Origin of the sequence: Exiguobacterium sp. s21, from assembly GCF_018617975.1 — a bacterium.
Taxonomy (GTDB): Bacteria; Bacillota; Bacilli; order Exiguobacteriales; family Exiguobacteriaceae; genus Exiguobacterium; species Exiguobacterium mexicanum_A.
Window position 1 is genome coordinate 1 of sequence record NZ_JACSLF010000002.1, and the last position, 115343, is coordinate 115343.

Annotated in this window: 112 protein-coding genes, 2 pseudogenes and 3 other annotated features; of the genes and pseudogenes, 95 read left to right on the top strand and 19 right to left on the bottom strand. The window is 53.0% G+C overall.

Annotated features, from left to right (window positions below; translation table 11 throughout):
- The first annotated feature begins 163 nt into the window (after window positions 1-163).
- Together KNP06_RS02495 and KNP06_RS02500 are read left to right on the top strand one after the other, a co-directional pair.
- Window positions 164-364, top strand: a complete 201-nt coding sequence (locus tag KNP06_RS02495) for a hypothetical protein (protein ID WP_214787822.1) — start codon at window positions 164-166, stop codon at window positions 362-364.
- 76 nt (window positions 365-440) lie between these two features.
- Window positions 441-644 carry a hypothetical protein gene (locus tag KNP06_RS02500; protein WP_034776722.1) on the top strand — a complete coding sequence of 68 codons (204 nt, stop codon included), beginning with the start codon at window positions 441-443 and terminating at the stop codon, window positions 642-644.
- A gap of 95 nt (window positions 645-739) precedes the next feature.
- On the opposite strand, the gene KNP06_RS02505 is transcribed toward KNP06_RS02500, so the two are convergent.
- Window positions 740-2542, bottom strand: a complete 1803-nt coding sequence (locus KNP06_RS02505; protein ID WP_214787825.1) for an AIPR family protein — start codon at window positions 2540-2542, stop codon at window positions 740-742.
- 130 nt (window positions 2543-2672) lie between these two features.
- On the opposite strand from KNP06_RS02505, the gene KNP06_RS02510 reads away from it, so the two are divergent.
- From KNP06_RS02510 to KNP06_RS02530, 5 genes are all read left to right on the top strand, one after another.
- Window positions 2673-2999: a nucleoside triphosphate pyrophosphohydrolase gene (locus tag KNP06_RS02510; RefSeq protein ID WP_214787828.1), complete on the top strand. Its 327-nt coding sequence runs from the start codon at window positions 2673-2675 to the stop codon at window positions 2997-2999.
- On the top strand, window positions 2992-5349 hold the full coding sequence (locus tag KNP06_RS02515; RefSeq protein WP_214787830.1) for a DEAD/DEAH box helicase family protein: 2358 nt from the start codon (window positions 2992-2994) through the stop codon (window positions 5347-5349). Before KNP06_RS02510 ends, KNP06_RS02515 begins: the two co-directional genes overlap by 8 nt.
- A gap of 13 nt (window positions 5350-5362) precedes the next feature.
- Window positions 5363-5806, top strand: coding sequence for a hypothetical protein (locus KNP06_RS02520; RefSeq protein WP_214787832.1), 444 nt, complete (start codon window positions 5363-5365; stop codon window positions 5804-5806).
- 8 nt (window positions 5807-5814) lie between these two features.
- Entirely contained in the window at window positions 5815-6072 is a 258-nt protein-coding gene (locus KNP06_RS02525) for a hypothetical protein (RefSeq protein ID WP_214708034.1), read from the top strand.
- Window positions 6073-6199: 127 nt separating this feature from the next.
- Window positions 6200-7738, top strand: coding sequence for a hypothetical protein (locus tag KNP06_RS02530; RefSeq protein ID WP_214787834.1), 1539 nt, complete (start codon window positions 6200-6202; stop codon window positions 7736-7738).
- A 111-nt stretch (window positions 7739-7849) separates the two neighbouring features.
- Here KNP06_RS02530 and KNP06_RS02535 read toward each other — a convergent pair whose 3' ends face one another.
- The 4 genes from KNP06_RS02535 to KNP06_RS02550 all read right to left on the bottom strand — a co-directional run bounded on the left by KNP06_RS02535 (window position 7850) and on the right by KNP06_RS02550 (window position 10079).
- Complete coding sequence (locus KNP06_RS02535) at window positions 7850-8134, bottom strand: putative quinol monooxygenase (protein ID WP_214787836.1); 285 nt, start codon at window positions 8132-8134, stop codon at window positions 7850-7852.
- 15 nt (window positions 8135-8149) lie between these two features.
- Window positions 8150-8788, bottom strand: coding sequence for a nitroreductase family protein (locus KNP06_RS02540; protein WP_214752583.1), 639 nt, complete (start codon window positions 8786-8788; stop codon window positions 8150-8152).
- Between the two features lie 23 nt (window positions 8789-8811).
- Window positions 8812-9222, bottom strand: a complete 411-nt coding sequence (locus KNP06_RS02545; protein WP_214787838.1) for a MarR family winged helix-turn-helix transcriptional regulator — start codon at window positions 9220-9222, stop codon at window positions 8812-8814.
- A gap of 122 nt (window positions 9223-9344) precedes the next feature.
- On the bottom strand, window positions 9345-10079 hold the full coding sequence (locus KNP06_RS02550) for a hypothetical protein (RefSeq protein ID WP_214787841.1): 735 nt from the start codon (window positions 10077-10079) through the stop codon (window positions 9345-9347).
- Between the two features lie 179 nt (window positions 10080-10258).
- Between KNP06_RS02550 and KNP06_RS02555 the strand changes: the two genes are divergently transcribed.
- The 16 genes from KNP06_RS02555 (at window position 10259) to mnhG (ending at window position 23992) form a co-directional block, all read left to right on the top strand.
- Entirely contained in the window at window positions 10259-10660 is a 402-nt protein-coding gene (locus KNP06_RS02555) for a GntR family transcriptional regulator (RefSeq protein WP_214787843.1), read from the top strand.
- Window positions 10635-11516: an ABC transporter ATP-binding protein gene (locus KNP06_RS02560; RefSeq protein ID WP_214710466.1), complete on the top strand. Its 882-nt coding sequence runs from the start codon at window positions 10635-10637 to the stop codon at window positions 11514-11516. Before KNP06_RS02555 ends, KNP06_RS02560 begins: the two co-directional genes overlap by 26 nt.
- A complete protein-coding gene (locus KNP06_RS02565; protein WP_214710467.1) occupies window positions 11506-12633 on the top strand; it encodes an ABC transporter permease subunit in 1128 nt (375 codons plus the stop codon). The genes KNP06_RS02560 and KNP06_RS02565 overlap by 11 nt, the downstream gene beginning before the upstream one ends.
- A gap of 13 nt (window positions 12634-12646) precedes the next feature.
- A complete protein-coding gene (locus KNP06_RS02570) occupies window positions 12647-13114 on the top strand; it encodes a DUF4825 domain-containing protein (protein WP_214710468.1) in 468 nt (155 codons plus the stop codon).
- Between the two features lie 137 nt (window positions 13115-13251).
- The gene (locus KNP06_RS02575; RefSeq protein ID WP_214787845.1) at window positions 13252-14925 is read left to right on the top strand and encodes an AMP-binding protein; all 1674 of its coding nucleotides are present in this window, start codon (window positions 13252-13254) and stop codon (window positions 14923-14925) included.
- A gap of 80 nt (window positions 14926-15005) precedes the next feature.
- Complete coding sequence (locus tag KNP06_RS02580; protein WP_114165738.1) at window positions 15006-15584, top strand: fatty acid metabolism transcriptional regulator FadR; 579 nt, start codon at window positions 15006-15008, stop codon at window positions 15582-15584.
- An 80-nt stretch (window positions 15585-15664) separates the two neighbouring features.
- Entirely contained in the window at window positions 15665-16438 is a 774-nt protein-coding gene (locus KNP06_RS02585) for an electron transfer flavoprotein subunit beta/FixA family protein (protein WP_114165739.1), read from the top strand.
- A 13-nt stretch (window positions 16439-16451) separates the two neighbouring features.
- Window positions 16452-17417: an electron transfer flavoprotein subunit alpha/FixB family protein gene (locus KNP06_RS02590; RefSeq protein ID WP_114165740.1), complete on the top strand. Its 966-nt coding sequence runs from the start codon at window positions 16452-16454 to the stop codon at window positions 17415-17417.
- 106 nt (window positions 17418-17523) lie between these two features.
- Window positions 17524-17838 carry a thioredoxin gene (gene trxA, locus KNP06_RS02595; protein ID WP_034776769.1) on the top strand — a complete coding sequence of 105 codons (315 nt, stop codon included), beginning with the start codon at window positions 17524-17526 and terminating at the stop codon, window positions 17836-17838.
- Window positions 17839-18209: 371 nt separating this feature from the next.
- On the top strand, window positions 18210-20639 hold the full coding sequence (locus KNP06_RS02600) for a Na+/H+ antiporter subunit A (RefSeq protein WP_214710470.1): 2430 nt from the start codon (window positions 18210-18212) through the stop codon (window positions 20637-20639).
- The gene (locus KNP06_RS02605) at window positions 20623-21060 is read left to right on the top strand and encodes a Na(+)/H(+) antiporter subunit B (protein WP_214708061.1); all 438 of its coding nucleotides are present in this window, start codon (window positions 20623-20625) and stop codon (window positions 21058-21060) included. Before KNP06_RS02600 ends, KNP06_RS02605 begins: the two co-directional genes overlap by 17 nt.
- Window positions 21060-21401: a Na(+)/H(+) antiporter subunit C gene (locus KNP06_RS02610; RefSeq protein WP_021066825.1), complete on the top strand. Its 342-nt coding sequence runs from the start codon at window positions 21060-21062 to the stop codon at window positions 21399-21401. The genes KNP06_RS02605 and KNP06_RS02610 overlap by 1 nt, the downstream gene beginning before the upstream one ends.
- Complete coding sequence (locus tag KNP06_RS02615; protein WP_138859773.1) at window positions 21394-22878, top strand: Na+/H+ antiporter subunit D; 1485 nt, start codon at window positions 21394-21396, stop codon at window positions 22876-22878. Before KNP06_RS02610 ends, KNP06_RS02615 begins: the two co-directional genes overlap by 8 nt.
- A gap of 7 nt (window positions 22879-22885) precedes the next feature.
- Window positions 22886-23365 carry a Na+/H+ antiporter subunit E gene (locus KNP06_RS02620; protein ID WP_034776777.1) on the top strand — a complete coding sequence of 160 codons (480 nt, stop codon included), beginning with the start codon at window positions 22886-22888 and terminating at the stop codon, window positions 23363-23365.
- Window positions 23365-23655 carry a Na(+)/H(+) antiporter subunit F1 gene (locus tag KNP06_RS02625; protein ID WP_034776778.1) on the top strand — a complete coding sequence of 97 codons (291 nt, stop codon included), beginning with the start codon at window positions 23365-23367 and terminating at the stop codon, window positions 23653-23655. Before KNP06_RS02620 ends, KNP06_RS02625 begins: the two co-directional genes overlap by 1 nt.
- Entirely contained in the window at window positions 23633-23992 is a 360-nt protein-coding gene (gene mnhG, locus KNP06_RS02630) for a monovalent cation/H(+) antiporter subunit G (protein WP_138859771.1), read from the top strand. The genes KNP06_RS02625 and mnhG overlap by 23 nt, the downstream gene beginning before the upstream one ends.
- Window positions 23993-24033: 41 nt before the next feature.
- On the opposite strand, the gene KNP06_RS02635 is transcribed toward mnhG, so the two are convergent.
- The gene (locus KNP06_RS02635) at window positions 24034-25347 is read right to left on the bottom strand and encodes a dihydrolipoyl dehydrogenase family protein (RefSeq protein ID WP_214710471.1); all 1314 of its coding nucleotides are present in this window, start codon (window positions 25345-25347) and stop codon (window positions 24034-24036) included.
- 72 nt (window positions 25348-25419) lie between these two features.
- Here KNP06_RS02635 and uvrC point away from each other — a divergent pair, with 72 nt between their 5' ends.
- The gene (gene uvrC / locus KNP06_RS02640; protein ID WP_138859769.1) at window positions 25420-27204 is read left to right on the top strand and encodes an excinuclease ABC subunit UvrC; all 1785 of its coding nucleotides are present in this window, start codon (window positions 25420-25422) and stop codon (window positions 27202-27204) included.
- A gap of 44 nt (window positions 27205-27248) precedes the next feature.
- Here uvrC and KNP06_RS02645 read toward each other — a convergent pair whose 3' ends face one another.
- Window positions 27249-27641 carry a YslB family protein gene (locus KNP06_RS02645; RefSeq protein ID WP_232939140.1) on the bottom strand — a complete coding sequence of 131 codons (393 nt, stop codon included), beginning with the start codon at window positions 27639-27641 and terminating at the stop codon, window positions 27249-27251.
- A gap of 223 nt (window positions 27642-27864) precedes the next feature.
- On the opposite strand from KNP06_RS02645, the gene KNP06_RS02650 reads away from it, so the two are divergent.
- The 24 genes from KNP06_RS02650 (at window position 27865) to KNP06_RS02765 (ending at window position 54621) form a co-directional block, all read left to right on the top strand.
- Complete coding sequence (locus KNP06_RS02650) at window positions 27865-28482, top strand: succinate dehydrogenase cytochrome b558 subunit (RefSeq protein WP_214710472.1); 618 nt, start codon at window positions 27865-27867, stop codon at window positions 28480-28482.
- Between the two features lie 16 nt (window positions 28483-28498).
- Window positions 28499-30256, top strand: a complete 1758-nt coding sequence (gene sdhA / locus KNP06_RS02655; RefSeq protein WP_034776790.1) for a succinate dehydrogenase flavoprotein subunit — start codon at window positions 28499-28501, stop codon at window positions 30254-30256.
- An 8-nt stretch (window positions 30257-30264) separates the two neighbouring features.
- Window positions 30265-31053 carry a succinate dehydrogenase iron-sulfur subunit gene (sdhB, locus tag KNP06_RS02660; RefSeq protein WP_214710632.1) on the top strand — a complete coding sequence of 263 codons (789 nt, stop codon included), beginning with the start codon at window positions 30265-30267 and terminating at the stop codon, window positions 31051-31053.
- An 8-nt stretch (window positions 31054-31061) separates the two neighbouring features.
- Entirely contained in the window at window positions 31062-31502 is a 441-nt protein-coding gene (locus tag KNP06_RS02665) for an acyl-CoA thioesterase (protein ID WP_214710474.1), read from the top strand.
- A 70-nt stretch (window positions 31503-31572) separates the two neighbouring features.
- Window positions 31573-31836, top strand: a complete 264-nt coding sequence (locus KNP06_RS02670) for a phosphocarrier protein HPr (RefSeq protein WP_021066838.1) — start codon at window positions 31573-31575, stop codon at window positions 31834-31836.
- A gap of 116 nt (window positions 31837-31952) precedes the next feature.
- On the top strand, window positions 31953-32759 hold the full coding sequence (gene racE / locus KNP06_RS02675; protein WP_285800852.1) for a glutamate racemase: 807 nt from the start codon (window positions 31953-31955) through the stop codon (window positions 32757-32759).
- Complete coding sequence (gene rph / locus KNP06_RS02680; RefSeq protein ID WP_034776797.1) at window positions 32752-33501, top strand: ribonuclease PH; 750 nt, start codon at window positions 32752-32754, stop codon at window positions 33499-33501. Before racE ends, rph begins: the two co-directional genes overlap by 8 nt.
- Window positions 33498-34088 carry an XTP/dITP diphosphatase gene (locus KNP06_RS02685; protein ID WP_214710475.1) on the top strand — a complete coding sequence of 197 codons (591 nt, stop codon included), beginning with the start codon at window positions 33498-33500 and terminating at the stop codon, window positions 34086-34088. The genes rph and KNP06_RS02685 overlap by 4 nt, the downstream gene beginning before the upstream one ends.
- Window positions 34089-34093: 5 nt before the next feature.
- Window positions 34094-34606: a metallophosphoesterase family protein gene (locus KNP06_RS02690; RefSeq protein ID WP_034776800.1), complete on the top strand. Its 513-nt coding sequence runs from the start codon at window positions 34094-34096 to the stop codon at window positions 34604-34606.
- Window positions 34607-35147: 541 nt separating this feature from the next.
- A complete protein-coding gene (locus KNP06_RS02695) occupies window positions 35148-36053 on the top strand; it encodes a hypothetical protein (protein ID WP_214710476.1) in 906 nt (301 codons plus the stop codon).
- A gap of 88 nt (window positions 36054-36141) precedes the next feature.
- The gene (gene tig, locus KNP06_RS02700; protein WP_034776805.1) at window positions 36142-37434 is read left to right on the top strand and encodes a trigger factor; all 1293 of its coding nucleotides are present in this window, start codon (window positions 36142-36144) and stop codon (window positions 37432-37434) included.
- Between the two features lie 210 nt (window positions 37435-37644).
- The gene (clpX, locus tag KNP06_RS02705; RefSeq protein WP_034776808.1) at window positions 37645-38913 is read left to right on the top strand and encodes an ATP-dependent protease ATP-binding subunit ClpX; all 1269 of its coding nucleotides are present in this window, start codon (window positions 37645-37647) and stop codon (window positions 38911-38913) included.
- Between the two features lie 70 nt (window positions 38914-38983).
- On the top strand, window positions 38984-41284 hold the full coding sequence (gene lon, locus KNP06_RS02710; RefSeq protein ID WP_034776810.1) for an endopeptidase La: 2301 nt from the start codon (window positions 38984-38986) through the stop codon (window positions 41282-41284).
- A 3-nt stretch (window positions 41285-41287) separates the two neighbouring features.
- Window positions 41288-41884: a ribosome biogenesis GTP-binding protein YihA/YsxC gene (gene yihA, locus KNP06_RS02715; protein ID WP_214708077.1), complete on the top strand. Its 597-nt coding sequence runs from the start codon at window positions 41288-41290 to the stop codon at window positions 41882-41884.
- A 773-nt stretch (window positions 41885-42657) separates the two neighbouring features.
- Entirely contained in the window at window positions 42658-43614 is a 957-nt protein-coding gene (locus KNP06_RS02720) for a reverse transcriptase family protein (RefSeq protein WP_214710477.1), read from the top strand.
- Window positions 43615-43769: 155 nt separating this feature from the next.
- Window positions 43770-44948, top strand: a complete 1179-nt coding sequence (locus tag KNP06_RS02725) for an AI-2E family transporter (protein WP_214710478.1) — start codon at window positions 43770-43772, stop codon at window positions 44946-44948.
- 185 nt (window positions 44949-45133) lie between these two features.
- The gene (gene hemA, locus KNP06_RS02730) at window positions 45134-46477 is read left to right on the top strand and encodes a glutamyl-tRNA reductase (RefSeq protein WP_138859763.1); all 1344 of its coding nucleotides are present in this window, start codon (window positions 45134-45136) and stop codon (window positions 46475-46477) included.
- A gap of 59 nt (window positions 46478-46536) precedes the next feature.
- Window positions 46537-47454 (top strand): hydroxymethylbilane synthase, encoded by a 918-nt coding sequence (gene hemC, locus KNP06_RS02735; RefSeq protein ID WP_214710479.1) that lies wholly within the window; start codon window positions 46537-46539, stop codon window positions 47452-47454.
- On the top strand, window positions 47447-48112 hold the full coding sequence (locus KNP06_RS02740; protein ID WP_214710480.1) for a uroporphyrinogen-III synthase: 666 nt from the start codon (window positions 47447-47449) through the stop codon (window positions 48110-48112). Before hemC ends, KNP06_RS02740 begins: the two co-directional genes overlap by 8 nt.
- Window positions 48109-49089 (top strand): porphobilinogen synthase, encoded by a 981-nt coding sequence (gene hemB, locus KNP06_RS02745; RefSeq protein ID WP_034776821.1) that lies wholly within the window; start codon window positions 48109-48111, stop codon window positions 49087-49089. Before KNP06_RS02740 ends, hemB begins: the two co-directional genes overlap by 4 nt.
- Window positions 49086-50390: a glutamate-1-semialdehyde 2,1-aminomutase gene (gene hemL, locus KNP06_RS02750; RefSeq protein WP_214710481.1), complete on the top strand. Its 1305-nt coding sequence runs from the start codon at window positions 49086-49088 to the stop codon at window positions 50388-50390. The genes hemB and hemL overlap by 4 nt, the downstream gene beginning before the upstream one ends.
- 47 nt (window positions 50391-50437) lie before the next feature.
- Window positions 50438-50658: a binding site (T-box leader), on the top strand.
- A 55-nt stretch (window positions 50659-50713) separates the two neighbouring features.
- Window positions 50714-53365, top strand: coding sequence for a valine--tRNA ligase (locus KNP06_RS02755; protein ID WP_214710482.1), 2652 nt, complete (start codon window positions 50714-50716; stop codon window positions 53363-53365).
- 94 nt (window positions 53366-53459) lie between these two features.
- Window positions 53460-54233, top strand: a complete 774-nt coding sequence (locus KNP06_RS02760; RefSeq protein WP_214710483.1) for a hypothetical protein — start codon at window positions 53460-53462, stop codon at window positions 54231-54233.
- Between the two features lie 40 nt (window positions 54234-54273).
- Complete coding sequence (locus tag KNP06_RS02765) at window positions 54274-54621, top strand: hypothetical protein (RefSeq protein WP_029595848.1); 348 nt, start codon at window positions 54274-54276, stop codon at window positions 54619-54621.
- Window positions 54622-54821: 200 nt separating this feature from the next.
- On the opposite strand, the gene KNP06_RS02770 is transcribed toward KNP06_RS02765, so the two are convergent.
- Both KNP06_RS02770 and KNP06_RS02775 read right to left on the bottom strand, forming a co-directional pair.
- Window positions 54822-55022, bottom strand: coding sequence for a hypothetical protein (locus KNP06_RS02770; protein ID WP_214710484.1), 201 nt, complete (start codon window positions 55020-55022; stop codon window positions 54822-54824).
- Window positions 55023-55130: 108 nt separating this feature from the next.
- Window positions 55131-56567 carry a protein adenylyltransferase SelO gene (locus tag KNP06_RS02775; protein WP_214710485.1) on the bottom strand — a complete coding sequence of 479 codons (1437 nt, stop codon included), beginning with the start codon at window positions 56565-56567 and terminating at the stop codon, window positions 55131-55133.
- 108 nt (window positions 56568-56675) lie between these two features.
- On the opposite strand from KNP06_RS02775, the gene KNP06_RS02780 reads away from it, so the two are divergent.
- Together KNP06_RS02780 and KNP06_RS02785 are read left to right on the top strand one after the other, a co-directional pair.
- The gene (locus KNP06_RS02780; protein ID WP_214710486.1) at window positions 56676-57920 is read left to right on the top strand and encodes a bifunctional folylpolyglutamate synthase/dihydrofolate synthase; all 1245 of its coding nucleotides are present in this window, start codon (window positions 56676-56678) and stop codon (window positions 57918-57920) included.
- Window positions 57921-57964: 44 nt separating this feature from the next.
- Window positions 57965-59533 carry a hypothetical protein gene (locus tag KNP06_RS02785; protein WP_214710487.1) on the top strand — a complete coding sequence of 523 codons (1569 nt, stop codon included), beginning with the start codon at window positions 57965-57967 and terminating at the stop codon, window positions 59531-59533.
- A 44-nt stretch (window positions 59534-59577) separates the two neighbouring features.
- On the opposite strand, the gene KNP06_RS02790 is transcribed toward KNP06_RS02785, so the two are convergent.
- The 3 genes from KNP06_RS02790 to KNP06_RS02800 are packed head-to-tail and all read right to left on the bottom strand — an operon-like array spanning window position 59578 to window position 62214.
- On the bottom strand, window positions 59578-61239 hold the full coding sequence (locus KNP06_RS02790) for a hypothetical protein (RefSeq protein ID WP_214710488.1): 1662 nt from the start codon (window positions 61237-61239) through the stop codon (window positions 59578-59580).
- A gap of 14 nt (window positions 61240-61253) precedes the next feature.
- The gene (locus KNP06_RS02795; protein WP_214710489.1) at window positions 61254-61817 is read right to left on the bottom strand and encodes a PilW family protein; all 564 of its coding nucleotides are present in this window, start codon (window positions 61815-61817) and stop codon (window positions 61254-61256) included.
- Window positions 61765-62214, bottom strand: a complete 450-nt coding sequence (locus KNP06_RS02800; RefSeq protein WP_034809733.1) for a prepilin-type N-terminal cleavage/methylation domain-containing protein — start codon at window positions 62212-62214, stop codon at window positions 61765-61767. Before KNP06_RS02800 ends, KNP06_RS02795 begins: the two co-directional genes overlap by 53 nt.
- Window positions 62215-62377: 163 nt before the next feature.
- Between KNP06_RS02800 and KNP06_RS02805 the strand changes: the two genes are divergently transcribed.
- From KNP06_RS02805 to KNP06_RS02930, 26 genes are all read left to right on the top strand, one after another.
- A complete protein-coding gene (locus tag KNP06_RS02805) occupies window positions 62378-63604 on the top strand; it encodes a G5 domain-containing protein (RefSeq protein WP_214787847.1) in 1227 nt (408 codons plus the stop codon).
- Window positions 63601-63882, top strand: a complete 282-nt coding sequence (locus KNP06_RS02810; RefSeq protein ID WP_034809727.1) for a hypothetical protein — start codon at window positions 63601-63603, stop codon at window positions 63880-63882. Before KNP06_RS02805 ends, KNP06_RS02810 begins: the two co-directional genes overlap by 4 nt.
- Window positions 63883-63892: 10 nt before the next feature.
- Complete coding sequence (locus KNP06_RS02815; RefSeq protein ID WP_251131547.1) at window positions 63893-65542, top strand: GspE/PulE family protein; 1650 nt, start codon at window positions 63893-63895, stop codon at window positions 65540-65542.
- 4 nt (window positions 65543-65546) lie between these two features.
- Complete coding sequence (locus KNP06_RS02820) at window positions 65547-66581, top strand: type IV pilus twitching motility protein PilT (RefSeq protein ID WP_214763798.1); 1035 nt, start codon at window positions 65547-65549, stop codon at window positions 66579-66581.
- A gap of 4 nt (window positions 66582-66585) precedes the next feature.
- Window positions 66586-67803, top strand: a complete 1218-nt coding sequence (locus KNP06_RS02825; protein ID WP_214787851.1) for a type II secretion system F family protein — start codon at window positions 66586-66588, stop codon at window positions 67801-67803.
- 141 nt (window positions 67804-67944) lie between these two features.
- Window positions 67945-68448, top strand: coding sequence for a prepilin-type N-terminal cleavage/methylation domain-containing protein (locus KNP06_RS02830; protein WP_214787854.1), 504 nt, complete (start codon window positions 67945-67947; stop codon window positions 68446-68448).
- 90 nt (window positions 68449-68538) lie between these two features.
- Complete coding sequence (locus KNP06_RS02835) at window positions 68539-69291, top strand: prepilin peptidase (protein ID WP_214787857.1); 753 nt, start codon at window positions 68539-68541, stop codon at window positions 69289-69291.
- A 12-nt stretch (window positions 69292-69303) separates the two neighbouring features.
- A complete protein-coding gene (gene pilM, locus KNP06_RS02840) occupies window positions 69304-70941 on the top strand; it encodes a pilus assembly protein PilM (protein ID WP_214787860.1) in 1638 nt (545 codons plus the stop codon).
- Window positions 70938-71645: a hypothetical protein gene (locus KNP06_RS02845; RefSeq protein ID WP_214787863.1), complete on the top strand. Its 708-nt coding sequence runs from the start codon at window positions 70938-70940 to the stop codon at window positions 71643-71645. The genes pilM and KNP06_RS02845 overlap by 4 nt, the downstream gene beginning before the upstream one ends.
- 139 nt (window positions 71646-71784) lie before the next feature.
- Window positions 71785-72372 (top strand): Maf family protein, encoded by a 588-nt coding sequence (locus KNP06_RS02850; protein ID WP_242678875.1) that lies wholly within the window; start codon window positions 71785-71787, stop codon window positions 72370-72372.
- A 29-nt stretch (window positions 72373-72401) separates the two neighbouring features.
- Window positions 72402-73025: a RadC family protein gene (gene radC, locus KNP06_RS02855; RefSeq protein WP_235420135.1), complete on the top strand. Its 624-nt coding sequence runs from the start codon at window positions 72402-72404 to the stop codon at window positions 73023-73025.
- Between the two features lie 444 nt (window positions 73026-73469).
- Window positions 73470-73706, top strand: a complete 237-nt coding sequence (locus KNP06_RS02860; protein WP_251131541.1) for a hypothetical protein — start codon at window positions 73470-73472, stop codon at window positions 73704-73706.
- A 215-nt stretch (window positions 73707-73921) separates the two neighbouring features.
- Window positions 73922-74365 carry a hypothetical protein gene (locus KNP06_RS02865; RefSeq protein WP_251128436.1) on the top strand — a complete coding sequence of 148 codons (444 nt, stop codon included), beginning with the start codon at window positions 73922-73924 and terminating at the stop codon, window positions 74363-74365.
- Window positions 74366-74501: 136 nt separating this feature from the next.
- Window positions 74502-75338 (top strand): DUF2785 domain-containing protein, encoded by an 837-nt coding sequence (locus tag KNP06_RS02870; protein WP_214787865.1) that lies wholly within the window; start codon window positions 74502-74504, stop codon window positions 75336-75338.
- A 204-nt stretch (window positions 75339-75542) separates the two neighbouring features.
- A complete protein-coding gene (locus KNP06_RS02875) occupies window positions 75543-76580 on the top strand; it encodes a rod shape-determining protein (protein ID WP_034776859.1) in 1038 nt (345 codons plus the stop codon).
- Window positions 76581-76593: 13 nt separating this feature from the next.
- Window positions 76594-77484, top strand: coding sequence for a rod shape-determining protein MreC (gene mreC / locus KNP06_RS02880; RefSeq protein ID WP_034776861.1), 891 nt, complete (start codon window positions 76594-76596; stop codon window positions 77482-77484).
- A gap of 1 nt (window position 77485) precedes the next feature.
- Window positions 77486-77980 (top strand): rod shape-determining protein MreD, encoded by a 495-nt coding sequence (gene mreD / locus KNP06_RS02885; protein WP_052090206.1) that lies wholly within the window; start codon window positions 77486-77488, stop codon window positions 77978-77980.
- A gap of 5 nt (window positions 77981-77985) precedes the next feature.
- Complete coding sequence (locus tag KNP06_RS02890) at window positions 77986-78651, top strand: septum site-determining protein MinC (RefSeq protein WP_251131542.1); 666 nt, start codon at window positions 77986-77988, stop codon at window positions 78649-78651.
- A 5-nt stretch (window positions 78652-78656) separates the two neighbouring features.
- Complete coding sequence (gene minD, locus KNP06_RS02895; RefSeq protein ID WP_051627738.1) at window positions 78657-79514, top strand: septum site-determining protein MinD; 858 nt, start codon at window positions 78657-78659, stop codon at window positions 79512-79514.
- A gap of 42 nt (window positions 79515-79556) precedes the next feature.
- Window positions 79557-80882 (top strand): ribonuclease E/G, encoded by a 1326-nt coding sequence (locus tag KNP06_RS02900; protein WP_214787870.1) that lies wholly within the window; start codon window positions 79557-79559, stop codon window positions 80880-80882.
- A gap of 55 nt (window positions 80883-80937) precedes the next feature.
- Window positions 80938-81009 (top strand) — a sequence feature (ribosomal protein L21 leader region).
- 15 nt (window positions 81010-81024) lie between these two features.
- Entirely contained in the window at window positions 81025-81333 is a 309-nt protein-coding gene (gene rplU / locus KNP06_RS02905) for a 50S ribosomal protein L21 (RefSeq protein ID WP_015881153.1), read from the top strand.
- 3 nt (window positions 81334-81336) lie between these two features.
- On the top strand, window positions 81337-81672 hold the full coding sequence (locus tag KNP06_RS02910) for a ribosomal-processing cysteine protease Prp (RefSeq protein ID WP_034776866.1): 336 nt from the start codon (window positions 81337-81339) through the stop codon (window positions 81670-81672).
- A gap of 12 nt (window positions 81673-81684) precedes the next feature.
- Window positions 81685-81966, top strand: a complete 282-nt coding sequence (rpmA, locus tag KNP06_RS02915; RefSeq protein WP_016508537.1) for a 50S ribosomal protein L27 — start codon at window positions 81685-81687, stop codon at window positions 81964-81966.
- A gap of 76 nt (window positions 81967-82042) precedes the next feature.
- Window positions 82043-82483 carry a Spo0B domain-containing protein gene (locus KNP06_RS02920; RefSeq protein ID WP_034776867.1) on the top strand — a complete coding sequence of 147 codons (441 nt, stop codon included), beginning with the start codon at window positions 82043-82045 and terminating at the stop codon, window positions 82481-82483.
- On the top strand, window positions 82484-83773 hold the full coding sequence (gene obgE / locus KNP06_RS02925) for a GTPase ObgE (protein ID WP_214787873.1): 1290 nt from the start codon (window positions 82484-82486) through the stop codon (window positions 83771-83773).
- 16 nt (window positions 83774-83789) lie between these two features.
- Window positions 83790-85076, top strand: a complete 1287-nt coding sequence (locus KNP06_RS02930) for a hemolysin family protein (protein ID WP_285801367.1) — start codon at window positions 83790-83792, stop codon at window positions 85074-85076.
- Between the two features lie 44 nt (window positions 85077-85120).
- Here KNP06_RS02930 and KNP06_RS02935 read toward each other — a convergent pair whose 3' ends face one another.
- The 4 genes from KNP06_RS02935 to KNP06_RS02950 all read right to left on the bottom strand — a co-directional run bounded on the left by KNP06_RS02935 (window position 85121) and on the right by KNP06_RS02950 (window position 88357).
- Entirely contained in the window at window positions 85121-85897 is a 777-nt protein-coding gene (locus KNP06_RS02935) for an NUDIX domain-containing protein (RefSeq protein WP_214787879.1), read from the bottom strand.
- A 126-nt stretch (window positions 85898-86023) separates the two neighbouring features.
- Window positions 86024-86605, bottom strand: coding sequence for a DedA family protein (locus tag KNP06_RS02940; RefSeq protein ID WP_214787882.1), 582 nt, complete (start codon window positions 86603-86605; stop codon window positions 86024-86026).
- A gap of 104 nt (window positions 86606-86709) precedes the next feature.
- The gene (locus tag KNP06_RS02945) at window positions 86710-87249 is read right to left on the bottom strand and encodes a transcription repressor NadR (protein ID WP_114165795.1); all 540 of its coding nucleotides are present in this window, start codon (window positions 87247-87249) and stop codon (window positions 86710-86712) included.
- Complete coding sequence (locus KNP06_RS02950) at window positions 87227-88357, bottom strand: cysteine desulfurase family protein (RefSeq protein WP_251131544.1); 1131 nt, start codon at window positions 88355-88357, stop codon at window positions 87227-87229. The genes KNP06_RS02945 and KNP06_RS02950 overlap by 23 nt, the downstream gene beginning before the upstream one ends.
- Window positions 88358-88452: 95 nt before the next feature.
- Between KNP06_RS02950 and KNP06_RS02955 the strand changes: the two genes are divergently transcribed.
- The 9 genes from KNP06_RS02955 (at window position 88453) to KNP06_RS02995 (ending at window position 97943) form a co-directional block, all read left to right on the top strand.
- Complete coding sequence (locus tag KNP06_RS02955) at window positions 88453-89886, top strand: L-aspartate oxidase (protein ID WP_214710502.1); 1434 nt, start codon at window positions 88453-88455, stop codon at window positions 89884-89886.
- The gene (gene nadC, locus KNP06_RS02960; RefSeq protein WP_214710503.1) at window positions 89840-90709 is read left to right on the top strand and encodes a carboxylating nicotinate-nucleotide diphosphorylase; all 870 of its coding nucleotides are present in this window, start codon (window positions 89840-89842) and stop codon (window positions 90707-90709) included. The genes KNP06_RS02955 and nadC overlap by 47 nt, the downstream gene beginning before the upstream one ends.
- Window positions 90672-91751 (top strand): quinolinate synthase NadA, encoded by a 1080-nt coding sequence (gene nadA / locus KNP06_RS02965; RefSeq protein WP_214710504.1) that lies wholly within the window; start codon window positions 90672-90674, stop codon window positions 91749-91751. The genes nadC and nadA overlap by 38 nt, the downstream gene beginning before the upstream one ends.
- Window positions 91752-91834: 83 nt before the next feature.
- A complete protein-coding gene (gene ruvA / locus KNP06_RS02970) occupies window positions 91835-92422 on the top strand; it encodes a Holliday junction branch migration protein RuvA (RefSeq protein ID WP_214710505.1) in 588 nt (195 codons plus the stop codon).
- Between the two features lie 10 nt (window positions 92423-92432).
- Window positions 92433-93428, top strand: a complete 996-nt coding sequence (gene ruvB / locus KNP06_RS02975) for a Holliday junction branch migration DNA helicase RuvB (protein ID WP_034776878.1) — start codon at window positions 92433-92435, stop codon at window positions 93426-93428.
- Window positions 93429-93447: 19 nt separating this feature from the next.
- Window positions 93448-94491 carry a tRNA preQ1(34) S-adenosylmethionine ribosyltransferase-isomerase QueA gene (gene queA, locus KNP06_RS02980; RefSeq protein WP_128122996.1) on the top strand — a complete coding sequence of 348 codons (1044 nt, stop codon included), beginning with the start codon at window positions 93448-93450 and terminating at the stop codon, window positions 94489-94491.
- Entirely contained in the window at window positions 94488-95633 is a 1146-nt protein-coding gene (gene tgt, locus KNP06_RS02985; RefSeq protein ID WP_021066897.1) for a tRNA guanosine(34) transglycosylase Tgt, read from the top strand. The genes queA and tgt overlap by 4 nt, the downstream gene beginning before the upstream one ends.
- A gap of 84 nt (window positions 95634-95717) precedes the next feature.
- Window positions 95718-95996, top strand: coding sequence for a preprotein translocase subunit YajC (gene yajC / locus KNP06_RS02990; protein ID WP_021066898.1), 279 nt, complete (start codon window positions 95718-95720; stop codon window positions 95994-95996).
- 186 nt (window positions 95997-96182) lie between these two features.
- Complete coding sequence (locus KNP06_RS02995; RefSeq protein ID WP_214710506.1) at window positions 96183-97943, top strand: methyl-accepting chemotaxis protein; 1761 nt, start codon at window positions 96183-96185, stop codon at window positions 97941-97943.
- A 40-nt stretch (window positions 97944-97983) separates the two neighbouring features.
- Here KNP06_RS02995 and zupT read toward each other — a convergent pair whose 3' ends face one another.
- Window positions 97984-98838, bottom strand: coding sequence for a zinc transporter ZupT (zupT, locus tag KNP06_RS03000; protein ID WP_214710507.1), 855 nt, complete (start codon window positions 98836-98838; stop codon window positions 97984-97986).
- A gap of 218 nt (window positions 98839-99056) precedes the next feature.
- Here zupT and secD point away from each other — a divergent pair.
- The 8 genes and pseudogenes from secD (at window position 99057) to KNP06_RS03045 (ending at window position 111634) form a co-directional block, all read left to right on the top strand.
- Window positions 99057-101271: pseudogene (gene secD / locus KNP06_RS15255) on the top strand (protein translocase subunit SecD).
- A gap of 101 nt (window positions 101272-101372) precedes the next feature.
- On the top strand, window positions 101373-103664 hold the full coding sequence (gene recJ / locus KNP06_RS03015) for a single-stranded-DNA-specific exonuclease RecJ (protein WP_214787888.1): 2292 nt from the start codon (window positions 101373-101375) through the stop codon (window positions 103662-103664).
- A gap of 1 nt (window position 103665) precedes the next feature.
- Complete coding sequence (locus KNP06_RS03020; RefSeq protein WP_034776883.1) at window positions 103666-104184, top strand: adenine phosphoribosyltransferase; 519 nt, start codon at window positions 103666-103668, stop codon at window positions 104182-104184.
- A 244-nt stretch (window positions 104185-104428) separates the two neighbouring features.
- A complete protein-coding gene (locus KNP06_RS03025) occupies window positions 104429-106561 on the top strand; it encodes a RelA/SpoT family protein (protein WP_371743396.1) in 2133 nt (710 codons plus the stop codon).
- Window positions 106562-106577: 16 nt separating this feature from the next.
- Window positions 106578-107021: a D-aminoacyl-tRNA deacylase gene (gene dtd, locus KNP06_RS03030; RefSeq protein ID WP_138859728.1), complete on the top strand. Its 444-nt coding sequence runs from the start codon at window positions 106578-106580 to the stop codon at window positions 107019-107021.
- A gap of 38 nt (window positions 107022-107059) precedes the next feature.
- Window positions 107060-107295, top strand: a binding site (T-box leader).
- 39 nt (window positions 107296-107334) lie between these two features.
- Window positions 107335-108615 carry a histidine--tRNA ligase gene (hisS, locus tag KNP06_RS03035; RefSeq protein WP_138859727.1) on the top strand — a complete coding sequence of 427 codons (1281 nt, stop codon included), beginning with the start codon at window positions 107335-107337 and terminating at the stop codon, window positions 108613-108615.
- Complete coding sequence (gene aspS, locus KNP06_RS03040; protein ID WP_214763817.1) at window positions 108612-110384, top strand: aspartate--tRNA ligase; 1773 nt, start codon at window positions 108612-108614, stop codon at window positions 110382-110384. Before hisS ends, aspS begins: the two co-directional genes overlap by 4 nt.
- A gap of 116 nt (window positions 110385-110500) precedes the next feature.
- The gene (locus KNP06_RS03045; protein ID WP_214787891.1) at window positions 110501-111634 is read left to right on the top strand and encodes a hypothetical protein; all 1134 of its coding nucleotides are present in this window, start codon (window positions 110501-110503) and stop codon (window positions 111632-111634) included.
- A 335-nt stretch (window positions 111635-111969) separates the two neighbouring features.
- Here KNP06_RS03045 and KNP06_RS03050 read toward each other — a convergent pair whose 3' ends face one another.
- Window positions 111970-112176, bottom strand: a complete 207-nt coding sequence (locus KNP06_RS03050; protein WP_161787530.1) for a hypothetical protein — start codon at window positions 112174-112176, stop codon at window positions 111970-111972.
- Window positions 112149-112499: an iron-sulfur cluster biosynthesis family protein gene (locus KNP06_RS03055; protein WP_034776892.1), complete on the bottom strand. Its 351-nt coding sequence runs from the start codon at window positions 112497-112499 to the stop codon at window positions 112149-112151. Before KNP06_RS03055 ends, KNP06_RS03050 begins: the two co-directional genes overlap by 28 nt.
- Window positions 112500-112618: 119 nt before the next feature.
- On the opposite strand from KNP06_RS03055, the gene KNP06_RS03060 reads away from it, so the two are divergent.
- Both KNP06_RS03060 and KNP06_RS03065 read left to right on the top strand, forming a co-directional pair.
- A complete protein-coding gene (locus tag KNP06_RS03060) occupies window positions 112619-114331 on the top strand; it encodes an ABC transporter ATP-binding protein (protein ID WP_214752572.1) in 1713 nt (570 codons plus the stop codon).
- Window positions 114332-114422: 91 nt separating this feature from the next.
- Window positions 114423-115327 (top strand): annotated as a pseudogene (locus KNP06_RS03065) (zinc-binding dehydrogenase).
- Window positions 115328-115343: the final 16 nt, after the last annotated feature.

Genomic DNA, 115343 nt, shown 5'->3' on the forward strand with positions numbered 1-115343 from the left:
ACTCCAACTCGTTCATGAGAATCAATCCTTTTTGATTTTATTCCCATAATGTCGGTATCACTACCTCACCAACATTGCGTAAGAACCACTCCTATTTTGCATTACACAAAGCTACATCGGATTGAAGATGACGAGAAAATCTTTCGCGCAAGGGATTTCGAAAGTGATTCCTATCGCTGGAGGTGTGATTTCAGGATGGATCACGTATTCATCCATGCATCAAATGGGAAATAGACTACTGACAGCACTTGAAGAAAGCATGGATCTCTCTGATGAGGAACTTGTAGCGAGTATCAAAGAGATGGAACAAGAAATTCCGAATATGACTGAGAAAGATTTCGGGATTTTGCAAGCGAGTGTATAAACAAGGAGACGGAAATATGTCTGTCAGACGGTGACGAGCGGTAGAAGGACATCATGAGTGTAACGGAGGAGACGACATGAAATCGTATGAAATTGAGTTCCATATGATCAACGATGAGGTGTTGACGCAAGTGGTGGAAGCGGAGAGTCGCTATGCGGCGCTCGAATCGATTTATCAGTCGTTCCGTCATGCGACGGACGGATTCGTCCAGTTCGAGGATGAATGGATCATTTTTCTCGACCATGTCGTGTATGTGAAGGCGTTTGAGATTGTGGAGTAGTTGAGCATATTTAAATTTTAATGAATGAGATATTTCTAAGATATCAAAAAGATCATAATGTCTTTTCGGACTTCATGATCTTAGTAATTAAGGTATTATGTTCTCTTGAAAATTTCTCCGTACTCAATCAGCTCATTATAATTACCAGTTCTACTTAACTTATTAACAGTGACTTTAATAATATCCATAATATATTTTTTGTCAGTTTTAAAGAAGTTACTTACACTCGTCACTTTATTTTTGTCATATTGACTAGAGTATTCTTCTTCCAGAATGTCTACAAAGAACTTAATTAGGTCTTTTAGTTTTTGTTCAATATCATCTCCTTTGTAGTTAGAAATAAAGGAGCCGTAAACAAAATCATCATCTTCTATGAGCGATGTATCCATCTTAAGGGTATTTATATCTACATCGCCGTTTATAATTCTGTAAGTTAAACCAAAAAGTGCGAAAAGGACGAACTTTCCATTATTAAAAACATTTGCTTGTTCTATTGTGAACTCATTAATTTGTTCTACTTTGAATTTTTTTTGGAGCACGCTGTATCTGTCATTGAGCTCAATTAAATCTAACAGAAAGTTGGTTTTCTCGATCTCACTAGCGTATCTTTTAAAGAAGATTTGTTTATAAAACTTGTTATCATTAAATAATGAGTTTTTATTAGATCTAGAAGTTCCAGGTTTTTGATTTACGAATGAAAAAATCAATTGGGCTAGCTCATCATTTTTGATTTTGGTATTAGTGTCTTTTGCTGGCTTTTCTCCTCTTTTAATTTCTAGAAATACTTTATGTTTTAATAACAGTGTTTGTAGTGAACGCATTTCTGGAGAATTAGATTTCAAGTCCTTGGGTTGAATAGGTTTTTGTGAATTGGTTGCCTCTGCAATAGTATTAAAAAAATTCATGGTGTCTTGAGTTGATACCTCATCTACACTTGAAACAATTTTGCAGGGTATGAAAAATTCTTCTCTGTTCTTACCTTTGTATTCTCCAATTAAATTTGTAGTCTGACCGCCGTTTACTATTGAAAAATTGTATAGTTTTATTTTGTTTCCATCTTCTACGAAGTCAGTACAAGCTATAGTTAAGCCATTATTTAAGAACCAAAATTCATCACGATTATTATCAAGAGTATTTTTAATTCCATCGTCAACATTTTTATTTCTGATATATCTTCTAATATTTAGATTAAATAATCCCTTTTGGTTATATCTATTATATAAACGGCTTATTGATTCTGAGCTGACATTTACAAAAATACCTTTATGTTGATCACTACAATACTTCAAAATATTTTTTGTATTATCAATTTTTAGACTATCTTCAGCTACTACTTCATGTTGCAGCTGAAGCTTTTCAATCATTTCTTCTACATTACCTTTATTCATTAATGTAATGTAGGCAACTTTATCTTCAATGCCTGTTAATTTTGATTTGGCTTTATGTATATCAATATTAGCTAATGAAGAGAATAAAATTTCAACGTTGCCTTCATTTTCGTCTGTCAATCTATCCAATGATTCTTGTAAAAGTTTTTTTGTCTTTTTATTATAGCTACCTGTGTGGGCAGCTTTAAAATCATTCATTGTAGTAATAATCTTATTAATTTCGTTAACAATATCCTGAACTTTAATTACATCTGAATACTTGTTTTGCAGAATTATTATTTTTGAATCTTCTTCATCGAAATAGATAGCATCAATTCCGCCATCATCCTTACCGTCTGTAATCATTGATAGAATTTCATACCAAACTTTTGAAATATCCGATTCTTTAAAACAGTAATATTGAAGTAATAGAACATTAAATGCTTGATCTTCTGACAAGGAAATTTTTGGGTTTGAAGATGTTCCATATGCTATAATTTCTTTGATTTCTCTATTTATAATGTTTGACACACATGTACCTCCATTTATGAATTTAGTGATGTTGATATTTTTTATAAGTTACTTTTTATTATTTCAAAGATCAAAATAAAGATCTAGTAATATATATGATGGAGTTGTTTTTCTAAAAGGAGGAGTAAGTATGGTGTATAACAAGTTAATCCGCGACCGCATCCCTGAAATTATCCACGAAGCAGGACAAATTCCTGTCGTCAAACATCTCAATCAAGCCGAGCATTTTGAACAGGCACGCTTGAAACTCTATGAAGAAATTAAAGAGTACGAAGAGACGAACATCGATGAAGAGTCACTCGAAGAACTTGCTGACATTTTGGAACTCGTCTATACACTCGGAAAGATGCATGGTGCGAGCTTTGAAGAATTGAATCGCATCCGTGAGGAGAAACGTGAGAAGCGGGGCGGTTTTGAAAAAGGCCTCTTCTTGGAAGAGGTCCTTGATCATGAGTGAGTTACGTTTGCATACCAGTCATTTACGAATTCCATTACAACATCAAATCAACGCGGCGACTGAAATCTATATGGTCGTCGCGTTTGCGCAAGTATCGGGTGTTCAAGAACTCGTCGCTTCACTTAAGCAAGCAGTCCATCGCGGTGCCCAAGTCCGTATTCTGATTGGAGATTATCTCTATTTGACGAACCCGGACGCGCTTGAAATGTTAATGAACATTCAAGGCGTGGAACTACGGCTCTATCGATCGAAAGGCCAGTCATTTCACCCGAAGGCATATTTGTTCCGAACACAAGATGGAGGGACGTTCTTTGTCGGCTCGTCCAATCTGTCGCATAGCGCCTTGAATCGAGGTGTCGAATGGAACGTCGAGATACCGGCGAGCATCTCGGAGGACGTGTTTGAACAGTCAGTCGATTCATTTCATGAGCTCTTCTATAGTGACTACGCTCAAATCATGAATACCGTCTCGTTGCAGCCTTATCGTGAAGAGTATTTGGCTCGACAAGATCGGATGAAGGAAGCCGAACAAATCGCAGCGCCGGGCCCGGTTTATATCGAGGACGATACAATCACTCCCAACACTGTGCAAGACGCTGCTTTGAAGGCGTTACGCGAGACGATGGACGAAGGCAGACGCAAAGCGATGCTCGTGCTCGCTACCGGACTAGGAAAGACGTACTTGAGCGCCTTCTTCGCCCGTCAATTTAAACGAGTGCTTTTCATTGCCCATCAAAAAGAGATTTTGCTTCAAGCTGAGGTATCGTATAAGAAAGTCGCAAGCGAATGGAAGACGGGATTATTGCTTGGCGGTGACTCGAGAGATGAGGAATCGGCAGATGTCTTATTCGCTTCGATACAAACGTTGGCATCGAAACATCGGATGCAACAGTTCACACCAGATCAGTTCGATTTGATTGTCGTCGACGAGTTCCATCATTCGGCGGCACCTTCCTATCGGCGTGTCCTTGACTACTTCGAGCCGAAGTTCTTGCTCGGATTGACGGCGACGCCCGATCGGTTGGACGGGGGAGACGTCTATGCTTTATGTGATGACAATGTTGCGTATCAGATGCACTTTACCGAAGCGATTGAAGAGTCGTATTTGACACCATTCCATTACGTTGGGATTTATGATGAGATTGACTATTCGCAGATTCGGTTGATCAACGGTCGTCGCTATGATCAGGACGAACTGTTGGCGGAGCAGTTGAAGGAAAGTGTCGCTCAAAAAATCTTTGATGCCTGGAGGAAGCATCACCAGACCAGAGCTCTTGGCTTCTGTTCGTCGGTCGCTCAGGCTGAGTACTTGGCCGACTATTTCCGCCTGCAAGGTGTTCAAGCCGTAGCTTTACATAGTCAGGCAGAATATGATCGTGCTGATGTGATGTGTCAATTGAAGCAAGGACATCTCGATATCATCTTCGCGGTCAACTTGTTCAATGAAGGTGTTGATATCCCGGAAATTGATACGCTATTGTTCTGCCGCCCGACCGAATCGTTGACTGTCTTCACGCAACAGATTGGTCGTGGATTACGTCTATTGAGTGGGAAGACGCACTGCACCATCATCGATTTGATTGGGAACTATAAGAACATCGATAAAAAGTTGGCGCTGTTGACGACGAAGCGGCAGCCGATTGTCAAAGCACTTCCTACAGATGTGGATTTACCAGGCGAATGTACCATCGAATTTGATTTACATGCCATCGATTTATTGAAGCGAATGGTCACCCGTTCTTCGACACGGCGACAACAGTTGGAGCGGAACTACTTCATGGTGAAAGAAGAACTCGGAAGACGGCCGAGTTATCTAGAGTTGATTCAACGAGGCGAATACTCGATGGATGCGTATCGCTCTGAATGGAAGAAAGATGGAGGGTTTTACGGGTTCCTCAATCGGATGGGGGAGCTGGATGAGGAAGAGAGTCACCTGTTTGAAGAGGCGAAGTCGCTGTTGCTTGAAGTAGAATACACAGACATGACGAAGAGCTATAAGATGATTGTGTTATCCATCATGTTAAGTCGTGGGGTCGCGGGATGGCTTCAACCACTCTCAGCTAGCGAGGCGGCTCGTCCATTCTATGAGTTCATCAATGAATTCCCATATCGTCAGCAGATTGACGGACAGACGAAAGACTTCCAATCCCCGTTCCATCAACAAAAGATTGAAAAGTTACTGTTGCGGATGCCATTTGATAAAATAGCTAAAGGACCGTTCTTCGTATCAGAGGAGTCATTACACGTCGAGCATAATGAAGCATTTGCTCATCCTTTAGTTTACGAATGGATCAGTCAAATCGTTGAAGTGCGGCTACATCACTACTTCAGTCGTAAGGCTTCAGAATGAGGGTGGCGTAATTATGGAAGATCGGCTTGAGCGGTTAATTCAGTACATAGATGAGTTCGATAGACAGGGACCTTACAAGATGAACGTACTGAAAATAATGTTAGAGCGAGGTTCTCAAGATTGGTATGCGCCAATTTCGATAACTGAACTCGCAAAACCTTATTATGATTTAGTGAACGAGCAACTCCGTTCTTATACCCTTAAAAATATAAGTGCGGACTTTACAACGAGCTTTTCACAAGCAAAAATGGAACGGCATTTAAGAACACTGCCATTAAAATATCTATCAACAACTTCTACTAGAGTAAGCAATATTTCTCCACCCTTTGAATTAATTGATGATATGTTTTATGTGAGGGAAGAGTACTGTATTGAAGGTCAAGCGACTCATGATAGAATCATTGAAGCAGTGGAACAAAAGTTTGAAGAGTACTTAGAAGTATTTAGTGAAAGGTGAGGGATAATTTGAAACGCGCACTACTTCGCAAAATCCAATTCGCCCTCCAGCATCATGGCGGGACGGCTTCATTGAAAGAAATCAACGCATATATCGAGCGGTCATACTATCAACTCGAGCTCGATCGGTATAAAGATTGGAAGGCTCACGTCAATAAACAGATTCGGGCCCATTCAAGTGATTCGGCCAGCTTCGCGGGGAAAGAAGACTTGTTTTATTCCACAGGAAATAAGGGCATCTGGGGCCTTCGCCAACCGAATAACTAACCGAAAGCGGAACCATTTCAGTTGGTTCCGCTTTCAATGTTTACAAAACATCACACCCCCTTGTCACAGAATGTTCAATCCTGTAAACTTCGAAACAGTGTGAAAAAAATGTATAAGGGGTTTATCCATGGAAATCGTTCAGCAATTATCGCAAGTACAATTACTCAACCAATTCTGGTTGCTCATGGCCTTCGTCATCCCGATGGTCATTTTATCGCGGATGGTCGTGGCCGGGTCACGGTTCTCGCCAATCCTCGTCATCGTCATCTTCGGTCTCGGACTTGGCTTCGCCATGGTCGAGATGGGCATCGCGACACCGGGTCTCCCTGAGTTCCCGCTCGTCGACTTCATGTCACGGACGACGATCATCGCGCTCGTCGTATCGTTCTTCGTCGGTGGACAAGAACTTCGCAAGATTTTAAGCAAGCAAGAGCTCGACATGAAAGACATCGTCGTGCCATCGAAAGAAGAGATGTTCCTCGGGACAGGACGGACACAGTTCATCTTTATCCTCCGTTCATTCTTCTTGCTCGTCGGTCTCGAAGGGTTCTTCCGCATGATGATTCAACCGGGCGCGGCAGAGGGCATCATGCTCTACTACCCAATCCTCGCGTTGATCGGTCTCGCGGCATCGTTCCTGTTGATCGACCACAAGGCGCAAATCGACGACAAGAAGGTATACATGCGTAAAGGCGTCATCGAGACAGTCTTAATGCTCGTCATCTTGTTCGTGTCGTACGGCATCGCCGTGGCGGTTCAACCGATTATCGCGCTTCCGCAGATTTTCTTCGCCATGTTAATCTCGTCAGCACTTGGTGCCATCTTCCACAACTGGACGTATGGACCGACCGTCCGTGCGCTTCTGTTCGCCGGAATCCCGGTCGTCTTGGCCGCCAACTTCATGGTCGGTGGCTCGCGAATCGGTGATGCGTTCGCCATCGAAGGCATGAACTCGATTCTCGTGTACGGTTTCTTCGGTCAATTGTTCTGGATGTTCGGTGGGATTGCGCTCCTCATGTGGTTCGCCCGCACAGGACATATCCGCAACCTCGCACCAGGTATGGCCGGCTCGCTCTCGCACAGTGGTCTCACAGGTGCATGTACGGCTGGTGACTTCGGTCAAGTGGCAGCCAAACGTGCTCCGATCATGATCAACATCCCGTTCTTCGGTCACATCTTCGTGTTCTCGATTTTGGCAGTCAGTGCCGATAACGGGGCGCTCTGGATTTGGCCGACGGCGATCATCGTCTTGGTCGGTCTCGCGTTGACGGCGCTCGCGCTCAAAAACTTGCGCGGTGCCAACGGCGAAGACTTCAAAGAAGTAAAGGCGCTCATGCAGTTCTCGTTCGGTTGGCAGATGATGGCGGTCTTCGGTGGACTCGTCATCCTCAGCTTCAGCTCGATCGCGTTCGACTATACGACGATGGCCCAATCGTCAGCCATCTCGCACTTTGGTCTCTTCGCAGCCGTCCAGGGCGGCATGTTCGGGACAGAAGCATCGCTTCTCATCCCGCTCATCTTCTCGATGCCGTTCCTCGTCCACCCGATTGTGTTCTACATGTTCGGGAAGGCGCTCGATAACAACGGTGAAATGCCGCGTGTACCAGTTTACGCGATGGCGCTCATCGGTGTCGTCGGAGTCTCGTTCGCGATTCTCGGTGTATAAACAAAACAGCCGCTTCTACCAATGTGTAGAAGCGGTTTTTGTATGCGAAACATCGGACCGATGAATCGATGGGACAAAAAAACGGCCGACACGAGGTCGACCGTCTTCTGCTTAGTTGACTTCCGTCACATGGATAACCGGCTTCGCCGTCACGTAGTTGCCTACGCTTTGAGCGAACGCGATGAGATCCGGGTTTTGGTTGTGTTGCTCGACGGCCGCTTGGTCGGCCCAGTTCTCGATCATGACGAAGCGGTTCTCCGAAGTCGTCGATTGGAACAGTTCATAGCTCAAGCAACCGGCTTCTTGTTTCGACGAATCGATGAGCTTGTTGATGTCTGCCAAGAAGTTTTCAAATTCTGTTTCTTTCACATCGAAAATGGCGTTGATTAAGATCATGTGGGAGTCCTCCGATTATTTGAATGATGTGATTGTTTCAGCGTCGAGGCGTACCGATTGGTAGCCTTCTTCTGCCGCTTTACCGACCGAGAGGATCATGACCGGCACGTAACGGTCTTTATCTAATCCGAACGCTTCCGCGAGTTGGTCTTTCTCGAAACCGCCGATTGGGTTCGTGTCATATCCGTGGGCACGGGCGACGAGCATGAACTGCATCGCTGCGAGACTCGAGTCGATTTTGACGATGTCGTTCATCTCTTGTTTCGACAAGTTTTTGTAGTACGGGAGGATGGCAGCGAGCTGTTGGTCGCGCACTTCTTGTGGCATCTTGCCTTCCGCGACAGCTTGGTCATAGATGTCTTCACCGAGCTCGTAGCATTCCATGTCGCCGAAGATGAGGACCATCGCAGCCGACGTGTCGTTTTGACGGACGTTGAAGCGGATGAGCGGCTTGAGCGTCTCTTTCGCCTCTGGGCTCTCGACGACGACGAAGCGCCACGGTTGCATGTTGACTGAAGAAGGGGCCGTTGTCGCTTCCTCGATCATTTGAAGCATTTCAAGTTGTGAGATTTTGACGTTCTCGTCGTAGACGCGGATCGATTTACGACCGAGCATCACGTCAGTGAATGTGTTGTTTTCGAATGTAGTTGCCATGGATATTACCTCTTTCTCTCTTGTTATAGTTGGTTTAGCTTTTGCAGCAGACTCGACAGCTGATTGATCTCTGACTCGGACAGCACTTTCGTGATCAAATGCTTGCCGCGGTCGTGGTCTTGTTCACAGCTCATCAAGTCATGCTTCGCTTCGTCGGTCAAATGGACGAACACTTCACGATGGTTCGCGGTGTTCCGTTCCCGGCGGACGTAGCCTTTTTCTTCAAGGATCTTCAAATGGCGGGTGATGGCCGCATTGTCGATTTTCATCGCCTGCTGAATCTCGCTTTGCGAACAGACGCCCTTGTCATGCACGATCATGAGCATCTCGTAGCGGGTCAGGCTGAAGCCCGTCTCCTTCTCAAACGAGGTCGCGACGCGTTGGTCCGCCAGTTTAATTTGGTATAGCAGTCGGCTGATATCTCGTAATTCCATCTGTGGTGTCTCACCCCTCTCATTTGATAAGTCAATTATTGACTTATCAAATGTAAAACATTCATGCCGTGCTGTAAAGGAGAATGCTCACACAAAAAACCATCCGCTCGTGCGAATGGCGATCAGTCTTCATATTTTGTACCGTCAAATCGGTACTCGGTGATGAACGTCGTCTCGTCAAACCCATATAGGCGATCGTGGCGGTTCAAGTCGTCAATCGTCTGGAGCGAATCGAATGACGGATCGCCGGATTGGGACGTGCGTGACACGTTCAAGTAGCGCTCGGTGAAGTCGTCGTCCTCATTCGGTGTCCCGTCGAACGAGAAATGAATCGACGTGACGTCGTCCTCGAGTAGGCGGATGATGCCGAGGACGCGCTGCTTCTGAGCAATGGTATCGTTCCATGCTTCATGCAACATGACGGAGACGCCCAAAAACGTCTCTGGATTCAGCTCGAAGACGGACGTCGGTTGTCGTCTGTTTACGTCTCGCATGCGGACCGCGTCCACAGGCACGTTCGCCCGTACCGTCTCTGTACGTGATAAGACGTTCGCCGTGACGAGACGGTCGTGTAGCGTCGTCTCTGCCTCTTTTACCCAGTACGTCGGCATCACGTCGTCATGGATGGTGCCGTCACCATACGTCCGCGCGGAATACGTCCCGCGAAGTGGTTGCCTTTCGAGCTTGAACGTCGCCTTGTACCCAGTCAGTTTCCAGTCTTGTGACACGTCGACATCGACACGTTCCCCGTACGTGGCATCGATGTAGTCCGTATAGCGTTCGGTCGCTTCGCTTCTTCCGTACATCGATCCGGCGACGAGCAAGCCGATGGCCCCAAGCAACAATCTTTTTTTCATTTTTGGTTCACCTCTCGTCCAATGTACCTGAAAAACACGACGCGCGTCTCAGTCCAAAGTCGTATTCAATTTATTCCCAATTCCCTGTAAACTGAAAGTGCCCTTTAAGAACTATTGTATTTACGTGTACTAATACGTATAATACACTTATACCACGTACACAAGAGAGGGTGTGACCCATGTTATATAAAATTGATATGAAAAGCGCAGAACCGTTGTATGAACAAATCGTAAATCAGACGAAGGAGCTCGTCGTCCGCGGGATATTACGGCCGGGCGACAAGGTCATGTCGGTGCGCGAACTCGCGACCGATCTCGTCATCAATCCGAATACGGTCAGTAAGGCGTATCAGGAACTCGAGCGACTCGGCTTGCTCGAGATGCATCGCGGGCGGGGGACGTTCGTCTCCGAGGACTGGGTCGACCAGGACTCGCCGCGCGCACCGATTTTAGAAGCAATCAAGAAGCTCGCCATCGATTGCCATTACGCGAACATCGCGCTCACCGAAGCGCTGACGCTATTTGAGACCGAATATAAGAAAGTAGGGGAGAACCATGCTGACAGTCCAGCAACTGAGTAAGACGATTGATCGACAGCGCGTCTTAGACGATATCGACTTCACCGTCGGCGCCGGGGAAATCATCGCCCTCGTCGGACGGAACGGGGCCGGGAAGACGACGCTCTTACGCACGATGGTCGGGATCATCCGACCGGACACGGGCGACGTCCGTTATGGCCCAGCGAGCATTTTTGAGAAGTCAGAATTAAAACGTGACGTCATCTTCGTCCCAGACTCGGCCGATGCGCTCAAACACTATACGGTCAACGAGGCGGCCGCACTCTACGAATCGATTTACCCGACGTTCAACCGGTCAACCTTCAGAGAGACGCTTACTCGTTACAACATCGACAACAAGAAGATCCGTCAGCTCTCGAAAGGACAGAAGGCGATGGTGACACTGTCGCTCGCGTTCGCCGTCCAGGCAAAGTACTATCTGCTCGACGAGCCGACGGACGGGCTCGACGTCGTCGCCAAGGCTGACGTCTTGAAACTGATGATCGCCCAAGTCGAGGCGCGCAACTGTTCGATCATCGTGTCGAGCCACCAATTACATGAGCTCGAACGCATCGCCGACCGCATCATCATGATCGAGAAGGGACGCGTCAAAGCGATCATGTCGCTCGAGGAGGCACGTGAGACGAGCGTCAAGCTGCAAGTCGTCTTCAACGATCAAGTGCCGGTCGAACTGCTCGAACGAAAAGATATCGAAATCATCAACGTCACAGGCCGGGTCGCCTTGTTCATGGCGAAAGAACGGACGAAGGAACTCGATACGTTCGTCGATGCGCACGACCCGATGCTCGTCGAAGAGATTCCGATGTCGCTCGAAGACGTGTTCCGAGTTCAACTAGGAGGTGAGGCAAGTGTCTTTTAAAGTGCTGTTAAAGAAAGACTGGAAACAAGTGTCGTTGTTATGGATGTTGCTCGTTTTCCTTGGAATTGTCGCCTATACGCTTCCAGTATGGACGCAGATGCAGACGTTCGATGAACAAGTTCGAGAGATTCAAGCGAACCCCGAGGAGTATGCCGAATGGTATGGCGACAATGTGACGAATCCGTCGGTTGAAGAATTGTTCAGCCCGGAGTACAGCTACTTTATCGGCGATTTACAGACACTGATCCCGTATGGTGGTGTCATCTTCCTCTACATCATCTTTGGCTTCTTGATGGCGTCCGTCTTGATTGGCAGTGAACGCAATAGCCAAATGTCTGACTTTACGATGTCGCTCCCGTTCAACCGCAACCAGCTCTACATATCGAAATGGTTGATCGGGACGAGTGGCATCATCGTCTCGTCTCTCCTTGGCGGACCGCTCATGCTTTGGATCATCCATTCATCACGCTATTCGTTTTTGATGGACGGACACACGTTGCAAGTCGCAGGACTCGTCGGATTTATGATGTTGACCGGCATTGCCGTCTTCTCACTAGGATTATGGATGGGTTCATTCGGCGGGGAGGCCGTCTCGCAAGTGCTCTGGTCGGTCGTCGCCTTATTGTTCCCTGTCGGCATCATCTTGTTGATTCAAGGGTCGATTTATTCGCTCACAGAAAACACAGCGGGCGTTTACGATCTATTCGAACGTGCGATCGAGAGTGTGTTCATGCGGGTGATTTCACCGCTCGCGAACGTATTTAACGTCGATACGTTCAACATGTTCACGGACAACACGGTGTGGGAGAACTTTATGACGGTGGCGATGATGAGCGCCCTCAGCTTTATCATCCTCTCGTTCGGTCTCGGTTTATGGATGTTCAACCGGGCCCCGCAAGAGAACAATGGCCGCTTCTTCATGTTCACGAACTGGCTTTGGCTCGTCCACGTGATCATGGTCGTCTGTTTCGCCATGCTCGGCGGGATTATTTTGGCCAACCTCTCGTACCCGACGAACAGCATTCTTTACTTGATCGGCTTTGTCATCGGTGGATTCCTGGCGCACTTGCTTGCGAAACGTCTGCTCTATCGCTTGAACTTGAAACTAAAATCTTGATAGGAGGATTCTCATGAAACGGCTCAGTCTGCTCGTCGTCTTGCTCATCGTGCTCGCTGGATGCGGGGACACCGAACGATCGAACGCTTTCCAATACAAAGGGTCTTACGTCGGGGATAACAGCGCCATCGCCGGGATCGCCCAGACGTTGCCGATGCATGACTGCTACAAGTCGATCGAGCTGCAGACGAAAAAACGTCCTTACGGCTTGACCGTTCGATACAGTGATCCTGAGATTGAACGGATCGAACAGGAGCGGCTCGCGATTCGGAATGCGGCGACGTACTTCACACTCGTGCAAAACACGGAGATTGTCCGCTTCGCTTTCCCGAACCGAACATATTCGTTCTCGCGCCCAGAAATGGAAGCGTGGCTCGATGTCGACTTCTCGACCATCAAGTGGGAAAAAGAGTTGAAGGACCACTTGGACGAGAAAATCGGCAACCAAGAGCAGACCGAAGCCTATTTCAAGAGAATCTAAGCGTGTGCGGAAACTTTCATCCGCACACGTTTTTTCGATATTTTCTGAAAATTATCGGGTAAAGGGTAGATGAAAGCGTTTTCTTGGCATTATAATAGAGTTAACTGAATGAGTATTCATTCCAAGGAGGAGAATCGATGAACAAACCGTGGTTGCAAGATTATCCAGCTGACATGCCAGAAACGATTGATTACGAGGTGAAGCCGCTCTATGAGGCGCTATCCCGGGCCGCTACCGATTATCCGGACCGGACCGCCGTCTCTTTCATCGGCAAAGAGTTGACGTTCGCCGAGGTCGATGACGCGGCGAAGCGACTCGCGACGATGCTCCAATCGAAAGGCCTGCAAAAAGGGGACCGCGTCAGCCTGATGCTCCCGAACTGTCCGCAATACGTCATTTCATTCTACGCCGTCTTGTACGCTGGTGGAACGGTCGTCCAGACGAACCCGCTCTACACCGAGCATGAGCTCGAGAATTTGATCACCGACTCCGGTGCGAACATCCTCATCACGCTCGACCTCCTCTATCCGAAATCGCTTCGTGTGAAACAGAAGACGGACATCAAGACGATCGTCACGACGAGCATCGCCGACTATCTTCCGTTCCCGAAGAACAAGCTGTACCCGATCAAAGTGAAACGTGAGAACAACATCGTCATCGACACGACAGGTTCGGTCGCATTCAAAGAGTATAAAAACTGCGGGCCGATCACCCCGACCGAGATTGATCCGAAAGAGGACGTCGCCGTCTTGCAGTATACAGGTGGGACGACAGGGCTGCCGAAAGGCGTCATGCTGACCCACTTCAACTTGACGGCGAACGTCGACCAAATCTCGAACTTCTTCTATAAATACAACCGAGGCGACATAAAGCGTGTCTTGAGCGTCGTCCCGTTCTTCCACGTCTACGGGATGACATGCTGTCTGAACTTCGGGATGGCGAACGGATATGAGCTCGTCCTCGTCCCGCGCTTTGACGTCACCGACGTCTTGAAGACGATCCACAAGAAGAAGCCACACTTCTTCCCAGGTGCACCGACGATGTATGTCGGCATCCTCAACGACCCGAAATCGAAGAAATATGACCTGTCGTCAATCGAGGCGTGTATCTCCGGGTCGGCGCCGCTCCCGGTCGAAGTGCAGGAGCAGTTCGAGAGCATCACGGGCGGTCGCATCGTCGAAGGATATGGCCTGTCGGAAACGTCACCGGTCACACACGCAAACTTCCTATGGGATAAACGAATCGTCGGCTCGATCGGCGTGCCGCTGTCGGACACTTCTGCTAAAATTGTAAAGGCAGACGGAGAGACCCCGGCTGACATCGGTGAAATCGGAGAAATCATGCTGCACGGCCCGCAAGTCATGAAAGGGTACTGGCAGAAGCCGGAAGAGACGGCCGCCGTCTTGAAGGACGGATGGCTCGCGACCGGTGACCTCGGCTATATGGGCGAGGACGGGTTCTTCTATATCGTCGATCGGAAGAAGGACATGATTATCGCCGGGGGCTTCAACGTCTATCCGCGTGAGATCGAAGAAGTGCTCTATGAGCATCCGGCTGTCAAAGAAGCTGTCTGTATCGGCGTTCCGGACCCGTATCGCGGCGAGACGGTCAAGGCGTTCATCGTGACGCGGGACGGGTCCAGCGTGACGGAAGAAGAGCTTGACAAGCACTGCCGCGAGAAGCTTGCCGCGTATAAAGTACCGAAGCTGTACGAGTTCCGGGAAGAATTGCCTAAGACGTTCGTCGGTAAGATTTTACGTCGTGTCCTTGTCGACGAAGAGAAGGCGAAACAAGTGAAACAAAGCAGTTGACACAATCGTGTCACATGATAGAATAATAAATGAATGAACCATCATTCATTTTTCTGCAGCAGTAAGGAGCTTGGGTGTTTATGACAAAGAATGGATCAAAAAGTGACCGCATTATCGATGCGGCAGTGAAAGTAATTGCAAATCATGGCTATCACGGTGCAAAGGTGACGGCCATCGCCAAAGAGGCGGGTGTCGCCGACGGGACGATTTATCTGTACTTCAAAAACAAGGAACATTTGTTGATTGAATTGTTCCAGACGAAGATGGGCCTGTTTATCGACTACTCGAAGCAACAGATCGAGCAGGAGACGACGGCCGGCGACAAACTGTATCAATTGATCGAGTCGCATCTTAAACAACTGTCGGCCGATTACGACCTCGCCGTCGTGACACAAATCGAGCTCCGGCAGTCGAACTTGGCACTCCGTCAAAAAATCAGCGAAGTGCTCAAACCGTACTTGAACTTGATTGACGCGGTCGTACGACACGGAATCGACACCGGCGAATTTGATAACGAACTCGATTATCGACTCGCCCGGCAGATGATTTTCGGCACGATCGATGAAGTGGTCACGAGCTGGATGGCGAGCGGCTTTAAGTATGACTTGATGTCGACGCTGCCAAAAGTACACCATATGTTAAAAAAAGGGCTTGCTTAACCGTAAGCCCTCTCGCTAGCTCAAAAAATGAATGCTGATTCATGAATGATGGTGCGAACAACTTATAAGGGGGAACTACGATGAATATTTTTGTATTGCTGAAGCGTACGTTTGATACAGAAGAAGCGATTCAGCTCGAGAATGGGGAAATTCAAGAAGACGGCGCGGAGTTCATCATCAACCCGTATGACGAATATGCAGTCGAGGAGGCCATCCGCAAACGTGACGACCTCGGGGGAGAAGTCACGGTCGTGACGGTCGGACCGGAAGACGCGGACAAAGAACTTCGCACGGCGCTCGCGATGGGTGCGGACAAAGCGGTCCGGATTTCAATCGAGGATGACGTCGAGGACGCGGACCACGTGACGATCTCGAAAGTGCTCGCCACGTACTTGAAAGAGCAAGCGCCTGACCTCGTCTTCGCCGGGAACGTCGCGATCGATGGCGGCAGCGGTCAAGTCGCGCCGCGCGTCGCGGAACTGCTCGATATGAACTACGTGACGACGATCACGAAGCTCGACATCGATGGGACGACGGCGACGGTCACACGCGACGTCGAAGGGGACACGGAAGTAATCGAAGTGCCGCTCCCGCTCCTCGTGACGGCGCAGCAAGGATTGAACGAACCGCGCTACCCGAGCCTTCCAGGCATCATGAAGGCGAAGAAGAAGCCGCTCGAAGAACTCGAACTGTCGGACATCGACCTCGATGAGGACGAGATTGAAGCGAAGATCGAGACGATCGAACGCTTCTTGCCGGAAGAAAAGAAAGCAGGACGCATCCTTGAAGGGGACACGTCGTCACAAGTGAGCGAGCTCGTTCAATTACTTCGCACGGAAGCAAAAGTCATTTAAGGGGGACACATAGATGAAAGCTTTAGTACTCGCAGAAGCGCGTGAAGGCGCCTTACGGAACGTATCATTTGAAGCGATCGCCGCGGCGAAGCAACTGACGGACGACGTGACGGCGGTCGTCATCGGGGATGATGTCAAAGCACTCGCCAATGAACTGGGGGAATACGGTGCGGGCCGCGTCCTCGTCATCGAGGACGAGCGTCTCAAGCACTACACGCCAGACGGCTACGGGCAAGTGCTCCGCCAAGTCATCGAGCAAGAATCACCAGACATGATCGTGCTCGGCCATACGGCGCTCGGGAAAGACATCGCCCCGAAACTCGCGGCTCGTCTGGACGCCGGTCTCATCAGTGACGTCGTCTCAATCGAAGGGTCTGGCAAAGATGCCGAGTTCGTCCGCCCGATTTACTCAGGGAAGGCGTTCGAGAAAGTGAAGTTCAAAGACTCGGTCATGTTCTTCACGATCCGTCCGAACAACATCGACGCCCTTCCACGTACGGCTGGAGCGAGCGCATCGGTCGAGACACCGAGCGTGGAGCTCAAGGACCTTGCCATGATCGTCAAAGAAGTCGTCCGCAAGGCGACGGGGAAAGTCGATTTGACGGAAGCGAAAGTCATCGTCGCCGGTGGCCGCGGCGTCAAGAGCGAAGATGGCTTCAAACCGCTCGAAGAACTCGCCGAGCTTCTTGGTGGGGCCGTCGGTGCCTCACGTGGAGCGTGTGACGCCGACTATTGCGATTATGCCCTTCAAATCGGTCAGACCGGGAAAGTCGTCACACCGGACTTGTATATCGCCTGCGGCATCTCGGGCGCAATCCAGCACTTGGCCGGGATGAGCAACGCCAAAGTCATCGTCGCCATCAATAAAGACCCGGAAGCGAACATCTTCAGCGTGGCCGACTACGGCATCGTCGGCGACTTGTTCGACGTCGTCCCACTGTTAACAGAAGAGTTCCGCAAACACCTCGTCAACAGCTGATATGCAGAACGTTTGGGGAAACGTACCCTCCGTGGTATACTCTGAACATGAAATGCATGAGAGTCCTTAATCGGCTCTTACATCTTACTGGGGAGGTATTTATCAAATGGCTATTAAACACGCAACGACTCAAACATTCGAACAAGAAGTAAAAGAGGGCGTCGTCCTCGTCGATTTCTGGGCAGCTTGGTGTGGACCGTGCCGCATGATCGCACCGGTACTCGAAGAGCTTGACCAAGAGATGGGCGACCAAGTCCAAATCGTGAAACTCGACGTTGATGAGAACCCAGAAGTAGCGGGTGCTTTCCAAATCCAAAGTATCCCGACACTCATGATGTTCAAAGACGGACAACCTGTCTCAAAAACAATGGGCTTCCAACCAAAAGAAGCACTCAAAGAGTTTATCGCGACAGCAAAATAATGCGTACAGCCGACCGGGGAACTGGTCGGCTGTTTTTTGTTGGGCTCGTTAGGGAAGAAGGAGTTTAGTCGTTTCGCATGGAATAACAACGGTTAAGGTTCGGTTTGATGTGAGCGGGAAATTCGGGGAAAGCATCATCTGAAAGCGGATACATATCAGGCTTAATTAGAATTTTTTTTCGTCGTTTTTAGTCGTCTCCCTTCATATTTAACAGTCCAAGTTTTTTTGACGAGGCACTGAAAAACGGGAAGGTTTTATCATGGAAACGGACTGAAAATGTACGCTATACTCATGAGGAAGACATGATGGCGTCAAATGAACTTAATAATTGGCCCATCGCTTGTAAGACTCTGCTCGAAGGAGGAATTTTCTTGTCGGTGTTACATTTAGCTATCTTATTGCCGCTTCTCGCGGCTCCGTTCATCCCGTTCTTGTTCCGGGCGCTGAAGCGAATCCATACGGGTTGGTTCGTGTTAATCATTCCGGTCGTCCTGTTCGTCTACTTCTTCCGCTTCATCGGAATCACGAGCGCGGGAGACGTCGTGACGGAGACGGTCGAATGGATGCCATCGCTCGGCATCAACTTCACGGCCTACGTGGACGGGCTCGGACTATTGTTTGCCCTCCTCATCACAGGGATCGGGGCGCTCGTCGTCCTCTATTCGATTTACTATTTGAATAAAGACAAAGAGTCGCTCGGTCACTTCTACGTGTACTTGCTCCTCTTTATGGGTGCGATGCTCGGTGTCGTCCTCTCAGACAACATGGTCGTCATGTACATGTTCTGGGAACTCACGTCGATTTCGTCGTTCCTGTTGATCGGGTATTGGTACGAGAAAGAGCGCTCACGCTACGGGGCGCGTAAATCGATGCTCATCACCGTGTTCGGTGGTCTGTCGATGCTCGGGGGGATTGTGATTCTCGAGTCGATCGTCGGTTCGTTCAGCATCCGCGACATGGTCGCCAATCAGGCACTCATCGCCGACAGCCCGTTCTTTATCGCGGCGATGATTCTCATCTTGCTCGGCGCCTTCACGAAGTCGGCGCAATTCCCGTTCCACATCTGGTTGCCGGATGCGATGGAGGCACCGACCCCGGTCAGTGCGTACCTCCACTCGGCGACGATGGTCAAGGCCGGTCTCTATCTCGTCGCACGGATGAGCCCGGTGTTCCAAGAGTCACCGATCTGGCTATGGACGATCGCCGCTGTCGGGACGTTCACCTTGTTCTGGGGTTCGTTCAACGCGGTCAAACAGACCGATTTGAAAGGGATTCTCGCCTTCTCGACGGTCAGTCAGCTCGGTCTCATCATGTCGCTCCTCGGCCTCGGGGCCGCGGCGCTACATTATGACGGCATGGATGACAACATCTATATGGTCGCGACGATCGCGGCAATCTTCCACTTGATTAACCATGCGACGTTCAAAGGGTCGTTGTTCATGATGGTCGGGATCGTCGACCACGAGACGGGGACACGTGACATCCGCAAACTCGGCGGTCTGATGACCGTCATGCCGATCACGTTCACGATCGCCGTCATCGGCTCGTTGTCGATGGCAGGGTTACCGCCGTTCAACGGCTTCCTCAGTAAAGAGATGTTCTTGAAGGCAACCACGAAAGTGTTCTCGATGGACTTCTTCGCGCTCGATACGATTGGCATCTTGATCCCGGTCGTCGCGTTCATCGCGAGCGTGTTCACATTCATCTACAGCTTGATTATCTTCACCCGGACGTTCATGGGCAAAGCCCAGTTCGACCGGTTACCGAAACAGCCGCACGAGGCACCGATCGGGATGCTCATCTCGCCAGCGATTCTCGCTATCCTCGTCGTCGTTCTCGGTTTCGTACCGAACGTGTTGTCGAACTCGCTCATCAAGCCGGCCGTCGAGTCGATCTATCCGACGCTCGTCGCGAGCGGGCAGGATGTGAAAGTCGACATCTACTTCTGGCACGGCATCACACCTGAGTTGCTTATGACGATCGGTATCGTCCTGCTCGGGACGCTCATGTTCTTCACGATCAACAAGTGGATGGGGATTTACAACCACATCCCGCATCGCTTGACCTTGAACGGGATGTACGACGGAACGCTCGTCTGGTCGAACAAGGCGGCGTACCGCTTTAAAGACAACTACATGACGGGCTTCATCCGCTCGTACTTGGTGTACATCTTCTTGTTCTTGTCAGGCATGATGTTGTTCTCGATGTATCGCTTCGACTTGTTCGACTTCTCGTTCGGAGAGATGGAAGCCGTCGCACCGTATGAATACGTCCTCGGGGCCGTCATCATCTTGGCGTCGCTCGCGATTCTGTTCATGCGTTCGCGTCTCCCGTCGATCATCTTGCTCGGTGTCGTCGGATACTCGGTCGCGTTGTTCTTCGTCTTCTTCAATGCCCCGGACCTCGCCTTGACGCAGCTCGTCATCGAGACGGTATCGGTCGCCTTGTTCTTGCTCGTCTTCTACCACATGCCGGAGATCAGCAAGAAAGAAGTGCGTGTTAAGTTTAAAATCGAGAATGCGATTGTCTCGATTTTCGTCGGGGTGACGGTGACGCTCCTCAGCTTCATGGCGCTGTCGAACCGTTCATTGTCGTCAATCTCCGAGTATTATAAAGAAAACGTCTATGACTTGGCAGCCGGGAAGAACATGGTCAACGTCGTCCTTGTCGACTTCCGTGGCTTTGATACGTTGTTCGAGATTGTCGTCCTTGCCATCGCGGCCATTGGGATTTACACGATGATCAAATTTAGAACGACAGTACGTACGAAAGGAGCGCGCGAACATGAACCGAAAAAATGATCAAGTCAATGATGTCATCTTACAGACGGCCGCGGTGATCATCTTCTTCATCATCATCGTGTTCTCGATCAATTTATTCTTCGCCGGGCACTACTCGCCGGGCGGAGGTTTCATCGGTGGTTTGATGACAGCGGCGGCGCTCGTCCTCTTGCTCCTCGCCTTTGATTCGAAGACGCTTGCTGACGTGCTCCCGTTTGATTATCGGAAGATGACGGCGCTCGGTCTCGTCATCGCGATGCTGACGTCACTCCATAGCGTCTTTTGGGACCGTCCGTTCCTAACTCACGCCTATGACAAATTCGATTTGCCGCTCTTGGGCGAACAGACGCTTCACACGGCGATCGCCTTTGACCTTGGCGTTTACCTTGTGGTCATCGGTGTGACGATGACGATCATTCAAACGATTGGAGAGAGTGAATAATGGAAATCTTCGTTAGCATCATCATCGGTGTCCTGACGATGAGCGCGGTCTATATGATTCTCTCAAAGAGTTTGTTGCGCATCATCATCGGCACCGGGTTACTCAGCCACGCTGCCCACTTGCTCGTCTTGACGATGGGTGGACTGAAAACCGGAGCGGCACCCGTCCTCGTCGATGGGGTCACGGAATATACTGACCCGCTCCCGCAAGCGCTCGTCTTGACGGCGATCGTTATCAGCTTCGGGGTGACCGCGTTCTTCCTCGTGCTCGCGTATCGGGCTTACCAGGAACTGAACACGGATAATATTGAGGAAATGAAAGGAACGGAATCGAATGATTAACTTACCGATCTTTCCGATTGTCATCCCGGCGCTTGCGGCCATCTTTCTTCTCTTCGCACCGAAGCAAGTTCGTCTGCAACGCGGAGTGGCACTCGGGGCTTTACTTGTAACGTTTGCAGTGACGGTGCTGCTCATCTTCACCGTGTCTCAAGACGGCATCATGACCGTCAACTTAGGGAACTGGCCGGCACCGTTCGGAATCACGCTCGTCTCGGACATGCTGTCGGCACTACTCGTCGCCACGTCGACGTTGCTCGTCTTTTTCATCGTCTGGTTTGCGACCCATTACTTCTCAGACGCCTATGAATCGAACTACGTCTACGTCGCGATGCTGTTCCTCCTCGTCGGGGTGAACGGTGCCTTCACGACAGGCGATATTTTCAACTTGTTCGTCTTCTTTGAAGTCTTCCTCATCTCGTCGTACGTGTTGATCGTGCTCGGCGGGAAGGGTGTCCAATTACGCGAGTCGATCAAGTATTTGCTCGTGAACGTCATCGCCTCGGCGCTGTTCGTCATGGCCGTCGCGCTTCTTTACGGGACGGTCGGTACGCTCAGTTTGGCGGACCTCGCGCAAAAGATCCCTCTCGTGGAGAATCAAAGCGTCATCACCGTCATCGGTGTGTTCTTCGTCATCGTCTTCGGCTTGAAAGGGGCACTCGTGCCGCTCCATTACTGGCTCCCGGGCTCGTATGTCGTGGCGCCGACACCGATTCTCGCCATGTTCGGGGCGCTGTTGACGAAAGTCGGCGTCTACTCGATCTTGCGGACGTATACGCTCCTGTTTGATGGCGGAAGTGCGTTCATGCAGAACTTCTTGATTATCCTTGCCGTGTTGACGATCGTCATCGGGATGATCGGGGCGATCGCCTATAACGACGTCAAGTTGATCATCATCTACAACATCATGATCGCCGTAGGCGTCATCTTGTACGGAATCGCACTCAACACGCAGACGTCGCTCGAAGGGGCGCTCTACTATTTGATTCATGACATGTTGATCAAGGCCGCCTTGTTCATGCTCGTCGGGATGATGATCGGCATCACCAAGTCCGGTCAACTGCGCGACATGGGCGGTTTGATCACCCGCTTCCCATTGTTCGGTTGGACGTTCTTCATCGCAGCGTTGTCGCTCGCCGGGATTCCGCCGCTCAGCGGATTCTTCGGGAAACTGTTGATCGTTCAAGGCGGGGTCGGGGAAGGCAGCCTGTTCGGGCCGCTCCTCATCTTGCTGTCGAGTCTGTTCGTCCTCTTCTCGGTCATCAAAATCTTCTTGTACGGATTTTGGGGAGAAGAGAAACGAGTCTATGACGGTCCGCTCGTGCCGTATATGAACCGCCTCATCGTGCCGACGTTCTTGCTTGTCGCGGTCGCCGTCGCCTACGGGTTTGGTGCCGAAGCGATGCATCCGTTCATTACCCAGGCAATCGAACCGCTCGTGCAACCCGAAATCTATATCGATGCCGTGATTAAGGAGTGATTTAGAGATGGCTTACCAACTACTCATCAACTTTTTCCTGGCGTTCATTTGGATGTTCTTCACGGGTACGTTCACGACGAGCGGATTCATCATCGGTTACTTGCTCGGGTTACTCGTCATCTTCATGATGCGCCGCTTCTTCAAAAACACGGACTTTTATTTCACCCGTGTCTTGAAACTGTTTAAACTGTTCTTGATTTTCTGTCGCGAACTCGTCGTAGCCAACATCGAAGTGCTCCGGCTCGTCTTGAGCCCGAAACTAAAAATCCAACCAGGTATCTTCCGGTATCACACCGAACTCGATGCCGGTTGGAAAGTGAGTTGGCTATCGATGCTCATCACGCTGACACCAGGTACGCTTGTCGTCCAAGTGTCAGACGACAATAAGACGCTCTACATCCATGCGCTCCATATGCCGGATAAAGAGTCGCTCAAACAAGACATTTACGATAACTTTGAGTCGAACATCAAGGAGGCGACCAGCTAATGTTAAATATTATTATTTACGTCGCCCTCGCCATCCTCGTGATCGCCATGCTCGGTATGCTGTACCGGGTCGTCAAAGGGCCGACGACAGCGGACCGTGTCATCGCCCTCGACTCGATCGGCATCGGGTTGATCTCGGTCGTATCGTTGTTATCAATTTTGCTCGATACGACGATGTTCTTCGAGGTCATCCTCTTGCTCGGGATTTTAGCCTTTATCGGAACGGTGGCGTTCTCGAAATTCCTCGAGAAGGGAGAGATCATCCAACATGACCGCAACAATGATTTATGACATCTTGACCGGTGTCTTCACGATCATCGGTGTGTTCTTCACCGTCGTCGCGGCCATCGGTCTGATCCGGCTCCCGGACATCTATTCCCGCGCCCACGCCGCCTCGAAGAGTGCGACGCTCGGCGTCATGTTCGTCCTGTTCGCGGCGGTCTTGCACGTCTGGGTCGACCAGCGCATCTTTGACGCACGGCTTCTGCTCGGACTGTTCTTCGTCTTATTGACGGCACCGGTCGGAAGTCACTTGGTGGCCCGTGCGGCCCATTCTCAAGGTGTCCCGCTTTGGAAGAAATCGCTCCAAGATGCACTTCGAGAAGATAAGGACAAAGGAATCGAATGACGAAAGGCTCTTCCAAATCAAATTGGAAGAGCCTTTTTGCGTCACATCAGATACGTCACGTCAGAGGCTGACGTCGGATAGGCGAACTCCAAGTGTTTGATGTGTTGATGGGTGATGTTGTTTTGTATAATAAACGAGAACAAGTTGATCAATTCCGGTGCATGTTGCCCGATCAAGTGGGCCCCGAGCACGTGGCCGTCTTTGCTGAGCAGAATGCGGGAAAACGCCGTCGTGTCGTTGATCCGTTCATACGTCAAGAAATGGGACAAGTCGTTGTCCTTACACTCGTAGTCGATGCCGCGCGCTTTCACCTCCTCGACCGTCAGTCCGACCTTGGCGATCGGCGGTGTCGTGAAGACGACCGTCGGGGCAGGGCGCTCCGGTAAAGGACGCGTGTTGTCCCGTAACAGATTGAGAGCGGCGATGCGTCCTTCCTGCCCCGCAAACGGGGTGAGGGCCGGGTTGCGGCTCTTGGCGACGTCCCCGGCTGCATATACGTTCGTATTCGTCGTCTGCAGGAACTCATTGACGAGGATGCCGCCGTGGTCGGACTCGATACCGGCCGCGTCCAAACGGAGCCGTTCGATGCTCGGAATTCGCCCGGTGGCGTTAAGGACGACGCCTTCGAGGGTAGAGTCATCTGATAACGTCAGCACGTCCCCATCCATCCGGACGGGCTCGATGCCGTACCGGACATCGATGCCGATCCGAATCGTCTCATCGACGAGACGTTTGACGACTTTGCGGTCGAATTGTTTAAGTGCCCACGATCGGATGAGAAGGGTCACCTCGCTCCCGAAACGGCGGAGGATATGAGCGAACTCGAACGCGATATAGCCGGCCCCGATGATGGTGACGTGTTTCGGCAAGTCGTCGAGGTCGAAAACGTCGTCGCTCGTGATGGCCAAGTCGCCACCCGGGATGTCGAGCGGTCGCGGAATGAGGCCTGAAGCGATTAAAAACTGATGCGCCGAGATTTCATGCCCATCAATGACAATTGAGTCTTCATCGATGAAATGGGGTTCGCCTTCGAACAAGTCGATGTCGTGCTCTTTCCAATGATGCATCTTCGTCGTCGGGACGGCGAAACGATACTCGTCAATACGCCGTTTAAAGGCGTGCCAATCGAGCGTGAGCTCGCCGTGGACACCGAGCGATTTCATCCGTTCCGCACGTGCAATGAGCTCTGCTCCTTCCGCGAGCATCTTTTTCGGGTCACATCCGCGTTGCGGACACGTCCCGCCGAACGTCCAATTCTCGACGATGGCAATTTGTTTACCGGCGTCGCATAATACGTTAGCGGCTTGGCTCGCTGCCGAGCCGCTGCCGATGATGATGACATCGTACCGTTTCATAACTAAATCCTCCCTCTAAGACTTCATCAAATTTTTCCCGTCTGGAAGGAACTTAAACTGAGGTGATTGAATTTGAGTCATTCTGACCACATTAAACATAAATTGGCGCTCTTACCTGACGAGCCCGGCTGTTACTTGCATAAGAACGAGTACGGCGAGATCATTTACGTCGGGAAAGCGAAAAATTTGAAGAACCGGGTCCGGTCTTATTTTACCGGGGCGCATGACATCAAGACGATGCGCCTCGTCGCTGAGATTCGCGACTTTGAGTATATCGTCACGGCGAGCGAACTCGAGGCGCTTCTGCTCGAGATGACGCTCATCAAAAAGCATGACCCGAAATACAACATCCGTCTCAAAGACGACAAGTCGTACCCGTACATCAAGATCACGAACGAGCCGTACCCGAGGTTACTCACGACGCGGAAGCTGAAGCGGGACGGCGGCTTCTATTTCGGCCCGTACCCGAACGCCTATGCCGCCAACGAGACGAAGCGGTTGCTCGATAAACTGTATCCGCTCCGGAAATGCCAACCGATGCCGCGCAAGCTCTGTCTGTATTACCATATCGGGCAGTGCCTCGGACCTTGCGAGCTCGCCGTCGACACGGACGAGCAAAAAGAAATCGTCCATGAAATTCGCCGCTTCCTGAACGGGGAGACGAGCGAGACGCTCGCCAAGCTCCAAGTCGACATGGGACGAGCGGCCGAAGACATGCAATTCGAACGAGCTGCTGAGCTCCGTGACCAAATCCGGGCCGTCGAGTCGATTATGAACAAACAGAACATGATCACGGCCGACCCGACAGCTCGCGATGTCTTCGGCTATACGCTCGACCGCGGCTGGATGTGCGTCCAAGTGTTCTATATGCGGGGCGGCAAGATGATCGAGCGCGACGTATCACTGTTCCCGCTCCACGGCGAACCGTCCGAGGAGCTTGAGAGTTTCATCGTCCAGTTTTACGAGCAGAACGTTTTGCCGAAGGAAGTGCTCGTCCCCGAAATCGTCCGCATCGATTTATTGAACGAGGCGATCGGGACGAAAGTGATGCAACCGAAGCGCGGCGCGAAGCGACAGCTGCTCGACTTGGCGACGAAAAATGCGGGCATCGCCTTGAACGAGAAGTTCGAGTTGCTCGCCCGCGACGAAGAGCGGACACTCCTCGCCATGCGTGAACTCGGTGAGGCGATCGGCATCCCGAACTTGTCACGCGTCGACATCATCGACAACGCGAACATCCAAGGGGCTGATGCCGTCTCGGCACTCGTCGTCTTCGAAGACGGGAAGCCGCTCAAGAAGGAATACCGGAAATACAAGATTCGTACCGTCCAAGGACCGGACGACTACGAGACGATGCGAGAAGTCGTCCGTCGTCGGTTCCGTCGCCTGTTGACGGAAGAGAAGCGTCTACCGGACTTGCTGTTGATTGACGGGGGCATCGGGCAATTGAACGCCGCCCTCGACGTCCTGCAGAACGAGTTCGGGCTCGACTTGCCGGTCGGGTCGCTCAAAAAAGATGACCGTCATCGGACGAGCCAGCTCTTGTTCGGGGAAGGCGGCGGGGTCGTCGAACTGAATTCGCGCTCGAGCGCGTTCTATTTGCTCCAACGTATGCAAGACGAGGTCCACCGCTTCGCCATCACGTTCCACCGCAGTTTGCGGACGAAGAAGATGACGAAGTCGGTGCTCGACGATATCCCGGGCGTCGGGCCGAAGCGACGTCAGCAGTTGATCCGCCATTTCGGTTCGATGAAACAGATCCGCCTCGCCTCGCTCGAACAGTTGAAGGAAGCAGGCCTGCCCGAGAAGTTGGCCGAGACCGTTTTGCAATACGTTCATGAGGAGACGGACGAATGAAGATAAAACAAGAGCCGATGCGGTCAGTTCGCATCGGCTCTTCGTCATTCATACGTGTCTTTTCGGTCTAGTTGGACGGTGATTTGGACGGCCTGGCGCGCCACATCGGCGTAGCCCTCGGCGACGCATTGGAAACGACCGGCAATTTGTTCGGCTAAAAAGCCAGCCTCAAGCTGGAAGTAGCCGGTTGCCTTTTCTTGGGTCGCAGGCGGGGGAAGTAGTTCGAACAAGAACTTATTTCCTTTTTCTTTCAAGAGCGTCAATTGCCCCCAGCCAGCCTCCATAAAGAAGGCGCTCAGTTCGTCGTTCGTCATGACCGGGAACTTGCGTGCGACCCGTTTGCCCGACCAATAGATGACTTGGGCGTAGTCGTCCCCGAGCAAATCCGTCAACACATAATCGCGAAGCAGTTCGATCGCGAAAGTGGGTTGGCTCATCGTTTCCATCTTCTTCCATCACTCCATTCTCTCTATACCATTATAACGACGATTCACCTTTTGGTCACCGGGTATTTTGCAAAAGAATGTGGCACAAATCGGTCGGGTTGTCTTGTCATACAAATTTCACAAGAGTAGAATAGGAGACAGAAAGCTATATTTACATTTGAAAACGCTTTTATTTACAAAACGAGCCAAGGGCTCGTGAAAAGGGGGAACTAGAATGGCAGCGCGTCGTGACTATTTCAGTCGTAAAGTCCATTCGCTACTTGGGGTCATCCCAATCGGCTTGTTTTTGATCGTTCACTTGTCGGTCAACTACTATATCGTCGATGGGGTGGAGTCGTTCAACAAGGCAGCAAAATTTATGGGGAGCTTACCGTACTTGTATTTCCTTGAAGTCACCATCATCGCTTTGCCGATGATCTTCCACGGAGTGTATGGCGTGTATTACGCGTTCCTCGGTTCGATTAACACGAACCGTTACTCATACGCCCGTAACTGGATGTACATGCTCCAACGCTTCACGGGCGTCTTCCTCGTCATCTTCATCGCATGGCACGTTTGGGAAACGCGCTTGGCGAAGTTGCGTGGCGTCGAAGTGAACGCGGAGATGATGCAAAACATCGTCGACAATCCGCTCATGCTCATCTTCTACATAGTCGGGATCCTCTCGGCTACGTTCCACTTCGCGAACGGTCTCTGGTCGTTTGCCATCACGTGGGGGATCACACAGTCGCCTCGTTCACAGCGCTTCATGAGCTATGTCTCAGGCGTCGTCTTCTTGGCACTATCTTTTGTCGGCATCCGTTCTATCTTGACGTTCGCGGGCATCTTGTAATTAGGGGGAAAAGTTCATGGCAAATCAAAGTTTGATCGTCATCGGTGGCGGTCTGGCTGGACTCATGGCGACAATCAAGTCGGCTGAGATGGGTGTTCCGGTAAAACTATTCTCGCTTGTACCGGTCAAGCGTTCACATTCAGTTTGTGCACAAGGCGGCATCAACGGTGCCGTCAACACGAAAGGGGAAGGGGATTCTCCTTGGCAACACTTTGATGACACGGTCTATGGGGGCGACTTCCTCGCCAACCAACCGCCGGTCCAAAAGATGGCGGAAGCGGCACCGAAGATCATCCACATGTTCGACCGCATGGGCGTCATGTTCAACCGGACGCCAGAAGGTCTTCTCGACTTCCGTCGTTTCGGCGGTACGCTCCATCACCGTACGGCTTACGCCGGTGCGACGACGGGGCAACAGCTCCTGTACGCACTAGACGAGCAGGTTCGTCGCTACGAGGCGCAAGGTCTCGTCGAGAAGTATGAAGGCTGGGAGTTCCTCCGGGCCATCATCGATGAAGCAGGTGTGTGCCGTGGTGCGGTCTGTCAGGATTTGCGCTCGATGGAAATTAAAGCGTTCCCATCGGACGCGGTCATCCTCGCGACAGGCGGCCCGGGTGTCATCTTCGGCAAATCGACGAACTCGGTCATCAACACCGGCCAAGCGGCTGGAGCGGTCTATCGTCAAGGGGCGGTCTACGCGAACGGTGAGTTCATCCAAATCCACCCGACGGCGATCCCGGGGGACGACAAACTTCGTCTCATGAGTGAATCGGCGCGCGGTGAAGGCGGACGTGTCTGGACGTATAAAGACGGCAAGCCATGGTACTTCCTTGAAGAGAAGTATCCGGCCTACGGAAACCTCGTGCCGCGTGATATCGCGACGCGTGAAATCTTCGACGTCTGTGTCAACCAAAAGCTCGGCGTCAACGGCGAGAACATGGTGTACCTTGACTTGTCGCATAAAGACTCGAAAGAGCTCGACATCAAACTCGGCGGCATCCTCGAGATTTACGAGAAGTTCGTCGGCGACGATCCACGCAAAGTCCCGATGAAGATTTTCCCGGCCGTTCACTATTCGATGGGCGGACTATGGGTCGACTACGATCAGATGACAAACATCCCAGGCTTGTTCGCAGCCGGTGAGTGCGATTACTCGATGCACGGTGCGAACCGTCTCGGGGCCAACTCGCTCTTGTCTGCCGTATACGGCGGGATGGAAGCCGGTCCGGCGGCCGTTCACTACATGCGCGGTCTCGATCAGGCGACAGAGAGCGTGCCAGAAGCGCTCTTCAACTTCAACGAACGTGAAGAAATCGAGCGGTTTAACGACATCCTCGCGATGGACGGTACGGAAAATGCGTATCAAATCCACCGTGAGCTCGGCGAACTCATGACCGACAACGTCACGGTCGTTCGTTACAACGACAAGCTCGAGGCGACGGACCTCAAACTCCGTGAGCTTCGTGAACGCTATAACAACATCTCCGCGACCGACACGGCTCGCTGGAGCAACCAAGGGGCATCGTTCATCCGACAACTCGACCACATGCTCGACCTCGCGCGCGTCATCACGCTTGGCGCTTTGAAACGCGACGAGAGCCGTGGTGCTCATTACAAACCGGACTTCCCGGAACGTGATGACGACAAGTTCATGAAGACGACGATGGCACGTTACAACGCAGGGGAAGTCGATATCTCGTATGAAGAGATCGACGTTTCGTTAATCCCGCCACGCAAACGGGATTACTCGAAGAAAGGGGCGAAGACGAAATGACGACGCCGATGCAATCTGAACAAAAAGATATTAGTTTTATCATTGAACGCCAGGACGGACCGGACCAAGCCGCTTATACGGAAGAGTTCACCGTCCCGTACCGCCCGAACATGAACGTCATCTCGGCGTTGATGGAAATCCGCCGCAACCCGGTCAATGCGAACGGGGACAAGACGACACCGATCAACTGGGATATGAACTGTCTCGAGGAAGTGTGTGGTGCCTGCTCGATGATCATCAACGGCAAGCCGCGCCAATCGTGTACGGCGCTCGTCGACAAGCTCGAACAGCCGATCCGCCTTGCCCCGATGAAGACGTTCCCGGTCATCCGTGACCTTCAAGTCGACCGTCAGCGCATGTTCGACGCGTTGAAAAAAGTGAAGGCATGGGTCCCAATCGATGGAACGTACGACCTCGGACCAGGACCGCGGATGCCAGAGAACAAACGTCAATGGGCGTATGAACTATCGAAATGTATGACGTGCGGTGTCTGCCTCGAGGCGTGCCCGAACGTCAATGACAAATCGAGCTTCATCGGACCGGCCGCGATCTCGCAAGTCCGTCTCTTCAACTCGCATCCGACTGGCGCCTTCCACGCGGAAGACCGTTTGGAAGCGCTCATGGAAGACGGCGGCCTCGCACAGTGCGGAAACGCACAAAACTGTGTCGAAGTTTGTCCGAAAGGTATTCCACTCACGACATCAATCGCCGCGATGAACCGTCAGACGACGCTTCACTCGTTCAAATCGTTCTTCGGTAGCGACAAAGGCCGCACCGGTTCTGCGGTCGAGGCGTAAGGCTACGGATGACGAAGTACTTCCGAGAAGCCGATTGGGAAACACGTGTCAGAGCAGGGGTTGCGCTAGACGTCAAAGTCCGATTCTCGGAGTGCGACCCGTACGGTCACATGAATAACACAATTCCGTTCATCTATTTCGAGGACGCGCGGATCGAGTTGCTTGAAGCGACAGGTTTTTCGTTGAAAGATGGATTTGTCGTCGTGGCAGATGCCCAGTGCGACTACGTTCGCCAAGTGATGCCGCGGCAATCGATCATGGTGTATGCCAATGTCTTGACGGTCGGAAACACTTCATGTGATATTCATTACGGGGCATATGATGGAGACCAGCTCATGTTCGCGGGGCGTACGAGCCTCGTGCACTTGTCGAAATCCGGTCGTCCGACCGAATGGACTTCAGAATATAAAAATCGCTTGCAGAATTTTTGCGAATCCGCTATCATTTGATAATGAGTTCACAAACAATTATTCTGCGGGTTCGCCTGTAGAATTGAAATTTGAAGGGAGACCTCACGTCATGGAAAAAACGTTCACAGTCGTTGCAGATTCAGGAATTCACGCTCGTCCAGCTACACAGTTGGTAAACACAGCTTCTAAATTCCAATCAGATATCAACCTTGAGTACAACGGTAAGACAGTAAACCTCAAGTCGATCATGGGTGTACTTTCACTCGGAATCGCAAAAGATTCTACAATCAAAATCACTGCAGCTGGTGACGATGCAGAAGAAGCGGTTAACACGCTTTCTGACATGCTCACAAGCGAAGGTCTTGCTCAGTAATTGAGCGACGGACGAGGCGGCCAATCGGCTACCTCGTCTTTTTTGTTTGTCACGAGACCGTTTCTTTTTCAGAATCGGCTTTTTTGGTAAGATAGATGGGAATGGAAGTGATGATCATGAAACGAGCGATTGGAGTACTCGATTCAGGAGTTGGCGGCTTGACTGTGGTCAAAGAACTGATGCGCCAACTACCGAAAGAAGAAATAATTTATATCGGCGACACGGAACGGTGCCCGTATGGCCCGCGCCCGCACGATGAGATTGAAGCCTATACGTGGGAACTGATCGAGTTCCTGTTAAGTAAGAACGTGAAGATGATCGTCATCGCCTGCAACACGGCGACAGCGGTCGTCTTGAAAGAAGCGCGCAAACGCCTCAATATCCCGGTCATCGGTGTCATCGACCCGGGGGCACGGGCGGCCGTCAAAGGAACGCGCAATAAACATATCGGCGTCATCGGAACGAAGATGACGATTGAAAGCAACTCATACGAGACGGCACTCCGACACGTGGCCGGCGAGATCGATGTATATTCGCTCGCCTGTCCGCCGTTCGTCCCGCTCGTCGAAGCCGGCGAACTCGATGGAGAGCGCGTCCGCGACATCGTCGCTGAGACGATTCGTCCGCTTCAGTCTTCCGAGATGGACACGCTCATCCTCGGCTGTACGCACTATCCGCTGCTCGCACCGGTCATTCAAGACGTCGTCGGACCTGACGTCCATTTGATCTCGTCCGGTGACGAGACGGCGCTCGAAGTAGCGGCCATCCTTGACTTTAAAGAGCTCGAGAACGATTTGGATTCGGTCCCGGTGCACCAGTTTTATGCGACCGGGGATGTCGTCATCTTTGACCGTTTGGCGACAGAATGGCTCGGTCAACCCGTGAGAGCGGAGAAAGTAGAGGTGTCCGGTGTCGATGCGTAACGAAAGACAACATGACGAGCTCCGGCCCGTCGAGATCGTTCCCCATGTGAATAAACATGCGGAAGGGTCGGTCCTCATCTCGATCGGGGACACGAAAGTCATCTGCACGGCGACCGTCGAAGAACGCGTCCCGAACTTCTTGCGCGGCAAGAAGCAAGGCTGGATCAACGCTGAGTATGCCATGCTTCCGCGTGCGACCGGCAACCGAACGGTCCGCGAATCGGTCCGCGGCAAACAGTCGGGCCGGACGATGGAGATTCAACGGTTGATTTCGCGGTCGCTCCGTTCGGTCGTCGATTTAGAACGGCTCGGTGAACGGACGATTTGGATCGACTGTGACGTCATCCAAGCCGACGGGGGCACCCGCACGGCCTCGATCACAGGCGGCTTCTGCGCGCTCGTCCTCGCGGTCGACGCGCTCATCCGGCAAGGCAAGCTCGACGACACGCCGATCAAAGAAGGCGTCGCTGCCATCTCGGTCGGACGGACCGACGAATTGCTCCTCGACTTGAACTACGAAGAAGATGCCGCGGCCGAGGTCGACATGAACGTCGTCATGACGGCGAGCGGACGTTTCGTCGAAGTGCAAGGGACAGGGGAAGAAGCGACGTTCACGTTGCTCGAGATGAACGAGATGCTCCACATGGCCCAAAGCGGAATCGAGACGCTGTTCAAAGCGGCCGAAGACGCGCTCGGTGCCTCGTGGTGGTATGTCGGGGAACAATTGGAGGAAACAACATGAAACTGATCGTCGCAACACGCAATAAAGGAAAAGTCGCAGAAATCGAAGGGATGCTCACGCCGCTCGGATTCGAAGTCGAATCACTTCTAGATTATCCGGACGCACCAGAGACGGACGAGACCGGGACGACGTTTGAAGCGAACGCCGAGTTGAAGGCGACGGAGGCGGCCCGCTATTTCGGCCACGCCGTCCTCGCAGATGACTCTGGACTCGAAGTCGATGCGCTCGACGGGGCACCCGGTGTCCATTCGGCCCGTTTCGCCGGACCGGAGAAGTCGGATGAAGCGAACAACGCGCTTCTTCTCGAGAAGTTGAACGGAGCGACCGACCGAACGGCTCGCTTCATCTGTGCCCTCTGTCTCGCCAAACCAACAGGGGAGACACTGACGGTACGCGGCACGATCGAAGGGACGATCGGCTACGCGCCTCACGGGGAGAACGGTTTCGGTTACGACCCGCTCTTCATCGTTCCGTCACTTCACAAGACGGCAGCAGAACTTGAACGCGACGAAAAGGCGGCGGTCATTCACCGCGGTCAAGCACTACGAAAGTTAGAGGCAGAAATTATTCCGTTTATGGAGGGGTGACCTGTATGCGTTTTCTCGTAGTCAGTGACAGTCACGGATTGACAGAAGAACTATCGATCATCTTCAACCGGCACGAACAAGAAATCGATGACGCGTTCCATTGTGGGGATTCCCAGCTCGCGCTCGTCGATGAACATCTGCTCCCGTATCGTACGGTGCGCGGTAATTGCGACTTCGGCGGCGACCTTCCGCTCGAGCGAATCGAGGAGACGGCTGAAGGGACGATTCTCATCGTCCACGGCCATCACCACGACGTGAAGTACGACTTGAACCGGTTACGTTACCGGGCTGAAGAGGTCGGGGCGAACGTCGTCTTGTTCGGCCACTCGCACGTCGCCGGAGCTGTGATTGAGGACGGGGTGCTTTACGTGAACCCGGGTTCGATTCGCATGCCGCGCGGACGGAGTGACAAGACGTATGTACTGATGGATCTCGAGAACGGACAGGCAACGGTCCGCTTTTATCGGTCAGAGGACGGTTCGGCCGTCGAAGATCTCGATGTGAGCGGAAAGCTGTGACGGAATGAAAAGAAGGAATTGACAGCAAACCATTTTTCTATTATAGTTTTCTTGTCAATGTCCCAATAGCTCAGCTGGATAGAGCAACGCCCTTCAAGACAAATAGGAGCCTTTATAGGGAAACAGAAACCTATAGAGTGGACGACACTATATCGGTGAAGCCTTAACAGATGATGCTGATGGTAATACCGAGGAAACTTATTTCCTTTCGGGGACAAGGTGGTTCGAAGGACTAAAGGTCATCCTTTAGAGGTAGAGCCATTGAAGGAGCAGTTTGCTCGTGAGGTTCCGTAGAGACTACACGTGTCGCACCTGAAATGGTGAAGATATAGTCCAGACTACAAACAACACATGTTGGTGGCGAAAGCCATGGTGGTAAGCTAAGGCGTCGGTCGGGGGTTCGAATCCCTCTTGGGACACTTCCATTTAAAATAGAGATAGCCTCCACGGAGGTTGTCTCTTTTTTCGTTTTTCGGGGTATTGATTGACAACGAATCGATTCCTAAAGGAAGATGGAGATGAATGGAAAGGGTGTGGGGAGATGGCAAAAGAGCAAGCGTACCCGTTTCCAGGGAACTGGGCGCGGCTTCAGAAGATGATTCAAGAGGCAGACGCGGCCGGGGAACGGCAACGGGTCGAACCGATTCTGTGGGATTGGTACGAGGCAGTGCCCGGCGATCCATTTATTTTCATGGAAATATTCCAATGTCTGATGGAACGACCGGAAGAACCGGAGACGCTCGAGAAACTCGAAGAGCTCGTCACGACACAGATGACGGTGGCAGAAGAACCTGCAGCCGGCGGGCTTCAAATCGCCCAGTATTACATCATGCGTGACCAACCGTTCGAGGCGGCCCATTGGATCAACCTGTATCTTGAGTGGCAAGAAAAGACCGATCACGTCAACACGCAAGCACACCAAGTGCTCCAAGTGCTGAAGTTGACCGAGTTCCCGGCCGCGATCGCCAAAGTGAAGCGAATCCTTAACCGGGGCGGGATCGGCGAACAAATCGAGACGCTCGAACACGTCCATTTCAATATCGATGACGTCCTCGACAACGTCTTGAAAGAGCTTCTCGTCGCGGAACGGCCGAAGTTGATGAAGTTGATCGTGCTCCAAAAGGCGTTCGACGAGCTGCCGGTCATCGAATGGACCGACCTCGGGACGCGGCACCGATTGACGCATGACGAAGCGAAAATCCACACGGAAGCGTGGGAGACGATGGTCAACGGGTTGCAGCGAGCGGTATATGGTGACGAGATCGCGACGCAGCTGCTCATGAACTACATGTATACGCACTACCCGTTCACGCCTGAGGAAGCGTCTGCCGTGGAGACGGCGATTGTTCAAGCGAAAACGGCCATCCTGCAACATGAGGAAACGGACGGCCTCGCCGCCGAAATTCTTGAGGCGGACATGCGTTTCACCGAGGCGTTTCTAGACTAAATCCTTGTGTGCAGTCGTCGGATTTATGCTATAATACGGATTGTTGTACATTTTTGTACGTATAAACGAATTGTTGGAGGGACTTAGCATGACAGCAAAATGGGAAAAAACATCAGGGAGCCAAGGCGTACTCACGTACGAAGCACCTGCAGAAGCTTTTGATAAAGCAGTTGACGCCGCATTCAAAGATGTCGTCAAAACTTTGAACGTGCCTGGCTTCCGTAAAGGGAAATTGCCACGCCCAATGTTCAACAAAATGTACGGAGAAGAAGCACTCTATCAAGATGCGCTCGATATCCTCTACCGTGACACAGTTCAAGGTGCGGTCGAAGAAGCTGGTTTCGAACCAATCGCTCTCGAAAACATCGATGTAGACGGCACGCTCGAAAAAGGTCAACCTGTAACGTTCAAAGTAACGTTCGTTGTTGAGCCAGAAGCTGAGCTTGGCGAATACAAAGGTCTCGAGTACGAAGCTGTTGAAACAACAGTCACTGACGAAGAAGTTACAGCTGAACTTGACGCGCTTCAACAGCAAGGCGCAGAGCTTGCTGTCAAAGAAGGCGCAATCGAAAACGGCGATACAGCTGTCTTTGATTTCGCAGGTTTCGCTGACGGAGAGCAATTCGAAGGCGGCACGGCTGAAAACTACACACTCGAAATCGGTTCAGGCCAATTCATCCCTGGATTCGAAGAGCAAATGGTCGGCATGACGGCTGGTGAAGAAAAAGACGTTGAAGTAACATTCCCTGAAGAGTACCACGCTGACAACTTGGCGGGTAAACCAGCGACATTCAAAGTCAAACTTCACGAAGTCAAAGCGAAGCAAGTTCCTGAGCTCGACGACGAGTTCGCAAAAGACATCGACGAGTCAGTTTCATCACTCGACGAGTTGAAAGCGAAAATCCGTGAGCGCTTAGAAACTGCGAAGAAACAAGAAGCGGAAGGCACAATGCGCGACCAACTCGTCGAGCAAGCAACAGCTAACGCAACAATCGACGTACCTGCAGTACTCGTTGACCAAGAAGTAGACCGCATGGTTCAAGAGTTCGGCACACGTGTTTCTTCACAAGGAATCGACCTCAACATGTACTTCGAACTCACTGGTACTTCTGAAGAAGCGATGCGCGAAGAGATGAAAGAGCAAGCTGAAGAGCGCGTTAAAGCTCGTCTCGTCTTGAAAGCAATCGCTGAGAAAGAAGCGATCGAAGTGTCTGACGAAGATGCTGAGAAAGAACTCGAAGAAATGTCTAAACTTTACAACATTGCACCGGATCAACTCCGTACAATGCTCGCGCCACAAGGCGGAATCGAGACACTTAAAGGTGACCTCAAATTCCGTAAAGCGATCGACGTTCTCGTTGAAAACGGGAAAGCGAAGTAATCGGATGACAGAAGGACGGCTGCTCAGCAGTCGTCCTTTTTTTCGTCACGACACTTTGCATGTGTTTATCTTTGATGAAGTGATTTGTTCATGCTACAATTATTGCAACGCAGAGATGTAAATGTTTTTTCGAGAGTGCTTTGCACCTGAAAATACAAATAGGCGATTTATCGCACTTACATCCATTTTCATTCAGAAGGGGTGTACCGAATGTTCAAATTTAACGAGGAAAAGGGACAACTTAAATGCTCGTTTTGCGGGAAATCGCAAGAACAAGTCCGTAAACTAGTCGCCGGTCCTGGCGTATACATTTGTGACGAATGTATCGAGCTTTGCAATGAAATCGTTGAGGAAGAGCTCGGTGTCGAAGAAGAAGTAGAATTCAAAGACATTCCAAAACCACAAGAGATTCGTAACATCTTAGACGAGTATGTCATCGGTCAAGACCGAGCGAAACGTGCGCTTTCGGTAGCCGTCTACAACCACTATAAACGCATCAACGCCGGTGGCCGTTCTGATGATGTCGAACTTTCGAAATCGAACATCGTCATGATTGGACCAACTGGTAGCGGTAAGACGCTTCTCGCTCAAACGATGGCTCGCGTCCTGAACGTCCCATTCGCAATTGCGGATGCGACGAGCTTGACGGAAGCCGGTTACGTCGGGGAAGACGTCGAGAACATCTTGCTCAAGCTGATCCAATCGGCGGACTACGATGTCGAGAAGGCTGAAAAAGGGATCATCTATATCGATGAGATCGATAAGATTGCCCGTAAGTCGGAAAACCCATCGATCACGCGTGACGTATCTGGTGAAGGTGTCCAACAAGCACTTCTCAAAATCTTGGAAGGTACGGTCGCAAGCGTACCGCCGCAAGGTGGACGGAAGCATCCGCATCAAGAGTTCATCCAAATCGATACAACGAACATCTTGTTCATCGTCGGCGGCGCGTTCGCTGGCATCGAAGCGGTCGTCAAACGCCGTATCGGGAAAAAAGTTATCGGATTTGGGAACGACCAAGAAAACCGCGAGATGACGCAAGAAGACTTGCTCGCCCGCGCACTTCCGGAAGACCTTCAGAAATTCGGATTGATTCCGGAGTTCATTGGTCGTCTACCGGTCATGGCGACGCTCACGACGCTTGACGAGGAAGCACTCGTCGAGATCTTGACGAAGCCGAAGAACGCCCTCGTTCGTCAGTACGAGAAAATGCTCGAACTCGACGATGTCGAACTCACGTTCACAGACGAGGCATTGGTTGAAATCGCCAAGCTTGCGATCAAACGTAAGACAGGCGCACGCGGTCTCCGCTCGATTATCGAAGAAATGATGCTCGATGTGATGTTCACTGTCCCATCGCGCGACGATATCGAGAAAGTCATCATCACGGATGAAACGATTACGGGTCTTGCCGGTCCGAAATACGTGCTTCGCGATGGTACTGTCGAACAGACAGGCGACAATAAAGAGACAGCATAATTTTTAACGAAAAAGGCTCAAACACTCGGCACATCCGAGTTTTGGGCCTTTTTGCACAGGAGGCGTTGTAATGGAACAGTTACCTATCCTTCCTTTGCGTGGAGTCGTCGTGTATCCGCTCATCGGCGTGACGATCGACGTAGGGCGTCCGCTCTCCCTGCGGGCACTCCTTGCCGCAAAGGAACACGAGACAGATTTGATTGTCGTGACACAAAAAGAAACAGGCAAAGAATCACCTGAACCGGAAGACTTATATGCGATTGGGACACGCGTCCATATCGCCAAGATGAGCGAGCTGTCGAACGAGACGGTCCGTGTTCGTCTTGTCGGGAAAGAGCGCGTCAAGATCAACTCGATTGAAGAGACGAAGGAAGGCTGGTTCGCCGACGTCGAGACGCTTGACCTCGTCGAAGGGGAAGAAGTCGAACGGACTGCACTCGTACGCCTATTGAAAGAACAGTTCGGCAAACTCGTCGGGACGATCAAAGGGTTGTCTCCGGACGAACGGCGCCGCTTTGAGATGTATGAGCGACTCGAGTCGTTGACCGATTATATCTCTTCGAAACTTGATGTCGACGTCGACATTCGCCAAGCGATGCTCGAAGAAGCCGATGCGGTCAAACGCGGGCTCGAACTGCTCGAGATCATGACGCATGAAGTCGAGATCATCGAGCTGGAGCAAGAGTTGCGCGAACGGACGAAAAAGACGATTGAGCAGGCGCAGAAAGAGTATTATTTGCGCGAACAGATGAAAACGATTCAGCAAGAGCTCGGCGACCAGTCGCAAGAGTCTGAACCGAATCGTCTCCGTGAGAAGCTCGAGGCGCTCGACTTGCCTGAGACGACACGGAAAAACGTCATGCGCGAAGCCGAGCGGTTGAACGTCGTCCCGGCGACGTCACCGGAGTACGCGGTCATCCGCAACTATCTCGACTGGATCGCTTCGCTCCCATGGGGCATCGAGACGGAAGATAAACTCGACGTCAAGCATGCGGCCGACGTCCTAGACGACGACCACTACGGCCTCGAGTCGGTGAAAGATCGAATCCTCGAGTACTTGGCCGTCCGCCAATTGACGAACTCGCTCCGTGGACCGATCCTTTGTCTCGCCGGACCTCCAGGGGTCGGGAAGACGTCGCTCGCCCGGTCGATCGCGTCGGCGCTTGAACGTCACTTCGTCCGCGTCTCGCTCGGCGGGGTGCGCGATGAAGCTGAGATTCGAGGACACCGTCGCACGTACATCGGGGCGATGCCAGGCCGTATCATCCGCGGCTTGAAGCAGGCTGAAAGCAAAAACCCGGTCTTCTTGCTCGACGAGATCGACAAGATGGCGTCAGACTTCCGGGGCGACCCGGCGTCGGCCATGCTCGAAGTGCTCGACCCGGAACAGAACGTCTCGTTCTCGGACCACTATATCGAGGAACCGTTCGACTTATCGAACGTGCTCTTCATCGCGACCGCGAACGACGTCTCGCAAATTCCGGCGCCGCTGCTCGACCGGATGGAACTCATCCAAATCGGCGGCTACACGGAACTCGAGAAAGTCGAGATCGCCAAACGTCACTTGGTGCCGAAACAATATAAAGAGCACGGCTTGAAAAAGAGCCAGCTCACGATCAAAGAAGACGCGCTTTACGAGGTCGTCCGCCGTTACACGCGTGAGGCCGGCGTCCGTAACTTAGAACGCGTCATCGGTTCGCTTTGCCGGAAAGCGGCGAAGCAAATCGCGATTGGCGAGAAGAAACGCGTCACCGTCTCGTTGAAGAGTCTCGGTGACTACCTCGGGAAACCGAAGTACCGCTACGGCAAAGGCGAGACGGAAGACTCGATCGGAGCCGTCACTGGACTCGCCTACACGGCGTTCGGAGGCGACACGCTCACGATCGAAGTGGCGCTCGCACCTGGCAAGGGCAAGCTCCAGTTGACCGGTAAACTCGGTGACGTCATGCAAGAGTCGGCGCAGACGGCGTATAGCTATGTCCGTTCGAACGCGGAACGGTTCGGGATTGACCCGACGTTCTACGAGCGCCAAGACGTGCATATCCACGTCCCGGAAGGTGCCGTTCCGAAAGACGGTCCATCGGCCGGCATCACCATCGCGACGGCGCTCATCTCGGCATTGACCGGTAAGAAAGTCCGCCGTGATATCGGGATGACCGGAGAGATCACGCTCCGAGGCCGCGTCCTGCCAATCGGTGGATTGAAAGAGAAAGCGCTCGCCGCACACCGCGCCGGTTTGACGACCATCGTCATCCCGAAAGACAACGAGCGGGACATCGATGACATCCAAGACACCGTCCGTGAGAAATTGACGTTCGTCCCGGTCACGACGCTCGATCAAGTATTAGAAGTAGCATTTGGAGGAAATTAAATAATGAAAATCACTAAAGCAGAATTTGTCACGAGTGCCGTCGCACCGGACCATTATCCGATTCACGAGTTGCCGGAAGTCGCACTCGCTGGACGTTCGAACGTCGGGAAATCGTCGTTCATCAACAAGATTTGTCAGCGCAAAGCACTCGCACGGACGTCTTCGAAGCCAGGGAAGACGCAGACGCTGAACTTCTTCAACATCAACGATGAAATCATGTTCGTCGACGTGCCGGGCTATGGCTACGCGAAAGTCTCAAAGACGGAGCGCGAGAAGTGGGGCGTCATGATGGAGCAATATTTGACGTCACAGAGTGCGCTTCGCGGCGTCGTCCTGTTGGTCGATATCCGTCATGAGCCATCAAGTGACGACGTGACGATGTACAACTTCTTGAAGCATTACGAGATTCCGGTCATCGTCGTGGCGACGAAACTCGATAAAATCAAGAAGGCGCAACGTCAAAAACATGAGGCGGCCGTCAAACGCAAGCTTCAGTTTGAATCGACTGACCGGTTCGTCGCATTCTCGGCGGAGACGGCAGAAGGAAAAGACGAGGCATGGAAAGCGATTTACGATTTGTTGACGCAAGACGAAGATTGATTTTCAGTAAATAAATATTTGCAGCGTTTGTCTTTTAGAGCCTTCGCTTTCCTCGGGGCAAGCAAGAAGCCGCATCGCGACTTTGTCGCTGCTGGGTCTTCTTTTGCTTGCTATTCCCGTAGGAGTCTTCGGCTCTACAGACAAACGAGCCGTGCGATCACCATTTGGTGGTCGCTTTTCTTTTTCATGTTTATAGTTTGTTTGTTATTGGTCTTTACTTGTGATGTTGGTGTCGAGAGGTTAAAATTAAGGTGCGAGTCGAAAAGAGGAATATCTCTGCACAATATAGTTGCCTTATTTTGGCGTGATGTGATTGTAAAGCGAGTTACCTTAATGATTATTATGTTGAATACCTCGAGAATCTTCGAGGGGTGTTCGTTGTGTTGCAATCGCCTAACCTTGGTTTTGTGTTCCTGACCGAGCAGAGGTTTAAAATTGTAGGAGCTAATTCGATCCATTTCCTCGTTTTCTAAAGATGTGAGCAGAGGGGAAGTTTTTAACTTCCTACATTTTTAGAAGGGAGCAATCCTGTATGAATCAAAAAACTCGTATGGATCGTGTTGAGAGGAAAAGGAAGAACTCAAAAGTGAAGTTGCTGTATAGCAGCTTGACATGGGTGACGCTTGTCGCCACTGGGCTAAAAGTGCTTGCACATTTAATTGCGGTGCTTTCATACGGACTTTCCTTGTTTTTTATGAATGTACACGAATTCAGTGTATACATTATTAAACTCATTAGCTCCTACACATTTTATGATATGAGGGCTCTAAAAGATGAATTATAAAAATTCCAATCTGTATAGTGTGCAAAGTAAAGCAAAACTAGCAAGGCTATTAAATATAGATGCCAATAAATTGAGAGCTGTAAGAGAGAATTTTTCAGTTGATGCTTTTGTTGTTGAAATCAATGGCAAGAAAAGATTACTGCATAACCCTTCTTATTGTTATAAACAAATACTAAAAAGAATGTTATTGCTCCTCTATCCAATTGGAGCAGGTGATTATGTTTTTGGTGGCATTAAAAATCGTGACTACATAATGAATGCCAAAGTTCATAAAAATAATACCTATTTTTGCTTAATAGACATAAAAGATTTTTTTCCCTCTACGAATTCGGATTTTGTCTATAGGTTTTTTAGATATAAAATGAATATGTCTATTGATGTAGCGAAAATATGTACATTACTCACTACTGTAAGTAATTCAGAAACAAGTAGACCTGACAATCTTCCTCAAGGATTTCCAACCAGCCCTTACCTCAGTTATTTAAGTTATCTTGAGTTGTTTGAACAGTTAAATAACATTTCGATTTCAAAGAACATGAACTTCTCTTGTTACTATGATGATCTTACTTTTTCCTCTCCGCGATTCATTAGCAAAGGAACAAAAAGAGACATTATCAAGTTGATAAATAGTTATCAGCTTCAAGTTAACAGTAGTAAAACCAGACTTTTAAAGAATTCTAACGGAGTGAAAGTTACTGGCGCGGTTATTCGTGATAATCAACTTTTGACACCGAACTCATTGTTCTTAAAGCTATATAAAGAATATGATAATTTATTAAGTGAGTTCTATTTAAATTCATTTGATCAAAAGAAAATTCTTAATATGTGTGAAGTAGTTGATGGTATTCTGGCCTCGGTTACAAGAATAGAATTAACTGAAAATGCTGAGTACATAAAAAATAAAGTGCAGATAATTCGTGAAACCAGCAATGCAACAATTTCATAGACAATTAAAAGGGCATAAAGAAAAGCTAATGGTTCTGGCTCTTTAAGACGAGGGAACCTCCTCGTCTTTTTTGTTTTCAGGGTTACGAGAGCGGGTAATTATCGTATAATTGTCCTAATTACATAAGACAAGAGAATAGAGAACGAGGTGGAAAGATGCAAATCATGTTTCAGAACAAATGGTACCGCTTTTTATTTTGGACGCTGACGATTTTCTTGGTCATCTGGGTCGGGACGGAAATTTCATTCGTGTTCCAACCAGTCCAAGTCATTTTGGCGCTCGTCACGGTACCGCTCATCATTGCCGGACTTTTTTATTATTTCTTAGTGGGGATTGTCGATTTCTTAGAAAAACGGATGGACGGCAAACGGCCGCTCGCCGTCGGGATTACGCTAGGTGGACTCGTGCTGATCTTTACGCTCGTCTTCAGCATCCTTGGCCCAGTACTCGCGGAGCAGGTGACGTCACTCGTTAACGCGATGCCGAGCATTGCCAAGGAATTGCAGGTACAGGCGTTCGCCGTTCGTGACTCGCTCATGCAAAATGAGTTCTTGTCACGCTTCATCGCCGAGAATGACGATATGTTCACCGACTTCACGAACAACGTGACGTCGTATCTCGGAGACGTCTTCGGGAATGTCGCGTCATCGTTCGGTCGTCTTGTCGGCTTCATCACGTCGGCCGTCATCACAATCGTCGTCATTCCATTCATGCTTTTGTATATGTTACTTGACGGGAAACGTCTTCCGGACGCAATCGTGAAGTTGTTGCCGTCGAGCTATGAGCGTGAGACACGCAACATCTTACATGACATGCATACGACGGTTAAAAACTACGTCCATGCCCAGTTGATCGTGGCGTTCTTCGTCGGAATCACGTCGCTCATCGGATTATGGATTATCGGACTCGACTATGCCATCCTACTCGCGCTCTTCATGATGGTGACGAACATCATCCCGTACGTCGGACCGTTCCTCGGTGCGGCACCGGCCGTTGTCGTCGCTTTCATCCAAGATCCGATTAAAGTGCTTTGGGTCATCGTCGTCATCATCATCGTCCAACAGATCGAATCGAACGTCATCTCGCCGCTCATCCAAGGCAAGTCACTCAAGGTGCACCCGCTGACGATCATCATCGTCTTGCTCGTCGCCGGGAACTTGGCCGGGATTATCGGGATGCTCATCGCGGTTCCGTTCTACGCGGTGGCGAAAGTCGTCGTTCAAAATATCGTCCGCATTTACAAGCTGAGGGAACGGAAACATTACCTCGAAGCGGAGGAAGAAGAAAAGACCCAAGAGAGTACAATCATCACCGATCCATCCTCTTTAAAATGAGGAATCAAGTAGAAATGGTCTCCATGTCCGTTTCTACTTTTTTCTGTCACAAAAAGTTCTTAAATTATTTCACAAAAATCGAACAGAAGATTATAGTTCCTAAATAAAAATTGTTATAATGTACGGTAGAGATGTGAAAAAGAAGAGACAACCGTCGGTGGATTTTGGATGAGGGGAAGAGGTACATGCATATTGTCGTCGTTGGACTAAATAACAAGACAGCCCCTGTCGCGATTCGGGAGCAGTTCTCGTTTGGGGAGCAAGAAATCGTGGACGCGATGATTGCACTTCGCGAAGAGAAGAGCATATTTGAATCGGTTATTTTGTCGACTTGTAACCGGACGGAGCTATACGTCGTCACAGACCAGCTCCACACCGGACGTTATTATACAAAACGCTTTTTAGCGAACTGGTTTGATTTAGAGATGGACCAATTCACCCCTTATTTATCGATTCGTGAAGGAGAAGAGGCAATTCGCCACTTGTTCCGTGTCACGTCTGGACTCGATTCGATGATCATTGGGGAAACACAAATTTTAGGACAAGTGAAATCAAGCTTCTTCCGCGCCCAAGAGAACGGGACGACGGGAACGGTGTTCAATAAACTGTTCAAAGAGGCCGTGACGCTCGCCAAACGCGCCCATACCGACACACAAATTGGGGAAATGTCGGTATCGGTCAGCTCGGCAGCGGTCACGCTCGCTCAAGGGATGTATAACCGTCTCGATGACAAACAAGTCGTCGTCGTCGGTGCCGGTGAGACGGGCGAGTTGACGACGCTCAACTTGTTCGAGGCCGGTGCGAAACAGATTGCCGTCTTTAACCGGACCGAGAGCAAAGCGAAAGCGGTCGCCGACAAGTTCCAAGGCCGGGCCCACTCGATCCGTGAGATCGCCTGTGGATTGCTTGACGCCGATATTTTGATAAGTTCGACCGGCGCCAAAGAAGCGGTCATCGGCTATGACGATGTCGCCGCCGCACAACTGCTTCGCCGTGAACGTCCACTTTTGTTAATCGACATTGCCGTGCCGCGAGATATCGATCCAGCGGTCCGGGCGCTTCCGGGCGTCCATTTGTTCGATGTGGATGACTTGAACGGGATCGTCAACAAAAACTTGGCGGCCCGTCTCGTCGAAGCGGAGAAGATTGAAATCAAAATCGACGAAGCGATTCAAGAGTTCCAAACGTGGCTCGTCACACTCGGTGTCGTCCCGATCATGAACGAGTTGCGCGCCCGCGCCCTCACTGTTCAAGAAGAGACGATGGAAAGCCTCGAGCGTAAGCTTGACCATCTATCGGACCGGGATAAAAAAGTCATCGGCAAACATATGAAGTCGATCATCAACCAGATGCTTCGTGAACCGATCGACTACATCAAAGACGCCGCGGCGCAACCGGATGCGAACACACGTATCAACCAGTTCGTCGAGACGTTCGGCCTTGATGTCGACGTCCCTGACGTCGAGCCGGAAATGGAAGAGACAGAAGCGATGTCAGCGAAAGCACCACTCCGCGCTTTGATGCGCTAATACAAAATCAAAAAAGGCGGCGGATCTCGTCGCCTTTTTCTATGAAGGGGATATGGACTATGCGTAAAATTATCGTCGGCTCACGCCGTTCACAACTTGCGATGACACAGACGAAATGGGTCATCGAGCAATTGAAGAAAGCCGGGGCTCAAAACGAGTTCGAAATCAAGGAAATCGTGACGAAAGGGGACCAAATCGTCGATGTCCAGTTATCGAAAGTCGGCGGCAAAGGGTTGTTCGTCAAAGAGATCCAGCAACAAATGATTGCCGGGGAAATCGATTTCGCCGTCCACAGCATGAAAGACGTGCCGGCCGAGTTGCCGGAAGAACTTTTTATCAGCTGCATGCCGAAACGCGTTGACGCCCGAGACGTGCTCATCTGCGAGAACGGGTACACGCTCGAGACGCTCCCGGAAGGTGCTGTCATCGGGACGAGCTCACTTCGTCGCGGCGCGCAGATGCTCGCCGCCCGCCCGGACTTCGAGATTCAATGGATCCGCGGCAACATCGATACACGCCTCAAAAAACTTGAGACGGAAAACTTCAATGCCATCTTGCTCGCCAAAGCCGGGCTCGAACGCATGGGGTGGACGGATCGCGTCGACTTCGAAGCGCTTGACGCCGATATGATGGTCCCGGCGGTCGGTCAAGGCGTGCTCGCCATCGAAAGCCGGAAAGACGACGCTGAAGTGACGAACGTCTTGCAACTCCTGCATGACGACGTGACGGCGAAAGCGGCGACGGCAGAGCGGACGTTCCTCAAGGCGATCGAAGGAAGTTGCCACGTGCCGGTCGGCGGTTATGCGACGGTCAACGGGGACGACGTGACACTGACAGGCCTCATCGCCTCGGTCGACGGCAAAGAAGTGCTCCGCGTGACGAAGACGTCGTCTGACGCGGTCGCACTCGGGAACGAGGTAGCAGACGATCTTCTCGGACGCGGCGGGCGCGAAATTCTCGCCTCGGTCAATGCGTGACGTCTGGTACACAGGGACAAAACGACTGACCGCTACGCAACGAGCCCGGCTCGCCGCGAGCGGTCTTTCCGTGCATCATGTCCCGCTTATCGAGACGAGATTGACACATCGCGAGATGCCGATTCACCGGTTCGATTGGCTCGTCGTGACGAGCCAGACGGCGGTACCGGCGCTTTGTGACGTCCCACGTGACGTCAAAGTCGCGGCCGTCGGCGAGAAAACGAAACAAGCACTCGAGACCGTCGGATTCACTGTCGGACTCATGCCGAAGACGTTTACGGGCGAGGCGCTGTTCCGCGACCTCGCGGACGTCGTAACAGCAGGCGAGGTCATCCTGTTCGCCCGGGGCGACTTGGCGAACACGGACCACATGAAGCAACTCGAAAACGTCCATGACTGGGTCGTCTATGAGACGATCGGCCGTGAACTGACAGAGACGGAAGTCGAGGCGCTCGAAGGAATCGAGGCGCTCCTCGTGCTCAGCCCGTCCGCCGTCCGGGCGCTCACGCCATATCTCGACCATTTCCACGGGACGTGGTACGCCATCGGTGAAGTGACCGAGCGCGCCGTCCGGGAAGTGTCGACGTTACCGGTCCGAGTGCCTGAGTGTTATACTATGGATGCATTAATACAGTGTATAGGGGAGGATTTTTCATGAACCAGTTTGATCGTCATCGTCGTCTTCGTTCATCGAAGTCGATGCGTGCACTCGTACGTGAAAATCATGTTCGGAAAGAAGATTTGATTTACCCGCTCTTCATCATCGAAGGGACAGACATTAAACGCGAAGTCAGCTCGATGCCTGGCGTCTTCAATTTCTCGCTCGACCGCCTCGAGGACGAGATCAAGGAGATCGTCGACCTCGGCATTCAATCGGTGCTCTTGTTCGGCGTGCCGGAACATAAAGACCCGGAAGGTACGGAAGCGTATCATGACCACGGCATCGTCCAAGAAGCGATCCGTAAAGTGAAAGAGTGGGCGCCACAGCTCACGGTCATCGCGGACACATGCCTATGTGAATACACGTCGACAGGCCACTGTGGCATCGTGAAGAACGGTGACGTCGATAACGACGCGTCGCTACCGCTTCACGTCCAGACGGCCATCACGCAAGCGCAAGCAGGCGCTGACATCATCGCACCGAGCTCGATGATGGACGGCTTCGTCGCCGCCATCCGTGAAGGGCTCGACCAGAACGGATTCAACCATATCCCAATCATGAGTTACGGCGTCAAGTACGCATCGGCGTACTACGGACCGTTCCGTGACGCAGCTCAATCGGCACCTGGTGAAGGCGACCGCAAAGGCTATCAGATGGACCCGGCCAACCGCCGTGAAGCGTTCCGTGAATCACAATCGGACGTCGAGCAAGGCGCCGACTTCATGATCGTCAAACCGGCGCTCGCGTTCATGGACATCATCCGTGACATGCGCGATTCGCTCGATATGCCGATCGTAGCGTATAACGTGAGCGGAGAATACGCCATGGTCAAAGCGGCTGCCTTGAACGACTGGGTCGATGAGCAACGCATCGTCATGGAGACGATGGTCGGCTTCAAACGGGCCGGTGCGGACCTCATCGTCACGTATTTCGCAAAAGACGTCTGTCGCTATTTGGAAGGAGACTATTCATGACCTACAAACAAACACGCTCAGAAGCGGCGTTCGAACAAGCACGTCCGCTCATGCCGGGCGGGGTGAACAGCCCGGTCCGTGCCTATAAATCAGTCGGCATGACGCCAATCTTCGCTGAACGCGGTGAAGGATCACGCGTCTACGACATCGATGGCAACGAATATATCGACTACGTCCTCTCATGGGGACCACTCATCCTCGGCCACCGTGACCCGGTCGTCACGAAGGCGATTCAAGAGCAATCCGAGAAAGGCTGGACGTTCGGGACGCCGACCGAGCTTGAGACGAAAATGGCCGAGCTCGTCATCGAGCGCGTCCCATCAATCGAGATGGTGCGCATGGTCAACTCGGGTACGGAAGCGACGATGGCGGCACTCCGCCTCGCACGCGGCTACACGGGCAAGACGAAAATCTTGAAGTTTGAAGGCTGCTACCACGGTCACGGCGACTCGCTCCTCATCAAGGCCGGTTCGGGCGTCGCGACGCTCGGTCTCCCAGACTCGCCGGGCGTACCGAAAGACTTGGCGAGCCAGACGCTCACGGTGCCGTACAACGACTTGGATGCCCTTCGCGTCGCGTTCGAGAAGTTCGGTGACGACATCGCTGGGGTCATCGTCGAACCGGCGGCCGGCAACATGGGCTTCGTGCCACCGCAACCTGGATTCCTTGAAGGACTCCGCGAGATCACGGAACAATACGGCGCGCTCCTCATCTTTGACGAGGTCATGACCGGGTTCCGTGTCGGCTACAACTGTGCCCAAGGTTACTTCGGCGTGACGCCGGATTTGACGTGCCTCGGAAAAGTCATCGGCGGCGGCCTTCCGGTCGGTGCCTATGGCGGGAAACGCGAGATCATGGAACAAATCGCGCCGCAAGGACCGATTTACCAGGCAGGGACGCTCTCAGGGAACCCGCTCGCGATGATTGCCGGCTACACGACGTTGTCGCAACTGAAGCCTGAGCACTACGCCGAGTTCGAACGCAAAGCGGACCGTCTCGCTGAAGGCTATACGAAAGCGGCCGAAAAGTATAACATCCCGCACGACACGAACCGGGCTGGCTCGATGTTCGGATTCTTCTTCACGAACGAGAAAGTGACGAACTTCGAGAAGGCGAAGACGGCGAACCTCGACTTGTTCCGTGCTTACTATCAGAAGATGGCGGCGCGCGGCGTGTTCTTGCCACCGTCACAGTTCGAAGGATTGTTCCTCTCGACCGTGCACACGGACGAAGATATCGACCAGACGCTCGTAGCGGTCGACGCGACGTTCAAAGAGCTGCAACAAGAGTTTTCATTGTAATCTTGACGGAAACAGCTTCTGTCGCTACAATTGTTTAACAGATACGAACAAAAGCTACGATGAGGAATAGTACGCAATCAACATCCTTTTTCAGAGACGCGGCCGCTTGGTGCGAGGCCGCGAAGGATGGTGCGGAAGTCGCCTCGGAGCTGACCTTTTGAACGAAGTAGGAAGGTCCGGTCCATCGACCGTTATTCGATTTTGAGGGCGCCACCTGTTGGCGAACTAAGGTGGTACCGCGGAAGATACGGCTTCTTTCGTCCTTAGCGTTAAGGACGAGAGTAGCCGTTTTTTTGTCCACATTATTAGAGGAGGTTGGGCATATGGCCAACGAGACAAACGAAATCACCATGCCGACGAAGTACGATCCAAGTGCGACGGAAGCGAAATGGTATGACTACTGGTTAGAGAACGACGTATTCAAAGCAGACGAGGACGATTCAAAACAGCCGTACACGATCGTCATCCCGCCACCGAACGTAACAGGGAAACTTCACCTCGGACACGCATGGGACACGACGCTCCAAGACTTATTGACGCGCCTCAAGCGTATGCAAGGCTATGACGTCCTCTGGCTCCCAGGGATGGATCACGCCGGTATCGCGACGCAAGCGAAAGTCGAACAGAAACTCCGTGAAGACGGCATCATGCGTTACGACCTCGGACGCGAGAAGTTCCTCGAGAAGACGTGGGAATGGAAAGACGAGTACGCGGACACAATCCGTGCCCAGTGGTCAAAACTTGGTCTCGGTCTCGACTACTCACGTGAGCGTTTCACGCTCGACGAAGGACTCTCGAAAGCGGTCCAAGAAGTATTCGTCCGTCTCTATGAGAAGGGCTTGATTTACCGTGGCGAGTATATCGTCAACTGGGACCCGGCGCAAAAGACAGCCGTCTCGGATATCGAAGTTATCTATCAAGAAGTCGAAGGCGCATTCTACCACATGAAGTATCCGCTCGCTGACGGCTCAGGCCACATCGAGATCGCGACGACGCGTCCAGAGACGATGCTCGGCGATACGGCCGTTGCCGTCAACCCGAAAGATGAGCGTTACGCGCACCTCGTCGGCAAGACGATCATGCTTCCGGTCATGAACCGTGAGATCCCGATCGTCGCTGACGACTACGTCGACATGGAGTTCGGTACAGGTTGCGTCAAGATCACACCGGCGCACGACCCGAACGACTTCGAGATCGGGAACCGCCACGAGCTCCCGCGTATCCTCGTCATGGACGAAGGAGGCAAGATGAACGAGAACGCAGGCAAGTACGAAGGGCTCGACCGCTTCGAATGCCGCAAGCAACTCGTCAAAGACCTAGAAGCGGACGGCACGCTCGTCAAGATCGAGCCGCACACGCACTCGGTCGGCCACTCGGAACGTTCAGGCGCAGTCATCGAGCCGTATCTTTCGAAACAGTGGTTCGTCGACATGGAGCCGCTCGCGAAAGCAGCGCTCGAAGCTCAAGGACATGACGATACGAAAGTCAACTTCGTCCCAGAGCGGTTCGAAGGCACATACCTCCGTTGGATGGAGAACATCCGCGATTGGTGTATCAGCCGTCAACTCTGGTGGGGCCACCGCATCCCGGCTTGGTACCACAACGAGACAGGAGAGATCTATGTAGGGAAAGAAGCACCGGCTGACAGTGAGAACTGGCACCAAGACGAAGACGTGCTCGACACATGGTTCTCGTCAGCGCTCTGGCCGTTCTCGACGATGGGCTGGCCGGACACGGACTCAGCAGACTTCAAACGTTACTTCCCGACGAGCGCGCTCGTCACGGGTTACGACATCATCTTCTTCTGGGTATCGCGCATGATCTTCCAATCGCTCGAGTTCACTGGGAAGCAGCCGTTCAACGACGTGCTCATCCACGGTCTCATCCGCGACTCGGAAGGCCGCAAAATGTCGAAATCGCTCGGAAACGGCGTCGACCCGATGGAAGTCATCGACCAATACGGCGCGGACTCGCTCCGCTGGTTCCTCCTTACAGGATCGACACCAGGGAACGACCTTCGCTTCTATTGGGAGAAGATCGAATCGACATGGAACTTCGCGAACAAGATTTGGAACGCGAGCCGTTTCGCCCTCATGAACATGGACGGCATGAAGTATGAGGATATCGATTTGTCAGGTGAGAAGACGCTCGCCGACAAGTGGATTCTCACACGCTTGAACGACACGATCGACCAAGTGACGCGTCTCGTCGACAAGTATGAGTTCGGCGAAGCCGGTCGTTACTTGTACAACTTCATCTGGGAAGAGTTCTGTAACTGGTACATCGAGATGGCGAAACTCACGCTCTACGGTGAGGACGAGGCGGCGAAAGCGACGACACGTTCTGTGCTCGCCTACACGCTCGACTCAATCATGCGTCTCATGCATCCGTTCATGCCGTTCCTCACAGAGGAAATCTGGCAGCACTTGCCGCACGAAGGCGACTCGATCGTCCGTGCGAGCTACCCGACACGTCGCGACGAGCTCCACTTCGCGGACTCGGTACCAGCGTTTGAAGCGGTCATGAACGTCATCCGTTCGGTCCGTAACATTCGTTCGGAAGTGAACGCCCCGATGTCGAAACCGATTCAGCTCTTCATCGCGACAAGTGACGACACGACGCAAGGTTACTTGAGCGAAAACGAAGCGACGATCGGCAAGTTCACGAACGCGACCGAGCTCGAAATCGGACGCGGCTTGGCGGCTCCTGATAAGTCGATGTCGGCCATCATGACGGGTGCGGAGTTGTTCATCCCGCTCGCCGACCTCATCAACTTTGAGGAAGAAATCGCCCGTCTTGAAAAAGAAGTGGCGAAGTACGAGAAGGAAGTCGAGCGCGTTCAGAAGAAACTCGGCAACCCAGGTTTCACTGGCAAGGCACCGGCTCACGTCATCGACGAAGAGAAGGCGAAAGAGAAAGACTACCTCGACAAGCGTGACGCAGTCCGTGCCCGTTTGGAAGAGTTGCGTAAATAATGAATCAACCTTCTTTGGAGACTTGTTCTCCGAAGAAGGTTTTTTTGTCGTTTGGTGGAATTTAGGAGAGGAGACGATATAAAGGTGGTGTGACATGAGACGAATCGGAATGATGTTAAGTTTGGCAGTTATGGGACTGAGTGGGTGTGTGGCGGAACGAGCTGAACCGATCGAACCGACGGAATCAGGAGTGACAATTAATGAAAGTGCAGAAGAGACGTCTTCCAAAGATATTCCCGTAACGACGGACAAAGAAGTGTTCGGCTCGATGATTGAGGACGTGCCAAAAGGGACCGTTCGATTAGTTGATGCGGTCACGGCCCAATACACACTTCAATATACAGATGGTACGTCCGAGCGACCAGCGAGAGACGGTGTAATCTATGAAACCGTCATCGATGATCTCGGGCTCATTGCCATTAAGTTACCAAACCGCGACGATTCGTTCGGCGTATTCAACTATTCACGGGACGAGGAGTGGGGGTTGCACGGGATTCAAAACTTTACGATTCCCGAGGCGGCCGAAAAAGTCCGACACGGGTTGGACTTGCCTGAAGAAGAGCTGTTTGTCGCCAACTTCGAGATGAGTCAGCTCGAGCGGCCGGTGGAGATGTGGACGTTGTATGATGAGACGCAATGCATCACGATTTTAGTGACCGATGCGTCCAGTGTGGCAGACGGAGAATTGATTGACCGGCGAGACGATTCAAATGAACGGTATCGCTTGAATCAACCGGAAGGGAACGGCTTGTTTTACGTAGACCAGGGCAAGCTCATCGTCGTGACGGGCAATGTGTCGGAAGAGGTGTTGCTCGACCTCTCGGACTCGCTACCAGAGGCGTGGTCGGTGGATTTTCCGATGAACTGATCATACTTGTGACATCAACTATTCAAGAGGAGGGAATGCCATGCCGTACACACACGAATTCGGTGTATTGGATTCAACAAATCGTCAATCATCATATGATACGTATACACCTGAACACTTCGATTGTGTCTCGGTGGATGGGGAGTGGGTGGATGAGTTTATCGAGGAGCTGAACGAGATGCGCACGTATTTCCACTCCTATGACCGTCCTGGATTCGGATTAGACGAATGCGGGATCACGCTCATTCCATATGAGTCACTGGCGCTGTTCTATCAAGTCGTCAAAGCGATGATGTACACGCATGAGTCGGAACAACTGAATCGACTTATTTCCAAAATCACACAAGCCCAAGTAGACAAGAAGGACATGATTCATTTCGGACTATGAGTCTATAGAAAAGAACTACCCCGAGCATCGTCATCGATGTTCGGGGTTTCGTTTGCGTTCGATGTAGATTATGCCAAATACAGTGGCGGCAATCATAGCATGCAAGAAGAGCGGTTGAGGATGGTCAATGCGGAAGAGGTGCATCGCATAGACGACATACAGGATGCTTCCGAATCCTAGCAAGATGGAATAAAGAACCTTCATACGTCCTCTTCCTCCGGTTCTATCCAAAACGGGAGGCGACCGGTTGTCACGAAATAAGATGACGTGAGCAAGGCGCCGATTGCGAGTCCGGTTACTTGCGGCTGAATCGGCTGACCCGTCAACGATAAATAAAAACTGTAGACGAGATAGGACGTGGACACGACGATAATCGTCATGAGCAAGACAGTCATCTTCATTTTGTTTCACTCCATTCGCATTGGATGTACAGGCTGAAGTTGCTTTGTTTATTTTACGTGGCCCGTGTCAAAAGGTTTCAAAAAACCATCCCGCGCGAGCGAGATGGTTCACGTGCCGCAAAACGTCTGATACGGATACGTCCGCGGCGGTCCGGGTGAGACGTAGCGTCCGTAGTCGGCTTCGTAGTCGTATGGCTTCCGCAATACGTCGAGCAGTGCATGCGTCGGCTTGAAGTCACCGCGTTCGGCTGCCATGAGGGCGGCCTCGACGTGATGGTTGCGCGGGATGACGGCCGGGTTGTGCTGACGCATGAGGCGGATGACGTCCTCATCAGGAAGACCTTGTTCCCCGAGGCGTTTCCGCCAAGCGGCGAGCCACGCCTTGCCGTCGTCCTGTTTAGCGAAAACGAGCGCTTCCGTGTCGCCGAGTGTGAGGGCGCGGAACGTGTTCGTGAAGTCGGCCTCGGACTCCATCATGAGCCGGAGCAGTTCATCCGTCAGTTCGTCGTCTCCGTCTTTTCGCACGTAAAGCCCGATTTTATGGGCGAGCCCAGTAAAGTACGCCTCTTTATACGTTTCCGTGTAGTCGTTCAACAGCTTGTTGGCGATATCGACGGCCTTTTCTTGTGTGGCGGCGAGGAGCGGGAGCAACGTCTCGGCGAGGCGGGCCAAGTTCCATGACCCTATATACGGCTGATTCGCATAGGCGTAGCGTCCCTCGCGGTCGATCGAGCTGAAGACGGTATTCGGGTGATACGTATCCATGAACGCACACGGGCCATAATCAAGCCCTTCACCGCTGATAAACGTATTGTCCGTGTTCATGACGCCGTGGATGAACCCGACGAGTTGCCAATCCGCGATCAGTTTCGCCTGCCGGGTAATCACGCGGCCGAGGAACTGTTCATAGCGGTCCGGTTGTCCTGCAAGGTCAGGGTCGTGGCGCTGAATCGCATAGTCGGCGAGGGCGATGACGTCATCAATCGATCCGGCCGCGGCGGCGTATTGGAACGTGCCGACACGTAAATGGCTCGCTGCGACGCGCGTCAAGACGGCGCCGTGCTTCGGTCCTTGGCGCATGATCGGCTCACCGGTCGTCACGACGGCGAGCGCCCGGTTCGTCGGGATGCCGAGGGCGTGCATCGCCTCACTGATGAGGAATTCACGCACCATCGGACCGACGGCGGCCCGTCCATCACCGCCACGCGAGTACTCGGTCGGACCCGAACCTTTCAATTGAACGTCGACACGCTTTCCGTTCGGGGCGACATGTTCCCCGAGCACGAGCGCTCGTCCGTCACCGAGCATCGTGAAATGGCCGAACTGATGACCGGCATACGCTTGCGAGAACGATGTGTCGGTCTGGCGATTCCCGGCGAAGAGTGCGACGTCTTGAGACGTTTCGGCGTCGAGACCGAGCGTCTTGGCGAGTGCTTCGTTCCACAGGACGAGTTCGGGCTTGTCGACCGGATGGACCGGTCCCCGGTCGTAAAAAATGTCACGGAGATCGAGGTAGGTCGCCTCGAAGTTCCAACTGTTGGTCATAGTAATTCCCCCTTCTTCGCCTCGAGTATAGCACAGCCGATTCCTTGCATAGCGCTTCGCGAATTTTGGTAAGATGAGAGGGAAGTGTGAAAACAGGAGTGATGGAAGATGGAGACGAGACAAGAGGTATTGGAATGGCTGAACGGGCAGCTGCGGTTCGGGATCAAGCCCGGGCTCGAACGCATCGAGTGGATGTTGAACGCACTACAAATCGAGGAGTTGCCGTCAATCCACGTGGCAGGGACGAACGGAAAAGGGTCGACGGTCGCTTTCTTGCGGACGATGGCGCTCGCGGAGGGGTTGAACGTCGGGACGTTCATCTCGCCATACATCATCCAGTTCGAGGAACGGATCATGTTGAACGGGGAGCCGATTAGGGAAGACGACCTCGTCCGAATTGCTAATCGGGTCCGTGACTGTGCGAGTGCGTCACCGGAGACGTTGACGGAGTTTGAACTGCTGACGGTCATGGCGTGGCTCTACTTCCATGAGCAACAACCTGACCTCGTCATTTGGGAAGTCGGTCTCGGCGGCCGCCTTGATTCGACGAACGTGTTGACGCGACCGCTCGCGACGGTCGTGACGTCGATCGGGCACGACCATCAAGGGATTCTCGGCGACACGCTCGAAGAGATCGCGCTCGAAAAGTTTGGCATCATGAAGCGGGGCGTGCCGATGTTCCACAGTTTGACGGATGAACGGTTGATCGCGTTGCTCAAGCGACAAGGAGAGGCGATGGACGCATCGATTCACGACGTCACTCCACTCGTCACGTCAATCGAGGACGGGACCGACACGGTCGTCACGTATGACGAGATGAAGTCGGTGACGCTCGGATTGACCGGACACCATCAAGCGTATAACGGGGCGTGCGCCGTCGCCGTCGCGCGCCACCTCGGCTGGAAGGCGGAAGCGATTCGAGCAGGACTCGAATCGGCGCAACACCCGGGTCGCTATGAGCTCATCTCGAGACAGCCCCGCATCGTGCTCGATGGGGCACATAATGCGGAAGGGGTCGCCGCGCTCGTTGAACAGTTGAAGCTCGAGCGTGACGTGACCGTCCTCGCGGCCATTCTTGCCGACAAGGACCGAGAAGCGATGATCGCGTCGCTCCAGATGGTGGCGGATGTCTATGAGACGACGTTCGATTTCCCGCGCACCCGGACGAAAGAAAGTCTGATTGCCGACGGGGCCCGCTATGTGGACTGGCAAGACTGGTTGGCCGCATGGCTGGAGACACCGAAATCCGAGACGCTCGTCGTGACCGGGTCGCTCTACTTTATCAGTGAAGTCAGAACCTATTTCCAAAGTTTGAAAAAAACCGCTTGTGAACAGGAAGAAAAAGGGGTATGAATTAACTGAAGAAGTGTGACGACAAACCGACTGGAGGCACAACGATGAAGAGGCAGCTAAGATCCAAGTACGGGTTCCTCATAGTGGTAGGGATGATTCTATTGTTGTTCGCGTATACGTCAACGTTTGCGAATAACGGTAGAGGTAACGGCAAAGGCAATGGTGGCAGTAACGGCAACAACCAGGGCATTGTTTTCCAAACAAAGATTGAGGATGAGGCGATTCGGACTGTCACGCCGGAAGCTGTGCTCATCGGAGACAGTTTTGATTTGACGTATGACTTGTCATTGAATAACATTCTTGATTTTGAAAAAGGACCGAATATCAATTCCTATAAATATGTAGAGTGGGCAGTCAAGGTCGAGGAGAAAATCCCACAAGGATTGACTGTAGTTATTCCGACTTCCGATGCTCACAATTTGAAGTTCGACTCTACTACGCGCCTTTTAACGGGAACAATCAACATCATGTGCGGTAAAAAGAATTCGGGTCTCACATCTTGTAATGATTATAAGAATGCAGCGTTTTCTGACCTCATCACCATCAAATTGATTGCAGAAAAACCGGGTAGTTATACGTTCGAGAACGGACGATATGCCTATTCGTTGGAAGCTGACCATTCTGGGAATGGGAGCGGTGCGCAAAAACATAATCGTTCGTTCACTGATGCTGGGAGTGGCTTCACAAAAACGACGGTGACGGTAGAAGAACTGAAAATCAACGTTCCAAGTGAAACGACGATTTATTTGGGGAATTCAAAAACGGTAGAAGCTAACTTATCGACTGTGAAAGCGGCGATTCCACCAAATGCGAAACTCACATGGGAAATTGATAAGTCCAGTTTCGTAAATCAAACGAATTCAACGAATCAAAGCGTTACGTTAAAAGCGTTGGATGCCGGTGAGGCGACTGTGAAAGCCGTTTATGAATACGCGAACGGTCAAAAAGTTAAATCAAATGATATGAAGGTTGTCGTCAAACTACCGGATTTATCATTAACTACCAATGATCAAGAACTCTGGGTCTACAAAAACGAATCAGGAACGTTGGTGAAGCAACAGGCTTTATTGACATTGGAACAATTGGTAGAAGACAAACGAGCACTTACCAATCCGCTTGCTGTGACGTGGGACGTTGATTCGACCGCCTTGAAAATTCTTTCTAGTCAGAACACGTCCGCGACCGTACAAGCCGAACATGGGAGTACGAGCAACGTTTCGGTCGTTGCGAAATTAAAGGATTATATCGGACAGACGATGCCTGTCTTGATTAACGTGAAAGAGTATCCACAAAAAGTCTCGACACCGAACGTCATTCTCTACATGACAGACAGCCCATATAGCTATCCGGTCAAATTCTGGCCGGAGACGGCAAACGTGACGGGTTACGGTTTGACTGTCCTCGAAGGAACGGATGTCATGACCGCAAAAGATGGCGTATTGACACTCTTGAAGCCGGGTATCGCGAAAATCGGTCTGGTCACAGAGGACGTCAGTGCATCATTTAAAGCAGGAGAAGGTCCGAAAATCATCAGCCAAACGTTCTACGTCCGCGTCAAAGCAGGTACGGATCCGAACCCAGGAACCGAAGATCCGTCTGGCGATTTCTATTAATCTCAATCATAGAAAAGAGGCTACTCGTGAGAGCAGCCTCTTTTTCATTTCTTCAATTGTTGACCGACGAACAGTTGGAGCTGGTTTGTGACCGGGAGCGTGTCGATTTGGCGGAATACACCTTCATTATATTCCATGACGAGACGTGAATCGTCGACGTCTGGAGAGGCAATCACATTCCCAGGAGCGAAATAAGCTTGTTTATTCGCTTGTTGCGGTAATGATTTAAACGAACCGCGGAATGTGTTTACTTCGAGCGGCCCTTTACTATACAGACCGCCTTTCATGTTGACAATGGAGCCGACAGAATAGAGTCGAGTCGGTTCAGTCGAAGCGCTGTACATAAATGCTTGGAGCGTCGAAGAACTGTCCTGGAATTCATTGATTCGATTCAATAAAATTTTTCCTTCGGCGAGCAGGACGAGTGAACTGTCATTCGCACCAGAAGCGACCGGCAATAAATCCGCGCGATCAATGAACGCGTCTCCTAATGTATAAACGGTCGTATTGAACGCGACTTTCCCACGAATCGTCAAATCCCCATTAATGATTAGTGGGCGGCTAATGGTGATGGTGTCTAATGCGTCGATGGTGACATCTCCGTTTAAGAGAAGCGGGACGGTGCTGTTCGTAATCGACTTGGTGATGACCATCGGACCTGTCACACCTACTGGAAGATTGACGAGTTGTAACGTTTGGATCGAATTGAGCTGGCTGGAATCGATAAACTCGGTCAGCCGTTCACGTGGCGTTGTCTCTCCATCGACGACGTAAGTTTGCTTGAGAAAGGGTGAAATCGTCGATGTCGGGATTAACGTTGATTGAAACAGCGTTTGCTTCGGTGAATTCGTGTAAGGCAATTTACCGGCAGTGGCACGGTGTCGGTTCGCGAACTGGATGACCGAGTAATTCAAGTTAAAGCGAGAAAACGTACTCTCAACCGGACCAATCTCAGGTTCATGGTTCACACCTGGAGTAGTCGAGTTCGTGAAATAGTTCGGCGTTTCACAGCCGTCGCACGTCGCCCCGTCTCCAAGATCGATGCGGCCATCGAGATAAAACCGGCTCGAAGCGCTATTGTTCAGCGTGTTGACTTGGTTTTTCAGTTGGTACTTCGCGTCGCGTTCGAGTGAGAGCCTTGTCCCCGCAAACAAGTTCCCTTCAATCTTCGGTGGACCGTTGACCGTCAACGTGTCGTCCGACCCGAGGACGTAATAGAGGAATGACGGCAGCGCCGTCACATATACTTCTTGGCTATACGAGCTTGTCTGCATCGGCTGTTCCGGTTTCGCTTTCGTCGTCCCGGTCGCGGTCAACGTGAGCACCGTCGTGAACGGGGCGTTCGCCTGGTCCGCTGTCGAGCGGGTAATTGAGTAGCGGATATCGTTATCACCCGATTGGCGCGTCCCTGCATACAACGTATCTTGTTTAAGTACAGTCTCAACTTTCGCCTGGAACAATTGCTCGTTCTCCATATATGGTTGGACAACATTCGCATCGTGGAGCGGGAACGTCGCTCGGAGATCGGCGACGAGCACATCGAGCACGCCTTTGACGTCGGTATCGAGCTGCGTCTCGTCGACACGGAGATTCGTCTGCTTGTTCGTGGCCAAGTTGACTTGAATCGCAGCGAGCGAGAGGACGGCGAGTGCCGCCATCGTCACGAGGACGAGGATGAGGACGTAGCCTCGTTCATCTTGTTTCATTTGACTCCCTCTTTTCATAACGGGATGGTGCTCGTGAACGTTTTGACGAGCGTCGTATCTTCACGAGAGGCGAGTGTTACTTGAATTTCAATCAATCCAGAAGTGATATATGCCTCACGTCCGCGCCTTGGATCGGTTACTTCGTCGCGGAGGTCGATGTCGACGGACTGAACGATGATGTCAGGGTTGTTCGTCACAAAGCTCGACGGGTCGAGCTCGAGAACGGCGTCCTCCATATAATCGCCTTGACGATACAGGATACCTTCCGTCGAGATGCGCGGGGTATGGAGGCGGTGGAACGAATATGTATCCCCGTTGACGGTCAAGGCGTCGAACTCGGTCCGGTTGATGTCTTGGAGGACACTCGTGATCAAATAGTCGGCCTCGCTTCGAAGCGAGCTCGTATCGTTCGTCAGACGGAAACCGAGCGAGCCGGACAAGAAGACGGTGATCACGATGCCGGCGAAGATGGCAGAGATGACGAGTGCGAGCAACAACTCGACGAGCGTGACGCCGTCCTCACGGTCACGGAAGCTCCGGAACGTCCGTCTCAGGGAATTTATCTTGAAGCGTCGCATTCGTCACCACTCCTTTCAACGTAATCGGTTTGAGCAACGTCTCCGAGGCGACGGTAATCTCGACGTTGACGAGGTCGGCGGGTAATTCGTTGCCGGGAGAGAGGATGGTCACATCGAAGGCGCGCCCGTTGATGGTGACGTCACACAAATCGCAGACGTTGGCCGGCGTCTTCTGGAGGATCGAGATGTCAATCGGGTCTCGCGTTTCGGCCGCCCGACGCTTCAACGTGTTGAGCGTATTTTGGGCGACTTGGTTTGCCACGGTCCGGTCAAGATCCGAGGAGGTGATTCGTAAGCTTTGGGAGAAGATATTCATGAGCGATAATGCCAAGATCGAGACGACGACAATCGAGACGAGCACTTCGACGAGCGTGAAACCTTGTTCGGAACGGTCCAACGCATTGACCTCCTTTTCAATATTCATTTAAAGACAGGAAAAAAGAGACTTTTCACCTGAAATAATTGTTATTTTCTGTACAATGCATATTATACTAAAGTTACAGTGGGAACGGATAGTAATTCAAAAGTCTCTTTTGACTTGAAATAGAGGGGGAAATGGAATGAAGCGATATGGGATGCACCTGTTCATCCTGGCGGGGCTAGTCCTGCTCGTGTCGTTGCCGACGATCGGGCTCGTGAACTATCTCGACGCCTCGGCGAAGACGAGTGCTACATATAAAGAGACGACCGTGGCCGGCATCGATGTGTCGGGGATGACGAAGGAAGAGGCGGTCATCCGGCTCGATAACGCCATCAAAGACTTCAACAACACGCCGTTCACGGTGACGCTCGTTGATGGGACGGCCCTCGAAGTCGGCAAGGACGTCGTCTCATTCAACGTCGATGCGACGCTCAAGACGGCTTCTGAACCGGGTACATATCCGCTCGTCACGACGGTCGACGAAGAGCGGTTGACGCCTTACTTAGAGAATCAACCGGTGACGCTCTCGATGGTGACACCGCCGCTCGTCGAATACGCCTCGAATTTAAACTCAGACGTCGTCCTCGAGATGACGGCGACGGAGAGTGAAGTCGTCGCTTCGATCACGGTCAGTCCGACGCCAGCGATGCGCTCGGCACTCGAGCGGATGAACGGCTTCGAGATGGAAGCCGGGGACATCTTCAGCTTGAAAGCGTTCGGAGAAGATTTTGAGGCGCTCAGCACGCTCGGTTCCTCGATGTATCAATTGTTCGCGGCGACACCGTTCCAAATCCTAGAACGGGTCCAACATGAGACGCTCCCGACCGGCATCGAGCTCGGCTATGATGTCAAAGTCGACGAGCGCTCGAACTTCGCCGTACAGAACACGGAACAGACACCGTACGCGCTCATCGTGATCGAAGAAGGGAACGCGATGACGGTCCAATTGCTCGGCAAGGTATTCGTTGGAGCGTACGAGTCGCGCGTCGAAGACGTGACGAGCGTCCCATATCAAAACATCGTCCGCTTCTCGCCGTCACTCACGGCCGGCAGTTCGTCTGTAACCCAATCCGGTCAGACCGGGGAGTCGGGCAAACTGTATCGTGTCCGCATCACGGATACGGGCGAGTCGCTCGAACTGCTCGGGTTTGATTTTTACGAGCCGATCCCGGAGATCGTGACGAAAAGTTCCGTCCCGCTCCCGCCTCCTGAACCGGTCGAACCGGTGATTCCAACTTTCCCGGACGAATCACTGGAAGATGACCCGTTCGATGACGATGTAGAGGATGACGGATTGAATGAGTTTGAAGAACAGCCACCGGTGTATGACCAGGACCCGGTGCCAAGTGAGGGGGCAGTCGGATGATCGGTTATTTGATTTTGATCGCCTTTTGGGTACTTGCCACATTGACCGTGTTCGCCTTATCGATTCCATACGTTCGAAAGCGGGAGACGAAAGGAGTCATCTCGTTACTCGTCGCCGTGCTCTCGCTCGGCGTGTATAGCCTGTATGTCGAAGGGCTCGAGCGGACGTGGTGGGCGTGGGTCCTCCTCGCCCTCGGTTTGGCAGGCGGTGCGGCACTCAGTGCGTTCATCGAACAGCGAGACGTCGCACAGGAGGTACCACAGAGGATGGTGAAGTAAGTTGAGACGAATGAAGAAACGGCTCGGCGGGATGCTCGTCGAGGCGGGGATGATCACGCAAGCACAGCTAGACGAAGCACTTACTCAAAAGCGGACCGGGGAGAAACTCGGGGATGCGCTCATGCGATTGAACTATTTGACCGAGACGCAACTGATTCAAGTGTTGCACGAGCAGTTGAACGTGCCGGTCATTTCATTATATTCAGAAGACATCAATGTCACCGTGACGAAACTTGTCCCGAAAGTCATCGCCCAAAAACATGACATCATGCCGATTTCGTTACAAGGCAATACGCTGTTCATCGCGACAGCGGACCCGCTCGATTTGATCGCCATCGATGACGTGCGTCTGCAGACGGGGATGAACATCGAGGTCGGGATCGCCACGCGCGAACAGATTCGTAAGACAATCAGCCGCTTTTACGAGATGGACGCGTCACTCATCGAGATTTTAAAAGAAGAAGCGCCTGAACTTGACCGGGAAGAGACCGCATCGCGTGATGACGCTCCGGTCATCCGGCTCGTCAATCAGCTCTTCTTGAGTGCGATCGACCAACGAGCCTCAGATATCCACTTCGACCCGCACGAGAAACAGTTGCACGTCCGTTTTCGGGTCGATGGTGACCTCCGGACCGAGGCGATTTATCCGAAAAAGATTCAAAGTGTCATGCTGACGCGCCTCAAGGTCATGAGTAACCTAGACATCACCGAGAGCCGCTTGCCACAAGACGGACGTATCAAATATACGCTCCGGGGCCGCCCGTACGACTTCCGCGTCTCGACGCTCCCGACGATGTATGGCGAGAAAATCGTCATCCGGGTGCTCGACTCGTCGGAAGGGTTGACCGATTTGACGAAACTCGACTTCGGCGACAAAAACGAGGCAGTGTATCGCGACATGCTGAAACGGCCGAACGGGATTATCCTCATCACCGGGCCGACCGGGTCAGGGAAATCGTCGACGCTTTATGCGTCGCTGCGCGAACTGAACGATGAATCCAAAAACATCATCACGGTCGAGGACCCGGTCGAGTATCAACTCGACGGCATCAACCAAGTCCAGGTCAACGCCAAGGTCGGCTTGACGTTCGCGTCGGGTCTGCGTTCGATTTTGCGACAAGACCCGAACATCGTCATGGTCGGGGAGATTCGGGACACCGAGACGGCCGAGATTGCCATTCGAGCGTCGTTGACCGGTCACTTGGTGTTGTCGACACTACATACGAACTCGGCCATCAGCTCGATCACCCGCTTGATTGACATGGGAGTCGAACCGTTCCTTGTCGCCGCCTCGACATCCGGGCTCGTCGCCCAGCGGCTCGTCCGGCGCGTCTGTCGCGACTGCGGTCATGAACAGCCGGTCTCGAAGCGCGAGCAGGAACTGTTTGCCGCTGAAGGGATTCCGGTTGAACGAATCATACGCGGCAACGGTTGTGCCTCATGTAGCTTCACAGGTTATCGTGGACGGCTCGCCATCCATGAGGTCGTGCCAATCGATGAAGGGTTGCGCCGATTGATTATGAACCAGGCGACGGAAGCCGAGATGGTCGCCTACGCGAAAGCGCAAGGTGCCCGCTTCCTCCTTGCCGATGGGCTCGAGAAAGTCGCGTTCGGACTGACGAATACCGAGGAAATATTGAGAACAGTGATAACGGAGTGAGTCTATGATCCATCAGTCGATTGAAGTGATTTTAACGAAAGCGGTCGAACAACGCGCCTCGGACATCCATTTGACCGCCGGCTCACCGCCGATCATCCGGGTTGACGGGAGCCTCATCACGATGGGTGATGAGAAAGTGTTGCCGCTCCATATCGAAAGCTATTTGAAAGACATCATGACCGAGGAGATGCGGGGGCGGCTCGAGATGCAGCGCGACCTCGACTTCTCGTTCGGGGTCCCGCGCGTATCGCGGTTCCGCGTCAACGCCTATTACCAGCGGGGCACGGTCGCGATCGCGTTCCGTTCTATTTCCGGGGAAATCCCGACGATGAACGAGCTCGATTTGCCGCAAGTGCTGAAACGTTTGATTGAAAAGCCGTACGGGCTCATCCTCGTCACCGGACCAACGGGGTCGGGGAAATCGACGACGCTTGCCGCGATGATTCATGAAATCAACCGCACACAGCGCAAACGCATCATCACGCTCGAAGACCCGATCGAGTATTTGCATTCGCACGACCAAAGCATCGTCGACCAGCGTGAGATTGGCTCCGACGTCATGAAGTTCGTCGACGGTCTGCGGGCCGCGCTCCGGCAAGACCCGGACGTCATCTTGCTCGGTGAGATGCGCGACCTCGAGACGATTTCGACGGCGATGACGGCCGCCGAGACGGGCCACCTCGTCATGGCGACACTCCACACGTCGAGTGCGATGTCGACCGTCAGCCGCATCATCGACGCGTTCCCGGCCGAGCAACAGGACCAAATCCGGACCCAGCTCGCCAACGTCCTGCTCGGTGTCGTCAGTCAGCGTCTCTTCCCGCGTGTCGACGTGCCGAAAGGTCGTGTCGCCGCGATGGAGATCATGATCGGCAATCCGGCCGTCGCCAACTTGATTCGGAACGAGAAGGAGTTCCAACTCCCGACCGTCATCCAGACGAACCGGCAGAACGGGATGCAGACGATGGACATGGCGATCGAACAGCTCGTCCGTCAAGGCGTCATCAACCCGAACGCCGTACCAAATGAAGAGAGGTGACTGAATGGCCATCTTCCAATACGAAGGTAAACTGCTGAACGGGAAGCGTAAGAAAGGGCGGGTCACTGCCGTCTCGCTCCGCGAAGCGAAAGAAAAGCTGCGCCAAGAATCGATTCTCGTCACCGAGCTCGCTGAACTCGAGTCGACAGGGTTGAATAAAGAAATCAACTTGCTCCCTGAGCGGGTCAAGATTGAACATTTGATTATGTACGTGCGCCAGTTCGCGACGCTCATCCGGGCCGGTGTGCCGATTGTCCGAGCGACGTCCATCTTGCGCGTCCAGACTGAATCGAAAGTGTTGAAGAAGACGCTCAGCCAAGTCGAGGACGATTTGCGCGAAGGGATCGCGTTCTCGGAGGCGATCAAGAAACATCCGCGCGTATTCTCGAACTTCTTCAGCTCGATGGCGCTCGCAGGTGAGGCGAGCGGGAACTTGGAGGAGGCGCTCGACCAAATCGGGCTTCAGCTCCAAAAACAATATGACGTGAAACGGAAAGTCATCTCGGCGTTGACGTATCCGCTCGTCGTGTCGATCGTCGCCATCGGCGTCGTCGCGTTCCTCATGGTGAACGTCGTCCCGACGTTCGCGAGCATCTTCGGACAGCTCGGTGGGGAACTCCCGCTCATCACGCGTATCGTCGTCGCCGTTTCCGATTTCGTTGCCGCCTATTGGTGGCTCATCTTCGGTGGGGCGCTTCTCGCACTGCTCGTATTCACATGGATGTTGAAGCGCGATAAGGAACGGTATGTGATCGATGGATTGTTGTTGAAGATGCCGATTTTCGGGCCGATCGTCCTAAAGTCGCAAATCGCCTTATTGACTCGAAGTTTGGCTGTCTTGCTGCAAGCGGCGGTCCCGATTTTGTCGGCGATCGAGATCACCGAGAAGATTGTCTCGAACCGGGTCATCCGCAAAGGTCTTGCTCAAGCACGTAAGATGATGGCGCAAGGGATTCCGCTCCACGAACCGCTCGAACGGAACGATAGCTTCCCGCCGCTCATGACGCAAATGATTGCGGTAGGCGAGGAGAGCGGGGATTTGGACTCGATGTTGAACGAGGTCGCAGAGTTTTATGAGACCGAGGTCGAGACGACGACGGACCGCCTGAAATCGATTATCGAGCCGCTGTTGATTGTCGTCTTGGCAAGCATCGTCGGCGTCATCGTCATCGCGATTGTTGTGCCGATGTTCCAAATTTATGGCGATATCCAAAATCAGTAGAAAATTTTTATTTATTTGCAGATTTGTATCTTTTCAATCCTATTTTTTGAATGTATAGTAAAATTGTTCTACTAGTATTAGGTCAAAGGTAATGAATCTAGTTTACATCACAGCAAAACACACAAAAGGGGAGAATGAATCATGTTAGAGAAAATGAAAATGATTTGGCAAGATGCCAAACAATTGAAAGATGAGCGCGGACTCACACTCGTCGAGTTGCTCGTCGTCGTCGTTATCTTGGGAATTATCGCAGCAATCGCTGTTGTCGCGATTGGTGGGATTATCGAGAACTCGAAGAAGGACGCGATGGTTGCCGATGCGAAGCAGATGGTAAGTTCAGCTAAACTTTACACTGCATCGAATCCAGTGAGTAAATCTGCTACATTAGATTTTCTTTCAGCATCAGATACTGCAGCTAAAGATGCAGATGGAAGTACACCAGCTGTAACAGCTAAGGTCGGTGCACAATCTTATATCAGTAGTCTAAAAGATCCTTTCAATCCATCAGCGTCGTACAAAAAAGCTGAAGTTTTAGTTAACAAAGAAGATACTGGAAGCTACTCATATACAGTATCTCTAGACGGTGAAGAGTTTGATTTTGATTCTGTAGGTTCAGACTCTCTTTCGAAATCAGAACTAGAGTAATTTTCCTTTCCGGCTGGCGCTGGGCACTCGCTCAGCCTAGCCGGTTTTCTGTTTTTGGCATATACTTACAAGTAAGGGAAGTGACCTTGATTGGTTGAACTTATTGGACTCATTTACAGCCTCGTCCTCGGGGCCGTCATCACGTCATTCACGAACGTCGTCGGGCTCCGCGTGCCACGCAAACAGTCCATCGTCACGCCGCGCTCGCACTGTCCGTCATGCGGACACGTTTTATCCGCTTGGGAACTGATTCCGGTCTTCGGTTACGTGTTCCTGCGCGGGAAATGCCGCGGCTGTGGCGGGCGGATCGCGCCGACGTATCCGCTCTTTGAACTGCTTGGAGCGGTCGGTTACGCCTATAGCTTCTGGCTGTATGGATTTAGCCTCACGACGCTTCTCGCCTTCGTCTTCTTATCGACGCTCCTCGCACTAGCGATGTCGGACTTGTCGACGATGCTTGTCCCGAACGTCATTTTGCTGTTCACTGCACCGGTCCTCATGTTGCTCGCCTACAGCGCGGGTGTGGTATGGTGGAGCCCGATTGCCGGGGCGGCACTCGGTTTCTCTGTCCTCGCCACCGTTTTTTTCGTCTCCAAGGGGGGACTTGGGGCCGGCGATGTCAAACTATTTACAGTAATCGGGCTCGTGCTCGGGCCGCGCGACGTCCTCGTCGCCTTATTTTTATCGAGCTTTATTGGAGCGGTCGTCGGACTGACATTGATCGGTTTGAAACGGATGGATCGCAAACAGCCGATCCCGTTCGTGCCGTCGATCGCACTTGGCACGATGCTGACGTTTTGGTTCAGCGAACGCTTCTTTGATTGGTATTTTGATTTGATGTAGGGGGAAACCAGCATGAGCCGGTCTATAGAGAAAGGAACGGTCGCGTATTTCTCGTTCGATGCGCTCAGCATCCACGGGGCCGTGATTAAACAAGGTGTGTTCAAGCGCAGCGCCTCCGTCCAATTGGCGAAAGGCGCCTATACGGGGGGACGCATCGAAGACGAGAACGCATTCGGTCTCGCCTTCGATGAACTGTGCCGTAAACTGAAAGTACGAAAAGGGATGGTCTGTGCCGTCGATATGGCCGAGACCGAGGTGTTGTCACGTAAAGTCGAGATTCCATCGACGATCCCGAAAGATGAGATCCGGGGTTATCTGTTCATGGAAATCGGTAGCTCGATCATCTTGCCGTTCGACGACGTCGCCTTCGACTACGAGGTGCTCGGCGAGACGGAGACGAAGACCGAGGTCATGCTTCACGCCGTCTCGGTCGATTTGACGAAAGCCATCCGCGCCTACATGAAAAAACGCGGGTTCCAATTGAAGAAAATCGTTCCGCGTCCGGTCGCCATCGCCAACGGGGTGGCCCGACTCGAGACGCTCGACCCGCTCAAGTCGACGCTCCTTTGGCACGTGACGCCGTTCGCGCACCAGTTGCTCGTCCTTGAAGAAGGCCAGGTCCGCTTCATCCGCGCCATCGAGACCGACCTCCCGTACCGCGCCGAGACGACGGACGGGCTTGTCACGTATACATATAGCGGCTCGAAGGAGACGCTCGCGACGCAGACAGACGAGTGGCTGAACGAGCTGGCCCGTTTCCTCGACTTCTATCGCTACTCGCTCCGGACGGACGGACGCCCGATTGACGAGTTGCTCGTCTCGGGGACGGTCCCGAACCTTGACGATCTCGTCCAGACGATTGAAAGTGAGGCGATGGTGCCGGTCAAACGGATCGCCGACCCGCTTCCACTGTCTCACGCGACGCCATTGTCGCATCAGATGTTGCCGCTCCTTGGGATGGCGACGCTCGACAAAGAGCACGACGCCAACTTCATCAACTCGACCGATGTGACGCTCCGCTGGCCGATCATCGCGAGCTTGCTCGCCCTCTTGATCGGTGGCGGCGCGACCGGTTACTTATTCTATGAAGTGAACGAGTTGAAGCGGAACGAGGCCCAGGTCGAGGAGCAGTTGCAGCTCGTCCGCATCTATCAGACCGAGCAAGTGAACTCTAAAAGTCAGCAAGTCCTATCGCTCGACCAGACAGTGACGGCGCTCACGGCCGAAGAACGATGGGCCGTGCCGGCGCTCCGGGCGTTGACCGAGCAATTGCCGCCGACGGGCTACGTATTGACGTATAACTACGCCGACGGTTCGCTCATGAGCGTGCGTACTCAGTTCGAGACGCTCGCCGATTTGAATGCGTTCCAACGCTCTCTCTTGAACGACCCGCGGTTTGAGAACGTCAAACTGCTCGGCGTGACGACCGAGACGAAAGCGGAGACCGAGCAGGATGAGACGGACACCGATGAGCCGCTCAGTCCGAGCGTGCTCGATTCGACGAACGAACCGCTCCCACGCTACATCGGCGAGTTCACTTTCACGTTCATCGATGCCGAACCGGAGACGCCGGAAGGGGAGACCCCAGATGGTGAGACACCGGACGGCGAGACGGAAGAGACGACCGATGAGGAGGTGGTGAGCGAATGAAACGCTCGACGATTTATTTGATCTTTACAATCTGTTTGTTCGCGGCCATCGCCGTACCGTCTTATTTCGGCTACCAATACTTCATCCACCAAGGCAACGTCAAGTCACTCGAGAGGGAACTGTCGCTCGAGCAGACGAAGCTCGAACTATTGCGCCAGGAAGGGGAAGTCGTCGACGTCGCCGACTCGCAGCGCCTCCAGACGCGTGTCCCGACCGAGGCAGCCCTCGACACGGTCGTCGAGACGTTATCGCAGGCGAGCCAACTGTCTGACGTGCGCGTCACGAGCATCGCTTTCGCCGACGGTGTCATCGCCGAATCGGAAGTGCCGGAAGACATCGACGAGCCGGAACCGAACGATGTGAGTGCGACGGCTGAACCCGCCGAACCGGTCGAAATCACGCCGGTCAACGCCTCGTCAATCCGCTCGACGGTATCGCTCCAAGCGGACACGTACGAGTCGCTCGTCTCGTTCCTCGAGTCGGTCGAATCGATGAACCGGATTCACATCTTGCGCACGGTCCAATTCACTGGACCGACTGAGACGGGGCCGAACACGACCGAGACGGCCCAGCCGCTCGACTTCACGGTCGAACTCGATGCGTTCTATCGTCCGGACCTCGATCAACTCACAGACGATCGTTACGTACCGGCGCAGACGTTCACCCCGAAAGACATCCCGGTGTACGACTATACGACGCCATGATGCAAACGTCCCTTCAAAAAGAAGGGGCGTTTTTTTGAGGCGTCTTGGATTGTAAACGCCTGCCCGTTTGCCTACAATCGACAGTGAAGTGTGATACGGAAAAGAAGCCCGTTACGCACATATGGAAGGAGTCGTTACAATGAAACCAACACAGAAACGTGTCATCCTCGCCTCGATGTCGCCACGGCGGACTGAGCTGTTGAGCCAGGCCGGCATCACGCATGAGGTCATCCCATCTAACGTCATCGAAGGGACGAACGGTCGGGAACATCCAGACGAGTACGTCGGACGCCTCGCTCGCGAGAAAGCGATGGACGTCGCCCGCGACAACCGTGACGCCATCGTCATCGGCTCGGATACGGTCGTCGTCTTAGACGGGACGATCTTAGAGAAGCCGAAAGACCGGGACGACGCGCGAGACATGCTACAGCGTTTATCGGGGGCGACGCATGAAGTGCTCACCGGCGTCAGCATCATCGGGCCCGAGCGGCAAGACTTGTTCGTCACGACGACGCACGTCACGTTCATCGACATCCCGGACGCGTGGCTCGACGGCTACCTCGATTCGACGGAGCCGTATGACAAGGCAGGCGCTTACGGCATCCAAGGGTCGGGCGGTCTGTTCGTCGAACGGCTCGAAGGGGACTTTTATAATGTCGTCGGTCTGCCGATTCGTCCGCTCGTCGAGACGCTCGAGCGACACGGGGTAGCGCCGCGCTTTCTGTGAATGAAGCGAAAGTTGGTGAAGGAATGACCATGGTGCTCGACCGAAGTGTTGAATCCGCGATCGCCCGGCTGCTCCAAATCGGGGGCAGGGGCGGCGACCCGCACGAGACGGCCCGACGGCTGTCTGACGTGTATCCGACGCTCCGGGCGCTGTCGCAAGCGTCCGTGAGCGACCTCTGTCAAATCGAGGGTATGACGAAGAAGAAAGCCGAGCAGTTGCTCGCGGCGTTCGCAATCGGTCTCCGTTACGTCGAGGAACCGAAAGTGGAGACGCCGACGATCCGTTCGCCACAGGACGCCTATGAACTGCTCCGTGATGAACTCCGGCTGTTGAATCAGGAACATTTCATCTGTCTGTATTTGAACACGAAGAACCAGCTCATCGCCCGGAAGACGCTGTTCGTCGGTGGGCTTAATTCGTCGATTGTCCATCCGCGCGACGTGTTCCGGGAAGCGCTCAAACTGTCGGCGGCGTGTTTCATCGCTGTCCATAACCACCCGAGCGGGGACGCGACCCCGAGCCGGGAAGACATCGAGGTGTCAGAGCGTCTCGTCGAGGCCGGTCACATCGTCGGCATCGCTTGCCTCGACCACGTCATCATCGGGGAGGACCATTACGTCAGTATGAAACAGCGGGGCTATATGAACGGTTGAAGAAAGGAATGCAGGCATGAAGTGAACTATCCCATAAAAGTTGGACATGCAAATCCAATTTTTATGGTTTTTTTACGGTTAAATATTCGAAAGTTTTTAAAGTTTAACTTGCTGGCGCTATTTGATAGAGAGACGAATTTAAAAGATTGGCAATTCAAACTGATGCATTCGTGAGGATCTAAATATGAACAAACCGCTTAATCAATGAATAGATGCACACGAGCAACTAGGTCCCTATACTTTCGTTTCATCGAATGTGCTACCATAATAATGGTAGTCCTTTCTATCAGCCGGTCGAATGTGCTTCTATCGACATTATTACGTCGGCTGTCCGAACAACTGTCGGCATTTCCAATGTCGGTCCAAGTAATCAATATGCTGTGAGAAGTAAAAGAATTTTTTAATGTGGTACGACTACTAATCAAATTTGGGGAGATACAACGTTTGAAAAAACTAATAGGTATTTTGATCATTTCTCAAACTGTATTGTTTGGATTGTTGCTCAACCAATTGAATCAAATTTCTCATTCTATTATTCAGGCCGGGGCATATGTGGTCGCAAAAGAAGGTACGATGGCTTGGGGAGGCAATCTTCCAACACCATATTTTGTTTTGCTAGGTGCATTAATCATTTTGGGTGCAGTCCTAGTATTTACTGAAGACAAGAAGACGACAAAGTAAAACAAGACTGATTCCTATAAATGCATCAGAATAACGAACGAAAACAATCTTTGTGTCTGTTCATTGTTCGCTCAAACATATGGAAGTGTCAGAGCGTCTCGACAAGGCCGGTCATATTGTCAGCCTGAAGCAATGAGTTTATATGAATGTTCAAAAATGGAATTTAATTTCCAAACGAAACATTCGTTTGCTATACTGACAGACGAGGTGTTCATATGGAAAAATTGATTTGGTTATTGATGCTTGTTGTCGCGCTCGTCGCCAGTTTCGTCCCGCTCGAGCCACTCGTGTTGTCGCTTCTCGTATTCGCGATGTTCGTCTTCATCAGTGTGGCGCTGTTTCAACGGTTCCAACGTGAGGATCATTGGCTCGACCGCGTCTCACCGCTCGTCGGTGTCGGCATCGGGATTGGCGCATTGATCGCGTATGCTGCTCTATTTGTCGCCTGGTTCAATTCATCGATCGACCTTCAGGCGTGGCAAGTCATCCCGCAACTCGTCTTCATGTATATCGGAATTTACTTATTCGTGGTGACGGTGTCGAGTTTTTTGGCAGGGGCGACCCGCGTCCGTCCGTCCCGATTCTTTCGGCCGGTGCTCATCTTCTCGGTCGTTTTTTATGGGTCGATGCTTTTGCTCCCGCTCCAACCAGGTCTCTAATCTTCAACTTGTCATTCGAACGAAGCAGGCGCATCCGTGCCTGCTTTTTGTCTGTTTAGAGGAGTCATCAAACGCGGTGTCGAACACGGAGAGTATACGGTTCTATACGACCTACGAAGAGGGAATGTGATCAGATATGAATGAGGAAACTGTCTATCAGGCACGGGATTTGAAGTTGATGTTGACGGACATCAAGGACGGGACGGTTCGGTTACAGGAATTAGATGAGGAGCGGGTCATCCAATCGATGCTCCATCATATCGGATCGACGGATGCGGAGCTCCGAGATCAGTTGATTTACACGCTCTTTTATCGGTTCATCATCGAAGACGAACACCTGACGAACGAACAACTGACTAATCTATCCAATACGACGCTCAAATACCACTTGTTTCATGGTATCGGGGAGACGTCATCAGATACCGTCTTCACGCGGGCGTTCTCGACGCTATTGATCGCCTTGATTTTGTACCAAGACCGTCAACAAGGATTTTTATCGGAAACGAATCTCGAGATGTTGAAAGCGAAGCTCCTGGCATATCTCGATTGTGAAATCGATACGAGAGGGTACGTGCCCACAAAAGGTTGGGCCCATGCGATCGCCCATGTGGCCGATGCCTTCGACGAGCTCGTCCTGCATACGCACCTCGACGAGACGGAGTTCGTTGAGATCCTCGAGGCGTTGTGGGACAAAGTGATGTTTCCGACCGTTTATTTGCACGATGAGGATGAGCGCTTGCTGAATCCCATCTTCGCCTTGCTAGAGCGCGGAATGGACGAGCACGAAATCGTCGTTCTATTAGACGGCCTGCCGGCTCAACTGAGCGCACAAAAACAGCAACTCGAGCCCGAGCATTATTGGCACGTCGTCCACAACATGAAAACGTTTCTAAAGAGCTTCTTCGTGAAATTGTACGATGCAAACCGACCGATGCTTCAAACCGCCGTATTCGAGACGTTAAAGCAGATTTGACGAGAACTCGTAAAAATCTAGGCAGGCGCTTTCACGCGTTTGCTTTTTGATTTGCGTTTTTGTCGAAAAGAAGGCACACTAATATACGGTGAGACAGGACTGAGATGAACGTTATTGTAAATAACCTGTAATCGAATGAACGTTTTCAAACATGATTTTTCCGTTATAATAAAAAATAGTGTAACCAAGAGAGGAGCAGCACGTATGTTTCGTAGTTTTAACCGAGAAATCGGAATCGACCTTGGAACGGCAAATACGCTCGTTTATGTAAAAGGTCAAGGCATCGTTGTTCGTGAACCGTCCGTAGTGGCGTTCCGCACAGATACAGGTAGAATTGAGGCCGTGGGTAACCAGGCCAAGGATATGATTGGACGTACGCCGGGCAACGTCACGGCACGCCGTCCGATGAAAGATGGAGTTATCGCCGACTTCGAGACGACAGCGACGATGATCAAATACTTCATGGAGCAAGCACAGAAGTCGAAGAGCGGTTTGTTCTCATCGAAGACGAACGTCATGATTTGTGTGCCGAGCGGCATCACATCAGTCGAAAAACGTGCCGTCGAAGACGCAGCCAAGCAAGCGGGCGCACGTGAAGCGTACACGATCGAAGAACCGTTCGCGGCAGCAATCGGCGCCGGTCTCCCGGTTTGGGAACCGACAGGCTCGATGGTCGTTGATATCGGTGGCGGTACGACCGAAGTCGCAGTGATCTCACTCGGCGGCATCGTGACGAGCCAATCGATTCGTGTCGGCGGTGACGAAATGGATGACGCCATTATTCGTTACATCAAAAACAAATACAACCTCATGATCGGGGAGCGGACGTCAGAGACGCTCAAGATGGAAGTCGGTTCGGCTCGCATCGACGCTTCGAACGAGAATGAGAAAATGGAAATCCGTGGTCGCGACCTCGTGACAGGTCTTCCAAAACAAATCGAAGTCTCGGCTTCTGAAGTGTGCGAAGCACTCTCGGATACGGTCGAAGCGATCCTCGCGGGCGTGAAACAAACGCTCGAGCAGACACCGCCGGAACTTGCTGCTGACGTCATGGACCGCGGCATCGTCCTCACAGGCGGTGGAGCCCTCCTTAAAAACTTGGATGACGTCATCTCGGACGAGACACATATCCCGACACTCGTCGCGGATGAGCCGCTCGATTGCGTCGCCATCGGGACAGGAAAATCTCTTGAAATGATGGACGTCCTCCGTTCAAAATCAGGCATCTCGTCGCGTCGATGAGTGGTGACACACGATGAGCCGGTTCGTACGCAATAAAAAGCTCATCATCACGCTGATCGGTATCATCTTATTCGTTGTGATTTTAGGGGTTTCGATTCGAGGACGGTCGGAATCCGCCTGGTACCAAGACGTCACGCGTGATGTGGTCGGAACGTTCCAACGGGTGTTCACGGTGCCGATCGGCTGGATGGACAGTACCGTGTCCTCGATTTCGAACGTACGCGATATTTATGAAGAGAACCGTCAATTGAAACAACATTTGACGAAATACGCGGAAGTGTCGGTCGAGGCTGATGACCTGCGCCGTGAGAACGAAGAATTGCGGCAAATGGTCGAGGCGTCCGACACGTCGCTCCGTGATTTTGACTTGATTCCCGCCGAAGTGATCGGGCGTACGCCGAACGACTGGCAGCGCTACGTAACGGTCAACGTCGGGGAAGAGCGCGGTGTCGAGAAAGGCATGGCCGTCACGGCCGCCGGCGGTATGGTCGGTCGCGTCATCCAGACGAGCGCCTATACGTCGCAAGTGCAACTCCTCTCTGACAACAACCGGACGAACAACGTCTCGGCCGTCGTCAAGGATGCGGACGGCAAAGCGACGTACGGGACGATCGACGGCTTCGACAGCGAGACGAACGAGCTCTTCTTCACGAAGGTCTCGAACAGCGTCAAGTTGAAAGAAGGCGAGATCGTATCGACGTCAGGTCTCGGTGGGCGCTATCCGGCCGGTCTCGTCATCGGTACGGTCGAGTCGATCGAAACCGACGAATACGGCGTGTCTCAAGTCGCCCGCATCAAACCTGAGGCGGACTTCAACGAGTTCTCGCAAATGTTTGTCATCGATCGAACGCTAGACGAACCGTTCTTGACGGGTCCCGAGGAAGGAGGAGCAGCGGGTGAGTAACATGAAAGTGTTCATCGCCCTGTTCCTCCTCTTTCTTATTGAAGGGACATGGGCCGCCATCTTCTCATGGCACTATGTGACGCCGTTCTTGTATTTGACGTTGATCGGCTTGATGTACGTCAGTTTGTATGGCCGCTGGGAGTCGGCGCTCGGATTCGGTCTCGTCTTCGGGCTATTGTATGACATCGTCTACACCGACTTGCTCGGAATTTACTTATTTACTTTTTCACTCATTCCTCTCTTAGTCAGCTTCGTGTTAAAATATATAGGTGAGAACTTCTTCTCGGTCGTCATCACGTTCACATTCATGATCCTCGTGTTTTCTTTCGGGATTTTCAGTGTCATGACGGCGGTCGGTGGGACGACCATGACCATTCAAACACTATTAGTTGAACAGATTCCAGGGACGCTCGCCGTCAACGCTGTCGCCATCGCACTGTTATACGTGCCGATGACACGATACGTGGCGCCGCGACCTGTAGCGAAAAGAGGGTAGCCATGATGGAGCGTAAACGACATATTACGATAAAAGGACATCGCAACGGTATTGCAATCCACTTCAATCCACGGAGTGGCATCGATGAGGTGCTCGGAGAGCTTGAGGCCACGTTACAAGAAATGGAGCCGCCCTCTGGGAAGATTGCACTCAAATTGCACGCGGGTACTCGTTACATCGACGAGGAGCTGTCACGTCAAATTCGTGAAGTCGTCGCTCGTCATGGCGTTTTTTATATCGAGGAGCTGTCGAGCGAGGTCATGTTGACCGAAGAGGCGAAAGCGACCTACGGCAAAAAGACGTTCCACTACCATAGCGGGACGATTCGAAGCGGGCAAGTGCTCGATTTCGATGGCTCGGTGCTCATTATCGGAGACATCAACCCGGGGTCCGAGGTTCGGGCAACGGGCAGCATATATTGTTTAGGGACGATACGAGGAAATGTGCGTGCCGGTGTCGAAGGATGGGAGGAAGCGGTCATCACCGCCAGTCTGCTCCATCCGAAGTTTTTAGCGATCGGTGAACATGTGCTCGCGTCAGACGACGAAGAGCTTCCGGAGATCGAGATGGGATGCGCGTATCAGACGAATCAGGGCATTGAAATGACGCGTCTTCGTCAAGTCATGACTGGGCTGAAAGACGCATATGCAATGGAATTACAGAGAGGGTGAGTTTGATGGAGCAAGTAGTAGAGCCTGTACATACAGCTAAAGAAGTGAAGAAAGGTCGGGCCATCGTCGTGACGTCGGGGAAAGGTGGCGTCGGGAAGACGACCACGACCGCGAACCTCGGGACGGGCCTCGCATTGTCTGGCCACTCGGTCTGTCTCGTCGATACGGATATCGGTCTACGGAACTTGGATATCATCTTAGGACTCGACAACCGGAGCATCTATAACCTCGTTGACGTCATCAACGGGCAGTGCAAGCTGCATCAGGCGCTCGTCCGTGACAAACGGTTCGAAGAGATGTATCTCTTGCCTGCGGCCCAGTCGAAAGACAAGACGTCGGTCCAACCGGAGCAAGTGAAAGAGATCATCGACCAGTTGAAGACCGAATACGACTTCGTGTTGATCGACTGTCCGGCCGGTATCGAGCAAGGTTTCATGAACGCCATCGCCGGCGCCGACGAGGCTGTCGTCGTGACGACGCCTGAGAAGGCTGCCGTTCAAGACGCGGATCGCATCATCGGTATGCTCGAGCAAGCGGAACATGTCGCGGCACCGAAACTGATTGTCAACCGCGTCAAGAACCACCTCGTCGAATCAGGCGACATGCTCGACATCGATGACATCATGCGTATCTTGTCGATCGACTTGCTCGGCGTCGTCGTCGACGATGAAGAAGTCATCGCCGCTGCGAACCGCGGAGTGCCGGTCACGATGAACCCGGACAATAACGCCGGACAAGCGTACCGCAACATCACGCGCCGCATTCTCGGCGAGTCGGTGCCGCTCATGTCGATCCAGACCGAACAAAAACCGGTCGGCTTCTGGACGCGGCTCATGATGAAGTTTGGAATGAAAAAAGCCTAAGGCAACGAAAGTTGCCTTTTTGTGTCGAAAGGAGAGATACGTGTGCGATTGATCTATGAACGGACCCCGTCCATCGAACGGGCCATGCTCGTCGATGGGGAACGCCTCCTCGAGGTCGAGGAACGCTTCATCGACCAACTGTCGGTCGGGACGATTCTCGAGGCCGCGATCGAACGGATTCACCCGTCGCTCGGCGCCGCGTTTTTGACGACCGGCGAGACGACGTTCTTCCTGCCGATTGCCGAGACGCTCAAAGCGCTCGAGGCGTATCCGAATGTGCCGGGCATCGGCCAGGCGGCCGTCGTCGGTGACAAACGCCTCGTCCAAGTGACGAAAGAAGGCATCAACGGCAAACATCATAAAGTGACGGAAAACATCCGCTTCGGCGGACGCTACATCGTCTACTTCCCATACGGCCGGCGTAAGCTGTATAGCCGGAAGCTCGACCTCGTCACCCAGGACGGGTTATCGAAAGTGTTCGAGCTCGAAGAAGCGGAAGGGGTCTTGTTTCGGACGGAGTCAGGGCAAGCGAGCCCGGACGTCCTTCAAGAAGAACTTGCCTTGCTTCGGCGTCGCGCCGCGGACGTCGTGACGGCACGACGCGGGCAGGATGAGCTGCTGTGTGAACAGTTCGTGCGCCGCCATGCGGTCGAGTCGGTCATGTTGAACGACAAGGAAGCACAAGAGCGGTTATCACGGCTCGAGGTCAACGTCGAACGCCATGTCGGCAAAGGTCGGATGAAAGAAGCGGCCCGGCTCGACGGGGCGATTGAAAAGCTCGGACAGCGCGTCGTCTGGCTTGAAGGTGGTTCTTACGTCTTGGTCGAACAAGTTGAGACGATGACCGTCATCGACGTCAACAGCGGCAAGAACGTCGCCGTCAAGGACAAGGGGCGGGCAGCCGACACAATCAACGAAGCCGCCCTCTACGCGGTCATGGAGCAGCTCCGGCTGCGCAATATCGGCGGCATGGTCGTCATCGACTTCTTACGCGGGTCAAAAGACGGGCAGGCCCGGCTCTTGAAAAAGATGAAAGAGCTCGGCGCCCGTGATCCGCGCCGCGTCGAAGTGTACGGTTTCACGCGTATGGGCTTGTTCGAGCTATCCCGGGAACGCACGGGACGTTCGATTCAAGACCGGATGACGCACGACGGGAAACCGTCGAAGCTCGCCGTCTTCTCTCGGATTGAACGTGCTTTGATGGAGCTCGCGCCGGAAGTCGAAGCGGTCGTCTTGACGCTCCCGGGCAAGTGGCACGACGCGTCGTGGGATGGGTTTGCCTGCACGGTCCTCCTCGTCGAGGGAGAACCGGATGTGGCGTTCTACGGGACGCTCGAGGAATGTCAGAATTTCGTATCTCGTCATTGACAACGATGAAACGAGAGTGGTATTATCTATAACGTTAGTTCGTTTGGAAGCACCCAAATGGCTACAACCGCACAGAACGGGTTGAAACGGTTTCGCCCTGCCCTGGATGGCGAGTCTGAGTTTAATAAGGAGGTGCACGTATATGTACGCAATCATCAAAACTGGTGGTAAGCAAATCAAAGTTGAAGCAGGTCAAGAGATCTACATCGAAAAACTCGATGCTGATGTCGAGGGTACTGTAGAATTCGGTGAAGTTCTTTTCGTTGGTGGTGACGATGTTAAAGTCGGAGCTCCACTCGTAGAGGGCGCTAAAGTTGTCGGTACTGTGGTAAAACACGGCCGCGCTAAGAAGATCACTGTCTTCAAAATGAAAGCTAAGAAAAACTACCGTCGTAAGCAAGGTCACCGTCAGCCTTACACGAAAGTTCGCATCGAGAAAATCGAAGCGTAAGCTATGATTCGAGTAACGGTCAGACGAGACGAGACGAAGTCGATTCGTTCCGTCGAAGTGACAGGTCACGCCAACTTTGCCGAACCCGGTTCTGACTTGGTATGTGCCGGCGTTTCTGCCATCATCTTTGGGGCATACAACGCTGTCGAGGTACTCGCCGGTCAGTCGCTTCTTGTAGAAATGGCAGACAAAACAGAGGGTGGCTACTTTTATGTCGAGACGTATCCTGACCTATCACCGGAGGATATGACTCGCACCCAATTGTTATTAGAAGGGATGCTCGTGCAACTAGACACGATCGCCCAGAGTTACGGTGATTATATCCAAATTGAACAATAGGAGGTGGACCTCATGTTACAATTGAACCTTCAGTTCTTCGCATCGAAAAAGGGAGTAGGATCGACTAAAAACGGTCGTGACTCGATTTCGAAACGCCTCGGCGCTAAACGCGCTGACGGACAAACGGTTTCAGCTGGATCGATTCTCTACCGTCAACGCGGTACGAAAATTCACCCAGGTGAAAACGTAGGCCGTGGTGGCGACGACACATTGTTTGCTAAAGTTGACGGCGTAGTACGCTTCGAGCGTCTTGGTCGCGACAAGAAACAAGTGAGCGTTTACCCAGTTGCGTAAGTAGAACCACGCAGAAGACTCTAGCCACTTATTTGGTTAGAGTCTTTTTTACTAGTTTTACCTAGGAGAGGATTGCATGAACTCACAGGCAGCACTGAAACTATTATCGACCGTCCGTCACGAATGGATGAATCGGCTTCAGATGATCTCCTTGTATGCGGCGCTCGAGCCTGAAAAACTCGAGGAGCTGTACGAGCGATATCGTCAGCACGCCGACGAGGAGAGTGCGCTCATTCGTTTGGATTTGCCGATGACGAGTCTCGTCATCATACAAGCGAATTGGGAAGGACGGTTGACCTACAAGGTATCGGCCGACCGTGTGTCGCTCGACGACGCGCGTGTGGCGGACAAACTTGTCCGTCTTCTGTCAGGAACGGATGGACCGATTCATGTGACGTTCACGGACGGACTGATGGTCCGCGTCTTCGGTCATGTGCCGGACGACGTGTTCACGTCAGACGAAGTGTACGAGCAGACAGTAGAATGTTCTACGTTCGTTATAAAGGAGGGGAATTAAATGTTTGTCGATCAGGTTAATATTTTTGTAAAAGCTGGAGACGGCGGTAAAGGGATGGTCGCGTTCCGCCGCGAGAAGTATGTTCCAGACGGTGGACCAGCAGGAGGAGACGGCGGTCACGGTGGTGACGTCGTATTCGAAGTAGAAGAAGGATTGCGCACGCTCGTAGATTTCCGCTTCTCGAAAAAGTTCATCGCCCATGACGGTGAAAAAGGGATGTCGAAAGGGATGCACGGACGAAAAGCGAAGCCGCTCGTCGTCAAAGTCCCACCAGGTACGATCGTATTCGATGCATCGACCGATACGGTCATCGCCGACCTTACCGAGCACGGCCAACGGGCCACGATCGCCAAAGGCGGACGCGGTGGACGCGGGAACTGTCGTTTCGCGACGCCAGCCAACCCGGCCCCAGAGATCGCCGAGAACGGAGAGCCAGGTCAAGAGCGCGAATTGCGTCTTGAGTTGAAATTGCTCGCTGACGTCGGTCTCGTCGGATTCCCGTCAGTCGGGAAATCGACACTTTTGTCAGTCGTCTCGTCGGCACGCCCGAAAATCGGCGCGTACCACTTCACGACGATCACACCGAACCTCGGTGTCGTCAAGACGGCGGACGACCGTGACTTCGTCATGGCCGATCTTCCTGGACTTATCGAAGGGGCGAGCCAAGGCGTCGGTCTCGGTCACCAGTTCCTTCGTCATATCGAGCGGACGAAAGTCATCGTCCACATGATCGATATGAGCGGCATGGAAGGACGCGACCCGTTCGAAGACTACACGACGATCAACCGCGAGCTCGAGTCGTATAACTTACGCCTCCTCGAGCGTCCGCAAATCGTCGTCGCCAACAAGATGGACATGCCAGATGCGCCGGAATTGCTTGAAGAGTTCCAAAAGAAAGTCGGAGACGACGTCAAAGTCTTCCCAATCTCGGCACTCGCCAAAGAAGGACTCCGCAACCTGCTCATCGAAGTAGCTAATCTCGTGGACTCGACACCTGAGTTCCCACTCGAAGAGCTCGAAGAGAAGATGGCCACACCACGTGTCGTTTATCGTTACGAGAAGGAAGAGAAAGGGTATCAGATTCATATTGATGAATACGATCGCTTCGTGATCACGGGGCCGCGTATCGAGAAGCTCTTCAAGATGACGAACTTCGATCACGATGAGTCAATCAAACGATTCGCGCGTCAAATGCGTCAAATGGGCGTCGATGACGACCTTCGTAAGTTAGGTGCCGAAGACGGTAGCGTCGTCGCCATCTTGGACTTTGAATTCGAATTCGTCGAATAATCTTTTTAATTAGGAAATGGAGTGTGAAGTAAACGTGGACCCTGTGCCCTCGTCTAGTTTGATTCTTTATGTAGTTTTAGTTATGTTGTCAGCCTTTTTCTCTTCTGCCGAGACCGCGCTATCGAGCGTGAACCGTGTCCGGATGATTCGTATGTCGGAAGATGGGGACAAGGGCGCCAAGCGCGTCCTTCACCTCGTCGATCGCTTCGACGATACGCTCTCGACGATTCTCGTCGGGAACAACATCGTCAACATCGGGGCGGCGACCGTCTCGACTGCCATCGCCACAAGCATTTACTCGGGCGGGACCGGGCTCGTCATCTCGACGTTCGCGACGACGGTCGTCATCTTGATTTTCGGTGAGATTTTACCAAAGTCGCTTGCGAAAGAGTTCGCGGAGAAGTATTCGCTTCTCATCAGCGGGATTTTGTTGTTCCTCGTCAAAATCTTGAAACCGGTGACGATGATCTTTACCGGGTTGAAGAAGTTGGTGCTCCGTATGTTCGGGATGAACGACAAAGAACCGTCGGTGACGGAAGAAGAGTTGAAAGTGCTCGTCGATATGGGAGAAGAAGAAGGGGTGCTCGGCGAGACCGAAGCGGAACTCGTGCATAGCGCCTTCGCCTTCAATGACATCACCGTCGACGATGTGTTGACGCCGCGGATCGATATCCTCGCCGTCGACATTGACGATACGCTTGAAGAGATCAAAGACACGATCTTTAGCGGTGGACATTCTCGTCTGCCGGTGTATAAAGACTCGATTGACAACGTCATCGGGGTGTTGTCAGAGCGTGATTTCCTTCGTTCGATGATGCGTGATGAAGTGACGGACGTCCGTTCGCTCATTCGTCCGCTCACGTACGTATCGCCGCAGACAAAATTGATTGAGCTGCTTCCTGTACTCCAGCAAAAACAATCGCACATGGCCGTCGTCCTCGACGAATTCGGCGGGACGGCCGGTCTGATCACACTCGAAGATATGCTCGAGGAGCTCGTCGGAGACATTTGGGACGAGCACGACGAATCGATCGTCTATTTGAGACGACTCCGTGACGGCGTCTACGAGTGTATGGCCGACATGGATGTCGATGAGTTCGCTGATGAGATGGGAATTAAAGAACCTGAAGTAGATGCCAACACGATGGGTGGTTGGATCGTCGAACTATTAGGAGACATTCCAGAGAAAGGTGCGCGTGTCACGTACGATGACATGACGTTCACCGTTCTCCACGTCGAAAAGCGTCGGATTCGCAAATTGCTCGTCGAGACGGGTCAATCCGAACCGGTCGAACAAGCGTAAACGAACTGAAGGAGGGACCGCCAACTGGCGGTCCCTCCTTTTGTTTAGACGGTATGATGGCGCTCGACGCGTTCGAGCAGCTCGTATGGCCGAACTTTATAGATGGCGTGCGGCATATACGTCGGGTCGATCGCATCAACGAGACGCATTTGGAAGTGCTCCCGTTTGATGTAGTCGCCGACGTTCGACGCATCGACCTTGAAGAAGCCGACTTCTTGCGTCTCGCCTTCTTGCGGTTGCAGGTCGCCCGAGACGTAGCGCGCGCGGAACGTGACGCAGAGCACGCGTGAGGATACGTTTTGATAAATACCGGTGATGCCTTCGACTTCAATATCGACACCGGTCTCTTCTTTCACTTCACGATGCACGGCGTCGACAATCGATTCATGCTCCTCGACTTGTCCGCCCGGCATCTCATACGTGTCGCTCCGGTGCGTGTTTTTAACGAGCAACACTTCACCGGCCTCGTTCGTGACATAGGCGGTCACGGAGACGATCGTGCGCGGTGGCGTATAGTGACCGGTCGGCATCATGAACTCCTCACTCGACTTGATATATAAATCTTTTCCGAGACGGGCTCGCTTCTTCATCGCCTCACGGCGCAAGCCACTCGAACGGTAATCGCGTTCGACTTGTTCGTAGTGCTCGCGGTCACGGTATTCCCACAGGGCCATGACCTCGCTCTTGTCTTCGGTCACCCAACGACCGACGAGCCGTGCGCCGTGCGATACCTGAATCGGATACAGGTATGTATGGAAAAATTCGGTGAATTCGTCTAAGCGTTCAGGACGGATGGTGTACGTTTTTCGACGATGGAACATGGTAATTCCTCCTTTGAAGGTGGCTGTCTCTATTCCGAGAAAAAAACGCTTTCCTCATAACTCTATATTCGTCATCACGATCCGTTTTCCCTCTATATCAAAAAAAGTCAGCTCGAGCGTATCTGCTCAGGCTGACTTTTTGAATAGGCGCGGATTCGCGCGGACGTAGCGGATGAGGACATATAGTCCGATGGCGGTGCCGACGTACGGCAAGAACCCGTGTGTGACTTCACCGATGTGACGCCAATTGTCGCCGAGCATCATCCCGAGTTTGACGAAGATGAACGACCAAACGGCGAAGATGAGGACGGTCACCGTCAAAAACTTCCGGAACGATAACCGCATGACCCCGGCGCTGACGGCGAACAGTTGGCGCCAAATGACGCTCAGACAGACGATCCAAGCGCCGTACGTCTCGAACCAGACTTCGGCCCGGCGTTGCTTCGCCTCACTGATGCGGAACGACCGATAGAGGCGAAGGGCGACAGGGCGTCCTCCGTAGCGGCCGATCCCATATAAGACGATTTGACTGATGACGAACGCCGCCCATGCGAGCGAGACGACGAACAAGAACGAGGTGTCGAGAGATCCGGCCAGGTAGCCGCCGTAGGCGAGCACGAGCTCGTTCGGAATCAGTTGGATGAAGATACCGAGCGGGACGCTAAAGACGCCGCACCCGATCAACAGTTGCTCGAGAAAGTGCCACATGACCGTTTCCCCCTTTCCAAATTTTGTACAGGATGCATTCCATCCATCAGTATAACGAACAGGAGTCGAAAGCAAAAGAAAAGATGTCACGTATTTGTGACATCTTAGTCGAGCTCGGAGACGAGAACGCCGAGCCGCTCGAGTTCCGAGATGGCGGCATCAATGGCGTCTTCGCTATCGGCCTCGAGCGTGTGGATATGCAAACCGCCTGTCAAATGCGACAACGGGGCGGCCTGGTTCGCCTCGACCCGTTCGAGGAAAGCCCGGACGTCGCGACGGCTCTTCACCATCAACTGGCCCGTCAACGAACCATAGACCGGGTGATCGATAATGACGTCCCGAATCGTGACGCCTTCGTCGACGATGGCGTTCATTTCCGCTTCCATGTCCTCGGCCTCGTGGCGACAGACGATTTTACGGGTGCAGGCGGACGGGGACGCCTCGCCCGGTAGATAGACGTACCCACGGGCGGTCGCGACGATTTGATGGCCCTTCGCCTTCAAGAGCGACAAGTCTTGGACGACGACTTGTCGACTGACGGCGACGCGGCGGGCGAGCTCGGAGCCGGTGATCGGCTCGGTGCTCTGTTCAATCATTTCTAGTAACGTGCGCCGGCGTTCTTCACCGGCTAAGCGCTTGTTCATATGATCCTACTCTCCTTGCTAAAGTGACAATGGCTTCGGCGAGTGCCGTCGTGGCCTCGATGGTCGTGGCTTCGCCGAAAGAAATGCGGACGAGTCCGTGGCAGGTGCTCGTCTCATAGCCGAGCGACTCGAGCATCCGGTTCGGTCCGTTCTGGCCGGCCCGACAGGCCGACCCTGCCGACACTTGGAACCCGAGCCCATCGAGTTCGGTCATCCACCACTGCCCGTCCCGCTGTTTCGAGACGAACGAGAAGATGGCGGGGCTCTGCTGGTCGAACTCGAGCCAATCCACGTAAGACGATGTCTTCTCTTTCAAGATAGCACGAAACGCCAAGAAATTTCTTTCATGACGTGTCCGTTGCTCGTGACGGTCGGTGAACGCTTTGACGAAAGCGCAGATGCCGGGCACGTCGATGGTGCCGGGACGGATGCCGTATTGATGGTGTCCCGGATAATAGGGCGGTGGCAACAGCCGTTCCATATAGAGGCCGCCGACGCCTTTCGGCCCCCCGACTTTATGGGCGCTGAACGAATAGGCGTCAATCCCGTCGACGGAGACCGGGATCTTGCCGATCGCCTGGACGCCGTCGACGTGGAACAACACTTTCTTATATTTCAACTGGCAGAGGATGTTGTGGAGCGGGAGCGTCCATCCGGTGTCCGAGTTGACGTGTTGGAACGTGACGAGCCCGATATCCCGGTCGAGCAGATGCGTGAACGTCTCGTGGTCGAACCGTCCGTCCTTCAGCTTCAAGCGGTGGACGGTGAGCCCTTCGGCTTCCCACTCGTCAAGCAGAAGCGCGACCGAGTCGTGTTCTTGCCACGACGTGATGACTTCACTGCCTTTCATGCGCTTCCGGAGACTCGTGAGGGCGATATAGTTGCTCTCGGAGCCGCTTCCGGTGAAGAGGAGCTTGCCGCGGAGCATGTCGAGCCCGAGCGCCTGCTTCAACAGACGTCGGGATTCGGTCAAGTAATCTTCCGCCATATAGCCGTGCGTGTGGAGGGAAGACGGGTTACCGTATACGCTTCGTGCCATGGCCACGTAATGGTCGAGAGCGGATTTTGTCATCGGGTGCGTCGCCGCATAATCAAAGTAACGGTTCATCGTAAGTTCCCCTTTTCTCATGTTGTCTTCTTCACAAAATTATGCGAAACTAGTTTACAAGTCAACATTACATATGAAAAACAGGTGATATACAGATGTCTTTACAGTTTGAACGGGTCGATGTGTTGATCGTTGGGGCTGGCTTGGCCGCCGTGACGGTGGCACTCCATTTGCCTCATTCATTGAACGTCCTTGTCGTCTCCAAGCACGAAGTGACAAGCGCGAACTCAGATCTGGCCCAAGGCGGGATCGCGAGCTCGTATTTGGAGCCATCGAGTGTCGACCATGAGCGGGATACGCTCGTCGCCTCGAAACTCGCAGCCGTGCCAGACCGGGTCTATACACTCGTCGAAGAAGGACGGAGCGCGATCCGCGACTTGGAGCGCTTCGGTGTCGTCTTCGACCGGGAGGGTGCTGAGTACGCCGTCGGACGCGAAGGGGCGCATGGCATGAATCGAATCTTTCACGTCGGCGGGGACGAGACCGGACGGCACGTCATGGCGACGCTTCGGCGTCAATTGCCAGATAACGTGACCGTCATGGAACACGTATTGATCGATTCGTTGGTGAAGACCGACGGCCGCGTGACCGGGGCGACCGGATTCAACGGAAAGACACGTCTTCACGTCCAGGCCGGAGCCGTCGTCTTGGCGACCGGGGGAATCGGTGGACTCATCGATTGGACGTCGAACTGTCGCTCGGTCACGGGGGACGGGCTCGTCTTGGCGGACGAGGTCGGGGCGAGACTCACGAACTTGTCTCGTATCCAATTCCACCCGACGTTACTCGCGGTCGATTCGCCCCACCTCGTCACGGAAGCGTTAAGAGGAGCAGGCGCGACGCTCGTCGATGCGTCAGGACGTCACGTGATGGCTCACCATCCACTCGGAAGCCTCGCCCCTAGGGACGAGGTCGCTCGGTCACTCACGCGTCATGACGGCACCGTCTACTTGGATACGAGTCGCGTCGAGCGAATTGATGAACGGTTCCCGAAACTCGTCGAGACGTGCCGGATGTATGGGCTCGACGCGACGCGAATCCCAGTGCGGCCCGGGCTACATTTTCATATGGGCGGTGTGGATGTCGACGTAGACGGGCGGACGACCGTCGCTGGGTTATATGCGGTTGGTGAGGTCGCCGATTCGGGCGTCCACGGGAAAAATCGACTGGCGTCAAATTCGTTACTCGAATGCTGGGTGTTCGGGAAGCGGGTGGCGGCAGCGGTGATGGTGGAGGAGAAGCCGTTCACGGTGAACGAGACGACCGTGTATGAGGTTTCGGATGATCTGTTCAGCCGCTATCGGCAACAGATTGGGGAATGGTTGACAATCTCGCCTCAGATGGGCGAAATCGTAAGTTTCTTAGAAAATACCCAACAACTGGCACAGACGAAACACGTGTCAAGACAATTAAGTGAACAGACGTTGAGTCTGAAAGCGGCACGCCTGTTGGCCAGTGCCGTCATAAGAACGGAGGATTCAGATGAACAAAATCACCTTGCGCGAACAGCTGACAGCATTTTTACATGAGGACATCGGGTTTGGGGACGCCTCGAGTGCCTTGATTGACCACCGCGAGACGTCGCTCGCCACGGTCAGCGCCAAGGCAGACGGCGTCTTCTGCGGCATGGACGTCGTCCTCGAGCTGGCGCAGTTGCAACGTCTCGTCGTCGAATCGTGCCAACCGGACGGCACGAACGTCACGGCAGGTGACACGCTCTTTATTTTGCGAGGCAAGACGCGGACGCTCCTTGAGACGGAACGGGTGCTGTTGAACCTCGTCCAGCACTTGAGCGGGATCGCGACGATGACGCGGCGCTGCGTCGAACGGCTCGACGACCCGACGATCGCCGTCACGGACACCCGCAAGACGACGCCCGGGCTTCGTATGCTTGAGAAACATGCCGTCCGTTCGGGTGGTGGGAAGAACCATCGGCTCCGTCTCGACGATGCCATCATGATCAAAGACAACCACATCACGGCCCTTGGCGGGATCACGAACGCGGTCGCACGGGCTCGGATGCTTGCCGGCCACACGACGCCGATTGAAGTCGAGGTCGAGACGCTCGAACAATTGCATGAGGCGATCGCGGCGAACGTCGACATCATCATGTTCGACAACCGGGCGCCTGAAGAACTGAAGGCGTGGCGTGCGCTCGTGCCAGAGCATATTAAAACGGAGGCGTCAGGAGGCATCACTGTCGAGACGATCGCAGCGTATCGCGGTACGGGTGTCGACGTCATCTCGATCGGACAGTTGACGCATTCGGTGACGGCGCTCGATTGCAGTCTAAATCTTGTAGGAGGAATCAAACATGCAATTACTCGGAACGATGCCAGCGCAGTACGCTGAGTTGACGATTGAACAGATGGAACAACGGATTGAAGCAATCAAATCCAGGCTCGGCAGCCGCCTGTTTTTACCGGCCCACCATTATCAAAAAGACGAGGTCGTCCAGTTCGCGGACGCGACCGGAGATTCGCTCCAGCTCGCACGGCTCGCCGAACAGATGAGCGAGGCGGAGTTCATCGTCTTCTGTGGCGTCCACTTCATGGCCGAGACGGCCGACATGCTGACGCGTGACGACCAGCTCGTCGTCTTGCCGGACATGCGGGCCGGATGCTCGATGGCCGACATGGCTGATATCGATCAGACGGAGGTCGCTTGGGAAGAGCTGACCGATACGTTCGGCGATGATATCATTCCGATCACGTACGTCAATTCGACGGCGGCGATCAAGGCGTTCGTCGGCAAGAACGGGGGCGCGACGGTCACATCATCCAATGCCCATGACATCGTGCGCTGGGCACTCGAAGCGGGCGAACGGATTCTGTTTTTACCGGACCAGCATCTCGGGCGGAACACGGCGTTTGATTTGGGCGTGCCGCTCGAGGCGATGGCCGTCTGGGACCCGCTCCGGGAACGACTCGTCTATGAGGGTGACATCGAGGACGTGCGGGTCATTCTGTGGAAAGGGCACTGCTCGGTCCATGAGAAGTTCAACGTCGCCCAAATTGAGGCGTTACGGAAGAACGACCCCGAACGACGCATCATCGTCCATCCCGAGTGCACGTTCGACGTCGTGCAGGCGGCGGACGAGGCCGGATCCACGTCATACATCATCGACCAGATCGAAGCGAGCGCGCCGGGGACGAAGTGGGCCGTCGGCACCGAGATGAACTTGGTCAACCGTCTCGCGGCGACGCACCCCGAGCTCGATATCATCTCGCTCAATCCGTACATGTGTCCGTGCTTGACGATGAACCGCATCGATTTGCCGCATCTGCTCTGGGCGCTCGAGTCGCTCGAGACCGATCCGGTCAACGTCATCCGTGTCGATCTAGAGACGACGAAGTGGGCGACACTCGCTCTCGAGCGGATGCTCGCGCACTGAGGACAGGCAATCGCCTGTCCTTTTTTCGTGGCGGTGGTTATGGTACAATGAATGCAGTTTTCCCATGAAGAGGAGATATGACCGTGATTGAATTCGTAAAAGGCTCCGTCGCCTATGTGTGCGCGGAATATATAACGTTGGATGTTTCGGGCGTCGGCTACAAAGTACATGTGCCTAACCCGTTTTTTTATCGTGAACAAGACGAACATGTAATCGTGTTTACGCATCATTATGTGCGTGAAGATCAACAGACACTGTACGGTTTCCGCTCACGTCGGGAACGCGAACTGTTCAATAAACTGCTCGGCGTCAACGGCATCGGACCGAAAGGCGCACTCGCCATCGTCGCCTCAGGCGATATGGACGCGCTCATCGACGCGATCGAGACCGAGAACGAGAAGTATTTGACGAAGTTCCCGGGTGTCGGCAAGAAGACGGCGAAGCAGATGGCGCTCGATTTGAAAGGCAAGCTGTCCGAGCTCGCCCCGGATTACGTACCGAACACCGGACTGTTCGCTCAAGGCGCTTCCGAACTCGAAGAGGCGTGCGAAGCGCTCGTCGCACTCGGGTATTCAGAGCGTGAGATCACCCGTGTCCGCAAGGAACTGAATTCAGAAATATTGACGACAGACGCTTACATAAAGCGCGCCCTGCAATTGCTATTGAAATAAGGAGGAGACCATGGACGAACGATTGTTGTCACAATCCCATCAACAATATGAAGACTCTGAAGAGTGGAGCTTGCGTCCGCAAAAGTTCGAGCAGTACATCGGACAGGAGAAGGCGAAAGGCAACTTGTCGATCTTTATCCAAGCCGCGAAGCTCCGCAGCGAGACACTCGACCACGTCCTCCTTTACGGTCCTCCGGGACTCGGAAAGACGACGCTTGCCCAAATCATCGCCAACGAGATGGGCGTCGGCATCAAGACGACGGCCGGCCCGGCGATTGAACGCCCAGGTGACCTCGCCGCAATCCTGTCGACGCTCGAACCGGGCGACGTCCTGTTCATCGACGAGATTCATCGCTTGAGCCGCACGATTGAAGAGATTCTCTATCCGGCGATGGAAGACTACTGTCTCGACATCGTCTACGGACAAGGCGAGATGGCGCGAAGCGTCCGCATCGATTTACCGCCGTTCACGCTCGTCGGCGCGACGACGCGGGCCGGCATGTTGTCGGCGCCGCTCCGTGACCGCTTCGGTGTGACGTTGAAGCTCGAATACTACGAGCCGCATGAGCTCGCCGCCATCGTCAGTCGGACGGCCCAACTGTTCCGCCTGTCGATCTCACCAGAGGCGAGCGGTGCCATCGCGAAACGTGCACGCGGTACGCCGCGGATCGCCAACCGGCTGTTGCGCCGAGTTCGTGATTTTGCCCAAGTGGCGGGAACGAAAGAAATCGATCCGGTGCTCGCCTCAGACGCGCTCGACCGGTTGCATGTCGACGCCCTCGGGCTCGACGAAGTCGACCATCGGCTGTTACGGGCGATGGTCGAACGGTTCGGCGGTGGACCGGTCGGACTCGAGACGCTCGCCGCGACGATTGGGGAGGATGCCCAAACGATCGAGGACGTGTATGAGCCGTACTTGTTGCAACAAGGTTTTCTGCAACGGACGCCGCGCGGCCGGATGATCACCCAGTACGCAAAGACGCATTTTGGCTATGAAGAGGAGTAACGATATGCAAGACATTCAATTGAACGTAAACGACTATGATTTTGACTTACCGGAAGAACTGATCGCCCAAGTACCGCTTCTTGACCGGACGAGCTCACGACTGCTCGTCCTCGACCGCGACACGGGCGATATCGAGCACCGTCATTTCCGTGACGTGCTCGACTACTTGCAGGCAGGCGACGCTCTCGTCGTCAACGACTCGCGCGTGCTCCCGGCCCGATTGTTCGGGGCGAAGCAGGAGACGGGCGGGAAAGTCGAGCTTCTTCTTTTGAAGCAGACGGAAGATGATGTCTGGGAAGCGCTCGTCAAACCGGCGAAAAAAGTCCGAGTCGGCGCCATCGTCGAGTTCGGCAACGGGTTGCTCCGGGCCGAATGTGTCGAAGAGCTGCCGGAAGGGGGACGCCGCTTCAAGTTCGATTACGACGGCATCTTCTATGAGATTTTAGATGAGCTCGGCACGATGCCGCTCCCGCCCTACATCCGTGAACAGCTCGACGACCAAGACCGTTATCAGACGGTGTATGCCCGTGAACGCGGGAGTGCGGCCGCACCGACGGCAGGCCTCCACTTCACGGAAGAACTGCTCGCAGCGGCAGAGGCGAAAGGCGTCAAGCTGATCCCGCTCACGCTCCACGTCGGTCTCGGTACGTTCCGCCCCGTCACGGCCGATACGATCGAAGAGCACACGATGCACAGTGAGTATTTCGAACTGTCGGCCGCTTCGGCTGAAGCGCTCCGCGATGTCCGTGCAAGCGGCGGCCGCGTCTTCGCCGTCGGGACGACGTCGACCCGGACGCTCGAGACGATCGTGCGCGACCATGGGGATTTCGTCGAGTCATCGGGCTGGACGGACATCTTTATCTACCCAGGCGTCGAGTTGAAGGCGATTGATGGACTGATCACGAACTTCCATCTGCCGAAGTCGACACTCGTCATGCTCGTCTCGGCGTTCGCGTCGCGCGACATCATCTTGAACGCGTACCGCACGGCGGTACAAGAACGTTACCGCTTCTTCAGCTTTGGGGACGCGATGCTCATCACGAGGAAGGAAGAGAACAAATGACCAAACACGCAGTCACATACGAACATATCCACACATGTAAACAGACGGGAGCGCGGCACGGAATCGTCCATACGCCGCACGGCTCGTTCGAGACACCTGTCTTCATGCCGGTCGGCACGCAGGCGACCGTCAAGACGATGGCCCCGGAACAAGTCAAGGCGATGGGAGCGAACATCATCCTCTCGAACACTTACCACCTTTGGATTCGTCCAGGACATGAGGTCGTCAAACAAGCCGGCGGCCTTCATAAGTTCATGAACTGGGACGGCGCGATTTTGACGGACTCGGGCGGCTTCCAAGTCTTCTCGCTCGCCGACCTTCGCAACATCCAAGAAGAAGGCGTCCATTTCCGCAACCACTTGAACGGCGACAAGTTGTTCTTGTCACCGGAGAAGGCGATGGAGATTCAAAACGCGCTCGGTTCGGATATCATGATGGCGTTCGACGAATGCCCGCCATTCCCGGCGACGCATGAATACATGAAGAAATCGGTCGAGCGGACGAGCCGTTGGGCAGAGCGTTGCCTCGCGGCACACGAACGTCCGGAAGACCAGGCGTTGTTCGGTATCATCCAAGGCGGCGAGTACGAAGATCTCCGTCGTCAAAGTGCGGCCGACCTCGTCTCGCTTGATTTCCCAGGTTATGCCGTCGGTGGATTATCGGTCGGTGAACCGAAAGACGTCATGTACCGCGCACTCGAGTTCACGACACCGTTCATGCCGGAGAACAAGCCGCGCTATTTGATGGGCGTCGGTTCACCGGATGCGTTGATCGAAGGCTCGATTCGCGGCATCGACATGTTCGACTGCGTCTTGCCGACCCGGATCGCCCGCAACGGGACGCTTATGACATCGAAAGGCCGCGTCACGATCAAACATGCGAAACATAAGACGGATTTCGGACCAATCGACGAGAAGTGCGATTGCTACACGTGTAAGAACTATTCGCGCGCGTACGTGCACCACTTGATTCGCGCCGACGAGATGTTCGGGCTTCACCTCTGTTCGACACACAACCTTCACTTCCTCGTGAACTTGATGAGTCAAGTACGTCAAGCCATCCGCGAAGACCGCCTCTTGGACTTCAAGGAAGAGTTTTTCGAAGAATATGGGTATAACAAACCAAACGCCAAGAATTTCTAAATTGTTCTGACAGCGATTATGTGACAACGTTTCAGTTTCACGGTATAATGAACCTGATATTGAAGGAAAGGGTGAATTTTACGCATGGAAACTCTCGTAGCACTATTACCGATGATCCTTATTTTCGTCGTGTTCTACTTCTTGTTGATCCGTCCGCAGACGAAACGTCAGAAGGAAGTACAATCGATGCAAAACGCGCTTGAGCGTGGGGATCACGTCGTAACAATCGGCGGCCTTCACGGCGTCGTCCACCAAATCGAAGACACACAAGTCACATTGAAATGTGACCAGTCACTCCTCAAGTTCAATCGCAGTGCGATTGCTGAAGTGACGAAAAAAGGCAACTCGTCATTCGCTGAGTAACCAAACCACGCCTGACCATCCCTGGTCAGGCGTCTTTTTTTTGTCATACTTTGAAAAATGATTTATTTTTGACAAACTTCGTCAATCCGACGAATCATCCACCTTATTTCCAAAAAACAAATTGAATCGTGAAAACGTTTGCATTATCGTCAAGTTGAGAAGACTTGGAAAGAAGGAGAAGAAGACATGGATGTGAAACGATTGCTACGCCCACTCAAAAAATGGAAGGTACGACGTCGCCCTGACCGCGTGAAAGGACGCTCGTCGATGCGCCGTAAGATGGCGATGGCGCTCGTGCCGACACTGATCGCCTTATTGATCGTCGGTGCGCTCGGCTCGTATCAATTACAGAACGCGACGTCAGAGTATGACCGGGTCTTGAACGAGCGGCTCCAAGATATGCTCGTCGCCGAAGATTTGGCGTTGACCGTGACCGATGCCGAGCGTTATTTGAACTACTACCTGCTCGTCTCGAACCCGAAAACGTTGATCAGCCTTGAGGCTTCCCAGACGAAACGGGACGAATTGATGGATACGCTCCAAAAGTCGACAGAAGATCCGAAAGTGCTCGCCTGGCTCGATGATCTCGAGAAATTCAATCAACATCTCGACACGGAGATGGCCCGCGTCATCGACCTTCGACAGCAGCAAGACGAAATCGGATACAAGACAGTGCTCAATACGAGCGTGACACCGACGACGGATCGTGTCCGAATGACGGTGACCGACCTCGTCACGTATCAAGGCGAAGCGCTCGCCGCTGAGTCGGAAGCGGTCCAGGCGAGTGCCGGGCAATCGATCATCTGGATGGTCGTCATCAGCATCATCGGCGTCGCTGTCGGTCTACTTTCACTAGTAGCCCTCCAAAAGCTGTTCTTGAAGCCGATCAATCGACTCGTCAGCGAAGCGCGCGTCGTTGCCGAGGGAGACTTAACCGGAGACGATATCGAGGTCGATTCAAACGATGAGCTCGGTGACCTCGTCACGGCGTTCAACGATATGAAACGGAACCTCGTGGGCCTGATTCGCCAAGTCGGTGCAGCCTCGGATAAAGTGACGACCTACTCGGAAGAACTGTATGCCAGCACGGACCACGTCGCCACGACGACGCAAGGTGTAGCCGGTCTATTTGAACAGATGAACCTTGCCGCCCAAGTATCGGCGAAACGGGCCGAGGAAGGGACGTCCGGCGTCAACCAAGCCGTCGTCGGCTTGAACCAAATCGCCGCGGCCTCGCAAGGCGTGAACGAACAGACGATTCATACGCTTGAAGCGGCTAGCGGGGGACTTGAAACAATCCAGTTGGCCGAACGACAGATGCGTGAGATTCAACAAGCGAACGACTTGACGCAACAGATGGTCGAGCGCTTGTCGAACCAGTCGCTCGAGATCGAGAAAATCACGCGTTCGATCACCGCCATCACGGAACAGACGAACCTGCTCGCCTTGAACGCGGCGATTGAAGCGGCCCGGGCCGGTGAACACGGGAAAGGGTTTGCCGTCGTCGCGGCCGAGGTCCGAAAACTCGCCGAAGAGTCGAAACAGTCGGCCAAACAGATTCAAGCGGTCGTCGCCGACATTCAGCGCGACACGTCGGAAGTCGAGGCGGCGTTCGACGTCACAAGCCAGCATGTGACGAGCGGCGTCACCCAAATGGGAGAAGTCGCCGGTGCGTTCCGTGAGATCGTCTCTGTCATTCAAGAGACGTCTCGTCAAATGAGTGAGATCGCGGCGGCGACGGAAGAAGTGAGCGCGAACACGACCGAGGTAGCGGTCTCGGTCGAGGATATGTCGACGAATGCCGTGTCGACGCAACGAAGCGTGGAAGAAGCAGGCGCGAACGTCGAAGAACAGCTCGCCGCCATTCAAGAAATCAACGGCATCGCCGAGACGATGAGCCATATGTCCGTCGAGTTGAAAGATCTTGTTCATTTATTCAAGGCATGAAAACAGCGTCTCCTCGACAATCGGGGAGACGCTGTTTCGGTTACATTAACAAAATCAGACTGGCTGCCATGACCATCATACCGGCGACCATGCCGTACACCGCATGGTGGGCCCGTCCGTATTCACGAGCGGCTGGGAGTAACTCGTCGAGCGAGATGAACACCATGATGCCGCCGACGCCTGCGAACAAGAGGCCGAACACCGTGTCACTCAAGAATGGCATCAAAAGAAGGAAACCGACGACCGCTCCGAGCGGTTCGGCAAGTCCGGACAAGAAGGACAGTTTCAGCGCCTTCTTCCGAGAACCGGTCGCATAATAGATCGGGACCGAGACGGCGATGCCTTCCGGAATGTTGTGTAATGCGATGGCGATGGCGATGGCGAGACCGACCGCCGGGTCATCGAGGGCCGAGATGAACGTGGCCAAACCTTCCGGAAAGTTATGGATGGTGATGGCGAGCGCCATGAACAGACCCATTTTATGAAGCCGTTGTTTCGTCTCGTGATTCAATGGGACGCGTTCGGTCGCCGTCGTCGCGAGTTCTTGGGACGACGGGTCGTTTTGCATCGTCTCGACGAATTTGACTTCATGCGGGTTCTCGGGAGACGGGATGAACTTGTCGATCAAGGCGATCAACAGCATCCCGCCGAAGAACGCGAGGACGGTATAGAGCGTCCCGGCCTGCTCTCCGTGGGCCCCGACGAGTTCATCGAGCGCTTTCGGAAAAATCTCGATAAAGGATACGTAAATCATGACCCCGCCTGAGAAGCCAAGGGATACCGACAAGAATGCCGTGTTGGTCCGTTTGGCGAAGAAGGCGATCATACTTCCGATCCCCGTCGCGAGTCCCGCGAACAACGTCAGTAAAAAGGCATAGATAATCGTGCTATCCATTGAAAAGGACTCCTTTACGTGTAGTGTAAGTTGATAATCACATCATAGCTCAAGTTTTGCCCTAATGCAACTTTTAGTCGCATACGCAAAAAAGCGTGGGAAATCAACGCTCCCGTGTTACAATTTTAGGAAAACGATTGATAAATGTTTAGAATATTTGTAATGTTAACGAGAGAAGTTTTTTTACGAGAACATGTGTTTAGAAAGGAAATAGTCGTATGTACAAAAAAGGGAATATCGCGATCTTTGCGGTCATCATGATTGCAACGATTCTACTCGCCGTCTTCACGACACCTTGGGTCGAGAAGAACACGAACCTCGGTCTCGATTTAAAAGGCGGGTTTGAAGTGCTGTATGAAGTGCAACCGCTCGAAGACGGCGATGTCATCGACCAATCGGCGATGAATGCAACCGTTCGCGCTATCAACAACCGGGTCAACGTGCTCGGTGTGTCCGAGCCGGACATCCGGATTGAGGACAGCAACCGCATCCGCGTCCAGCTCGCGGGCGTCTCGAACCAAAACGAGGCGCGAGAAGTCCTGTCGTCGACGGCGCAACTCACGTTCCGCGATGTGGACGATAACGTTCTTCTCGACGGGAAAGACCTCGCACCGCGCGGGGCATCCGTCAGTTATAACCAACAAAATCAGCCTGTTGTCGAATTGACGCTTCAGTCAGCGGAGAAATTCGGTGAAGTCACGTCGCAAATCGCGCAACGTCAGCCACCAGAAAACCGCCTCGTCATCTGGCTCGATTATGAGGAAGGCGACACGTACGAAGAAGAGATTCAAAAAGAGAACTCGAAAATCGTATCGGATGCGTCGGTCACTGGACCAATCATTTCGGATAAAGCGATCATCTCAGGTGGCGGCATCGACGCCGAGAGCGGTCAACGCCTGGCAGACATCTTGAACGCCGGGGCACTCCCGGTCAAACTTGAAGAGATTTACTCGACGTCGGTCTCGGCCCAATTCGGTCAAGATGCACTTGAGAAGACTGTATTCGCTTCGGTCATCGGTGTCGTCGCTATCTTCTTGTTCATGTTGTTCTTCTATCGTTTACCCGGTCTCGTCTCGATCATCACGCTCATTTTGTATATCAATTTGATTATGTTGTTCTTTAACGGCATTAACGCCGTCTTGACGCTCCCAGGGATTGCCGGTCTCGTTCTCGGTATCGGTATGGCAGTCGATGCCAACATCATCACGGCCGAACGAATTAAAGACGAACTCCGCTCAGGGAAGTCGGTCCTATCGGCGTTCCGTGCCGGTAACCGTCGCTCGCTCAGTACGATCATCGATGCCAACTTGACGACGCTCATCTCGGCAGCGGTCTTGTTCTATTTCGGAACGAGTTCCGTCAAAGGGTTCGCGCTCATGCTCATGATCTCGATCGCGATGACGTTCATCTCGAACGTCTTCATCTCGCGCTATTTGATGCACCTCCTCGTCGCAAGTCGTCTCTTCGACAAGCGCAAAGGCTGGTTTGGTGTGAAGGAGAGTGAAATCCGTGAACTTTAAGCTCACTGAATTAAACTATATTAAACCGATGCGCACGTTGTTCCTCATCTCATGTGCCGTCGTCATCATCGGACTCGGGATCTTGTTCTTCCGCGGCTTGAACCTCGGAATCGACTTCGCGTCTGGAACGCGGGTCGAAGTCCAGACCGAGTCGCAAGTGTCGCAAGACGATTTAGCGGCCGCCTTCACCGAGGCAGGCGTGGATGAAGACATTTCGTCCGTTCAATATGCAGAAGGCGGGACGCTCGCGAACGTGACGTTCGTCGGGCAGCTCACTCAAGATGAAGTCGCTTCGGTGAAGACCGTATTCACGGAGACGTTCGGGAACGACCCGAACATCAGCACCGTCTCAGCCGAAGTCGGTCGAGACATCGCCCGTAACGCGATTTACGCCGTCTCGCTCGCATCGCTCGGGATTATCTTGTATATCACGTTCCGCTTCCAATTCTCTTACGGTGTCGCCACCGTCGTCGCCATGCTCCACGATGCGTTCTTCATGCTTGTGGCGTTCTCGATTTTTGGCATCGAGGTCAACTTGTACTTCGTCGCCGCGATCTTGACGATTATCGGGTATTCGGTCAACGATACAATCGTTACGTTCGACCGGGTGCGCGAGAACATCCAAGCGTATGAGAAAGAACGAAAAATCAAGACGATGGACGAGTACCGTATGCTCGTGAACAAAGCGATTCAAGAGACGATCGTTCGCTCGATCAACACGGTCGTCACTGTATTGTTCACCGTCATCGCCTTGTACATCTTTGGTGCCGAATCGATTCGCGGCTTCTCGCTCGCGCTTCTCGTCGGTCTCATCATGGGAATGTACTCGTCGATCTTCATCGCTTCGTACCTTTGGTTGCTCATCAAAGGCATGTCGCTCAACAAAAAGAAATCAGCTGCCCTAGAGGCGTAACCACTGGTCTCCCGAGTCAATCGGGGGACCTTTTTGAATGTCAAGACGGCACTTCACTCGCTCGTTCTGATATAATCTACAATTGATTGGAGTGAGGCATTATGTATCATGCGAAGAAACGTTGGGTGTATCCGGAGATGGATACGGCCGCGGTTGAACAGTTACAGACAGAATTGAATATATCGGAGCAACTCGCGACGCTCCTCACACAACGGGGGCACCGCGACGTCGAGGCGGCCAAGGCGTTTTTATACGTCGAGGATGAATTGACGTTCCACGACCCGTTTTTATTTGAACAGATGCCAAAAGTCGTCGAACGTTTGAAACGAGCGGCCGACGAAGGCGAAATGGTATTGATTTATGGTGACTATGACGTCGATGGTGTCAGCGCCTCGGCCGTCATGTGGCACGCCTTGACGGAGATCGGTGTCATGGCGGAATGCTATATCCCGAACCGGTTCACCGAAGGATATGGGCCGAACAAAGAGGCGTTCAGCTGGGCCGCCGGTGAAGGGTTCACCCTCATCATCACGGTCGACTGCGGCATCTCGGGGATTGAAGAAGCGGCGCTCTTGAAAGAGCTCGGTGTCGATTTGATCATCACCGATCACCACGAACCGAAAGAGACGTTACCGGATGCATTCGCTATCATCCATCCTCATATCGACCCGTCGTATCCGTATGACAAACTCGCTGGGGCGGGCGTCGCACTCAAAGTGGCTCATGCCGTGCTCGGACGGATGCCGGAAGAGTTGCTCGACTTGGCCGTGCTCGGCACGATTGCCGACCTCGTCCCGCTCGACGGGGAGAACCGTTTGCTCGCGAAGCTTGGTCTGAAAGCGCTCGATGACTCAAAACGTCCAGGCATTCTCGCGCTCCGCGAAGTGTGCGCGTTGACGGACGGGACATTGAACGAAGAGTCGGTCGGTTTTGCGTTTGGACCGCGCATCAACGCCGCCGGTCGTCTTGACTCGGCGATGCCGGCGCTCCAAATGTTGCTCGCCGAGAGCGTCGAGGAAGCACTCGAACTGGCTCAAAAGCTCGACAAACAGAACAAAGAACGTCAAGACATCGTCAAGACGATCGCCAAAGAAGCGACGGAACTCGTCGAGGCCTCGATGACGGACGACCGCGTCCTCGTCGTCGCCAGCGAACGATGGAATCCGGGTGTCGTCGGGATCGTCGCCTCACGACTCGTCGAGGCGTACTATCGTCCGGTCATCCTGTTGTGCCACGACCCGAAAACAGGGAAGGCGAAGGGGTCGGGCCGTTCGATCGACGGTTTCGACTTGTTCAAAGAACTGTCGAAAAATGAAGACATCTTGCCGCACTTCGGCGGACACCCGGCCGCAGCCGGGATGACCTTGTTATCGGAAAACGTGGCCGAACTGCGCCGGCGTCTGAACGAACAGGCCGAATCGATTCCGGACGAGACGTTCGTCGCCCGCGTGAACGTCGACTTGAAACTTGACGTGAACGACGTGTCGCTCGACTTGATTGCAGAAATCGGCAAGCTCGCCCCGTTCGGGATGGGTAATCCATCACCGCGTGTCGTCGTGGCAGACGCTAGACTTCGCGATATCCGTCAAATCGGGCGCGACAACACCCATTTGAAGGTTCAGCTCGCCGGGGATAAGCGGGAACTTGATGGCATCGGCTTCGGTTTCGGTCACGTCGTCTCTGAAATCTCGAAGATGGCCCACGTCTCGGTCATGGGCAGTCTGCAAGTAAATGAATGGAACGGGATGCGCAAGCCGCAGCTCATGATTCAAGACATCCGTGTCGACGGGTTCCAAGTGTTCGATTATCGGGGCAAGAAAAATTCGCTCGACGAATTGAAACAGCTCCCGGGCGACACGACGTCGTTCATCTCGTTCCAAGGGCGGGACGACTTCCCGCTCCACGACCTTGATACGCCGCTCAAGCCGTTTGTCGTCTTGCTCGATTTGCCGGACGAGGAAGACGTATTGGCGGACTTGTTGACCGAGGACGTCGAACGCATCTACTGTGCGTTCGGACAAGGCGGCTCGTTCTTCGAGAAGTTGCCGACGCGTGAAGATTTCCGAACATACTACGTCCACATGGCGACGTGCGAACGGAAAAACCTGCGCGAAAACTTGATTCGTTTGTCAATCGAGCGAAAATGGTCAAAAAATACGATTCAATTTATGCATCAAGTATTCTCTGAACTCGAATTTCTTGTTACAATGGAAGACGGACTGCCTGGAGTGAATCCAGAAGCGCCGAAACGCGATTTGACCGAAGCGCCGTGTTATAAGCGCCGGGTCGGACGAGTCCAACTCGAGGAGCGTTTCATCTATGCGTCGTTGGCAGAACTGAAAGAGCGGTTACAATCATTGCGATCGAACAAGATGCAGGAGGCTTACACATAAAATGGATTTCAAACAGCATATTAAAGAAGTAGCGGATTACCCGAAAGAAGGGATCAGCTTCAAGGACATCACGTCACTCATGCAAGACGGCCCGGCTTATAAAAAAGCGGTCGACGAGCTCATCGCTTACGCACAGGAGCGCGGTGCTGAACTCATCGCCGGCCCTGAGGCACGCGGTTTCGTCGTCGGTTGCCCGGCAGCATACGCACTTGAGCTCGGGTTCGTCCCGGTCCGTAAAGAAGGCAAGTTGCCACGTGAGACGGTTCGCGTCTCTTACGGACTCGAATACGGCACAGACATTTTGACGATGCACAAAGACTCGATCAAACCGGGCCAACAAGTCGTCATCTTGGATGACTTGCTCGCAACAGGCGGAACGATCGAAGCGACAATCAAAATGATTGAACAGCTCGGCGGCGTCGTCGCTGGGATCGGATTCTTAATCGAGCTTGATGGACTTGGTGGACGTGAGCGTCTCGAAGGATACGACGTGTTCTCACTCATCCGTTACGAAGATTAATCAAAGGGAAGCGATGGCTTCCCTTTTTTAAATAGTTTTTTAAGTAAAACAACCCACAACCTTTGACAGGTCGTCAGATTTTTTCGATAATAGTAAGTAAAATTAGAACAACCACGTACGTTAACTACTACCATGCTGCGACTTGTCCGAGTCGATTGGAGCGGTAAGAAAAAGGGTGTCGAATGTTATGACCAAAAAACAAATCGTAAGTATTGAGGACCTTCTCGACGCGCTCGGGGAGTATATGGGTGAAGACGAGATTGCCGAAGTAAGACGCGCTTACGAATACGCCAAACTGCATCATACCGGTCAGTTCCGACGTTCAGGCGAACCCTACATTCTGCATCCGGTCCAAGTGGCCGGTATTCTCGTTGATATCGGGTTAGACGCGACGACCATCATCGGGGCGCTCTTGCACGACGTCGTCGAGGATACGGACGTCACGCTCAAAGAACTCGCCGATGAGTTCGGTGTCGATGTGGCCATGCTCGTCGATGGAGTGACGAAGCTCGGTAAAATCAAATATAAATCGAAAAAAGAAGAACTCGCTGAGAATCACCGTAAAATGATTATCGCGATGGCAGAAGACGTGCGCGTCATTTTGATCAAGCTGGCCGACCGTCTGCACAACATGCGGACGCTTCAACATATGCCGAAAGAGAAACAAGTTCAAAAGGCGGAAGAGACGCTCGAAATCTTTGCCCCGCTCGCCCACCGGATGGGGATCTCGACGATAAAATGGGAGCTCGAGGATATCTCGTTACGTTACATCAACCCGCAGCAATACTATAAGATCGTCTCGATGATGAAACAGAAGCGCACCGAACGCGAAGCGCTCGTCACATCGGTCATCACGGAAGTGAACACCGTTCTCGAGGACGTGAGCATCGAGGCCGATGTCAACGGCCGTCCGAAGCATATCTACTCGATTTACAACAAGATGGTGAAGCATAAAAAAGAGTTCAATGAAATTTATGACTTGATGGCCGTCCGGATCATCGTCGATTCGATTCGCGACTGTTACGCCGTCCTCGGCATCATCCACACGCAGTACAAGCCGATGCCAGGCCGGTTCAAAGACTACATCGCCATGCCGAAACCGAACATGTATCAGTCTCTCCACACGACGGTGATCGGACCGAAGGGTGAGCCGCTCGAAGTGCAAATCCGGACGAAGGACATGCACTTCATCGCCGAGTTCGGGATTGCCGCGCACTGGGCCTATAAAGAAGGAAAGAGTGTCGCGACGAACGGGTTCGATGAAAAAATCGCCCATCTGCGCGAGATTTTAGAGCTACAAAAAGATACGACCGACGCTGAGGAGTTCATGGAATCGCTCAAAGTCGATTTCTTCAGCGATATGCTCTACGTCTTCACACCGAAAGGCGACGTCTTCGAGTTACCGAAAGGCTCGGTCCCGATCGATTACGCCTACCGCATCCATACCGAAATCGGTCACCGGATGACGGGCGCGAAAGTGAACGGACGGATGGTGCCGCTCGACCATAAACTCGAGACGGGTGACATCATCGAGATCATCACGTCGAAACACAGCTACGGGCCGAGCAAGGACTGGCTCAAACTAGCCGTCTCGAGCCAAGCGAAGAACAAGATTCGCCAATGGTTCAAGCGCCAACAGCGTGAAGAGAACGTCGAGAAAGGTAAAGAGCTCGTCGACGTCGAGATCAAGAAGCTCGGTTTCGAACCGAAAGAAGTGATCGATGACCAGTCGCTTGCCGTCGTCGTCGAGAAGTTCAACTTCGGGAACGAAGAAGAGATGTACGCCGCGGTCGGGTATCATGGCATCACGGCGGCGCAAGTCGCCCACAAGTTGACGGAGAAGCAGCGGAAAGAACCGAAACTTGAACTGTCGGACGCGATCAACGAATTGAAAGTCAGTCAGTCACCGAAGAAGAAGACGGCCGAGGCCGGCGTCTCGGTGAAAGGGATCGACAATATGCTCATCCGCATGAGCCGATGCTGTAACCCGGTACCGGGCGACGAAATCGTCGGGTATATCACGCGCGGACGCGGCGTGTCGATTCACCGGAAAGACTGCTTGAACATCATCAATGAGCAGCATCCGGAGCGGCTCCTCACGGTCGAGTGGGAAGCCGGGCAAGCAAAAGAGAAAAACTATAACGTTGACATCGAGATCACAGGCTACGACCGTTCAGGGCTCTTGAACGACGTGCTTCAAGCCGTCTCGGCGACGAACACGAACATCGTGGCGGTGAGTGGACGCGGAGACCAGAACAAACAGGCCCGCATCTCGATGACAATCTCGATTCCGAACGTGAACCATCTGCAAAAAGTCGTCGACCGGATTAAGCAAATCTCGGACGTGTACTCGGTCAGCCGAGTCATGATGACGTAACGAAAGGAAGATTTCAGTGCGTGTATTGTTGCAACGAGTGAAACAAGCCTCGGTCACCGTCGACGCGGAGACGGTCGGCCAAATCGAGGCCGGCTATCTGCTCCTCGTCGGGGTGACCCACGAGGACACCGAGACGGAAGTAAACTGGCTCGCCGACAAGGTGGCCGGGCTCCGTGTATTTGAGGACGCGGACGAGAAGATGAACCTATCGATTCAAGACGTCGACGGGAAAGTATTATCCGTATCACAGTTCACGCTGTACGGCGACACGCAGAAAGGCCGTCGTCCCGCGTTCACGCAAGCGGCGAAGCCGGACATCGCGGAACGGCTTTACGAGAAATTCAACGATCGTTTGCGGACGCACGGGCTCGTCGTCGAGACCGGGCAGTTCGGGGCGATGATGGACGTCGCGCTCGTCAATGACGGACCGGTCACGCTCATGCTCGAAAAAAACGCTTGACAGAAGCGGGCACGATTCGGCATCATGAACCATATAACCTAACACCTGCGATAAAGAAGAGTACGGTCACCCCACCAGCAAAGAGAGCGATGCCTAGGCTGAAAGCATCGACTGGATGATGACCCGAACGACACTTTGGAGGTGCTTCCTTGAACGCTTAGTAGGGGGAGCCGTTTCATCGGGCGTTAACCGATTTCGAGTGGCAGAGTTTCAAGTATTGGCTCTGCAACGAGGGTGGTACCACGGGAAACTTTAACAGGCTCTCGTCCCTTTGCGGACGAGGGCCTTTTTGTATTCTAAGGAGGGAAATTGGATGAAAGCACCACGCGGCACACAAGACCTGCTTCCGGGCACGGTCGAGACGTGGCAGTATGTCGAAGAGAAACTACGCGACATCAGCGCCCGTTATAACTATAAAGAGATTCGTACCCCGATTTTTGAAACGACCGACCTGTTCACAAGAAGCGTCGGCGAGACGACAGACATCGTCCAAAAAGAGATGTTCACACTCGTCAAGAAAGGCAAGGACGAGTATACGCTCCGTCCGGAAGGCACGGCCTCGGTCGTCCGCGCCTTTGTCACGAACAAGCTGTTCGGTAGCCCTGACCAGCCGACGAAACTGTACTACATGGGACCGATGTTCCGCTACGAACGTCCACAAAAGGGACGGTTCCGCCAACTGCACCAATACGGTGTCGAGGCGATCGGCAGTAGCGACCCAGCCGTTGACGCCGAGGTCATCAGCCTCGCCTACACGATTTACAAATCGTTCGGGCTTAAAAAAATCAAAGTCGTCGTCAACTCGCTCGGTGACGCCGAGAGCCGCAACGCTCACCGCGAAGCGCTCATCCGTCACTTCGAGCCGGTCCAAGATGAGTTATGCCAAGATTGCCAGACGCGGCTTCACCAGAACCCACTTCGCGTCCTCGACTGTAAAGTCGACCGCGACCACCCGTCGATGAAATCGGCACCATCGATTCTCGACTTCTTGAACGAAGAGTCGAAGACGTACTTCGAGAAAGTCCTCGCGCACTTGGACGCGCTCGGTGTCGCCTACGAGGTCGACCCGACGCTCGTCCGTGGTCTCGACTACTACACGCACACGGCGTTCGAGATCATGTCAGAAGCAGAAGGCTTCGGCGCCATCACGACGCTTTGCGGCGGTGGACGCTATAACGGTCTCGTCCAAGACATCGGCGGACCGGACATGCCGGGCATCGGCTTCGGGATCGGGCTCGAGCGACTCATCCTCGCTCTTGAGAACGAAGGAGTACTTCCTGAACTCGAGACGGGACTTGACGTCTTCGTCGTCGCCCAAGGCGGCACGGAAGTCGAAGTGACGGCGACACGCCTGTTGCAACTGCTTCGCAGCGAAGGCTTCAAGGCGGACCGCGATTACCTCGGCCGCAAGTTCAAAGGCCAATTCAAACAAGCCGACCGCTTGAACGCGAAGTTCACCGTCATCCTCGGAGACGATGAAGTCGAACGCGGCTCAGCTTCCCTCAAGGTCATGGCGACCGGGGAACAAGTCGACGTGCCGCTCTCGGCCGTCGCAGACAAAATTCGTGAACTATCGGAAGGAGCAGGACAATGATCGGACGCACACATATGAACGGCCGCGTGACAGAGTCACTCATCGGCCAAGAGGTACAACTTAAAGGATGGGTACAAAAACGTCGCGACCTCGGAGGACTCATCTTCATCGACCTTCGTGACCGCACAGGCATCGTCCAAGTCGTCGTTCGCCCGGAAAACGAAGCGGTGCACCAGCTCGCCGAATCGATTCGCAGCGAATACGTGCTCGATATCAAAGGGACTGTCCTCGAGCGTGAGAACAAGAACCCGAACATGCCGACCGGGAACGTCGAAGTCATCGCTTCAGAGATTAACATCTTGAACGCGGCGAAGATGACGCCGATTCCAATCGGTGACGAGGCGGAAAACGTCTCCGAAGACCTCCGTCTCAAATACCGTTACCTTGACCTTCGTCGTCCGGCGCTCCAAGAGACGTTCCGCCTCCGTTCGAAAGCATCGAACACGATTCGTAACTTCTTGACGGAAGAAGAGTTCCTCGAAGTCGAGACGCCGATTTTGACGAAATCGACCCCGGAAGGTGCGCGGGATTATCTCGTCCCGAGCCGTGTCCACGGCGGCGAGTTCTACGCGCTCCCGCAATCACCACAGTTGTTCAAACAGCTCCTCATGGTGGCCGGGTTCGACCGTTACTTCCAAATCGCACGCTGCTTCCGTGACGAAGACCTTCGGGCCGACCGTCAACCGGAATTCACGCAAGTCGATATCGAGACGAGCTTCATGGACGTCGAAGACTTGATGGCGATGATGGAATCGATGATGGGGCAAGTCATGGAAGCGACGCTCGGTCGCACCGATACGCCGGCCAAATTTGAACGGATGACATATGCGGAAGCGATGCGCCGTTTCGGATCAGACAAACCGGACACTCGGTTTGGTCTAGAGTTGATCGACGTCGCGGACGCGGTCACAGGTGCCGGCTTCAAAGTGTTCGATATGGCCCTCGAGTCAAACGGACAAGTGAAAGCGATCAACGTCAAAGGCGAGGCGGACAAGTTCTCGCGTAAAGACATCGACAAGCTTCAAGAGTTCACAGCCGTCTACGGTGCCAAAGGCCTCGCTTGGCTCAAAGTGACGCCGGAAGGCTTGAACGGACCGATTGCCAAGTTCTTTGATGAGACGTACGCCCAGAAGTTGATGGAAGCGACGAACGCGGAAGCGGGCGACCTGCTCCTCTTCGTGGCGTCAAAACCGACTGTCGTCGCCGACAGCCTCGGCGCACTTCGCGTCAAACTCGGTCATGAGCTCGGTCTCATCGACGAGTCGAAGTTCAACTTCCTTTGGGTGACGGACTTCCCGCTCGTCACGTTCGAAGAAGAAGACGGACGTTTCTACGCCAACCACCACCCGTTCACGATGCCAAACCGTGACGACCTCCACTTGCTTGAGACGGACCCAGCGAGCGTACGCGCACTCGCCTATGACCTCGTCTTGAACGGGTATGAGCTCGGCGGCGGATCGCAACGGATTTATGAGCGCGACATTCAAGAGCGGATGTTCAAATTGCTCGGCTTCACAGAACAAGAAGCGGTCGACCAGTTCGGCTTCTTGCTCGAAGCGTTCGAATACGGTACACCGCCGCACGCAGGTATCGCCCTCGGTCTCGACCGTCTCGTCATGATCCTCGCGGGTCGTTCGAACCTTCGTGACACGATTGCCTTCCCGAAAACGGCGTCGGCGAGCGACTTGCTCACACAAGCACCAAGCCCGGTCGCGGATGCACAACTCGAGGAGTTGTCGATTCGGACAGCGGTGAAAGAGAAAAAATAATAGTTAGTCACAAGGACCCGTCACTTGGCGGGTCTTTTTGCGTATATGTGAATAAGTGGAAAGGTGATATAGTTATGGAATAAATTGTATGATGAAGATGGGGGAGCCGGGGAAGCATGAAACCAAGAAAAATTGTTCAATCGATCGGGTTGGTGATTGGATTGACGACAATCTTAGCAGGATGTAATCAAGAAACGGAAGCGACGCCGAAAGTTGACGAGACCGTCGAGGAGGCCAAATCGGAAGATTCGGAAATGATTCGATTGCGTCCCGTCGCCGAGGAAGCCTCAATCGGGGCAGTGAAGGACTATGACCTATCATCGTTCTTCCAACATAAAGTCGCGATGATTGCACCGGAGCATATGGTCGATGAACACATTGTCTATACGGATTCTGTCGGTGAAGTCGGCCATGACATCTACGTGTATGATACGGAACGAGCAACTAATCGGTCGTTACATAAGACATCGAGAACAATCGGTAGTCTCGTCGGCATCAAAGATGAAATATTTTGGATTGAATATGAACTGACTGAAGACAATGGATATGCTTGGTCCATTTTCCGGATGAAGCTCGACGCATCGGAACTGACTGAACTTTATAACGGGGTCAGTATGTTCGAGACGCCCGTTCCTCATTTGAATGCATCGGATGATCGCGTCACATGGGTTGATTATGAGGCATCAGAAACGATGACGACGTCGGCGGTGATGCAGTATTTGTATGATACGGCCACGGTGGAAACGATTCAGACGTACACGCTTCAAGAAGGGGAGAAACGAGATGGCGAGTACGTATTCGATTACAGAGTTGGTGAGGACGGTGTCATCGTCCATCGAAGCTCATTCGCTGATGGGGAAAAGACGACAAAGTTAACCACGCTCGATGGAACGTTTGACGAGGATATGGGCGCATTGGTCGACTTTGAAACAGGTGCGGACTATGTTGCTCTTGGAAAAGAAGGACGTGCCGATTTTGTAGGGCTGACGGGGGGAGCGAAACAGTTCCAACATAAAAGCACACAGTCAAAGATTACATTTGACTCGTTTCGTTTCTTGCCGGATCAGCGAATCCTATTCCGCGAAGGCATGAATCGCTTATTAGTTGCGGATTTGAATGAAGCGACGGTTTCGTATTTGCCGAGTCGAGGCGGCACGACGTCCAAGCCGATCTATCGTGATGGTCAAATCGCCTACGCCGAACTTGGGGATGGCGGGTTGATTACGTTTTACAGCATCGATGTGAACTGACATGGAAACTAAAAATCGTCACCTCCGGTTATGGAAGTGACGATTTTTGTTGCTTCATCTACTCGTTTTATGATTCGTCCGGCTTCTAGATTTGATTGATCGGAGGATCACCGTAGCGAGAAGAAGCAAAGCTAACATAAAACCGATATACGTCAGATTCACGAAAAGTGAAGATAAAGTATCTTCAAATCGGATGCTGAACCAAACCCATAGCCCTGTAATAAATACGCCCCAGAGCGCTGTCGGATAGTTAAGCATTTTGTTTTTAAACCACATGAGATAGCCCCCTTTTTAGAAATTATATCATGTGGATTGGAATAAAAACCTTATATCCCCTAATTATCCATTCGTTTACTAGTCTGCTGAAGCGCGAACCCGAAAGCGAACAGCGAGGCAATCACGGCCGTCATCGTATAGACGGAGTCGGTGAAAGCGAGGAAGATGCCGAACAAGCCGAGCCCGAAGCTGAGGAGAAACCACAGCCAGAGGCTCGGATGGTCTCGTAACGCCTGTTTCATCGGCTCGGGACGTTCAACTGGCAACCGGTCCCGTCGGTCACGAGCAAGTTCGAGTTGAACACTTGGCCGTTGCTCTTCAAGACGAGAGATCGTTTATCTTCGCGATAGTCGATGATCATGTCTTCGTCGAGAAACACTTTCGTCCAGTTCTTGATGAGGATCGGGCCGATGTTCGAATCAATCTCGACGTCTTCCGGTGTCGTTTCGGTCACGTAGCGAATCTCGAAGATGCCGCTATTGCCGCAGCCGCAACCTTCCGTCTCATAAAACAAATGCATCTGTCCTTTACGGTCGCCTTTTAAAGCGTCAATCCGCTCTTGGGCGCGTTCTGTAATTTGTACGTTCATTTGAATCAGCTCCTTATGTCTATTATACCGCGCTGTAAAAAAGATTGAAAAAGACGTGCTTCCCGTTTTCCACTTCCTGCAAAAAGGCGTAAACTATTTGTTTAGAAGGGGGAAACGACATGATCTCACGTTTTTTTAGTTATTACCGTCCACATAAGAAGTTATTCATCCTCGATTTCTCGTTCGCCATCCTCGTCGGTCTGCTCGAGCTCGGCTTTCCGCTCGCCGTGCAATGGTTCATCGACGATTTGTTGCCAGGTGGGGAATGGAACTGGATTATCATCATCAGCATCGGCTTGCTCATCCTTTACATACTCGCCATGATGATGCAGTACGTCGTCAACTATTGGGGGCATAAGCTCGGCATCAATATCGAGACCGATATGCGGGAAGAGCTGTTCACCCATATCCATAAACAGTCGTTCCGGTTCTTCGATAACCACAAGACCGGCCATTTGATGAGTCGGGTGACGAACGACTTGTTCGATATCGGCGAAGTGGCGCACCACGGGCCTGAAGATTTCTTCATCGCCATCATGACGCTGCTCGGTGCGTTCGGGATCATGTTCTCGATCGACCCGCAACTCGCGCTCGTGACGGTCGTCGCCGTGCCGTTCCTCGTCATCATGATCACGTATGCCAACAAGAACATGAACAAGGCGTGGCAAAAGATGTATACGAACATCGGCGAAGTGAACGCCCGTGTCGAGGACAGCGTCTCTGGGGCACGCGTCGTCCAATCGTTCACGAACGAGACGTTCGAAATCAACCGCTTCCAAAAAGATAACAATTTCTATCGCGGCTCGAAAATCGAGGCGTATCGGGTCATGAGTAAGTCGCTCGCCGGGATTTACATCACGACGCGGCTCATGACGCTGCTCGTCCTTGTCTACGGCGCCTATTTGACGTATCAAGGTCAACTCTCATACGGTCAGCTCGTCGGGTTCATCCTCTATATGAACTTGCTCATCAAGCCGATCGAGAAAATCACGGCCCTCCTCGAGATGTACCCGAAAGGGATGGCGGGCTTCAAACGATTCACGCAACTCCTCGACGAGGCCCCGGACATCGAGAACCGTCCGGACGCCGTCGACGTCAAGACGCTTAAAGGCGACATCGCTTTCCAAAACGTCTCGTTCGGCTACTCGGACTATCGGCAAGTGTTGACCGACATCGACCTCGACATCAAGGCCGGAACGACGGTCGCCCTCGTCGGGACGAGCGGGGCCGGGAAGACGACAATCTGTTCGCTCATCCCGCGTTTCTATGATGTGACGAGTGGGAAAATCACAATCGACGGCATGGACATCCGTGATATGACGAAAGAGAGTCTGCGCCGCCAAATCGGGATCGTGCAACAAGACGTGTTCTTGTTCGCCGGGACGCTCCGTGAGAATATCGCCTACGGAAAACTGGACGCGACCGACGCGGAGATTATGCATGCGGTCGAGAAGGCGCATTTGAACTCGCTCGTCGAGGAGCTCGAGCATGGTCTCGAGACGCAAATCGGGGAGCGGGGCTTGAAACTGTCGGGCGGTCAGAAACAACGGATCGCCATCGCCCGCATGTTCCTCAAAAATCCGCCGATCTTGATATTAGATGAGGCGACGTCCGCGCTCGACACGGAGACGGAAGCGATCATTCAAGACTCGCTCAATGAACTCGCGGCTGACCGGACGACGCTCATCATCGCCCACCGTTTGGCGACGGTGAAGAATGCTGACCGCATCCTCGTCGTTACCGCTGACGGCATCGTCGAGGACGGGACGCACGATGAATTGAGCATGAAAGGCGGCGTGTTCGCCGGATTGCTCAGACGCCAACAACTATAAGGAATGGGCAGCCACCAATAATTTTTGGTGGCTGTCGTGCGTTAGTTGGGTATAGACAAGCAAATAGTGGTTATGAGGAGGAAAACAAGTGATGAAAGCCGTACAAGTCATCGGTTACGGGGACGTCGATCAATTACAGGTCGTCGATGTCCCATTCCGAGCCCGAAACAAGGGGAAGTGCTCGTGCGCGTGAAAGCGTGCGGGATTAACAATACCGAGATTTGGATGCGAGAAGGCGCGTATGGGACGGACAAAGAGTCGGGCTGGCGGCCGGAAGGGGACGAGCATATCGCTGACGATATGTCGTTCATCGGCTCCGAGTACGACGGCGGATACGCCGAATATGTCGTCTGGCCGGCAGAGCTCTGTTTCGATATGCCGCTCGACAGTTTCGTTGACAGCGCCGTCTTCACGGTGAGCGGGTTGACGGCGTGGCATATGAACGAACAGATTGAGATTCAGCCGGGGCAGACGATCTTCGTCACGGGTGCGAGCGGTGGCGTCGGTTCGTTCAACGTCCAAATCGCGGCGAACGTGCATGGGGCGAACGTGTTCGCCATCGTCGGGGACTTGAAAGATGAAGCGAAGCTCAGGGAACTTGGGGCGGACCATGTCTTTTCATACCGCTCCGAGAGGCTTGCCGATGAGATTCTCGAGGCGAACGGAGGACCGGTCGATGCCGTACTCGACGTCGTCGGCGATGCCTTGTTCGCGACAGCGCTCAAGGTGTTGAAGAATGGCGGTAAGTTCTGTATTTCCGGTTCGGCCGGGGGGCAACAGACGAACCTCGACTTCCGGACGATGTATTTGAAACACATCACCATGTATGGTTCCGTGCTTGGCACACGCGCGGAGTTCCAAACGATGCTCGAGGCGATTAAAGCTGGTAAGGTCAGGCCGATCGTCGACCCGACGTTCCTGCTCGCTGAGGCACGGGATGCGCAGGTGTATTTCAAACAGCGCGGCAAGTTCGGGAAGATCGTCCTCGTCCCATAACCAAAAAGAGAGGAAA

What these genes read in the sequence shown, in the direction of transcription:
- KNP06_RS02590 (WP_114165740.1), top strand. Translation starts at nt 16,452, where the DNA reads ATGAAAGCTTTAGTACTCGCAGAAGCGCGTGAAGGCGCCTTACGGAAC.
- KNP06_RS02815 (WP_251131547.1), top strand. Translation starts at nt 63,893, where the DNA reads ATGAAGAAACGGCTCGGCGGGATGCTCGTCGAGGCGGGGATGATCACG.
- mreD (WP_052090206.1), top strand. Translation starts at nt 77,486, where the DNA reads ATGAAAGTGTTCATCGCCCTGTTCCTCCTCTTTCTTATTGAAGGGACA.
- KNP06_RS02940 (WP_214787882.1), bottom strand. Translation starts at nt 86,605, where the DNA reads ATGTGGCACTTTCTCGAGCAACTGTTGATCGGGTGCGGCGTCTTTAGC.
- nadC (WP_214710503.1), top strand. Translation starts at nt 89,840, where the DNA reads ATGAACAAAATCACCTTGCGCGAACAGCTGACAGCATTTTTACATGAG.
- KNP06_RS02620 (WP_034776777.1), top strand. Translation starts at nt 22,886, where the DNA reads ATGGCTTACCAACTACTCATCAACTTTTTCCTGGCGTTCATTTGGATG.
- KNP06_RS02955 (WP_214710502.1), top strand. Translation starts at nt 88,453, where the DNA reads ATGTCTTTACAGTTTGAACGGGTCGATGTGTTGATCGTTGGGGCTGGC.
- KNP06_RS02625 (WP_034776778.1), top strand. Translation starts at nt 23,365, where the DNA reads ATGTTAAATATTATTATTTACGTCGCCCTCGCCATCCTCGTGATCGCC.
- KNP06_RS02695 (WP_214710476.1), top strand. Translation starts at nt 35,148, where the DNA reads ATGGCAAAAGAGCAAGCGTACCCGTTTCCAGGGAACTGGGCGCGGCTT.
- KNP06_RS02950 (WP_251131544.1), bottom strand. Translation starts at nt 88,357, where the DNA reads ATGAACCGTTACTTTGATTATGCGGCGACGCACCCGATGACAAAATCC.
- KNP06_RS02535 (WP_214787836.1), bottom strand. Translation starts at nt 8,134, where the DNA reads ATGATCTTAATCAACGCCATTTTCGATGTGAAAGAAACAGAATTTGAA.
- KNP06_RS02775 (WP_214710485.1), bottom strand. Translation starts at nt 56,567, where the DNA reads ATGACCAACAGTTGGAACTTCGAGGCGACCTACCTCGATCTCCGTGAC.
- KNP06_RS02805 (WP_214787847.1), top strand. Translation starts at nt 62,378, where the DNA reads ATGAAGCGATATGGGATGCACCTGTTCATCCTGGCGGGGCTAGTCCTG.
- KNP06_RS02755 (WP_214710482.1), top strand. Translation starts at nt 50,714, where the DNA reads ATGGCCAACGAGACAAACGAAATCACCATGCCGACGAAGTACGATCCA.
- KNP06_RS02500 (WP_034776722.1), top strand. Translation starts at nt 441, where the DNA reads ATGAAATCGTATGAAATTGAGTTCCATATGATCAACGATGAGGTGTTG.
- recJ (WP_214787888.1), top strand. Translation starts at nt 101,373, where the DNA reads ATGTATCATGCGAAGAAACGTTGGGTGTATCCGGAGATGGATACGGCC.
- KNP06_RS02845 (WP_214787863.1), top strand. Translation starts at nt 70,938, where the DNA reads ATGAAACGCTCGACGATTTATTTGATCTTTACAATCTGTTTGTTCGCG.
- KNP06_RS02585 (WP_114165739.1), top strand. Translation starts at nt 15,665, where the DNA reads ATGAATATTTTTGTATTGCTGAAGCGTACGTTTGATACAGAAGAAGCG.
- radC (WP_235420135.1), top strand. Translation starts at nt 72,402, where the DNA reads ATGGTGCTCGACCGAAGTGTTGAATCCGCGATCGCCCGGCTGCTCCAA.
- KNP06_RS02650 (WP_214710472.1), top strand. Translation starts at nt 27,865, where the DNA reads ATGGCAGCGCGTCGTGACTATTTCAGTCGTAAAGTCCATTCGCTACTT.
- KNP06_RS02645 (WP_232939140.1), bottom strand. Translation starts at nt 27,641, where the DNA reads ATGAGCCAACCCACTTTCGCGATCGAACTGCTTCGCGATTATGTGTTG.
- KNP06_RS02555 (WP_214787843.1), top strand. Translation starts at nt 10,259, where the DNA reads ATGTTATATAAAATTGATATGAAAAGCGCAGAACCGTTGTATGAACAA.
- KNP06_RS02560 (WP_214710466.1), top strand. Translation starts at nt 10,635, where the DNA reads ATGCTGACAGTCCAGCAACTGAGTAAGACGATTGATCGACAGCGCGTC.
- KNP06_RS02920 (WP_034776867.1), top strand. Translation starts at nt 82,043, where the DNA reads ATGAACTCACAGGCAGCACTGAAACTATTATCGACCGTCCGTCACGAA.
- KNP06_RS02850 (WP_242678875.1), top strand. Translation starts at nt 71,785, where the DNA reads ATGAAACCAACACAGAAACGTGTCATCCTCGCCTCGATGTCGCCACGG.
- KNP06_RS02610 (WP_021066825.1), top strand. Translation starts at nt 21,060, where the DNA reads ATGGAAATCTTCGTTAGCATCATCATCGGTGTCCTGACGATGAGCGCG.
- tgt (WP_021066897.1), top strand. Translation starts at nt 94,488, where the DNA reads ATGACCAAACACGCAGTCACATACGAACATATCCACACATGTAAACAG.
- KNP06_RS02690 (WP_034776800.1), top strand. Translation starts at nt 34,094, where the DNA reads ATGCGTTTTCTCGTAGTCAGTGACAGTCACGGATTGACAGAAGAACTA.
- KNP06_RS02930 (WP_285801367.1), top strand. Translation starts at nt 83,790, where the DNA reads ATGGAGTGTGAAGTAAACGTGGACCCTGTGCCCTCGTCTAGTTTGATT.
- hisS (WP_138859727.1), top strand. Translation starts at nt 107,335, where the DNA reads ATGAAAGCACCACGCGGCACACAAGACCTGCTTCCGGGCACGGTCGAG.
- KNP06_RS02530 (WP_214787834.1), top strand. Translation starts at nt 6,200, where the DNA reads ATGGAAATCGTTCAGCAATTATCGCAAGTACAATTACTCAACCAATTC.
- KNP06_RS02570 (WP_214710468.1), top strand. Translation starts at nt 12,647, where the DNA reads ATGAAACGGCTCAGTCTGCTCGTCGTCTTGCTCATCGTGCTCGCTGGA.
- KNP06_RS02685 (WP_214710475.1), top strand. Translation starts at nt 33,498, where the DNA reads ATGAAACTGATCGTCGCAACACGCAATAAAGGAAAAGTCGCAGAAATC.
- KNP06_RS02580 (WP_114165738.1), top strand. Translation starts at nt 15,006, where the DNA reads ATGACAAAGAATGGATCAAAAAGTGACCGCATTATCGATGCGGCAGTG.
- KNP06_RS02825 (WP_214787851.1), top strand. Translation starts at nt 66,586, where the DNA reads ATGGCCATCTTCCAATACGAAGGTAAACTGCTGAACGGGAAGCGTAAG.
- KNP06_RS02740 (WP_214710480.1), top strand. Translation starts at nt 47,447, where the DNA reads ATGCGTGACGTCTGGTACACAGGGACAAAACGACTGACCGCTACGCAA.
- KNP06_RS02785 (WP_214710487.1), top strand. Translation starts at nt 57,965, where the DNA reads ATGAAGAGGCAGCTAAGATCCAAGTACGGGTTCCTCATAGTGGTAGGG.
- KNP06_RS02780 (WP_214710486.1), top strand. Translation starts at nt 56,676, where the DNA reads ATGGAGACGAGACAAGAGGTATTGGAATGGCTGAACGGGCAGCTGCGG.
- KNP06_RS02635 (WP_214710471.1), bottom strand. Translation starts at nt 25,347, where the DNA reads ATGAAACGGTACGATGTCATCATCATCGGCAGCGGCTCGGCAGCGAGC.
- KNP06_RS02870 (WP_214787865.1), top strand. Translation starts at nt 74,502, where the DNA reads ATGAATGAGGAAACTGTCTATCAGGCACGGGATTTGAAGTTGATGTTG.
- ruvB (WP_034776878.1), top strand. Translation starts at nt 92,433, where the DNA reads ATGGACGAACGATTGTTGTCACAATCCCATCAACAATATGAAGACTCT.
- rplU (WP_015881153.1), top strand. Translation starts at nt 81,025, where the DNA reads ATGTACGCAATCATCAAAACTGGTGGTAAGCAAATCAAAGTTGAAGCA.
- KNP06_RS03060 (WP_214752572.1), top strand. Translation starts at nt 112,619, where the DNA reads ATGATCTCACGTTTTTTTAGTTATTACCGTCCACATAAGAAGTTATTC.
- KNP06_RS02605 (WP_214708061.1), top strand. Translation starts at nt 20,623, where the DNA reads ATGAACCGAAAAAATGATCAAGTCAATGATGTCATCTTACAGACGGCC.
- KNP06_RS02995 (WP_214710506.1), top strand. Translation starts at nt 96,183, where the DNA reads ATGGATGTGAAACGATTGCTACGCCCACTCAAAAAATGGAAGGTACGA.
- hemC (WP_214710479.1), top strand. Translation starts at nt 46,537, where the DNA reads ATGCGTAAAATTATCGTCGGCTCACGCCGTTCACAACTTGCGATGACA.
- sdhB (WP_214710632.1), top strand. Translation starts at nt 30,265, where the DNA reads ATGCAATCTGAACAAAAAGATATTAGTTTTATCATTGAACGCCAGGAC.
- KNP06_RS03055 (WP_034776892.1), bottom strand. Translation starts at nt 112,499, where the DNA reads ATGAACGTACAAATTACAGAACGCGCCCAAGAGCGGATTGACGCTTTA.
- hemA (WP_138859763.1), top strand. Translation starts at nt 45,134, where the DNA reads ATGCATATTGTCGTCGTTGGACTAAATAACAAGACAGCCCCTGTCGCG.
- KNP06_RS02945 (WP_114165795.1), bottom strand. Translation starts at nt 87,249, where the DNA reads ATGAACAAGCGCTTAGCCGGTGAAGAACGCCGGCGCACGTTACTAGAA.
- KNP06_RS02720 (WP_214710477.1), top strand. Translation starts at nt 42,658, where the DNA reads ATGAATTATAAAAATTCCAATCTGTATAGTGTGCAAAGTAAAGCAAAA.
- KNP06_RS02520 (WP_214787832.1), top strand. Translation starts at nt 5,363, where the DNA reads ATGGAAGATCGGCTTGAGCGGTTAATTCAGTACATAGATGAGTTCGAT.
- hemB (WP_034776821.1), top strand. Translation starts at nt 48,109, where the DNA reads ATGAACCAGTTTGATCGTCATCGTCGTCTTCGTTCATCGAAGTCGATG.
- pilM (WP_214787860.1), top strand. Translation starts at nt 69,304, where the DNA reads ATGAGCCGGTCTATAGAGAAAGGAACGGTCGCGTATTTCTCGTTCGAT.
- hemL (WP_214710481.1), top strand. Translation starts at nt 49,086, where the DNA reads ATGACCTACAAACAAACACGCTCAGAAGCGGCGTTCGAACAAGCACGT.
- KNP06_RS02575 (WP_214787845.1), top strand. Translation starts at nt 13,252, where the DNA reads ATGAACAAACCGTGGTTGCAAGATTATCCAGCTGACATGCCAGAAACG.
- KNP06_RS02810 (WP_034809727.1), top strand. Translation starts at nt 63,601, where the DNA reads ATGATCGGTTATTTGATTTTGATCGCCTTTTGGGTACTTGCCACATTG.
- tig (WP_034776805.1), top strand. Translation starts at nt 36,142, where the DNA reads ATGACAGCAAAATGGGAAAAAACATCAGGGAGCCAAGGCGTACTCACG.
- KNP06_RS02795 (WP_214710489.1), bottom strand. Translation starts at nt 61,817, where the DNA reads ATGCGACGCTTCAAGATAAATTCCCTGAGACGGACGTTCCGGAGCTTC.
- KNP06_RS02760 (WP_214710483.1), top strand. Translation starts at nt 53,460, where the DNA reads ATGAGACGAATCGGAATGATGTTAAGTTTGGCAGTTATGGGACTGAGT.
- KNP06_RS03045 (WP_214787891.1), top strand. Translation starts at nt 110,501, where the DNA reads ATGAAACCAAGAAAAATTGTTCAATCGATCGGGTTGGTGATTGGATTG.
- trxA (WP_034776769.1), top strand. Translation starts at nt 17,524, where the DNA reads ATGGCTATTAAACACGCAACGACTCAAACATTCGAACAAGAAGTAAAA.
- mnhG (WP_138859771.1), top strand. Translation starts at nt 23,633, where the DNA reads ATGACCGCAACAATGATTTATGACATCTTGACCGGTGTCTTCACGATC.
- KNP06_RS02790 (WP_214710488.1), bottom strand. Translation starts at nt 61,239, where the DNA reads ATGAAACAAGATGAACGAGGCTACGTCCTCATCCTCGTCCTCGTGACG.
- clpX (WP_034776808.1), top strand. Translation starts at nt 37,645, where the DNA reads ATGTTCAAATTTAACGAGGAAAAGGGACAACTTAAATGCTCGTTTTGC.
- yihA (WP_214708077.1), top strand. Translation starts at nt 41,288, where the DNA reads ATGAAAATCACTAAAGCAGAATTTGTCACGAGTGCCGTCGCACCGGAC.
- aspS (WP_214763817.1), top strand. Translation starts at nt 108,612, where the DNA reads ATGATCGGACGCACACATATGAACGGCCGCGTGACAGAGTCACTCATC.
- KNP06_RS02820 (WP_214763798.1), top strand. Translation starts at nt 65,547, where the DNA reads ATGATCCATCAGTCGATTGAAGTGATTTTAACGAAAGCGGTCGAACAA.
- KNP06_RS03020 (WP_034776883.1), top strand. Translation starts at nt 103,666, where the DNA reads ATGGATTTCAAACAGCATATTAAAGAAGTAGCGGATTACCCGAAAGAA.
- KNP06_RS03025 (WP_371743396.1), top strand. Translation starts at nt 104,429, where the DNA reads ATGGGTGAAGACGAGATTGCCGAAGTAAGACGCGCTTACGAATACGCC.
- KNP06_RS02770 (WP_214710484.1), bottom strand. Translation starts at nt 55,022, where the DNA reads ATGAAGATGACTGTCTTGCTCATGACGATTATCGTCGTGTCCACGTCC.
- KNP06_RS02550 (WP_214787841.1), bottom strand. Translation starts at nt 10,079, where the DNA reads ATGAAAAAAAGATTGTTGCTTGGGGCCATCGGCTTGCTCGTCGCCGGA.
- lon (WP_034776810.1), top strand. Translation starts at nt 38,984, where the DNA reads ATGGAACAGTTACCTATCCTTCCTTTGCGTGGAGTCGTCGTGTATCCG.
- KNP06_RS02725 (WP_214710478.1), top strand. Translation starts at nt 43,770, where the DNA reads ATGCAAATCATGTTTCAGAACAAATGGTACCGCTTTTTATTTTGGACG.
- KNP06_RS02510 (WP_214787828.1), top strand. Translation starts at nt 2,673, where the DNA reads ATGGTGTATAACAAGTTAATCCGCGACCGCATCCCTGAAATTATCCAC.
- KNP06_RS02545 (WP_214787838.1), bottom strand. Translation starts at nt 9,222, where the DNA reads ATGGAATTACGAGATATCAGCCGACTGCTATACCAAATTAAACTGGCG.
- KNP06_RS02540 (WP_214752583.1), bottom strand. Translation starts at nt 8,788, where the DNA reads ATGGCAACTACATTCGAAAACAACACATTCACTGACGTGATGCTCGGT.
- obgE (WP_214787873.1), top strand. Translation starts at nt 82,484, where the DNA reads ATGTTTGTCGATCAGGTTAATATTTTTGTAAAAGCTGGAGACGGCGGT.
- KNP06_RS02865 (WP_251128436.1), top strand. Translation starts at nt 73,922, where the DNA reads ATGGAAAAATTGATTTGGTTATTGATGCTTGTTGTCGCGCTCGTCGCC.
- KNP06_RS02615 (WP_138859773.1), top strand. Translation starts at nt 21,394, where the DNA reads ATGATTAACTTACCGATCTTTCCGATTGTCATCCCGGCGCTTGCGGCC.
- yajC (WP_021066898.1), top strand. Translation starts at nt 95,718, where the DNA reads ATGGAAACTCTCGTAGCACTATTACCGATGATCCTTATTTTCGTCGTG.
- KNP06_RS02830 (WP_214787854.1), top strand. Translation starts at nt 67,945, where the DNA reads ATGTTAGAGAAAATGAAAATGATTTGGCAAGATGCCAAACAATTGAAA.
- racE (WP_285800852.1), top strand. Translation starts at nt 31,953, where the DNA reads ATGAAACGAGCGATTGGAGTACTCGATTCAGGAGTTGGCGGCTTGACT.
- rph (WP_034776797.1), top strand. Translation starts at nt 32,752, where the DNA reads ATGCGTAACGAAAGACAACATGACGAGCTCCGGCCCGTCGAGATCGTT.
- KNP06_RS02515 (WP_214787830.1), top strand. Translation starts at nt 2,992, where the DNA reads ATGAGTGAGTTACGTTTGCATACCAGTCATTTACGAATTCCATTACAA.
- mreC (WP_034776861.1), top strand. Translation starts at nt 76,594, where the DNA reads ATGAGCCGGTTCGTACGCAATAAAAAGCTCATCATCACGCTGATCGGT.
- KNP06_RS02665 (WP_214710474.1), top strand. Translation starts at nt 31,062, where the DNA reads ATGACGAAGTACTTCCGAGAAGCCGATTGGGAAACACGTGTCAGAGCA.
- KNP06_RS02670 (WP_021066838.1), top strand. Translation starts at nt 31,573, where the DNA reads ATGGAAAAAACGTTCACAGTCGTTGCAGATTCAGGAATTCACGCTCGT.
- minD (WP_051627738.1), top strand. Translation starts at nt 78,657, where the DNA reads ATGGAGCAAGTAGTAGAGCCTGTACATACAGCTAAAGAAGTGAAGAAA.
- nadA (WP_214710504.1), top strand. Translation starts at nt 90,672, where the DNA reads ATGCAATTACTCGGAACGATGCCAGCGCAGTACGCTGAGTTGACGATT.
- sdhA (WP_034776790.1), top strand. Translation starts at nt 28,499, where the DNA reads ATGGCAAATCAAAGTTTGATCGTCATCGGTGGCGGTCTGGCTGGACTC.
- KNP06_RS02910 (WP_034776866.1), top strand. Translation starts at nt 81,337, where the DNA reads ATGATTCGAGTAACGGTCAGACGAGACGAGACGAAGTCGATTCGTTCC.
- KNP06_RS02875 (WP_034776859.1), top strand. Translation starts at nt 75,543, where the DNA reads ATGTTTCGTAGTTTTAACCGAGAAATCGGAATCGACCTTGGAACGGCA.
- KNP06_RS02765 (WP_029595848.1), top strand. Translation starts at nt 54,274, where the DNA reads ATGCCGTACACACACGAATTCGGTGTATTGGATTCAACAAATCGTCAA.
- rpmA (WP_016508537.1), top strand. Translation starts at nt 81,685, where the DNA reads ATGTTACAATTGAACCTTCAGTTCTTCGCATCGAAAAAGGGAGTAGGA.
- zupT (WP_214710507.1), bottom strand. Translation starts at nt 98,838, where the DNA reads ATGGATAGCACGATTATCTATGCCTTTTTACTGACGTTGTTCGCGGGA.
- KNP06_RS02935 (WP_214787879.1), bottom strand. Translation starts at nt 85,897, where the DNA reads ATGTTCCATCGTCGAAAAACGTACACCATCCGTCCTGAACGCTTAGAC.
- KNP06_RS02890 (WP_251131542.1), top strand. Translation starts at nt 77,986, where the DNA reads ATGGAGCGTAAACGACATATTACGATAAAAGGACATCGCAACGGTATT.